Source organism: Leisingera sp. ABD4_442 (assembly GCF_056160905.1).
The window spans coordinates 1-81,737 of record NZ_JBSWYB010000017.1 but is presented as its reverse complement, the minus strand read 5'-3'; the positions used below and the strand labels follow the sequence as shown (position 1 = coordinate 81,737).

62 protein-coding genes and 1 pseudogene are annotated in these 81,737 nt (G+C 67.9%); 25 read left to right on the top strand and 38 right to left on the bottom strand.

What is annotated here, in order from left to right; translation table 11 throughout:
* Both ACXAHG_RS14070 and ACXAHG_RS14065 read left to right on the top strand, forming a co-directional pair.
* Nucleotides 1-95: pseudogene (locus ACXAHG_RS14070) on the top strand (GDP-mannose 4,6-dehydratase); the annotation flags it as partial.
* 6 nt (nt 96-101) lie between these two features.
* The gene (locus ACXAHG_RS14065) at nt 102-749 is read left to right on the top strand and encodes a class I SAM-dependent methyltransferase (protein WP_475058253.1); all 648 of its coding nucleotides are present in this window, start codon (nt 102-104) and stop codon (nt 747-749) included.
* Between the two features lie 200 nt (nt 750-949).
* On the opposite strand, the gene ACXAHG_RS14060 is transcribed toward ACXAHG_RS14065, so the two are convergent.
* The 6 genes from ACXAHG_RS14060 to ACXAHG_RS14035 form a co-directional block, all read right to left on the bottom strand.
* Nucleotides 950-2,152 carry a hypothetical protein gene (locus ACXAHG_RS14060; RefSeq protein ID WP_475058251.1) on the bottom strand — a complete coding sequence of 401 codons (1,203 nt, stop codon included), beginning with the start codon at nt 2,150-2,152 and terminating at the stop codon, nt 950-952.
* Nucleotides 2,153-2,220: 68 nt separating this feature from the next.
* A complete protein-coding gene (locus ACXAHG_RS14055) occupies nt 2,221-3,048 on the bottom strand; it encodes a glycosyltransferase family 2 protein (protein WP_475045598.1) in 828 nt (275 codons plus the stop codon).
* A 49-nt stretch (nt 3,049-3,097) separates the two neighbouring features.
* On the bottom strand, nt 3,098-4,090 hold the full coding sequence (locus ACXAHG_RS14050) for a hypothetical protein (protein WP_475058249.1): 993 nt from the start codon (nt 4,088-4,090) through the stop codon (nt 3,098-3,100).
* Nucleotides 4,091-4,151: 61 nt separating this feature from the next.
* On the bottom strand, nt 4,152-4,811 hold the full coding sequence (locus tag ACXAHG_RS14045) for an HAD family hydrolase (RefSeq protein WP_475045596.1): 660 nt from the start codon (nt 4,809-4,811) through the stop codon (nt 4,152-4,154).
* Complete coding sequence (locus ACXAHG_RS14040; RefSeq protein WP_475045594.1) at nt 4,811-5,551, bottom strand: 3-deoxy-manno-octulosonate cytidylyltransferase; 741 nt, start codon at nt 5,549-5,551, stop codon at nt 4,811-4,813. Before ACXAHG_RS14040 ends, ACXAHG_RS14045 begins: the two co-directional genes overlap by 1 nt.
* 4 nt (nt 5,552-5,555) lie before the next feature.
* The gene (locus tag ACXAHG_RS14035) at nt 5,556-7,166 is read right to left on the bottom strand and encodes an aldolase catalytic domain-containing protein (protein WP_475058247.1); all 1,611 of its coding nucleotides are present in this window, start codon (nt 7,164-7,166) and stop codon (nt 5,556-5,558) included.
* A gap of 199 nt (nt 7,167-7,365) precedes the next feature.
* On the opposite strand from ACXAHG_RS14035, the gene ACXAHG_RS14030 reads away from it, so the two are divergent.
* From ACXAHG_RS14030 to ACXAHG_RS14020, 3 genes are read left to right on the top strand one after another with little or no spacing between them, the layout of a single operon-like run.
* The gene (locus ACXAHG_RS14030) at nt 7,366-7,902 is read left to right on the top strand and encodes a hypothetical protein (RefSeq protein WP_475058244.1); all 537 of its coding nucleotides are present in this window, start codon (nt 7,366-7,368) and stop codon (nt 7,900-7,902) included.
* On the top strand, nt 7,899-8,855 hold the full coding sequence (locus ACXAHG_RS14025) for a glycosyltransferase family 2 protein (RefSeq protein WP_475058242.1): 957 nt from the start codon (nt 7,899-7,901) through the stop codon (nt 8,853-8,855). The genes ACXAHG_RS14030 and ACXAHG_RS14025 overlap by 4 nt, the downstream gene beginning before the upstream one ends.
* A 7-nt stretch (nt 8,856-8,862) precedes the next feature.
* Nucleotides 8,863-9,909 (top strand): hypothetical protein, encoded by a 1,047-nt coding sequence (locus ACXAHG_RS14020; RefSeq protein WP_475058239.1) that lies wholly within the window; start codon nt 8,863-8,865, stop codon nt 9,907-9,909.
* A gap of 26 nt (nt 9,910-9,935) precedes the next feature.
* Here the strand turns inward: ACXAHG_RS14020 and glf are convergent, their stop codons facing one another.
* Both glf and ACXAHG_RS14010 read right to left on the bottom strand, forming a co-directional pair.
* Nucleotides 9,936-11,108 (bottom strand): UDP-galactopyranose mutase, encoded by a 1,173-nt coding sequence (glf, locus tag ACXAHG_RS14015; RefSeq protein WP_475058237.1) that lies wholly within the window; start codon nt 11,106-11,108, stop codon nt 9,936-9,938.
* Nucleotides 11,109-11,195: 87 nt separating this feature from the next.
* A complete protein-coding gene (locus tag ACXAHG_RS14010) occupies nt 11,196-12,131 on the bottom strand; it encodes a sulfotransferase (RefSeq protein ID WP_475058234.1) in 936 nt (311 codons plus the stop codon).
* A 137-nt stretch (nt 12,132-12,268) separates the two neighbouring features.
* Here ACXAHG_RS14010 and ACXAHG_RS14005 point away from each other — a divergent pair, with 137 nt between their 5' ends.
* Both ACXAHG_RS14005 and ACXAHG_RS14000 read left to right on the top strand, forming a co-directional pair.
* Nucleotides 12,269-15,064 carry a non-ribosomal peptide synthetase gene (locus tag ACXAHG_RS14005; protein ID WP_475058231.1) on the top strand — a complete coding sequence of 932 codons (2,796 nt, stop codon included), beginning with the start codon at nt 12,269-12,271 and terminating at the stop codon, nt 15,062-15,064.
* 7 nt (nt 15,065-15,071) lie between these two features.
* Entirely contained in the window at nt 15,072-16,043 is a 972-nt protein-coding gene (locus ACXAHG_RS14000; protein WP_475045585.1) for a sulfotransferase family protein, read from the top strand.
* 19 nt (nt 16,044-16,062) lie between these two features.
* Here ACXAHG_RS14000 and ACXAHG_RS13995 read toward each other — a convergent pair whose 3' ends face one another.
* From ACXAHG_RS13995 to ACXAHG_RS13975, 5 genes are all read right to left on the bottom strand, one after another.
* Nucleotides 16,063-17,334, bottom strand: a complete 1,272-nt coding sequence (locus ACXAHG_RS13995; protein ID WP_475058228.1) for a hypothetical protein — start codon at nt 17,332-17,334, stop codon at nt 16,063-16,065.
* Nucleotides 17,331-19,181 carry a glycosyltransferase family protein gene (locus ACXAHG_RS13990; RefSeq protein ID WP_475045583.1) on the bottom strand — a complete coding sequence of 617 codons (1,851 nt, stop codon included), beginning with the start codon at nt 19,179-19,181 and terminating at the stop codon, nt 17,331-17,333. Before ACXAHG_RS13990 ends, ACXAHG_RS13995 begins: the two co-directional genes overlap by 4 nt.
* A gap of 337 nt (nt 19,182-19,518) precedes the next feature.
* Nucleotides 19,519-20,700 carry a hypothetical protein gene (locus tag ACXAHG_RS13985; RefSeq protein ID WP_475058225.1) on the bottom strand — a complete coding sequence of 394 codons (1,182 nt, stop codon included), beginning with the start codon at nt 20,698-20,700 and terminating at the stop codon, nt 19,519-19,521.
* A gap of 53 nt (nt 20,701-20,753) precedes the next feature.
* On the bottom strand, nt 20,754-21,407 hold the full coding sequence (locus ACXAHG_RS13980; protein WP_475045580.1) for an ABC transporter ATP-binding protein: 654 nt from the start codon (nt 21,405-21,407) through the stop codon (nt 20,754-20,756).
* Nucleotide 21,408: 1 nt separating this feature from the next.
* Nucleotides 21,409-22,875 carry a KpsE/RkpR family capsule polysaccharide export protein gene (locus tag ACXAHG_RS13975; protein WP_475045579.1) on the bottom strand — a complete coding sequence of 489 codons (1,467 nt, stop codon included), beginning with the start codon at nt 22,873-22,875 and terminating at the stop codon, nt 21,409-21,411.
* Between the two features lie 171 nt (nt 22,876-23,046).
* On the opposite strand from ACXAHG_RS13975, the gene ACXAHG_RS13970 reads away from it, so the two are divergent.
* Nucleotides 23,047-23,829, top strand: coding sequence for an ABC transporter permease (locus ACXAHG_RS13970; protein ID WP_475045577.1), 783 nt, complete (start codon nt 23,047-23,049; stop codon nt 23,827-23,829).
* A gap of 46 nt (nt 23,830-23,875) precedes the next feature.
* On the opposite strand, the gene ACXAHG_RS13965 is transcribed toward ACXAHG_RS13970, so the two are convergent.
* Complete coding sequence (locus ACXAHG_RS13965; RefSeq protein ID WP_475058222.1) at nt 23,876-24,979, bottom strand: glycosyltransferase; 1,104 nt, start codon at nt 24,977-24,979, stop codon at nt 23,876-23,878.
* Between the two features lie 148 nt (nt 24,980-25,127).
* Here ACXAHG_RS13965 and ACXAHG_RS13960 point away from each other — a divergent pair, with 148 nt between their 5' ends.
* Together ACXAHG_RS13960 and ACXAHG_RS13955 are read left to right on the top strand one after the other, a co-directional pair.
* The gene (locus ACXAHG_RS13960) at nt 25,128-26,129 is read left to right on the top strand and encodes an NAD-dependent epimerase/dehydratase family protein (protein ID WP_475058220.1); all 1,002 of its coding nucleotides are present in this window, start codon (nt 25,128-25,130) and stop codon (nt 26,127-26,129) included.
* A 286-nt stretch (nt 26,130-26,415) separates the two neighbouring features.
* Nucleotides 26,416-27,744 carry a UDP-glucose dehydrogenase family protein gene (locus tag ACXAHG_RS13955; RefSeq protein ID WP_475058218.1) on the top strand — a complete coding sequence of 443 codons (1,329 nt, stop codon included), beginning with the start codon at nt 26,416-26,418 and terminating at the stop codon, nt 27,742-27,744.
* A gap of 126 nt (nt 27,745-27,870) precedes the next feature.
* On the opposite strand, the gene ACXAHG_RS13950 is transcribed toward ACXAHG_RS13955, so the two are convergent.
* Together ACXAHG_RS13950 and ACXAHG_RS13945 are read right to left on the bottom strand one after the other, a co-directional pair.
* Nucleotides 27,871-29,046, bottom strand: a complete 1,176-nt coding sequence (locus ACXAHG_RS13950; protein WP_475058216.1) for a ParB/RepB/Spo0J family partition protein — start codon at nt 29,044-29,046, stop codon at nt 27,871-27,873.
* A 65-nt stretch (nt 29,047-29,111) separates the two neighbouring features.
* Nucleotides 29,112-30,521, bottom strand: coding sequence for an AAA family ATPase (locus ACXAHG_RS13945; RefSeq protein WP_475058214.1), 1,410 nt, complete (start codon nt 30,519-30,521; stop codon nt 29,112-29,114).
* Nucleotides 30,522-31,007: 486 nt separating this feature from the next.
* Here ACXAHG_RS13945 and ACXAHG_RS13940 point away from each other — a divergent pair, with 486 nt between their 5' ends.
* Nucleotides 31,008-32,027 (top strand): replication initiator protein A, encoded by a 1,020-nt coding sequence (locus tag ACXAHG_RS13940; protein WP_475058212.1) that lies wholly within the window; start codon nt 31,008-31,010, stop codon nt 32,025-32,027.
* A gap of 363 nt (nt 32,028-32,390) precedes the next feature.
* Here ACXAHG_RS13940 and ACXAHG_RS13935 read toward each other — a convergent pair whose 3' ends face one another.
* The 6 genes from ACXAHG_RS13935 to ACXAHG_RS13910 all read right to left on the bottom strand — a co-directional run bounded on the left by ACXAHG_RS13935 (nt 32,391) and on the right by ACXAHG_RS13910 (nt 40,517).
* The gene (locus ACXAHG_RS13935; protein ID WP_475058209.1) at nt 32,391-32,612 is read right to left on the bottom strand and encodes a hypothetical protein; all 222 of its coding nucleotides are present in this window, start codon (nt 32,610-32,612) and stop codon (nt 32,391-32,393) included.
* 264 nt (nt 32,613-32,876) lie between these two features.
* Nucleotides 32,877-34,286: an HlyD family type I secretion periplasmic adaptor subunit gene (locus ACXAHG_RS13930; RefSeq protein ID WP_475045566.1), complete on the bottom strand. Its 1,410-nt coding sequence runs from the start codon at nt 34,284-34,286 to the stop codon at nt 32,877-32,879.
* Nucleotides 34,283-36,112, bottom strand: coding sequence for a type I secretion system permease/ATPase (locus tag ACXAHG_RS13925; RefSeq protein ID WP_475045565.1), 1,830 nt, complete (start codon nt 36,110-36,112; stop codon nt 34,283-34,285). The genes ACXAHG_RS13930 and ACXAHG_RS13925 overlap by 4 nt, the downstream gene beginning before the upstream one ends.
* A 155-nt stretch (nt 36,113-36,267) precedes the next feature.
* Nucleotides 36,268-38,604 (bottom strand): calcium-binding protein, encoded by a 2,337-nt coding sequence (locus tag ACXAHG_RS13920; RefSeq protein ID WP_475058207.1) that lies wholly within the window; start codon nt 38,602-38,604, stop codon nt 36,268-36,270.
* A gap of 186 nt (nt 38,605-38,790) precedes the next feature.
* Nucleotides 38,791-39,468 carry a hypothetical protein gene (locus tag ACXAHG_RS13915; RefSeq protein ID WP_475058204.1) on the bottom strand — a complete coding sequence of 226 codons (678 nt, stop codon included), beginning with the start codon at nt 39,466-39,468 and terminating at the stop codon, nt 38,791-38,793.
* Entirely contained in the window at nt 39,465-40,517 is a 1,053-nt protein-coding gene (locus ACXAHG_RS13910) for a helix-turn-helix transcriptional regulator (RefSeq protein ID WP_475058200.1), read from the bottom strand. The genes ACXAHG_RS13915 and ACXAHG_RS13910 overlap by 4 nt, the downstream gene beginning before the upstream one ends.
* A gap of 731 nt (nt 40,518-41,248) precedes the next feature.
* Here ACXAHG_RS13910 and ACXAHG_RS13905 point away from each other — a divergent pair.
* Complete coding sequence (locus ACXAHG_RS13905) at nt 41,249-41,923, top strand: helix-turn-helix transcriptional regulator (protein WP_475058198.1); 675 nt, start codon at nt 41,249-41,251, stop codon at nt 41,921-41,923.
* A 362-nt stretch (nt 41,924-42,285) separates the two neighbouring features.
* On the opposite strand, the gene ACXAHG_RS13900 is transcribed toward ACXAHG_RS13905, so the two are convergent.
* Entirely contained in the window at nt 42,286-43,527 is a 1,242-nt protein-coding gene (locus tag ACXAHG_RS13900; protein WP_475045696.1) for a glycosyltransferase family 4 protein, read from the bottom strand.
* A gap of 161 nt (nt 43,528-43,688) precedes the next feature.
* Between ACXAHG_RS13900 and gspD the strand changes: the two genes are divergently transcribed.
* The 3 genes from gspD to ACXAHG_RS13885 are packed head-to-tail and all read left to right on the top strand — an operon-like array spanning nt 43,689 to nt 48,446.
* Entirely contained in the window at nt 43,689-45,698 is a 2,010-nt protein-coding gene (gspD, locus tag ACXAHG_RS13895) for a type II secretion system secretin GspD (protein ID WP_475058195.1), read from the top strand.
* Between the two features lie 13 nt (nt 45,699-45,711).
* Nucleotides 45,712-47,232 carry a GspE/PulE family protein gene (locus ACXAHG_RS13890; protein ID WP_475045692.1) on the top strand — a complete coding sequence of 507 codons (1,521 nt, stop codon included), beginning with the start codon at nt 45,712-45,714 and terminating at the stop codon, nt 47,230-47,232.
* On the top strand, nt 47,229-48,446 hold the full coding sequence (locus ACXAHG_RS13885; RefSeq protein ID WP_475058192.1) for a type II secretion system F family protein: 1,218 nt from the start codon (nt 47,229-47,231) through the stop codon (nt 48,444-48,446). Before ACXAHG_RS13890 ends, ACXAHG_RS13885 begins: the two co-directional genes overlap by 4 nt.
* 75 nt (nt 48,447-48,521) lie before the next feature.
* Here ACXAHG_RS13885 and ACXAHG_RS13880 read toward each other — a convergent pair whose 3' ends face one another.
* Nucleotides 48,522-48,989: a type II secretion system protein N gene (locus tag ACXAHG_RS13880; RefSeq protein ID WP_475045688.1), complete on the bottom strand. Its 468-nt coding sequence runs from the start codon at nt 48,987-48,989 to the stop codon at nt 48,522-48,524.
* A 133-nt stretch (nt 48,990-49,122) separates the two neighbouring features.
* On the opposite strand from ACXAHG_RS13880, the gene ACXAHG_RS13875 reads away from it, so the two are divergent.
* The gene (locus ACXAHG_RS13875) at nt 49,123-49,656 is read left to right on the top strand and encodes a hypothetical protein (protein WP_475058190.1); all 534 of its coding nucleotides are present in this window, start codon (nt 49,123-49,125) and stop codon (nt 49,654-49,656) included.
* 27 nt (nt 49,657-49,683) lie between these two features.
* Here ACXAHG_RS13875 and gspM read toward each other — a convergent pair whose 3' ends face one another.
* The 7 genes from gspM to gspG all read right to left on the bottom strand — a co-directional run bounded on the left by gspM (nt 49,684) and on the right by gspG (nt 54,480).
* On the bottom strand, nt 49,684-50,184 hold the full coding sequence (gene gspM, locus ACXAHG_RS13870; protein ID WP_475058187.1) for a type II secretion system protein GspM: 501 nt from the start codon (nt 50,182-50,184) through the stop codon (nt 49,684-49,686).
* On the bottom strand, nt 50,181-51,386 hold the full coding sequence (gspL, locus tag ACXAHG_RS13865; protein ID WP_475058185.1) for a type II secretion system protein GspL: 1,206 nt from the start codon (nt 51,384-51,386) through the stop codon (nt 50,181-50,183). Before gspL ends, gspM begins: the two co-directional genes overlap by 4 nt.
* Before the next feature lie 101 nt (nt 51,387-51,487).
* Nucleotides 51,488-52,429, bottom strand: a complete 942-nt coding sequence (gene gspK, locus ACXAHG_RS13860) for a type II secretion system minor pseudopilin GspK (protein ID WP_475058183.1) — start codon at nt 52,427-52,429, stop codon at nt 51,488-51,490.
* Nucleotides 52,426-53,094: a type II secretion system protein GspJ gene (locus tag ACXAHG_RS13855; protein WP_475058180.1), complete on the bottom strand. Its 669-nt coding sequence runs from the start codon at nt 53,092-53,094 to the stop codon at nt 52,426-52,428. Before ACXAHG_RS13855 ends, gspK begins: the two co-directional genes overlap by 4 nt.
* A complete protein-coding gene (locus ACXAHG_RS13850; RefSeq protein WP_475058178.1) occupies nt 53,091-53,522 on the bottom strand; it encodes a hypothetical protein in 432 nt (143 codons plus the stop codon). The genes ACXAHG_RS13855 and ACXAHG_RS13850 overlap by 4 nt, the downstream gene beginning before the upstream one ends.
* Entirely contained in the window at nt 53,507-53,995 is a 489-nt protein-coding gene (locus ACXAHG_RS13845) for a prepilin-type N-terminal cleavage/methylation domain-containing protein (protein WP_475058175.1), read from the bottom strand. Before ACXAHG_RS13845 ends, ACXAHG_RS13850 begins: the two co-directional genes overlap by 16 nt.
* On the bottom strand, nt 53,980-54,480 hold the full coding sequence (gene gspG, locus ACXAHG_RS13840; protein WP_475058173.1) for a type II secretion system major pseudopilin GspG: 501 nt from the start codon (nt 54,478-54,480) through the stop codon (nt 53,980-53,982). Before gspG ends, ACXAHG_RS13845 begins: the two co-directional genes overlap by 16 nt.
* Nucleotides 54,481-54,594: 114 nt before the next feature.
* Between gspG and ACXAHG_RS13835 the strand changes: the two genes are divergently transcribed.
* From ACXAHG_RS13835 to ACXAHG_RS13825, 3 genes are all read left to right on the top strand, one after another.
* The gene (locus ACXAHG_RS13835) at nt 54,595-55,392 is read left to right on the top strand and encodes a prepilin peptidase (RefSeq protein WP_475045675.1); all 798 of its coding nucleotides are present in this window, start codon (nt 54,595-54,597) and stop codon (nt 55,390-55,392) included.
* A gap of 68 nt (nt 55,393-55,460) precedes the next feature.
* Nucleotides 55,461-57,032, top strand: coding sequence for a hypothetical protein (locus tag ACXAHG_RS13830; protein ID WP_475058171.1), 1,572 nt, complete (start codon nt 55,461-55,463; stop codon nt 57,030-57,032).
* Nucleotides 57,033-57,043: 11 nt separating this feature from the next.
* Nucleotides 57,044-58,237 (top strand): SEL1-like repeat protein, encoded by a 1,194-nt coding sequence (locus tag ACXAHG_RS13825; RefSeq protein WP_475045671.1) that lies wholly within the window; start codon nt 57,044-57,046, stop codon nt 58,235-58,237.
* A gap of 113 nt (nt 58,238-58,350) precedes the next feature.
* On the opposite strand, the gene ACXAHG_RS13820 is transcribed toward ACXAHG_RS13825, so the two are convergent.
* The 7 genes from ACXAHG_RS13820 to ACXAHG_RS13790 form a co-directional block, all read right to left on the bottom strand.
* Nucleotides 58,351-66,129: a DUF7933 domain-containing protein gene (locus tag ACXAHG_RS13820; protein WP_475058169.1), complete on the bottom strand. Its 7,779-nt coding sequence runs from the start codon at nt 66,127-66,129 to the stop codon at nt 58,351-58,353.
* Nucleotides 66,130-66,323: 194 nt separating this feature from the next.
* Nucleotides 66,324-69,425 (bottom strand): FG-GAP-like repeat-containing protein, encoded by a 3,102-nt coding sequence (locus ACXAHG_RS13815; protein ID WP_475045668.1) that lies wholly within the window; start codon nt 69,423-69,425, stop codon nt 66,324-66,326.
* Nucleotides 69,426-69,539: 114 nt separating this feature from the next.
* The gene (locus ACXAHG_RS13810) at nt 69,540-70,250 is read right to left on the bottom strand and encodes a phytanoyl-CoA dioxygenase family protein (protein WP_475045666.1); all 711 of its coding nucleotides are present in this window, start codon (nt 70,248-70,250) and stop codon (nt 69,540-69,542) included.
* Nucleotides 70,251-70,343: 93 nt separating this feature from the next.
* A complete protein-coding gene (locus ACXAHG_RS13805; protein ID WP_475045665.1) occupies nt 70,344-71,030 on the bottom strand; it encodes a sulfotransferase family protein in 687 nt (228 codons plus the stop codon).
* Between the two features lie 109 nt (nt 71,031-71,139).
* Entirely contained in the window at nt 71,140-72,309 is a 1,170-nt protein-coding gene (locus ACXAHG_RS13800; RefSeq protein ID WP_475045664.1) for a hypothetical protein, read from the bottom strand.
* A gap of 61 nt (nt 72,310-72,370) precedes the next feature.
* Entirely contained in the window at nt 72,371-72,826 is a 456-nt protein-coding gene (locus ACXAHG_RS13795) for a hypothetical protein (protein ID WP_475058166.1), read from the bottom strand.
* 154 nt (nt 72,827-72,980) lie between these two features.
* Nucleotides 72,981-74,099: a polysaccharide biosynthesis/export family protein gene (locus ACXAHG_RS13790; protein ID WP_475045661.1), complete on the bottom strand. Its 1,119-nt coding sequence runs from the start codon at nt 74,097-74,099 to the stop codon at nt 72,981-72,983.
* Nucleotides 74,100-74,226: 127 nt separating this feature from the next.
* Here ACXAHG_RS13790 and ACXAHG_RS13785 point away from each other — a divergent pair, with 127 nt between their 5' ends.
* The 6 genes from ACXAHG_RS13785 (at nt 74,227) to ACXAHG_RS13760 (ending at nt 81,513) form a co-directional block, all read left to right on the top strand.
* A complete protein-coding gene (locus ACXAHG_RS13785) occupies nt 74,227-75,099 on the top strand; it encodes an NAD-dependent epimerase/dehydratase family protein (protein WP_475058164.1) in 873 nt (290 codons plus the stop codon).
* Complete coding sequence (locus tag ACXAHG_RS13780) at nt 75,096-75,707, top strand: sugar transferase (protein ID WP_475045659.1); 612 nt, start codon at nt 75,096-75,098, stop codon at nt 75,705-75,707. The genes ACXAHG_RS13785 and ACXAHG_RS13780 overlap by 4 nt, the downstream gene beginning before the upstream one ends.
* A gap of 335 nt (nt 75,708-76,042) precedes the next feature.
* Nucleotides 76,043-77,923: a polysaccharide biosynthesis protein gene (locus ACXAHG_RS13775; RefSeq protein ID WP_475045658.1), complete on the top strand. Its 1,881-nt coding sequence runs from the start codon at nt 76,043-76,045 to the stop codon at nt 77,921-77,923.
* A gap of 219 nt (nt 77,924-78,142) precedes the next feature.
* On the top strand, nt 78,143-80,407 hold the full coding sequence (locus tag ACXAHG_RS13770) for a YjbH domain-containing protein (RefSeq protein ID WP_475058162.1): 2,265 nt from the start codon (nt 78,143-78,145) through the stop codon (nt 80,405-80,407).
* A gap of 2 nt (nt 80,408-80,409) precedes the next feature.
* Complete coding sequence (locus ACXAHG_RS13765) at nt 80,410-81,096, top strand: YjbF family lipoprotein (protein WP_475045655.1); 687 nt, start codon at nt 80,410-80,412, stop codon at nt 81,094-81,096.
* 174 nt (nt 81,097-81,270) lie between these two features.
* Nucleotides 81,271-81,513 carry a hypothetical protein gene (locus tag ACXAHG_RS13760; protein WP_475045654.1) on the top strand — a complete coding sequence of 81 codons (243 nt, stop codon included), beginning with the start codon at nt 81,271-81,273 and terminating at the stop codon, nt 81,511-81,513.
* The last annotated feature ends 224 nt before the right edge of the window (nt 81,514-81,737 follow it).

Sequence of the window (81,737 nt, the reverse complement as noted above, 5' to 3'; positions counted from 1 at the left end):
GCGCCGAGATGGTGGCCGAAGACCTGAAGACCGCCCGCCGCCATGCGCTCTTGAAAGAACACGGCATGGATCTGCCGGTCAGCGTGGAAGGATAAAGACATATGAAAGATATACAGGGCATTGACGGCTATCAGTATTCCGATAGCTCCACCAATCATTCACATAAATATCTTCTTCCGGCTCTATTTTCGGAGCTTTCCAAACTGCCAGAGGGGACAAAGCGGGCCTTTGATCTCGGGTGCGGAAACGGTTCCGTCGCCTCTGCCCTGGGGCAAAACGGCTGGCAGGTAACAGGCGTTGATGTCTCCCGGGACGGAATCGAGCAGTCCAAAAAGGACTACCCCCATATTACTCTGGAAGAGGGTTCCGCTTATGATGATCTGGCCTCTGAATACGGAAGATTTCCAGTCGTTTACAGCTTGGAAGTCGTCGAGCATGTTTATGCGCCGCGCGACTATGCCAGAACATTGTATGAGCTGCTGGAACCCGGGGGCACGGCCATTATTTCAACTCCGTACCATGGATACTGGAAAAACCTGGCAATGGCATTGAGCGGCAAGCTGGATGCGCATTTCACTGCACTTTGGGACCATGGCCACATTAAGTTCTGGTCTGTGCGCACATTGACTGAACTGCTGTCTGAAACGGGGTTTCAGAACATCCGGTTCCTGCGCGTGGGGCGGGTGCCGGTTTTGGCAAAGTCCATGATTGCGATTGCCCGCAAACCCCATAGCGGGCAATTTGAATGAATATCCATGTGCCGCGCCCCAGGCGCGGCTGAGCTGGCAGGCCGGGATCAGCCTGCAGGGCGGGATGCGCGGCACCTGCGGCTGCTGACTGGCCCAAGGGCCGGACAGGCGGCGCAGCAAATAAAGGCGCAGAAAAAACGCAAGGCAAAGGCGCGGCCCCGCCCGGGACGCGCCTTTTTAACATGCCGCCGGATTGCCGGTCAGGCAGCCGCCTGGCCGGCAAGGCCCGGCAGGATCTCCCGGAAAAACCCTGCATAGCGGCGCAGCGACGCCGCGCCGGTGGCGCAGAAATACTGCTGTGCCAGCCCCTCGGGCTGCGGCAGGGCCAGGCGGGCTTCCAGCTGCTCCAGCGAGGTAAAGGTGCTGCTATCGGGCAACGGCAGGCTTGGGACCTCGCTGTCATAGCGCAGCACCCGGCAGCCCAGGGACAGCGCCTCATAAATCAGCGACGAGGTATGGCCGATGACAAAATCGGCATCCTGGAAATGCAGCTGCTCGCGGATATCCGGGAATTTGCGGAAAAAATCTTCCTTGCGGACCGACGGGTGGAACCGCACCTTGACCGCACGCCCGCTGCGGCGGGCACAGGCGGTTGCAATCTGCAGCATCTCTTCGTTCTGGCGGTTGAAGATCTGCTGATCGAGGAACACCGCAATATAGGGCTGCGGCGCCTGCCCTGCCGCTTCGGCGGCGGCATTGAAGATCAGCGGCTTGCCGCAGTCCACCGTGGTGTTCGCAGGATGATGGCGCTGGATCAGCTGCGAGGTTTCCGGCCCCCAGGACAGGAAATACTCGGACGGCTGGTGCTCGTAATTGATCACATTCACCGTATCCATACTGCCATAGTCCACGTAAAGCCCGTGCTGCAGCGTGACGGTCGTGACCCCCTGCGCGCGGAAATAGCGGGCCAGCAGATGCTCCACCGGCTGCATGTCGGCAAAGCAGATCAGCGCCTTGAACGTCATGTTCCGGAAATGATCCAGGATGAAGCCGTATTTGCAGGCCCGGATGAAGCAGCAGGCCCGGTCCATCGGATCGGCAATGTCCAGTGCATCGAACAGACCCGCGTTTTCCAGCATATAGCGGCTGGCGGCAGCGTTCAGCCGCTCCGGCCGGCTGCGGTGCTGATAGTCCTCCACCACCACCCGGTCGCGGATCCCCGAGGCTTCGATCACCGCATGGAACAGCCCCTTGTAATCATCCCGCACCAGGCTGCGGAAGAACAGCGCGCCGGTCTCGCGCTGCTGCGGCAGCCGGTAATCGGAGTACAGGAAATCGCGCAGCCAGATGTCCCGCACGGCCGCTTTTTCTTCAGCGCTCTTCTGCTTCAGGCTGTAAAGATCGGCAAACAGGACCTCGCGCCACAGCGTCCGGTCCGAAAGAAAATCCGTAAATTCAGTCACAATTCAAACGATGCGCGGCGCGCACTCCCTGTTGCTCACCCCCTGCCTGCCCGAAGCCGCGGCCCGGCTCAGTCCGGCGCACTGGCATCGATCAGCTTCTGGATCGTGTTCAGGGGGTCATCGAAACCTCTCGGGTGGTAATCCCAATACCCCACGATCTTCTCGTATTTCTCCCGCTCGCCTTCCGGATAGGCGGTGCCTGCCCATTTGGAGATCAGCCGCATGCGGTCCTGCTCCTTGCGGTCATCATTGTTGGAGGCGCGGATTTCCGGCGTCGCTTCGAAGTAGTGTTCAACAAAAGAGGTCTTGGAGCGGATCACCTTGTAGCCCGCCGCCTTCATCTTCAGGCACAGGTCGGTGTCGGAGAAATAGAAATGGTAATCCTGATCGCAATAGCCCACCTCTTTCATCGCCGCGTTCAGATAGAGGCCGTGGTTGACGTAGAGATTGCCGACATTGATGGCGACCGCATATTTCTTGCGCACCGGGTAATCGCGGAAATAAAAGGCCACGCCGCCCAGTTTCACCCCCTGCTCCAGCATCTCGTCGAACAGATCGACCCCGTTCACGATCGCCCCCGGCACGATCAGGCTGTCGTCGGACAGCATGCAGATGTATTTGCCGCTGGCGCATTTGAACGCCAGGTTCATGAAGTAGGCCCAGGGCTTGCGGTCGATCTGCTTGCCGTTCCATTCCCCCCGGTTGTGCTGAACCAGGGAAATGATGTCCTTTTGCTGGGTCAGCCATTCAACGGTTCCATCCGTCGAGCCGCCGTCCACCACGATGATTTCATAGGCTTCCCCCTCCAGCTCCTTGCGCACCGCATCAATGCAAAGCTGCAGCAGCTTGCGCCGGTTGAAGCTGCCAATCACCATCGAAATCTTCGGGTAGTTCATTCAAGTATCCTTTGAGTTAGGGCCGGAACACGCTGCGGCAGCGCCAGGGCTAGGATCCGCGGCGCCCGGTCAGGGCAAGCTTGATCCGCCGCATCGGTGCGGTGATCCGCCAGGAGCTCGACTCCCACAAGGCCTGCAGCTGGGCATCACGCTCGCCGAGCTGCCCTTCCAGTTCCGCAACCTGCCCGCGCAGTTTCTGGATCGTTTCGCCGCGCAGCAGCTTCGTCCGGCGCTCTTCCTCCAGGACCGCGCCGGTGCCCTCCAGCCGGGCCGACGTCTGCCGCTCCGCTTCCAGGGCCTCCTGCAGGCTGCGCAGCTGCAGCTGCATCAGCTCCGCCTGGCTCTGCTTGGCCGCCGCCTGCGCCTCCAGCGCGGCCAGCCGCTCCCCGGCCTGCCGCTGCTGCGCCTGCTGCTGGTCATGTGCGCCGCGCAGCACGGCCAGATCCTGCAGCAGCGGCCTCAGCACCTGCACCGCCCGCTCTGCGGCGGCCAGGGCATCCGGCTGCCCGCCTGCGGGCACCGCGCGGGCCTCCAGCTCGGAATTCAGCGCCGCCACCCCGGCGGCGCCGGCCACAGCCTGATCCGCAATCACCTGCCAGACCGGCCCGGCCGCATCCTCCGGCAGATCCAGATCCAGCCCGGGCAGAGGGCTGATGCCAAGCTGGCTGCAGGCCTGCTCCAGCGCCGGGCCCGCATCGCGGCGCAGGCCGGCCGCCTCCACCAGCGCCAGCCGGCGCCGGTTCCGGCGGCAGAACGCCAGCAGTTCCTGCGCCTGCGCTTCCCAATCCTGCAAGGACTGCGCCGGGCTCCGGCCGCAGGCAATCCCCCTGCAGACGGCCGCTTCCGCCCGCTCATAGACCGCCAGCACCGGGCGCCCCTCTGCCGGCTGCCAGTCCGCCGGTGCCCCGGCAAGGCGCTCAAACCGGGCGCCCGCAGCCTGCAGCGCCTCCGCAAGGCCCGCCCGCTCCGTGCAGTCCGCCAGCGAGAATTCCGCATCCTGCCCGGACGCCGCAAACGCGGCAGATGTGATTTGCGTGTTCACCGGCTGCTCCTTTTCTTCCCGTCCCGCGGCACCAGCCTGCCGCGCCTTCCCTTGCGCCGGCCTAGGCGCCCGCCAGATCCCCGGCCAGATCCCCGACCGCCGCCAGGCTGCGCAGCTGGTGCTGCCGCACATAGCCGGGCCAGTCCGCCACTTCACTCCAGCCGCTGATGAAGACAAAGTCCAGCCCGGCAGCCGCGGCGGCGCGGTGATCATAGGTGCTGTCGCCCAGAAACAGCGCCGGCGGGCGGATATTGCCGCAGCCCAGCTCCCGCGCCAGGATCGTGTCCTTGCTGTCGGGGCTGCCGAAGATGCCGCCGTCAAACAGCCCGTCCAGCCCGCGTGCGGCAAAGATCTCCCGCAGCTCCGCCTGGTCGCCGCCCGATACGATCAGCCAGCGCTGATCCGGCCAGGCGGCGCGCAGCGCCTCCAGCCCCGGTGCCACCGCACAAGCCAGCAGCCCGGCCCGCACCGCGCCGGCATAGGCCGCCAGCAGCGCCTCCAGGCCCGGCCCGCTCTGGCCCGGCACGATGTTTTCCAGAAAATGCTGAAATTTGAGATAGCGGGACACGCCGCCATGGGCGACATGATGCGCCACCAGCGCCTCTGCCGCGGCCGCCCCATAGGGCAGGGCCGCCTGGCGGAAGGCTTCGGTCTTCACCCGGTTGGAATCCAGGATCACCCCGTCGCAGTCAAAGACCAGCGTCTGGTAGCCCGCCGCCATTACAGGTTCCAAAGCCGCTTCAGGGCTGCTTCCACCGGGGCCACATCCTCCGGCACATCCACCGCCATGGTGCCGGGCGCGGTCTCATACATCACAATCCTGCGGCCCAGCTCCTGGAAGCGCAGGATCTCGATATCCTCGCTCTTCTCCAGCGTGCCCTTGCGGCCGAAACCCTGGAAGGCCTGCAGCTCCTCGCGGGTGAAGCCGTAGATGCAGACCTGCTTCTTGTAGCGTTCCGGCGCGTTTTTGGCGTCCTTGCAGGCCGGCAGCGCCGCCCGCGACATATAGACCATCACGTCATCCTCGGTGGTGATCACCTTGGGGATATTGACGCTGTGCGGGTCTTCCTCTGCACCGATCCAGGCAAAGCCGTTGACGATCAGGGAGGGATCCGCCGCCTTCAGCTCCACGCAGCGCTTGATGTCCTCCGGGTTCACCAGCGGCTCGTCGCCCTGCACGTTCACATAGATATCGTAATCGATCATCTGCGCCGCTTCGGCCAGGCGGTCGGTGCCGGTCAGCGCCTCGCTGCTGGTCATCAGCGCCTTGAAGCCCGCGGCCTCCACCACCTCGGCGATGCGCGCGTCCTCAGTGGCGATATAGACATGCTCCTGCCCCACCGCGCGGGCGCTCAGCTCCGCCACCCACAGGATCATCGGCTTGCCCAGCAGCGGCACCAGCGGCTTGCCGGGGTAGCGGGTGGAGGCATAGCGGGCGGGGATAATGACACAGGCCGTCATGGGATCACATTCCGTAAACTGAAATTTGCTTGAGATGCTTGTAGCGGCTCGGGGTGACCGAAATCACCTCCGGGCTGCCCGGGGTCTGCTCCAGCAGCCGCAGGATCTCTTCGACCTCGCGGTTGCGCGCATCGCCGGGCGTGTAGCCGTCAAAGCCCGCCAGCAGCACCTGGCTGGCGCCGCCGGCCGCCGCCACTGCCATCGCATAGGCCAGCACCAGCAGGCTGGGAGAGATGCAATGGCTGCTGGAAAACTCAAACCGGTCCTCATCCAGGCGGATGCCGAAGTCCAGCAACTCCTTGCTGCCAAGCCGGGCGCCGAGATCCGCGGGCAGCATCGAGGCCGGGGTGATCAGCGGCTGGCGCAGCGCCAGATGCGCCTCGCTGTCGGCCATCAGCCGGACCGGGTGGCAGGCCGCGCGCAGGTCGATCAGCTCTTCTGAGATGCCGCTGTGCGTGTTCAGCGCAATCACCACCGGCTGGGCCCGGCGCACATAGGCCTCAAGCGCGGCCCGGTGCTGCCGGGCGCCGGCGCCGGCGCCAAGAATGAGCACATCGCGCCCTTCCAGCATGGAGCGCGGCTGCCAGCTGCCCCGCGCCTCCCCCTGGTAGAAATTGCGCGCGCCATCCAGCGTGCCGCTGCTGAAGCTTTTGCCGCCTTCCTGGCGCAGATGCTCGATCACCGCCAGGATGTCCTCCTCGCTGAAGCGGGAATCGGTCAGCATGTTCTGAATATAGGTCGGGTGGATGCCGTATTTGCCGGACAGGAAGTAATAGGGGTTGGTGCCCCAGCCATAGCGTTCCTTCATCGGCTGGAAATGCTGCCGCAGCAGGCTCATCAGCGGCACCAGGTTGGCCGGGCGGGAGCGCAGCTCCTGGGCTTCGATCACCAGCTCCTCGGTGCGGGCATTGCCCGGGCCGCGGCCCATGCCGGTCACGGTGGCGTCCAGCCAGGTGGCGCCCTCGGCCTGCGCCCGCAGCGTGTTCTGCAGCGCCAGCCCCATATTGTCATGGGTATGGATGCCGATCGGGCCGTCCCATTCCTCGCGCAGCCAGCTGATGATGCGGGCGGTGTCTTCCGGCGTCATGCTGCCCATGCTGTCGGCGAAATAAAGCACCTCCACCGGCCAGGCGCGCGCCTCGCGGGCCAGTTCCACCACCTCTTCCCGGCTGCGGTCGGCAATCTGCATCAGGTTGAAACCGACCCGGTAGCCCCGCTCCGTCAGCCAGCGCACGGCCGGCAGCACCTGCTTGACCTCGCGGAAGTGGCAGGCCAGGCGCACCAGATCAACCGGCACCGCCGCCGCCGGCTCCGGAAACAGATGCTCCAGCGTGGCCTCAAGCCCCAGATCGGTCAGCAGGTCGGCACCGTTGACCATGACCGCGACCTGCAGGTCTTCGGGGATCTTCAGGCTGCGCAGGAAATCATCGGTGGTATAGGCGCAGGCGCCCTTGAACCCGTTGTTCTTCAGAAACCTGAAGCCGATCTCGACGATGTCGACCCGGGCCGCCCGCATGGCCTCCAGATAGGCTTCGATCAGTTCTTGCGGAAAATCCCAGGCGTTGTAATAGCCGCCGTCCCGCAACGTGCAATCCAGCACTAAAGTGTCTGACATCTCAACCCAATCTCTTTTCTCTGCCCGGCGCGCTGCCCGAAAGCCTTCCAGAAGATGAAAGAAAGCCTGCAATACACGCTGAGAATGACTGCATCCTGTGGTTGCGGGCATACAGAGCTTCGCTTAGACCTGCAAGCATGAACCCCGCGGCCGGCGGCATGCAGCTGCCGGGTGCCGCCGCCGGAAAGGACCGATCCGCTTGACCCTGCCCCCGCCCCTGGGCCCCTGCGCGCCCTTCAACCAGGCCCTGGCCCGGCTGCAAGACAGCACCGGCGGCGGGCCAGTCAGCGGCAGCACGCCCCTGGATGAGGGGCTGAAGCTGCATGCGGATCCCGCCCTGCAGGCCGGCGGGCGCTGGCGCTCTCCGGCCGGGCGGCTGCTGGAGCTTGATCTCGAAACCGCAGGCCCGGGGGAGTGGATCGGCCTGCATCTGGACCTGGGGCCGCTGGACCTGCTGCCGTTCCGCTACGCCGGGCTGGCCTGCCGCAGCGCCGCTGCCGGGCATGAGGCGATCCGCCCCTGCCTGCGCGCCGGCCTGCCCGGCGGCGGGTTCTCCGACTGTTTCTTCCCGCGCCACATCCTGGCCCGGGAAGAGCCGGGCGATCATATGGACACCCTGCATCTGCCCAGCTGCCCGCAGCTGCCGCTGGATGCACAATGGTTTGAACTGGTGCTGTTTCTGCCGCCCCGCAGCTGCCGCCTGGAACTGCATGACCTGCGGCTGTTCTTCCTGTGACTCTGACCGTCGCCATCCCAGCGCATAACGACGGCGCCAGCCTGCTGCGCCTGCTGCGCATGCTGCGGGCGCTTGGCTGCGCCAGCCGGATCGTGGTGGTGGATGACGGCTCGCGGGAGCCGCTTCAGGAGGCCGCCCTGCTGGCCGCGGCCGGCCTGGAGGCCGGGCAGCTGCAGCTCTTGCGCCACGGCACCGCCAAAGGCGCCGGCGCCGCCCGCAACCTGGCGCTGGCGCATGTCCAGACCTCCCATCTGCTGTTCCTGGATGCCGATGACCGCCCCGGCCGCGCCCTGCCCTGGCTGCTGCAGGACCTGGCCGGCCAGGACTTCGATTTCTGCCTGTTCCAGCATCACGACAGCCGCCGCGAGGCGCAGGGCGGCTTTGGCCAGATGCCCTATGACCAGGAATTCTGGGACCGCGCCGGGCTGAGCCTGGGCGCCCTGTCGCCGGTCCCGCCCTTTGCCGCCGCCTGCCTGGTGCAAACCTCGAACTACCCCTGGAACAAGATATACCGGACCGCCTTTCTGCGCGATCACGGTATCGGCTGCTCCGAGATCCTGGTTCACAACGATATCGAACTGCACTGGCGCAGCTTCCTCAATGGCAGCCGGATCCTGGCCAGCACCCATGCGGCAGTGGTGCATGACGTCTCCGCAGGCGGCCAGCGGCTGACCAACCGGACCGGGCCCGAACGGCTGGACGTGTTTCTGCCGCTCGCCCGGATTGCCGCTGAGATCCAGGCAAAAGGCCTGGACCTCTATCAGCAGCCGTTCTGGAGGTTTTTTGCCGGGCTGATGCATTGGGTGAAACACGCCCTGGCCCCTGAGCTGCACCCGCAGCTGGCCCAGCAGATCAGCGCCTTCCTCGCCGCCCATGCGCCGGCCGGGCTGCCCGGCCTGCAAGGCTTACCTGGCCTGCCGGATGCGCCCGCCGCGCAGCGCCGCCAGGCCTGAGCCCGCCATGGTTCCGCACCCGCCGCCCGCCGCCCCCGGCCGCCGCAGCAGCCCGCGCCAGATCTGGCTGCATGCCGGCCTGCCGAAATGCGGCTCGACCACGGTCCAGCACCATATGGCCGCCGCCTATGAGCAGCATCTGCAGCTGGGCCTGTGCTATCCGCAAAGCCACCGCGCCCCCGATGGCTACCGCAACCACATCCCGCTGGCCCGGATGGCTGCCGGGGCCCTGCCCGCGGCCCTGGCGGAGATCGCGGCAGAGGCAGAGCGCCACGGCTGCCGCCGCATCCTGCTGTCCTGCGAGCATTGGACCAATATGTTCCGCACCGGCAACCTGGCCGCGCTGGTGCAGCTGCTGCAGCAGCAGATGCCGGACTGGCAGATCCGCCTGGTGGCCTATTTCCGCAATCCCTACGGCTTTGCGGAATCCAGCTATGCGCAGTTTCTGCGCGCCGGGCTGTTCGGGATTGATAAAGCGGCCTTCTTTGCCGCAGGCCCGCCCGGCATCGGCCGCTACCTGCGCTGTTTCGAGGACAGCTACGGCTTCCCGCTGCCCTCGCTGCTCGGCTTTGCCCGGATGCTGCGGGCGCAGCTGCCCGCGGACAGCCTGATCCTGCGCTCAAACGCGCCGGCGGATCTGGATGCACCGGACATGCTGAGCGATTTCTGCAGCCTGCTCGGCCTGCCGCCCCCGGCCGCGGCGCCGCGGCGCAACAGCCGCATCCTGCCGCGCAAGCTGGCCGAACTCGAATATGTGCAGACCCGGGTCAGCCAGCCGGTCTATGCGCAGCTGCGCCCGAAACTGCTGAAGCGGGATTTCACCCGCGGCGCCCCGCCAGGCCCCGCCCGCGGCAGCAGCCTGCACCTGAGCGCCGCCATGGCAGACGGCATCACCCGGCTGCTGGAGGCCGAGCGCAGCGATCTGGCCCGCCTGTTTGCCACCCGCACCGATGCGCTCTGCGCCGCGCGCAGCCAGGACTGGAGCCGGGCAGAGCTGCTGGACGAGGCCGCCCGGGCCCGGCTGCGCAAATTCATCCGCCGCCAGACCGCCTGAGGCGCCCCGCCCCTAGGGGCCGCCCCCTACAGCGGCGCGGTGAAAAACGCAGGCGCCGCTTCGCCCGCCTCCAGGCAGGCGGCAAAGCCGCGCGCCGCGTCCAGCGCCTCGCGGATGGTCACATCCATGTCCAGGTAACGGTAGGTGGCAAGCCGCCCCACGAAGGTGACGCCGCGGGTCTCTTCGGCCAGCTTCACATAGGCCGCCAGCAGCTCCTTCTCCTTCACCTGGCGGATCGGGTAATAAGGAATGTCGCCGGGCTCTGCCAGGCGCGAGAACTCGCGGTAGAGCACCGAACCCTCGTGGCTTTCCCAAGGTGCGAAATGCTTGTGCTCGGTGATGCGGGTGTAAGGAACAGCTTCCTCGCCGTAGTTCATCACCGCGCAGCCCTGGTAGTCGCCCTGATGGGTGAAGCGCTCAAAATCCAGGGTCCGGTAGCCCAGCCGCCCCAGCTCATAGCCGAAATAGCCGTCCAGCGGCCCGGAGTAGAACACATGGTCATACTCTGCCCCCATCTCCGGGGTAAAATCAGTCTCTAACTTGACCGAAATGCCCGGATGATCGAGGATCTTGGCGATCATCGCGGTATAGCCGTTCTCGGGCATGCCCTGGAACTGGTGGAAGAAATAGTTGTCGTCGTAGTTGAAGCGCACCGGCAGCCGCTTCAGGATCGAGGCGGGCAGCTCGGAGGGGTGCATGCCCCATTGCTTGATGGTGTAGCCCTTGAAAAACGCCTCATAGAGATCCTTGCCGACAAAGCGCATCGCCTGCTCTTCGAAGGTCTGGGGATCTGCGATCGAGGTATCGGCCTGTTCATTGACAATGAAATCATGCGCTTCTTCCGGGCGCAGGGTCTTGCGGAAGAACTGGTTGATGGTGTGCAGATTGACCGGCAGCGAGAACACTTCCTGATCGCCCGAAAGCCCGCGGGTGGTGGATTTCACCCGGTTCTTATAGGGCAGGAAACGCTCGAAGCTGTTCACATAGTCCCAGACCTCGGCGTCGTCGGTGTGGAAGATATGCGGCCCGTAGACATGCACCATCACGCTGGTTTCCGCGTCGCGCTCGGTGTGGCAGTTGCCGCCGATGTGGCCGCGGCTGTCGATCACGGTGATCCAGTGGCCTGCTTCGGCCAGATGGCGGCCGATCACGGCGCCGGAAAGCCCCGCCCCCACCAACAGATAGTTTCCTGCAGTCATAGACGCTTATCCTTCTTTCTGCCCGGCACGGGGGGCGCACCCCCGTGCCAAAGCGGGCTGTATCGTGGCTGTCTGCGCGCAGCCGGGTTACCGGTCCGCCGGGACCGGCGCGACTCCGGGGCGGTACCCAAAGGCTTCGGCAAACGGGAATGTCTCGGCCTCGGCCATGGCGTGCAGGGCGGCATTTTTGGGATCTTTCCAGCTCTCGGCGGTGCGGATGGAAATCTCTGTCTTGCGCTGGCGCAGCACCGATGCATTGGCCGGCGGGAACAAATGCTCCCGCGCCCAGGACACCCGTGCCGAATGCTCATCGGTGAAAAACGGCGTCGCGCGCTCCAGCCCGGCCCAGCTCTGGATCTGCTCGACATGCTGGCGCGGCGACACGGTCAGATCCTCATAGCGCAACAGCATGAATTTCTCCGGGTCATGGGCGCCCAGCCACTGCGCCCGCTGCTGGCGCTCCACCCAATTGGCGGTGCGCATCCGCAACCGGTCGCTTTTCTTGATGATCTTGGCCCAGCTGACGCCCACCGCCCGGGGGTCGCGCACCAGGTTGAGCACATAGACCTCGATGCCGGGAATCAGGCTCAGCGCCATCGCCACATCCACCGATTTGGAGCTGTCGACCAGCATCCGCCCGCCGGCCTGCTCCGCCGCGGCATCATAAAGGGTTTTCAGCCGCTCCAGATGCGCCGCATGCGCCTGCGACAGCCGCGCCCGGGCAGCCGGGTCCTGCCAGGAGCTCTCGGCATTGGCGCCCTTGCGGAACGCGGCCTTGCCCGCCATCAGCGCCGCCATCGCCCCGGCGCCGTGCCGGGCCTCGACCCGGGCGCGGACAGGGCCCCAGAAGCTGCATTCCGGCACGTCGCGGCGGCAGCTGCACGGGGAGTGTTTTTCCACCGCCATCGGCAGGTCCCGGATCTGGCCGATATTCTGGGCGTCGTCATTCTGCGACAGCAGCATCGACAAGAATGTTGTTCCCGAGCGTCCGGCCCCGGCAATATACAGAACTTTAGTAACCAATTGGCCTTCTCCCGCAGCGCAATGCACCTGCCGGACGCGCGGATCCGCGGTCCGAAAATGGCATCATTTATGGCTTGTTTCATGCCTTCTTTTTTGGGAGAAACGCAATGTTTTTTATGGCTGGACCGGTAGTTCACATGGCAGATTTCTCCCCGACACCCGCGGCTCAGGAAAACTGGAATGCCGCTGATGATTTTCTGCGTTCTGCCGCCCGCTGGGGGGACCGCCCCGCGCTCACCGCAGAGGGCATCACGCTGACCTATCAGGCGCTGCTGGAACAGGCCCAGGGCCTGGCCGCCGCCATTGCCGCACAGGAAACCGGCCAGAGCGCCCCGGTCACCGCCATCTATGCCAGCCGCGGCCCCGGCACCTATGCCGCGGTGCTGGCAGCGCTGCTGCGCGGCCATGCCTATGTGCCGCTGAACCCCAAGTTCCCGCCCGAACGCAACCGCTATATCCTGGAGCGCTCCGGCGCCGCCTGCCTGCTGCATGACAGCGCCAGCGCCGCGGCGGTGGAGGAGATCCTGGCGGTGCCGTCGGACCAGGACAGCCCGCAGCGGATCGATACCGGCGCCCTGCCGGCCGGGGAGCCCGTGCAGCGCCCGGCGGCCCTGCGCCAGCCCGCCAGCCCCCCCGGCAGCCCCCCCGCCAACCCCTATGCCTATATCCTGTTCACCTCCGGCAGCACCGGCCAGCCCAAGGGCGTGGCCATCCGGCACAGCAACCTGGGGGCCTATCTTGATGCGGTCTTTGCGGTCGCGGATTACGGGCCCGATGACCGGATGTCGCAGAATTTCGACCTGACCTTCGATCTCAGCGCCCATGACATGTTTGTCTGCTGGCGGGCCGGCGCGCATCTGATCGTGCCCTCTGCCGCGGATCTGGAAGAGCCGGCCGGCTATCTGCACCGCCATGGCCTCACCTGCTGGTTCTCAGTGCCCAGCCTGGCCCAGAAAATGCGCATGCAAGGCGCGCTCAAGCCCGGCGCCCTCAGCACCCTGCGCCTGACCCTGTTCTGCGGCGAGGCGCTGCCGGCGGATCTGGCGCAGGACTGGGCGCGCGCCACCGGCCACCGGGTGGAAAACTGGTACGGCCCCACCGAGGCCACCATTGCCTGCACCCGCTACCCGCTGCCCGCCGACCCCGGACAGATCCAGGGCCGCTTCAACCTGGTGCCGATCGGCCTGCCGCTGCCGGGCATGCAGACGCTGGTGCTGCGGGAAGACGGCAGCCCGGCCGCCGCCGGCGAGAGCGGCGAGCTGCTGGTCACCGGCGCGCAGGTCGCCGACGGCTATGTGGCGGATGCCGAGAAAACCGCCAGGGCCTTTGTGGTGCCGGAAGGCCGCAGCGCGGTCCACTACCGCACCGGCGACCGGGTGGAAGCCGGGCCGGACGGCAGCCTGCAGTTCATCGACCGTATCGACAACCAGATCAAGATCCGCGGCTACCGGGTCGAGCTGGGGGAAATCGAGGCGGTGCTGCGCAGCCATGCAGAGGGCTGCAACGCCGTTGTGGTTCCGCTGCCGCTGAAATCCCCCACCCCCACCAGCCTGGTTGGCGTGGTCGAGGGCTGGGAGGGCCGGCCGCGGCAGCTGCTGAAGGCCCTGGACGGCAAGCTGCCCGATTACATGAGCCTCACCAAGGTGATGCTGATGAAGCAATTCCCCAAGAACGCCAGCGGCAAGGTGGACCGCGGCCGGATCGGCGAGCGGGTGGTCCGCCGGCTGGAGAAGCGCCAGGCCAAGGCGGCCGGCCCCGGCAAGGCGAACCGCTATGACACGCTGGTCCAGGATATCCAGAAGATCAATCCGGCCATTTCCCACGCGGATATCGAGAAGGCCGGGAACCTGATGGATATCGGCCTGGATTCGATGGGCTTTGTCGAATTTACCATCCAGCTGGAAAAACGGTTCGGCCTGGAACTCACCCAGGACACGGTGGCGGCCCTGTCGCATATGTCCCTGCGCCAGATCCTGACCTTTATCCGGCAGGCAAAAAAACCGGAAGGCGCCGCCAGTTTCGAGCCGCTGGCCAATGCCCATGCCAGCCGCTCGGTGCGGCGGCAGAACCCGCATTACCGGGCCATGCGGTCCCTGGACATGCTCGACAAGTTCCCCGGGTTCAGCCGCTCCGCCGCTGATCCCCTGGTGCTGTGCATCGGCTCCTCCGGCTTCATGCGCGGCATCAGCGCCCCCGCCATCGAGGCCGAGGCCCGGCGCCGCGGCCAGCGGGTGCGGGCGGCCAACCTCGGCATGGCGATGCTCAGCATCGAGGGCATTGCCGAGCTGTGCGAATTTGTCCGCGACACCATGGCGGAGCAGAACAAGCGGATTGCGCATGCGGTGCTGGAGCTGGAGATCATGCAGCTGAGCATCCTGCCCCCGGTGGGCGACATCGGCATTGTCGCGGATTACCGCAAGGGCACTTTCGACGGTGTCGAGCGGATCTATTATGACGCCTCGACCGTCTGGGACCAGGATGCCGGCGGCACCATTGCCCCGCCCAAGAAGGCCCGCACCAAACTGCCCGCGGCCAATTGGGAGGAACGGCGGGCCCGGGAAATCCGTCAGACCTTCCTGGGCGGGGTGCCGATGGACGAGACCTCTGTGGCGGCCTGGCGGCGCGGGCTGGCGGCGCTGCGCGAGGTCAGCGACGAGGTCAGCGCGGTGATCCACCCCATCCTGTGCGACGATCTGCAGACCCAGCGCCAGCGCGTCTCGCCCAATCATTTCAGCGCCCTTGTCAGCCAGCTGAGCAAGGAAACCGGCGTCCGGATCATCCCCGACACAAGGTTTGAGCTGGATCCGGAAGATTTCCAGGACTTCAACCACCTGGCGGCCCAGACCGGGCGCGACAAGTTCTCAACCCAGATCGCCGAAACCCTGTTCGCCGAAACCCTGCCCGCTCCGGCCGCAGCTGCCGGCAGAAAGTGATCCCCCGATGCAACACACCTCCCCCGCTTCCGGCCCGGCCGCCCCTGCCCCGGTTTTCCTGATCTGCTCCGAGCGCTCCGGCTCGAATCTGATCAGCACCATCATGGGCACCCATTCCCAGGTCTACGCGCCGCCGCCGCATCACTTTGGCCGGATCGTTCTGCTGAACCTGTACAAGACCCTGCAGGGCGGCGCCGCCTCTCCGGCCTGGGCCCGGCTGAAGAAATACGCCACCGGCCGCGTCGAGGCCCTGCAGGATCCGGCCGATGCCAAACGGGTGAAACAGTGGCTCGACGCCCAGTCCCAGGTCGACCCCAAGGCCATCGCCCGGTTTCTCTACCGGGACATGATGCCCGAAGCTGCAGGCAAGACCGTTTTCATCAAGGAAAACAACCTGCACAACCTGATGTTCTTCCTGCTCGACTGCTTTGCGGATGCCCGGTTTGTCTTTCAGGTGCGCGACCCGCGCGACTACCTGGCCTCGGCCAAGGCCGCGGTCAAGGGCGGCAACAAGTTCGGCAGCACCCGCAAGGCGCTCAAAGTCTGGGAAGAAGACCAGCAGGGCGGCCTGCACGCCCTGGGGCTGCTGGGCCCGGACCGCGTCTTCCTGCACCGCTACGAAGACCTGCTGCAGGCGCCCGAAGACACGCTGCAGCGCCTGTGCAGCTTCCTTGGGATGCCCTTTGAACCCGGCATGCTGGAGTTCCACAATACCGACCGGGCGGCCAAGCTCGCCGCCAGCACCAAGCAGCGCAAAAACATCAGCCAGCCGCTGATGAGCGGGAATTTTGCCAAATACCGCACCGCGCTGGCGCAAAAAGACATCCAGCGGGTGGAACGGCGGCTGGGCCGGCTGATGCAGCAGTTCGGCTATCCGCTGGATCTGGAAACGCCGGCAAAGCCAGGCCGCCAGCCGCTGCTGGCGCCGCTGGATTATGGCCGCTGGGATCCTGCGGCAGCCGCCGAAACCGCCTCCTGACCCCGCCCCTTCAGGCCCCTCAGGTCTCTCCGGGGGCCTTCATGGGGCCTTCATCCGGGACCGCCAGCTCTGCCAGGAACCCGCGCAGGGTGTCATTGCCCTGCCAGTCCAGCGCCTGCAGCTGTGCCAGCACCGCCGCCGCCGCCTCCAGCTCCGGCAGCGGCTGCACCTCCAGCCCCTGCTCCAGCCCGGCAAAGAATCCGCTGCGCCCGCATACCCCGCCAAGCCAATCGTCGATCGGCCGGAACTGCTCCAGCATCCGCGCCCGGTTCTCCGCCCCGAACAGCTCGATGCTGCTGCTGGCAGGCAGCTCCAGCCGGCCCTGCAGCTCCATGCGCAGCGCCTTGCGCAGCTCCGCTGCCTGCTCCGGCTCCAGCTGGTGATTGGCCCGCCGGGCGATCTCGTAAAACGCCCGGTGGATGGAATCATTCTCGCGCCGCTCCGGCGCCAGCCCCCCGGGCAGCTCCAGCCCGGCCTGGGCGATGAAATCCGCCACCGAGCCGCCGCTGGCGCGCACCTGCGCATAATCGCGCAGCACCACCCGCGCCGCAGGCAGCGTTTTGAGCCAGCCCTCTACCATCCGCCGGTAGTCGAAATGGATGCTGCGCAGATAGCCGTCCAGCCCGTCCCCGCGCAGCGGCTTCAGCTTATGGCCGAACTTCAGCCGCTGGCCGTGCCAGGAGGCCAGGTATTCGTCGATCCGCCGCAGCGTCGCCACGATGGTGAACTCCGCCCCCGGGAACCAGTCTGCCAGCCGTTCGATCAGCGCCGGGTCGGCGGCATTGAAATTGGCAAAGACCTCGGCCGCCAGGATCACCGTATGCGGCTGTGAAAAGCGGATCTGCTGCTGGATCGCATGCACCATCTGCGGCAGCGCCGGCAGCCGCTTGTGATAGGGCGGCACCTTGCCATGGCTGTGGTCGGCCAGCATCCGGAAGGCCAGCGCATTATGCGGCTCGCGCACGTTGATCGGCAGGCTGCCGTCAGGCGGCGGCAGCAGCCCGCCGGCAGCGGCTGCCATATGCGACAGCCCTTCGAATTCCACAAAGGGATAGAGAATGCCATGGCGCGCCAGCGCCGGCGCATTGCGCGCCAGGAAGTCCTGCAGCGAGGTCGAGCCGACCTTGTGGTGGCCGATGAACAGCACCACCTTCAGCGGTGCATCCGCGGCGGCAGCGGGACGGGGAAGGACGGGCGCGCCCGGGGCCGGAACTGAGGCCGGAGCGGGGGCCGGGGCTGGGGCTGTGAATTTGGATCCGGAGGTCTGGATCAGCTTCTTGATGAGCTTCACTCGGCGGCTTCCTGCTGCATGTCTTGAGGCTGGCGGGCCAGGTTCAGCTTGGCCTGCCAGTAGGTTTCACTGGTGAAGCTGCCATACTGCATCCGGTAGTCCGCCGCCAGCCGGTCATAGGCTTTCAGGAACGCGCGGGCGTTTGCGGCAAACCGCCGGATCTCGCGCCAGGCCGCGGATTTGGAATGGCGCACGGTGTAAAATTTGCTGCGCTCCGCGTTGAGGCAGGTGATTTCCGCCGCCCCCCAGGCATAGCCGATATGGCTGCGGTTCTGTGCCTCCAGCGTAATCTTGCGGCCGAAGCGGCCAAAGCCCGGGATCAGCAGCCCGTTGAGGCTGAGCTTCATCAGATGCCGCCGCCAGGCGGCGGGCGGCGTGCTGCGCAGCGGCGGCAGCGCCTGATGCGGCGCCAGATCCTGCCAGGCCTCGGTGCCGGTCAGCGCCTTGATGTCGGCCCGGCGCCCGGCCATATCGGCATTTGCATCAAAGAAACCCGGCCCCTTCATCACATCCTCGACCGCCAGGTTGACCGCGGCCAGCGTATCGTAATGCATCCGCGGCAGGTTGCGCAGGAAGAACCAGACGGCGATCTTCAGCACCCCCAGGGCGCCCACATCCAGGACCGGCAGGCTCAGGTGATGGGCCATATGGCTGCGCAGATCCAGATACCAGGTCTGCGGGCTTTCCTTCTCGGTAAAGCTTTCCTGGAACGACACCACCCCGTTCAGGCGCACGATATTGAACCCGTTGGCCAGCGAGAAGCTGACGTCGTCGCCGCGCACAAAGAACGGAAACGCCAGATGCCTGGCCTGCTCCAGCGGGAAGGCGAAATACCACCAGCCGCCATACAGCTCCTGCGGCGGAGGCCCGGAGACCTCCTGTTCCATCGCCGCCGTCTGTTCGAAATCGCGCAGGTCGGTGCCCATATACAGCGGCTGGCAGCGGGTGAAGAAACGGGCGCCGTTTTCCCAGATTGCCCAGCGGTGCTGCTCGCTGATCATGGCGCCCGCCACCGCGGTGGCCGGGTCCTGGGCATAGGCCAGCAGCATCCAGGTGCGCTCCAGGCTCTCCATATGGATGGAGGCATCGTCATCCATGAACAGGCAGTGCGAGGCGCCGCGCACGCGCGCCTCCAGCAGGCCGCGGGTAAAGCCGCCGGCCCCGCCCAGGTTTTCGTTCGGGATCACCGTCACCCCGTCGCGCGGCGGCAGCTCCAGCGACTGGCCGTTGTCGGTGATGATCAGCTGCACGTGATCTTTCATCCAGGAGCGTTCGCGGAAGGCGCAGAACCGCTCCGCCGTGCGCGCCGCCTCGGCCTCGCGCTTGAAGGTGGTCACCGCCAGCGCCAGCTGCGGGGTGCGCCGCGGCGCATCCTGCGTCTGCCAGGACGCCTGCGCCAGGAAGGCCTCGCCGCCCGCGGCCCGCAGCTCGAAGAACAGCAGCGCCGCATCGCCCGCCGCCTGCATCAGCGCGGTCAGATCCAGCCGCACCGGGCAGCCCTCTGCCAGCTCCACAATGTGGTCGCTGCGGTCCCAGGAGCGCCCCCGCGGCGCGGCAAAGACCGACACCGTGAAGCTGCCCCTGCCCTCCAGCAGCAAAAACAGGCTCTGCAAGGCGCATTGGCGCTTCCAGGTGCCCGCGTTGAACAGATTGAACCAGGTGTCGAAACGGGCGCAGCTGCCCGCAAAAAACCGGTAGCCGCCCGGGCTGCCATCGGCGGCGCGGACCGGGCCGGCCGGGCCGTTTGTGCGCAAATACAGCTCCTGCTCCGTGCAGATCCCCAGCTCAGGCCACATCAGCCCCTGCAATGTGGTAAACCCTGCCGCCGCCGCTGCTGCGTCTGTCATGCCTGTACCCTTTCGCACCCGTCCTGCACCGCCCGCTGCATACTGCAGCTGCGCCTGGAAGTACACGTCCGCGTTAGGGTCAGAACCCATTGATTCCGCACCACTGGCGCCAAAACCGCAAAATTTCAGCGGTTTGGCGCGCGCAGGGAATGGCGGCGCCATTTCCAAGCGGGCCATGCCGCTGGGATGCAGCAGTTTTGGCGTCCTGCGGATTTGGCGGATTTTCGGCCTGACGGCGTTACAGGATCTTGAAAATCAACCAGATTTCCTGCGCTCCTGCGCCTTGTCAGGCTGAAAATCTGCCAAACCAGCGGTGTGGAATCAATGAGGCCTGGCCCTAGGCCGCAGCGGCGGGAATCTGCAGCTGCTGCAAAAACTGCCGCGCCGCCGCATCCGGCAGCCCGGACAGATCCCGCTGCTGCTGCGCCAGCGCCGCCGCCGTGGCCGCCGGCAGCGGATGCGGCCGCACCGCCGCCGCCGCCTCCAGCCCGGCAAAGAACGGGCGGCGGCCGGACAGCTCCCCCAAGGCCGCATGCACCGGGCGGAACCGCTCCAGCAGCTCCCGGCGCAGCCCGGCGCCGTAAACCTCCACATCCGCAGCCGGCGGCAGGCCGCGCGCCGCGCCGCTGCGCTGCAGGAACTGCCGCAGCGCCGCGGCCGGCTCCGGCGCCAGCGCCCGGTTGCCCAGGCGGGCCAGTTCCGCCAGCGCCGGATGCAGGCTGGCATTGGCCTGGAACCGGCGGATCAGCCCGCGCGGGAACCGCAGCCCGCAGACAGCCATGAAATCCGCCACCGTGCCGCCGGCCGCCTTCACCTCTTCATAGGGGCGCAGCACCAGCTCTGCCTCCGGCAGCACCGCCCGCCAGCCCGCCAGCGCCTGCCGGTAGTCGAAATGCACCGTGTCCCAATAGTCCTGCAGGCCGCCCTCTGCCAGCGGCAGCAGCCGGGCGCCGAACCGCAGCCGCTGCATGTGCCAGGCCGCCAGATAGCTGTCGATCTGCCGGAACACGGTGATGATCCGGACCTCGGCGCCGGGAAACAGATCCGCAATGCGCCGGATCATCTCCTGCTGGCCCAGGCCCATATTGGCAAAGACCTCCGACGCCAGAATCACCGCCTGCGGCTGCAGCGCCGCCACCTGCGCCGCCACCGCCTGCAGCATCTGGCGCGAATGCGGCAGCCCGCGGTGGTAGTCCGGCAGCTTCCATTTGCGGCTGCCCTCGCTCAGCAGTTTGAACGCCAGCGCATTATGCGGCTCTGTCACATTGGCAGGCCAGCTGGCGCGCCCCAGCGCGCGCGCCGCCTGCAGCCCGGCCCCCCGCAGACCCAGGCCGCGCATCAGCCGCTGCCCCGGCCGGTTCCACGCCAGCGCCGCCTGCAGGTCCTGCGCCAGCCCCGCAGGCGCGGTGCTGGGATAGAGGATGCCCTGCTCCAGCAGCGCCATGCGGTTGTGCAGCAAAAATTTCTGCAGCGATGTCGAGCCCACTTTGTGATGCCCGGTAAACAGAATGACCTTCATCGCGCCTCGCCCTGGATCAGCCTAATAAACAGTCCCTAACAAGGGAAAATATCCTATGCCAGCATCGCCTCATGCACCGCGATCGCCTCTTCCAGATCGTCGTAGTAGCGCATCTTGCCATGTTCCAGCACCAGGCCCGCATCGCAGAACTCACGCACTTGGCTCATCGAGTGATTGACCATGATGGCGCTGGAATGCTGCATCCGCTCGGCAAAGACGGCGCGGCTCTTGCGCTTGAAGGCCTTGTCGCCCACCGCGGTCACCTCATCGACCAGATAGGTGTCAAAGCGGATCCCCATTGAGGCGCCGAAGGTCAGCCGCGAGCGCATGCCGCTGGAATAGCTGCGCATCGGCATGTGGTAGAATTTGCCCAGCTCGGCAAACTCCCCGACAAAAGCCACCAGCTCATCGGTGTCCACCCCGTAGATGCGGGCGATGAAACGGACGTTCTCGGCGCCGCTCAGCTCGCGGTGGAAGGAGCCGCCCAGCCCCACCGGCCAGGACATGGTGCCGTCGCTGACCACCCGGCCGTGATCGGGGCGCATGATGCCGGCAATGATCTGCAAAAGCGTCGACTTGCCGGCCCCGTTGCGGCCCAGCAGCGCCAGCGACTTGCCGTCCGGCAGGGTGAGGTTCAGGTTGTCGATCACCACCTTGCGCTCCCCCTTGAGCCAGAAGCTCTTGGTCAGGTTCTCGAGCCGGATCATGTCAGCTGCGGTCGCGGATCGAGTAATAGATCAGCGCCGAAATCGCCCAGATCAGCACCAGGAACAGCGCCGTCAGCGCGCTCAGCACCGCGCGGCGCGGGTATTCCGGCTCCTCGGCCAGCGTCGGCTTGATATAGGTGGCCAGGTACAGGCTCTGGCGGGCGGCGTCATCGCGTGCCGTCTCCAGCGCGGTCAGCGCCGCGCGGTAGGTTTCCTCGGCATATTCCCGGTCCACCGTCAGCCGCTCGAACTCAGAGATCAGCGACGGGTAATCCTCGCCCACCGCGCCGGTGTCGGTGTTGCTGGAGGCAAAGGTCTGGCGCTCAATGTTGATGCGCTCGCGGATCACTTCGATCTGCTGGCGCGCCTGTTTCAGGCGCACATCGCCCGGGCTGACGGTGCCCGCCAGCAGGTCGTATTCGATCAGCGCCGCGGCCAGCTGCTGCTGCAGGTTGTTCATCACCCCCATGCGGCCCTGGATATCGGCCTCGGGGTCGACGATGCGGGTGCGGGTGCGGAACCGGGTCAGATCCTCGCGCGCCTGTTTCAGCCGCTCCACCGCCTCCATCAGGTCGGTCTCGGCATAGCGCATCGCATCGGCGCGGGCCTGTTCGTTCAGCACGTTGATGCGGGTCTGGCTTTCCTCGACGATGGCCCGGGTCACCGCCTGCGCCATCTGCGGATCGAACCCGACCGCCTGCACTTCGATCAGCCCGGAGCCGCTGTCATAGGAAATCCGGGCAATCCGCTGCCAGTACCAGACCAGCTCCTCCAGCGTGGCCTCCGGCCAGATCGAGAACACCCAGTCCGTTGGCCAGTGCTGGCTGTAGTGGCTGCGCAGATCCAGCCGCGCCTCCACCGCCGCCGCCATTTCCTGGCTCTGGATGAACTCATAAAGGATATCGCTGTCTGAGGCGGTGCTGCTGCCGGCAAAGCTGGCCAGCCCGCCCAGAAGGTCATTGGCGCCGGAACTGTCCTGGCTGCGCACCGTGAAGCCGGCGGTGGAGGCATATTGATCCTCGGCCACGGCAAACAGGTAGAACACCGCGGCCGCCAGCGGCGCCAGCACCATCAGCGCAAAGCTGGCGATCAGCCCCCAATGGCGCTTCTTCATCCGCGCCGGACGGGCCACCGGATAGGCCGGGGCCTGCGCGCGGGCGGCCTCCAGCTCGGCCAGGGCGGCCTTGGCGCGGCTGCGCCATTTGCGCAGCTTGCGGCGTTTTTTGCCGCCCGGGCCCTCCTCTGCCCCGCCGTCTTTGCCCCTGCCGTCTTTGCCCCTGCCGCGGGGGCCGCGGGCGCCGGGCAGCTGTTCCACATTGCCCGCCTCGGCGGCGGGCAGCTCCGGCTGGCCGGCCTCTGCGGCGGCGCCGGTCTCCGGCTCTGCCGGGGCGGTTGCGCCAGACTGTTTGCGGCCAGTACGGAATTGCGCCGCGGACTTGCGCCGCGCCGCCGGACGTTCCTGTTTCATAATCTGCTTACCCCGGCCTGCAGCCGTTTGTAATTGCCTCGTCTTTCTTCCATAGTATCGCCTGCGACGCATCCATTCACAACCATACAATCACCGCATTCCCTCATGGCCAGCTCCTCTCCTGCTGCTTCCGCAGCTCCGGCCGCCCCGGCCGCCCTTCCCGCCGCCCAGATGCCCCGGACCCGCCGCCGCCGCTTTGCTGCGGCGCGCACCATCGGCGCCCTGATTCTGCGCGAGATGTCGACCCGTTACGGGCGCACGCCGGGCGGTTATCTCTGGGCGGTGCTGGAGCCGCTGGCCGCCGTTCTCTTCCTGGCGGCCGGGTTTTCGCTGGTGATCCGCACCCCGCCGCTGGGCACCAGCTTCCTGCTGTTTTATGCCACTGGCTACCTGGTGTTCAGTCTCTATCAAAGCATTTCCGGCGCCACCGCCCGGGCCATCAGCTATTCCAAGCCGCTGCTGAAATTCCCCGCCGTCACCTGGATGGACGCGGTGCTGGCCCGGTTCCTGCTGAACAGCCTGACCGGCATCCTGATCACCCTGCTGCTGGTCGGCGGGGTGCTGCTGGCCGCCGACAGCCGGGCGGTGCTGGACCTGCCGGCGGCGGTGCTGGCGATGGGGCTGGCGATGGGGCTGAGCCTCGGGGTCGGCACTCTGAACTGCGTGCTGATGGGGCTGTATCCCCTATGGGACGTGGCCTGGTCGATCATCACCCGGCCGCTGTTCCTGGCCTCCGGCGTTCTCTACATCTACGAGGACCTGCCGCCGCTGGCCCAGGATATCCTGTGGTACAACCCGCTGCTCCACATCACCGGGCTGATGCGCACCGGCTTCTACCCCACCTACAGCGCCTCTTATGCCAGCAGCGCCTTTGTGCTGGGCGTCAGCCTGTCCCTGCTGGCGCTGGGGCTGGTGCTGATGGGCCGCTTCCACCGCGATATCCTGAACCGCTGAGCCGCCCTGCCCCTGCCTTGCCCGCCTGCCTGGCCTGCCTGCCGGATCAGCCTTCGCCGCTCAGCTCCAGCACCCGCGCATGGCTCACCCTGGTGCGCCGCAGCAGCCCGTCGCGCACCGCATGGGCCATCAGCCGCAGGAACAGCCGGCGGCTGCCGCCGTGCTGGCGCGCCTTCATCAGCCATTTCGGCAGCACCACGCAGAGCACCGGCCAGAACAGCCAGCCCGCCGCCATCCGGTACAGGAGCAAGAGGTTGCGGTGATAATAATAAGCCTTCCACAGGGGCACGAAGCGGCCGCGCTGCGCCGCATCCGCCTTGCCCTGCCCTGCCTTGCCCTGGAAGGTCGACAGGTCGTGTTCGAACCGCACCGAGGGTTCAAAACCGATCCGCCCGCCCGCTTTGGTCAGCCCCAGCGTATACAGCCCGTCATCGCCATAGATGAACAGCTCCGGGTCCGGGTAGCCGATGCGCTGCACCGCCTGCGCCGAAATGAAGAAGCCGACAAAGGAGGTGACATCGATCTGCATCCCCGCGCCGTTGTAATCGGAGGGCTGCACGTGAAAGCCCGATCTGCCGCCGCCCAGCAGGGTGCGCAGGAATTCGCGGGCGTGCCAGAACGGGTTGCGCGAGGGGCGGTTCATCTCGCAGATGCGGCCGTCCGGGAAATAGACCGCCGCCGCCACCGCATCCCAGCCGCGCGCCCCCGCCTGCCCTTCGGCGCGATGGCACGGCAGGGCGTGAAACGCCGCCAGCCCGCCCGCTGCGGGCCGCCCGTCGTCATCCATCACCGCCAGCCAGTCCGGGGCGTGATGCTCCATCGCCCGGCGCATGCCCATCTCGAACCCGCCGGCCCCGCCGCGGTTGGTTTCGCTCAGGCAGACATCCAGCCGGGGGTCGTCCTGGGCCGCCAGCCAGGCCGCGGTGCCGTCGCTGGAGGCATTGTCGGCCACCACCAGCGCCGCCAGCTCATCGGCCGGGCTCTGCAGCAGGCGCGCCACCGTCGCTTTCAGCTTGTCCAGCCGGTTGTGGGTGACCACCACCGCCACCAGCCGGCCTGCCCCCCGTTCAGCCGCCCGTTCAGACCCCTGCCCGGCTCCGGTCTCTGCCGGTTCTGCCGCAGCTGTGCCGATTGCCTGTGCTTTATTCACCCGGGGGCTCCTTGCCTGTCTGAGGGAATCTGATGCCGCATGTGCGGCCCCGAAAGCTCATAAATCCCCGGCCCTGTCAAATCCTTTACCGCCGCCGCCCGGCCGCAAAGCGTTTGACAGACCGGCAGGAAGCCGCCACCTAAAGGGGATGCAGACAGCTCTTATCACCGGCTCGGCCGGCTTTATCGGATATCACCTGGCAGCCCGGCTGCTGGCGGCAGGCTGGCGGGTCATCGGGCTGGACTGCCTGTCGCCCTATTACGACGTCGCCCTGAAGGAGCGCCGCCACGGGATGCTGGCGCAGACCCCGGGCTTCACCCCCGTCATTGGCAGGCTGGAAGACCCGGGCCGCCTGATGGGCCTGTTTGAGGACCACCAGCCGGATGCGGTGATCCACCTGGCCGCCCAGGCCGGGGTGCGCCATTCGATCGACGCCCCGCGCGACTATCTGGAGGCCAATCTGATCGGCGTCTTCGAGCTGCTGGAAGCCGCCCGCGCCCATCCGCCCGCGCATCTTTTGATGGCGTCGACCTCCTCGGCCTATGGCGCCAACACCGAGATGCCGTTTGCGGAGCGCCAGCAGGCCGACCATCAGATGTCCTTTTACGCGGCCACCAAAAAGGCCAATGAGGCGATGGCGCATTCCTATGCCCATCTTTACGGGCTGCCCACCACCATGTTCCGCTTCTTCACCGTCTACGGCCCCTGGGGCCGGCCCGACATGGCGCTGTTCAAATTCACCAGGGCGATGCTGGCGGGGGAGCCGATCGACGTCTACAACCACGGGCAAATGAGCCGCGACTTCACCTATATCGATGATCTGGTTTCCGGCATCACCGGGCTGATCGAGGCGGTGCCGGGCGCGGAACCGGTCTGCGAACAGGACAGTCTCAGCCCGGTGGCGCCGTTCCGGGTGGTCAATATCGGCGCCAGCAAGCCGACCCCGCTGATGGACTATATCGCCGCGCTTGAGGACGCCCTGGGGATCAAGGCGCAGAAGACCATGATGGAGATGCAGGCCGGCGACGTGCCCGCCACCTGGGCCGATACCCGCCTGCTGAGCGCGCTGACCGGCTATCAGCCCGGGGTGAGCGTCGCTGAGGGCGTCGCCCGCTTTGCCGCCTGGTACCGGGAGTATTACAACACCTGAACCCGGGGCCGGCGCAGGAATCTGGGTATTTGAAACCAGAAAGACGCGGCAGGGCAGGCAGGCTCTCCCGCGTTTTCTTTGTCCAAACCCGCCTCCCCAAATAGGTCCGCTTCGGACCAAATGTTTCGCGCGCGAAACATTTGGTCCGGACCGGACCTATCTTCCGCCTTCTCAGCCGGCTCTTAAAAAAACCGGTTTCCGCCCTGTCCGGGCGCGTATATTCTTCTAACTCATTACAACGGCTGCCCCAAAGCAGCCGGAAGGGGATTGGGGAAAGGGCATTCTCATGCGCATTGCGATGATTGGCACCGGCTATGTCGGACTGGTGTCAGGCGTTTGTTTTTCGGATTTCGGCCATGACGTGATTTGCGTCGACAAGGACGCGGGCAAGATTGCCCGGTTGCAGGGCGGCGAAGTGCCGATCTATGAGCCGGGCCTTGATCAGCTGATGGAGAAGAACGTGGCCGCCGGGCGGCTCAGCTTCACCTCTGACCTGGCGCAGGCGGTGGAAGGGGCGGATGCGGTGTTCATCGCCGTCGGCACCCCGACCCGGCGCGGCGACGGCCATGCGGATCTGACCTATGTGATGGCCGCGGCGGAAGAAATCGCCGGGGCGCTGACCGGATATGCGGTGGTGGTGACCAAATCCACCGTGCCGGTGGGCACCAACCGGCAGGTGAAACAGGTGATTGCCAAGGCCAATCCCGACGCCCGGTTCGATGTCGCCTCCAACCCGGAGTTCCTGCGCGAAGGCGCCGCGATCGAGGATTTCATGAAGCCCGACCGGGTGGTGGTCGGCGTCCAGAACGAGCGCGCCGCAGAGGTGATGGCAGAGATCTACCGCCCCCTTTACCTGCGCGACTTCCCGATCCTGACCACCGATCTGGAATCGGCCGAGATGATCAAATACGCCGCCAATGCGTTCCTGGCCGCCAAGATCACCTTCATCAACGAGGTGGCGGGCCTGTGCGAGCGGGTCGGCGCCGACGTCAAGGAAGTGTCCCGCGGCATCGGCTTTGACGGGCGCATCGGCAACAAGTTCCTGCACGCAGGGCCGGGCTATGGCGGCTCGTGTTTTCCCAAGGACACCGCAGCGCTGGCGCGGATCGGCCAGGACCATGCCTTTCCGATGCGGATCACCGAGACGGTGATGCGGGTCAATGACGAGGTGAAGGCGCGGATGGTCGAAAAGCTGCGCGATGCCTGCGGCGGGTCGTTCAACGGCAAGACCGTCGCGGTGCTGGGCGTCACATTCAAACCCAACACCGATGACATGCGCGATGCGCCTTCGCTCACCATCGTGCCCGCCCTGGTCGGCGGCGGCGCCCGGGTGCGGGTGGTGGACCCGCAGGGCCGCGCCGAAGGCGAGGCGCTGCTGCCCGGGGTCAAATGGGAGGAGGACCCCTATAAGGCGGCGCAGAACGCCGACCTGGTGGTGCTGCTCACGGAATGGAATGAATTCCGCGCCCTGGACCTGAAGAAGCTGGCCCGCAAGATGGAGGTGCCGCGGATGGCGGACCTGCGCAATATCTACTCGCCCAAGGCCGCCAAACGGGCCGGGTTTGAGACCTATGTGGCGGTGGGCCGGGGCCAGATGAACGGTGCCGCCAAATAGGTCCGGTTCGGACCAAATGTTTCGCGCGCGAAACATTTGGTCAACCGTACTGACCTAATATCAGGCTCTAACAAGGCAAAAAGAAGGGCGCGGAAACCGCGCCCTTTTTCGTTCTCCAGGCTCTGATCAGAGCTTTTTCAGCCAGGCCTCCAGCTCCTTCACCAGCGCGGCGCTGACCGCCTCGCCGCTGATTTCGATCTTCTTCTCACTGGGGGTATAGGCCAGCCGCACGCCTTTGGGCGCGGGCAGGTTGATCCGCTCGCCCGGCATGGCGGCGTCCCAGTCGCCGGCGCCGCGCACCCGCGGGGCGCTGACCAGCGGCGGAACCGGGGGCAGCTGGGGCGGCGCAGGCAACGGCGGGGCAGGGGGGAGAGTGCCGTTTTCGGCTGCCAGCTTTGCAAGGGACGGCGGGGGCGGGGGGAAATCAGACTCTAACTTAGGTTTTTTTTCAGGCTGCGCCTCTGTCAGGCGGGTCAGAACCGCCAGTTCTGCCTCCGGGCTGGAGCGGTCTGCGGCTTGCAGCATCTGTTTCGCGCGCTCCGCAAAGCCCTCATCCGCCTCGATCTCCCGCACCAGCGCCAGGCCCAGCTTCTCGCTGATGGCAGTGGGGTAGAACAGCACCGCATCCAGCGCCTCCACCAGGGTGACAAAGCTGCCGATCTTGGAGCGCTTGGCGCGGGTGGCATTGCCGAACAGCGCCTGCAGCGCGTATTTGCGGCGGGTGAAGACGCCCTCCTTATAAGCGCGCACCGCGATCCGGGCACGCTCGTAATGGGACAGGTTCACCCGGATCTCGTTTTCCTCGACCATCGCCACGTAAGCACCCTCGGCGCTGTCCGGGTGGATCACCAGCGCCTTGATCGTGGCGAATTGCGGGTCTGAAGTCTCAGCGTAGAGCCTGCGCAAGGCGGTCAGGCGGCGCCAGCCGGAGATCAGCCCATGGGTGCGGCCGCCAAATGTATCCTCCAGCGGCACCACCTCTGCCGGGGTCTGCTGGCCGCGGGCGCGGATTGAGTCCATGAGCGATTGCAGCTCTTCCTCGTCCTGCTCGATCCGGTCGCGCACCAGGTGGTTTTCGTCGACCTGCGCCAGCGGCAGCTCTTCGATCATCAGCCCCTTGGCGCGGGCGGTTTCCAGAACCCCGGACAGCTCCTGCAGCGCCGCCTGGGCGGAGGCATCGGAGGCCACCTGGGCAATCGGCGCCGCCCCCACCGAAGAGGCGCTGCCAAGGGGGGGTTTGCCGGCGGGTGCGGCCGTCAGGTAATCCGTCTGCGCCGGGGAAAGCCGTTTGCGTTTTGCCATATCCTGTCCTGACCTGTCTGTCTGTCTCCGCGCAGGCATACTGCCGGAAATTCCTTGTTAGGGCCTTAGCCCGCCGCGCGCTGTTCCGCCGCGTCCTGCAACACCTCGCGGTGCCAGACGCCGATCAACAGCTTCTTGAAGGCCGCATAGGTCTCGTCAAAGGTCTCGCGGCCGCGGGCATAGGTCTCGCGGTTGAAGTCGCGGTAGTCGGCCTCGTAGATGCCGCTCACCTGCTCGCCGGCCTGGCCGATGAGCGCGGTGTAATCCTGTTTGTGGGGGCTGAGCACCCGGCCCATATAGGCCTGCATCAGGGCGGCCAGCTCACCCTGCTGGGCGCTGTCATAGCGGGTGATCACCGTGCGCACCGCATCCCATTCAAACGCCAGCCCGGGCCGGCCCAGGGCACGCGCGGCCAGGTTCTCGCCCTCCTCGATGCTGGCAAAGGTGGAATGCAGCATGTCGAAGAAACGGCCCGTCGAGTCGAACTCCAGAAATGACGCGCCCATCGGCACCAGCAGGATATCGGCCGCCGACAACCCGTTGATGGTCAGGTAGCCAAGCGCCGGCGGCGTGTCGATGAAGATCACGTCATACTGGTCCAGCACCCCGTCCGCCTCCAGCCGCTCGGTCAGCGCATCCCACAGCTTCCAGCTGCGCGCCGCCATCCGCCAGACCGGGATCTGGAACTCCGCCCAGTAGAGGTTCAGCTGGGCGCCGATGAGGTCGATGTTGGGCCAGTGGGTGTTTTGGATCACGTCCCTGGCGGTCATCTCCATCGCTGCATCCAGCGCCTCGTCCAGCGGCTGCGGGGCGTCGCCGCGGTCGAGGCGGCGCTGGTTCTCCAGCCGCAGATGCTCGCCGTAGTGGCGCGCCAGCAGCGGGAAGGCGGTCTGCCATTCATCCTCCACCCTTCCGCCGAAGATCGAGGTCATCGAGCCCTGGCTGTCCAGATCGATCACCAGCACCCTGTAGCCGTCGAGCGCCGCCGACATCGCCAGATGCGCCGCGGTGGAGGTCTTGCCCACCCCGCCCTTGAAGTTCGCCACCGCGACCATTTTCGCAGGCAGCCCTTCGGGGCGGTAGGGGATGTATTCCTTGGCCTTGGAGCCTTGCGCGCCGAAGAAGGCGCGCAGGCGCAGCACCTCATCCAGGGTGAACCACTTGGCGCCGCCCTCGGTCTCGGAGCGGCCCTGGGGCAGATCGGGGTTGGCTTTCAGCACCCGGCGGAAATGGGCCTGGGCGACGGGGATCAGATAGCGGGTGATCTCCCAGGTGGAGAACAGGCGCAGCTCCTTGCGGCCTTCCTCGTTCATGCCGCGGCTGGCAAGGTCGGCGCGGCCTTGCGCGCAGGCGGCGGCAATCTCGGCAAAACCGGCGGTGCTGGCGGGGGTGTCCAGCTCTGCCAAAGCCGCCTCCGGATCAATGCTGAAATAGGGGGGGAGGCTGCTGCCCGCCTTGTGGATATCTCGCGCCATGAGGATCTGCCTGCTGTCCTTGGGCCAGTGCGGCCCTGCCTGTGTGAAATGCTGTTCTGTCTGCTTCGCAGCGCTGATGTGCTGCCTTTTTGCCAGAATACCACAAAACACCGCACATGGAAGAGGAATGCGCATCCCGCCTGATTTTTCTAAGCAAATTCAAGGGTTGCGGCAGGCGGGCAGGGGGGCTGCTGAGGGGGCTGAAAAAAATCTGCCTAGTTAATTATGAGTTATTTATTAGTTAGGGGGAAAGCAGCCGGTGTTCAAAGCCCTTTTTTCATTGGCGATCAGGCAGGATTTCGGCATCCAGGTGACTCTGAAACCCCGTTGAAATGACTCCGAACCCCCGATCAGACGATTCCGAACCCCCGTTGCGGCAGGGTGTGGATAACCCTAGGGTGAGTGTAATCAAAACCACGATAAAACGAGTCGCGGGACCGGGGCAGAAGATCCCAGGCCGCGGCTGAGCAGACGGCGGACAGGCAGATGGCGGCAGAGCTGGCGGCGGGAGCGATTCCGCCAGAGGGGCAGGGGGATTTCTTCCTCTGCGATATCTTCGGGGCGATCCCCAAGAACGATCTGGCGTCGATGGAGCATCCGCTGTTCAGCCTGGGCACAAGGCCGGACCGGCGGATCCTCAATTACCAGCACAACGGCGCCGAGATCACCGTGACGCCCAGCGTCAAGGGGCTGGCGACGATCCACGACAAGGACATCCTGATCTTCTGCATCAGCCAGCTGATGGCGGCGCTGAATGCCGGCCGCCAGGTCAGCCGCACCCTGCATCTGAAGGCGCATGATCTGCTGATCGCCACCAACCGCGAGACCTCCGGCGATGCCTACCGGCGCCTGCGCGAAGCCTTCGAGCGGCTGGCGGGCACCCGCATCACCACCAATATCGTGACCGGCGGCCCGGGGTTTGAACAGGAGGTCACCACCGGCTTCGGCCTGATCGAGAAATGGGAGATCGTGCGCAAGGCCCGCGGCGGCAAGATGGTCAATGTGGCGGTGACGCTCAGCGACTGGCTGTACCGGGCGGTGCTGTCGAAATCGGTGCTGACGCTCAGCCGCGATTACTTCCGGCTCAGGAAACCGCTGGAGCGGCGGATCTATGAGCTGGCGCGCAAACATTGCGGGCGGCAGAACAGCTGGCAGGTCTCGGTGGAAACCCTCTTGAAGAAATCGGGCTCTGCCTCGCCCCGCCGGGTGTTCCGCAAGATGCTGCGCGACATGATCGCCGCGCAGCCGCTGCCGGACTACGCGCTGGAGGAGCTGGAGGGCGACCTGATCCGCTTCAGCCAGAAATCCGCCGTTGCCGAGGCGGTGCTGAACGCGCCCAGCCTGAAGCCGCAGACTCTGGAGCAGGCGCGGGCGCTGATCCCGGGCTCGGACGCCTATGCGCTGGAGGCGGAGTGGCGCGCCATGTGGCTGCGCTCCGGCAGCCCGCGGCTGCGTGCTCCGGATGCGGCGTTCCTGGGCTGGGTCAGGAAACGCGCCGCAGAATAGCCCGCGGCGGCGCCCCGGGCCGGCCGGGGGATTTGAGTATTTAAGACCAGAAAGAAGCGGCAGGGCGGGGGAGGCTCTGCCGCTTCTTTCCGGTTCAAAATACTTCCGCCGGAGGTATCCTCAGAAGGTCAGCATTGTTGACCAAATGTTTCGCGCGCGAAACATTTGGTCCGGACCGGACCTATTTTGCGCCGGTGCGGGATCTGCGGGGACTGTCTGTGCGGGAGGGCATTCCCCGGCGCGCGCGCCCCGGTTCAGGAGGGGGAGGAGGGCACGCGCGCCGGGGCTGCATCGGGCGGGCAGCGCAGCACGGGGGAGGGGCTGCACTGCCGGCCGGGGCGGAGACCCTGCGGGGGGCGGGGGTCAGCCGAAATAAGGCTTGGCGCTGTAGTAAGGCAGGTCCGGGCGGCGGATCATCTGTTCCTGGCGGTCAAAGAAATATTCGATGGCGCGGCTGACGCCGGCGGCGGCCAGCGGGTAGAGCAGGACCAGGGCCAGAAGCGGCGCCAGGGTGATGGCGAAGCTGCTGGCGGCGATGGCGGTCAGGGCGGTTGCGGCGCCGGTGAGAGTGCTGATCAGGGCCATGTCGTGTGTCCTTGGAAAGAGTTCCGTTGCTGACCTCTTTCTAGCATGGGTTGCGGGCCTGCGCTGTTGCACCAAAGGATAGGCGGAGGGTGCTGAGGGCTATGCCCGGCGGTCCAAGGGTCAGGGGTTCTGCCCGGCCGGAGGGGGCGAGCGGCGGCGCGGGCGGGGCAAAACAGCAGGCCCGCCTCAGCCTGGCGGCTGACGCGGGCCGGGACAGGCGCGGCCCTCCCCCCAGGGCCGCAGCCTTGCTGAGCGCGGCTCCCCCTAGCCGCTGCCTTCCTTCAGGGCCTGGGACATGCTGGAGAGCACCGGGCTGATCAGATAGTCGGCCAGGCTCTGGCGGCCGGTCTCGATCATCGCCTGGGCCGGCATGCCGGGCAGGGCCTTGACATTGGGCAGGGCGGCGAGCTCTGCCTCATTGATGCGGATATGCACCGGGTAATAGGACTGGCCGGTGGTCCGGTCGGTGCTGCTGCCGGCCGCCACCATCACCACCTCGCCCTGGACCGGCGGGGTGGAGCGGAAGCTGTAGGCGGTCAATTGCACCCGGGCCTGGCTGCCTGGCGAGACCTCGTCGATATCCTCCACCGCGACCCGGGTTTCCAGCAGCAGGCCCGCATCCTCGGGCATCAGCTCCAGCAGGGTCTGGCCGGGTTCCACCACCTGGCCCAGGGTGTTGATCATCAGCCCCACCACCCGGCCATCGCGCGGCGCCCGGATGGTCTGGCGCTCGGCCACGTCCCTGGTGGCGTCCAGCCGCTGGCGCAGGTCCAGGATCTGCTCCTGCACCTGCTGGCTTTCGGCAGCGATCCGCGCCGCCCGGTCGCGCCCGGCCTGCAGGCGGCGCTCCTCCATCTCGCCGATCCGCTCCAGCACATTGCCGCGGTCGCTTTCCAGCGCCCCCAGCGTGCCCAGAAGGCCGCTCTGCTGCATCTGCCGCTGGCTGATGCGGGTCTTGGGCACCAGGCCCTTTTCGAACAATCCGGTGAGATCAGCCAGCTCCGCCTGCACCAGCGCCAGCTGCTCCTCAGTGGCTTTGATGCGGGCATCGCGCCCTTTCAGCTGGTCCTGCAGCTGGGCAATGCGGCCGGCGGTGATATCCATCTGGCCCTGGTACAGCGCCCGGTTCGAGGTCAGCAGATCCTGCTGCACCGCCACCAGCTGGCTGAGCTCTGGCGTGCGGGCGGTGAGCGCGGCCAGCTCGGCCCCCGGCTGCAGGCCGGGCGTGTCCCGGCGTTCCGCCTGCAGCCGCGCCTGCTGCGCCAGCAGGCTGGCCAGCTGGCCGTTCAGGATCGCCGTCTGCGCCTGGATGCGGCGGCCGTCGAGCCGGGCAATCACATCGCCCTTGGCAACCCGCGCGCCCTCGGCGGCGTTCAGCTCGCGCAGGATGCCGCCCTCCAGATGCTGCACCGCCAGCCGGTCGCCGGCCACGTTGAAGGCGCCCGGCGCCACCACCGCGCTGGTGAGTTCCGCCCGGGTCGACCAGAACACCAGCCCGCCGAACAGGCCGAAGCCGCAGACAACCATCCACAGCACCAGCTGGCGCACCCGGGTCGGCGGGCGCTGCGGCAGCACCACCTGCTGGCTGTCGCCGGCGGGCATCAGGTCGCGGAAGCCGCTGCCGGCGCTGGCGCCAGGGGCCGGGCTGCGGGTCTCAGGGTCCACCAGGCTCATGCGCGTGCTCCTTTATCCTGGGTCCGGAGGGCGGGGCCCTCCGGGGTCTTTCCCGGGCCGTCCCCCGTATTTCCTGCGGTGTCCCCGGCCGTGCCCTCTGCGGTGCTGCGGTGGCGGAAGGGGGCGATCTTGGGGTCGTCCTGGGCCTGGGCGGCCTGGGCCCGGGCCAGCGGCTGCGCCGCCGCCTCAATCACCTGGCGGGCCTCGCCGAAGCGGGCGATGCGGCCGTCCTGCAGCAGCGCCGCATGGCTCACGCGGCGCAACAGGCTGATCCGGTGGGTCACCGCCACCACCGCGGCGCCGCGGGCGCAGGCGGCCTCGATGGCCCGGGCCAGCGCCTCTTCGCCCTCGGGGTCGAGATTGGCATTGGGCTCATCCAGGATGATCAGTTTGCGGTTGCCGAAGAAGGCGCGCGCCAGGCCGATGCGCTGGCGCTGGCCTGCCGACAGGAACTCGCCGCGCGGGCCCGCTTCGGCGTTATAGCCGCCGGGCAGCGCCAGGATCATCTCATGCACCTGCGCCAGTTTCGCGGCCGCCACCACATCCGAGGGCTTGGCGTCCGGGTCCATCAGGGCGATGTTTTCCGCCACCGTGCCCTGGAACAGCTCGACCCGCTGCGGCAGGAAGCCGATGTGCTGGCCGATCTGCGCCGGGTCCCAGTCGCTGAGCGCGGCATCGTCGATGCGGATATGGCCGCGCACCAGGGGCTGCAGGCCCGCCAGCGCATGGGCCAATGTGGTCTTGCCCGCGCCCGAGGGGCCGATGAGGCCCAGCGACTGGCCCGGCTTCAGCTGCAGATTGACATCCAGCAGCAGCGGCTCCGGCCGCCCCGGCAGCACCACGGTGGCGTTTTCCACCGACAGCCGGCCTTCGGGCTCGGGCAGGGTCAGCCGCTCCGGCGCGGCGCCGAGATGGGCCAGGAACATGTTCAGCCGCCCATGGGCGCCGCGCGCGTTCAGAAAGCCGCGCCAGCCGGCAATCGACTGTTCCACCGGCGCTGCGGCACGGCCCAGCAGGATCGAGGAGGCAATCATCAGCCCCGGCGTCAGCTGGTTGCTGATCACCAGCACCACGCCGACCCCCAGCACCGCGATCTGCAGCCCCATGCGCACCGCCTTGGCCAGCGAGGTCATCAGCGCCACCCGGTCGGTGGCCAATGTGTTGAACACCAGGGCGGAAAACGCCTTGAGCTGCCAGCGCGCGATCAGCGGGCCGGTCTTGCCCATGGCGTGGATCAGCCCGGCGTTGGTCATCATCTCGGCCACTGCGGTATTGGTTTCGGAGGCTTGCCTGGTGGCCTCCTCCAGCGGTTTGCGGGCCATCATCTCGCTGAGCAGCCCCAGGGTGAACAAGAGCGCGATGCCCGCCAGCGCCACCATCCCCAGGATCGGGCTGAACAGGAAGATCAGCAGCAGGAACACCACCGACCAGGGCGCGTCCAGCAGTGCCAGGAACACCGGGCTGGTGACAAAGCCGCGCAGGTCCTGGATGTCGCGGACGGGTTCGGCCGTGCGCAGCGCGGGCGGCAGGCGGCCGCTGATCATACCGTCCAGCACCACCGGGCTGAGCCGCGCCTCAAGCCGGGATCCGAGCCGCGCCACCAGGCGCTGGCGGATCATGTCAAACAGAAAAAAGAACACCAGCGCGATGCACGCGCCGGTGGTCAGAGCAATCAATGTGGGAATGCTGCCCGAGGCCATGACCCGGGCAAACAGTTGCAGCATGTAGAGCGGCGCTGTCAGGACAAGGAGGTTTACAAAAATGCTTGCCGTGAAAATGGCGGCAAGCACGCCCCGCTGACCATCAAATACCCGTCTTACCTTCATTGTCGTAGCCCCCCGGCTGCACGAAATTGAAGTTATAAAATCTGGAGAACAGCGCCCTGGTCCAAGGATGCAATCCTTGGCCGGGGACCAAATCGCTGTCCTGAACCAGGGCTGGACGGGCCCGGGGAAATCCCCAGGCCCGCCGTTCCGGTGGCTCAGATGACCGCGTGACCCCAAATGTTGTCGTAGCTGTCGTCAAAGCCGGTGTCGGAGGCCAGCACCCGGATCGCCTCGTAAGAGCCGGCATCACCGGTGGTCACCGCATTGATGCCCACGCCGCCGATCGGGATCGCGTCCTGCCCCAGCGAGGTGAACGGCGCCTCGCGGCCGGTCAGGCCGAGGATGTTCACCGTGGCGCCGCCGGCGCTGATGCTGGTGTCGGTGCCATTGTCGGTGACGGTGGCGCCGCCGCCGTCCAAGGCGCCGAAGGCATCCTGTGCCGAGGTGCCCAGGCCGCCGCCCACATTGGTGACACGGAACAGCAGCACATCGTGGTCCTGGTCAATGTCGAAGTCGTGGATGGTGTCGGTGCCGTCGGTGGAGGCAAAGCTGGCGCCGTCCCAGGTCAGGTCGATGATGAAGACATCCTTGCCGTCATTGCCGTAGAGGTCGTCATCGCCCTCGCCGCCTTTCAGGAAGTCATTGCCATCGCCGCCGGAGAGCGTGTCATCGCCGGCGCCGCCGTCCAGGAAGTCCCGGCCGTTGCCGCCATAGAGCCGGTCGTTGCCGTCCTCGCCATAGAGGCAGTCATTGCCGTTCTCGCCATAGAGCGTGTCTTCGCCGACGCCGCCTTCGAGCACGTCATTGCCTTCGCCGCCCTTGAGCTTGTCGTCGCCGCTTTCCCCGTCGAGGAAGTCGTCGCCGTCATTGCCCTTGAGCCGGTCCTGGCCGCTGCCGCCCTTGACGATGTCATTGCCTTCGCCGCCGGCCATGTAGTCGTTGCCGGCATTGCCTTCCATGTAGTCGTCGCCCTTGCCGCCGAACATCTTGTCGTTATCGGCGTTGCCGAACATGGTGTCGTTGCCTTCACCGCCCTTCATGGTGTCGTTGCCGCGGTCGCCGAACAGCACGTCGTCGCCGTCATTGCCATGCACGCAGTCGTCGCCGTCATCGCCGTGCAGCGTGTCATTGCCCTTGCGGCCGTAGAGCCGGTCGTCGCCGGTGCCGCCGAAGCCATAATCGTTGCCGCGGCCGCCGATGATCACGTCATTGCCGCCTTCGCCGAACATGGTGTCATTGCCGGAGCCGCCGCGGATGCGGTCATTGCCGTCCTCGCCGCCGTCGTAGGTCTCATAGCAGTCCGGGCAGTCGACCGGCTTCAGGCCGTTCTCCATGGCATGGGCCTGGGTCTCGCCGTTGGGCTCCTCGTCGTCGCAGCAGCTCCAGTCGATCTCATATTCACCGACACGGCCGTGGTCGCCGAAGATCAGGTCGCCCTGGGCGCCGCCTTCCAGCACGTCGTTGTTGGAGCCGCCGCGCATGGTGTCATAGCCGGCGCCGCCGTTGACGTCGTCGCGGCCCGCGCCGCCGTCCATCAGGTCGTTGCCGCGGCCGCCCTGCATCAGGTCGTCGTCGGCCTCGCCGAACATCTTGTCGTCGCCGCCCTGGCCGTCCATGGTGTCGTTGCCGTCACCGCCCAGCATGCAGTCGTCGCCGTCGACCTGCTCGGTCTTGTTGCCGGTGCCGTTGTCGGCGCCGAAATCAAGATCGTCATTCTGCGACTGGCGTTCGTCGCCGAACATCTCGTCATCGCCGGAGCCGCCGATCACCAGGTCGTCGCCGAGGCCGCCTGCCATGCGGTCATTGCCGCCCTGGCCGTTCATGCGGTCGTCGCCGTCGCGGCCGTACATGGTGTCATGGCCGTCGTATTTGGTTTCGCCGGACTGGCCCATGTCGCCCCACATCCAGTCGTCGCCGCCTTCGCCGTCCATGCAGTCGTTGCCGAGCTCGCCATAGAGGTAGTCGCCGCGGTCGCCGTCTGCGTAGCTGTAGTCGCCGTCGGCATCATCGCCGAAGATGTGGTCGTCGCCGGAGCCGCCGAACACGGTGTCCTGATGCTTGCCGCCCAAGAGCGTGTCATCGCCGGTCTCGCCGTCGATGTAGTCGCAGCCGCCTTCGCCGTCGATCCAGTCGTCGCCGTCGTCGCGCGGATCCGCCGGGTTGCCGACGCCATCGGCATTGCCGCCGAACAGGTAGTCGTTGCCGGAGCCGCCTTCGATATAGTCATGGCCGTTCTGGCCTTCGATGTAGTCCTGGCCTTCTTCGCCATCGATGCGGTTGTTGCGCTCGTTGCCGTAGACCGCGTCATCGCCGGCCCCGGCCGAGGCATTGTCGCCGGCATCATGGTCGTTCAGGTCGATCACATTGCCGTCAGTGCCGCCCCATTCGGTGGTGCCGTCGTTATAATCCGGATCGAACTTGTTATCGCTGTAGCGGATATCGCATGTCGGATCACAGACCTCCCAGTCGGGGTTTTGGTCCTTAATACCCATGGTAAACGTCCTCCTCATTAACTGTGTGGGGCGGGACAGCTGGTGCTGCCTGGGTCATGCCCCCGCCGGCGCGGCCTGCCATGTCCGCGGCAGGCCTGGCGCGCAAAGGCGTCGTGTTGCCTTCTGGTGTATTGCAGCGCAAAGACCGGGGCTGCGATGCCCCCAAATGGGGACAAAATCAGCGTATTAGACGCTTTCTCCCAGCCGCAGGCCCAGGCTGGCGGCGGCCTCCAGCAGCGGGCCGTGCCACCAGGCGCCGGCCGCCAGGGCGGCGGCCAGGGCGGCCAGCGCCAGCGCCGCGCGCAGCCCGCGGCGGCGCGGCGGCGGCACCGCCGCCGCTGCCAGCGCCTCTGCCAGCGCCGCCTTCAGGACCGGTTCAAATTCGATCCTGAGCGCCCCCTCCATCCGGTTCACCGCCGCCTCCAGCTGGTCGATGCGGGCGCTGAGCGCGGCGCGGTCGGCGGCGGCCTTTTGCATGGCCTGGGCGCCGAGCCCGTCGTTCAGGGTGGTGAACATCCCGGCGATGCGCTTGTGCAGCGCCACCAGGTCGGCCTGGGCGGCCAGCGGCGCCTCGCCCTGGCGCAGGGCGGCGGCGATCTGCGCCAGCACCGCAGCGCTGAGCCGCGGCGGCTGCTGCGGCTGGGCCGGGGCCTGCGCTGTTTGAGCCTGTGAGGTTTGAGCCTGCGCTGTTTGAGCCTGTGAGGCTTGAGACCGGGCTGTTTGAGACTGTGAGGCTTGAGGCTGGGCTGTTTGAGCCTGGGCGGTTGCTGCCCGTGATGTTCCGGCCTGCGCCGCCGGCGCCTGCGGGCTGCCGGCCGGGGCGGGCGGGCCCTGCACCGGCGTCTCCAGCGTCAGCTTGTTCATGACGCTCTCCCCAGCGAGGCCTGCCAGGTCAGCCGCTGCGCCATCTCGGCGCGGCCTGCCGACTGCAGCTTGGCCAGCACCCGCTTGGCGTAGGTGTTGAAAGTCTGCTCCTTGAGGCCCGCGATATGCGCCGCCTCGCGGTTGGACAGCCCCAGCTGAATGAGCGCCGCCACCCGCGCCTCCGACGGCGACAGGCCCATTTTCTGGGCCAGCATTTCAATGCGGGTGCGGTCGGGCTGGCGCGGCAGGATCGCCACCACCAGCGGCATGTCGGCGCCGGCGCAGCGGTAGCGGGTCAAGGACACCGGCAGCCGCATGCCGCTGCGCCGGTCCTCCAGGAACAGGATCAGCTCGCGCGGGGGCTGGCCGGAGCCGCCGGAGCGGCCGCGGCGGGCGCGGGCGCATTCGGCCACCGCCGCGTAAAACCCCGCGGTCTCGCCGGCGCTGGCGCAGCTGAGGCGGCCGGAGCTGTCGCTCAGCAGGCCGCCGCCATCCAGCATGTCGCGCCCCGATTCATTGCAATGCAGCAGCGTGCCGTCGCCGTCCAGCACCAGCACCGCGCTGTCGGTCTTCTTGGAAATGGTCCACAACAGCGCGCTGGTCACCGCCGCCTGGGTCTCGCCCGCCAGCTCGCGCAGGCTGTCCTCGCGCAGCACCGGCCAGATCGCCTGCAGGATGTCGCGGCAATGGGCGTCATGCGGGCCGCCTTCGAGCTTGAGCGCGATCAGGTCCTCGCTGCCGTCCTCGAAGCGGCAGGAAAACAGCGCCCAGCCGCGGCCTGCCGCCAGCTCTGCGGCCAGATCCGCCGCCTGCTGCGGCGGCAGCGCCGCGGCCAGCGCCTGCGCCGCCTTCCCCCCGGGGCGGCGCGGGCGCAGCTCGCTGGCGGCGCCGGGCTGCAGCTGGCGCCGCAGCAGCGCCGCGGCGGTGTCCGGGCAGGGCCCGCCAAATGCGCCGGAACTGGTCAGCACCGGGGCGCGGCGGTGCCCCGGCTGCACCAGGGCCAGCCGTGTCAGAGAAGAGATTTGCCTTTGCAGAGACTTAGAAAACAATACCTTGCCCGTTTGCGCAACGGACGCACTCAACATAACCATGTTGCCCCCCGGCATGACATAATGAATGCCTTGAAGGTAGCACAGCAGGGGGCAGGGCAAACCGGGCAGAAGGGGTACGCCAAAGGCCGGGGCGCGCGGGCCGCGGCACCGGAGCGGCGGGGGGCAATACCACCATGGGGGTAGCGCAGCCTGGCCGCCGGGGCCGATTCGAGTAACCTGTGGTTGTTTTGTGGATAAGTACAATTTCCCTAAATTGTGAATTCCTAATTGGAAACGCTGCGTTTCCCCTTTTGAAACACTGCCGGGATGGCCAGGTCAGGCGCGGGATTGCAATAAAAAACAAAAGGATAAGGCAGAAGCCCGGGCTGTGTTCCGGGACCAGCGGGCAAAAAGCCCTGCGCCAGGAGGCCAAGCTTCTTAACAAAAAAGGATAGATTCGCTACGGTTTATCCACAGCAATGCGCATCAGAAGTGTTTGGACGCCCGTTTGCGCAGCCCGGGCTGGGAGGTTTTTTTCCGGGCGTGTTCTGTATTTATCACGATCGGGAAACGGCGGCGCCGGGGCGCGGCCGGGGCCGGGATGGCAGCAGGCGGGCAACGTGTGTTTCAGGGAGCGGCAGCGCATTGCAGCCAGGGCCGCCTGCGGGGGCAGGCCGCCTTGGCCGCGCGCTCCTGGGGGACGGGCCGGTTTCTGAAACCGGCGCGGGTTATGAGTAAAGGAGTTTTGGATGCCTGTGCACATTGTGGGGGAAAGCAGGCTTCTCAGGGACATGTTTCTGACCATCTGTGAAGCGCATGATTACGAAACCGGGCGCTGCTGCGGCAGCCTGGCGGATTTGCCGCCCTTGCCCGCCCAGGACATGGTGCTGTTCTACAGCCATGAGGCGGGCGACAGCCTGGAGGCGGCGCTGCGCGCCTTCCGCGCGCGCAAGGGCGGCGCGCATCTGATCCTGGTCACCGGCGATCACTGCCCGGCCGCCACCCAGGCGCGGCTCAGCCAGTATGCCGAGGCGGTGATCCCGGAGCGCAAATCCGCCGATGCGCTGATTGCGGCGCTGCAGGTGGTGCAGGACGGCTACCGTATCGTGCTGCCGGAGGCGGCGGCAGGAGAGATGGCGGCGGCAGACCGGACGGTGCAGCCGCAGGTGGAGCGGCGCCGCAACGGATCCGGCAGCCACGGCCTGTCGGACCGCGAGCAGCTGATCCTGGCCAAGCTGACCGAAGGCGCCACCAACAAGAGCATCGCCAATGAGCTGGGCATCTGCGAGGCCACGGTGAAAGTGCATCTGCGCACCTGCTTCCGCAAGATCGGCGCCAAGAACCGCACCCAGGCCGCACTCTGGGCCTCGGAGCAGCTGCCGCCGCCGGAGACCGGGCCCGGGCCGGGGCTGCGCCGCCACTGACGGCCCGGGGGAGCTTTTAGGAGGGCGCGCCCGGCCGCACCGGCCGGAACGCCGCTTGCCGGATGCGGGCGGGGCCGGGGCCCGCCGCATCCGGCCGGTGGCCAAAGACGGCACGGCCCGGCAGGCCGCGTAAAAGTTTTTGGAAAACTTTTGCCAAGGCTTTTCAGAAAAGCCTTGGGCGCTGGGGCCTGCAGCGCCGGGTGAGAGCCCGGCCTCGCGTTCGCGGCGGGATCTTTGCCCGCCGTGCTTCCGGCTGCAGGTTTTGCCGCCGTGCCTCCGGCCCAGCTCACAATTTTCCGTGCCTCCGGCTAGATTTTAATTCTCCGTGCCTCCGGCTAGACTTTAATTCTCCGTGCCTCCGGCTAGACTTTAATTCTCCGTGCCTCCGGCACGAGGGCATTGATCTGCGCAATATGCTCCGGCAGGCAGCGGGTCAGGAAATCGTATTTCTCCACCACATGGGCGCGGGCCGCCGGGCCGATATGGGCGTAATCGCCAGGGTTGGCCAGCACATCCGCGACCTGATCAGCCAGTTTCTCAGGGCTGAAGAAATCGACCAGCAGGCCAGTCTCGCCATGGGTGATGGCCTCGCGCACCGGCGCCACATCGGCGGCCACCACGGTGGCCTGCATCGCCATCGATTCCAACAGCGACCAGCTGAGGACAAAGGGCATGGTCAGATAGATGTGGCAGCGGCTGATCTGGATGATCCGGCAGAGATCGGCGTAAGGCACCTTGCCCAGGAAATGCACCCGGCTCCAGTCGACGCTGCTGCCCAGTTCCTCCTCCATCTCGCCGCGCAGGCCGCCGGGGTGCTTGCTCTCGGCGCCATAGGAGGTCTCGTTGCCGCCGATCATCAGGATGCGGGCATTGGGGCGCTGCGCCTGGATCCGGGGCAGGGCGCGCATCATGATGTGAAAGCCGCGGGCGCGCTCCATGTTGCGGGCAATATAGGTCACCACCTCGTCGTCGCGGCTGAGCGGGCGCTCCAGCCGTCCCAGCCCGATGCTGGCGTCTGGATCCGGCCCCAGCGTATCGGTGCGGATGCCGTCATGGCAGAGATACATCCGGTCGTGGAAGCTCTTGGGGAAGCGGTCGCGCTGCCAGGCGGTGGGCACATGGCCCAGGTCCACCTGTTCGATGCTGGCGTAAGGCACCGCATTGCGCGCCTCGGCAAAGAAATAGGCCTGGTCGTTGGGCGGGTTGTCCGGGTCGAACCCGACCAGCCCGCCGGAGGTGCGGTAGAAATACTCGAAAAAGCCGATCACCGGCACATCCGGGTAGGGGTCCTTGATGAACAGCAATTCGCCCCAGCCGGTATGGCCGATGATGATGTCGGGGATAAAGCCCGCCTCCCGCAGCTGCCGCGCCGCCAGCGCCGCGCCGAGGCCGGTGCCGGTGGCCGCCTCCCAGTCCTTGGAGAGGCCGAAGGCGTCCTGGGCGGGGGTGCGGAAAGGCTTGTAGGTGACGGTTTTGATCCCCTTCAGCTGCACGTCATTGCGCTGGGTCAGGAAAACAATCTCATGGCCGCCCTGGGCCGCCAGCCAGGGCGCAAGCTCCCGGTACTGGCCGGGCATGTTCTGATGCACAAATAAAATTTTCATGGGCCCATGCTTGCCGCGCAGGCGGGCCGGATGCAAGCGCAGGCTGCACGCGGCCGCCCGCAGAGAATCCCGTGTGTTTCGCTGCCGCTTGCCCTATGATGCGCCGGAACAGGCAGGGCCGCCGCCGGGAAGGCGGCGGCGCGGAACCAGAGAGCAGGCCAATGACAGACCAGGCACAGATGCGGCAGGCCGCAGCAGCGCTGATTTTGCGGGCGCTGGCCCCGGGGCGGGCGGTGATGCTGAGGCTGATGCTGATACTGATGCCGGCACTGGGCCTGGCGGCCTGGTCCGGCGGCCCGGCTGCGGCGCAGGTGACGCTGGACCTGCGCGATGCCGATCTGCGCAGCTTTGTTGAGATTGTCTCCGAGGCTACCGGCCGCCGCTTTGTGCTGGATGCAAATGCCCGCGGCACGGTGACGGTGCTGGCGCCGGACCAGATGTCGCCGGAGGATCTGTATGAGGTGTTCCTGGCGGTGCTGGAGCTGAACCGGCTGACCCTGGTCGAAGGCGCGGGCGCCGACCGGATCGTGCCGGTCAATGCGGCGCGGGAGCTGGCGCCGGGCGGTGCCGGGGGGCAGGCCGGCGGTTTTGAAACCCGGGTGATCCCGGTCCGGGAGATCCCGCTGCAGGAGGTGATCGAGGTGGTGCGCCCGCTGCTGCCGGCCGAGGCGGTGATGACGGCGGTGCCGGGCTCGAACCGGCTGATCCTGTCGGACCGCGGCGCCAATCTGGAGCGGATCACGCGGCTGATCGAAAGCCTGGACAAGCCGCGCAAGCAGGCACCGGTGGAGATCATCCGGCTGCAGAACGCCGCCGCGGCGGATGTGATGCAGGTGGTGCAGGCAATGCAGATCCTGCCGGAGGAGGCGGCGATCAGCGTCGACCGCCGCTCCAATGCGCTGGTGGTTTCCGGCTCCGAGGCGCTGCGCCACCGGGTGCGGGTGCTGGCGGCCGAGCTCGACACCCAGCGCGACCGGGTGGCGGCGCGCAGCATCGGGCTGAATTATGCCGAGGCCGCGGCGATTGCCGATGTGGTGATGCGCACCCTCAACGATACCCAGGACAATACCGGCCGCACCCCGGTCCGCATCGTGCCGGAGCCGCAGACCAACACGCTGCTGGTCTCGGCGCCGCAGGAGCAGATCGATGATATCGTGCAGATGGTGCGCCATCTGGACCGCCGCCCGGCCCAGGTGCTGGTAGAGGCGGTGATCTTTGAAATGTCGGTGCAGGGGCTGTCGGACCTGTCGGTGCAATTCGGCGCGGTGCTGAATGATGCGCTGGTGGGCGGGGTGCAGTTCACCCTGCCGGGGCGCAGCAGCCTGATCAACCTGATTTCCGCCGCCAGCAGCGGCGAAGCGCTGGAGGTGGGGGCGGCCGGTGTCATCGGCGGCGCCCGGCTGAAGGACGGCGACGGCATTGCCGGGCTGCTCACCGCCATCACCACGGTGAATTCCACCCGGCTGCTGTCCACCCCGTCGATCCTGACCCTGAACAATCAGGAGGCGGAAATCGTGGTGGCGCAGAATGTGCCCTTTGTCACCGGCAGCTTCTCCACCGTGAGCGGCAGCGCGGTGGACAACCCGTTCCAGACCATCGAGCGCCAGGATGTCGGCCTCACCCTCAATGTTACCCCGCAGATCAACGCCGACCGCACCGTGCGGCTGCTGATCAAGCAGGAGGTGTCCAATCTGACCAATGCCACCGCCTCCTCGGGCGGCGAGATCACCTCGCGGCGGTCGCTGTCGACCTCTGCGCTGGTCAGCGACGGGGCGGTGATCATGCTGGGCGGCCTGCTGGAGAACGGCTCCGGCGCGGTGGACCAGCGGGTGCCCGGCCTGTCGAAGCTGCCGCTTCTGGGCGGGCTGTTCCGCGGCAAGAATGCCACCGGCGACCAGCGGGTGCTGCTGGTGCTGCTGCGGCCGCAGGTGGTGGCCTCGGACGCCGAGGCGCGCCGGATCACCCGCCAGCTGTCGCGCAAGGCGCAGAGCGCCAGCGCCGCCATTGCACCGCTGGACGACGGCCGGTTTCCGCACTCCCGGGTCGGCGCGCTGCCGTTTGACGGCGCCGACCTGAATCAGCCCTTTGATGCCGGATTCATTGATGACGTTGCACAACGCCGGAACTATCCCCCGCTCCCCAGCCGCCTCCGCTTCAGCGGCCAGGACTGAGACCGCAGCCGGGATGGCAGCGGAACCCGGGGCCGGTCCCGGGGCGGCGGCGTATCCGCCGCGGCTGCCCTTTGCCTTTGCCCGCGACCAGCAGGTGCTGCTGCAGGCGGGCCCGGGCGGCCTGCGCCTGCTGGCCGGCCCCGGGGCCACCCAGCTGGGCCTGCGCGAGGCGCAGCGGCAGCTGGGGCCGGAGACCGCGCTGGAGGCGGTGGAGCAGCTCGGCCGGATGGGGTTTGAGGCGGCGCTGGCGCGGCTTTACCAGGACAGCGCCGCGGGGGCAGAGGCCGCGGAGGCAGGCGCGGACCTCAGCTTTGATCTGGAGGAGGCGGCCTTTGCCCGCCGCCAGCGCGACCTGCTGGACGAGCCCGGCGATGCGCCGGTGATCCAGCTGGTCAATCAGCTGTTGCGGCGGGCGGTGCAGGGCGGCGCCTCGGATTTGCATGTGGAGCCGCATGAGGGCGGCCTCAGGGTCCGGATGCGCGTCGACGGGGTGCTGCAGGAGGTGCTGGACCGCAGCGATGTGCCGGTGCGCCGGGTGGTGTCGCGGCTCAAGGTGATGGCGGGGCTGGATATTGCCGAGACCCGGCTGCCGCAGGACGGCCGCATCCCGCTGTCGCTGGGCGGGCGGGTGATCGACACCCGGGTCAGCTCGCTGCCCGGCCAGTACGGCGAGCGCATCGTGCTGCGGATCCTGGACCGCTCGGCAGGGCTGCTGCCGCTGGGCGGCCTGGGGCTGAGCGCGGATCAGCAGGCGCTGCTGCAGCGGCTGGCGGGATATCCCAACGGCATTATCCTGGCCACCGGGCCGACCGGGGCGGGCAAGACCACCACGCTGTATTCGCTGCTGCAGCTGGCCGACCGCGCGGCACGCAATATCGTCACTGTCGAGGATCCGGTGGAATACGACCTGCCGGGGATTTCCCAGAGCCAGATCAATGCCGGCATCGGCATGAGCTTTGCGGCCGGGCTGCGCGCCACCCTGCGCCAGGACCCGGATGTGATCCTGGTCGGCGAGATCCGCGATGCCGAAACCGCCTCGACCGCGGCGCAGGCGGCGCTGACCGGCCATCTGGTGTTCTCGTCGCTGCATGCCAACAGCACGGCCGGCGCGGTGGTGCGGCTGCGCGACCTGGGGGTCGACAACTTTCTGATTGCCGCCACGCTGCGCGGGGTGATCGCGCAGCGGCTGCTGCGCCGCCTGTGCCGGGACTGCCGCCGGCCGGAGCCGCCCGGCGCCCGGGCGGCAGAGCTGTTCGGCCGCTGCGGGCTGCCGCAGCCGGCGCAGCTGTACCGGGCGGGCGGCGGCTGTGCCGCCTGCGGCGGCAGCGGCCATGCCGGGCGGCTGGGGATCTTTGAGATCGCCGAAGCGGATGAGGCGCTGCGCCGGGCCATTGACCAGGGGGCCGGCGAGGCGGCGCTGCGCGATCTGGCCCTGCGGCCGCAGGACAGCCTGCTGGGCCAGGGGCTGGCCGCGGCCGCCGCCGGGCTGGTCAGCCTGGAGGAAACCCTGCGGGTCGCCGGGGACGGCGCATGAAGGCCTATGCCTATACCGCCTATACCGGTGCCGGGCGCAAGCGGCGCGGCACTGTGGTGGCAGAGACCGAAGCCGATGCCGCGGCCCAGCTGGCGGCGCAGGATCTGTTTCCCGCCGAACTGGCGGAGGCGCAGCCGCGCGGGGCGAAGGGGGGGCTGGCGCGGCGCTGGCGCCAGCGCCGCCTGCTGCCGGAGCTGCAGGCGGTGTTCACCCGCCAGATGGCGGTGATGCTGGCGGCAGAGCTGCCCGCGGATGAGGCGCTGGAAGCGGTGCGCGCGGGCGGCCATCCGGCGCTGGATGCGGTGGCGGCCCAGGCCCGGGCGGCGCTTTTGGACGGGGCGGCGCTGTCGGATGCGCTGGCGGATGCGGGAGCGGGGTTTCCGCCCTATTACCTGGCCGCGCTCAGGGCGGGCGAGGAGGCGGGCGAGCTGGCCGCGGTGTTTGACGGGCTGGCCGCCCATCTGGAGCAGCAGAACACGGGCCGCGCGCAGATCGCCACCGCGCTGGTCTATCCGGGGTTTGTGGCCGCGGTGTCGCTGCTGGTCTGCGGCATCCTGATGACCAGCGTGGCGCCCGAAATCGTGGCGATGTTCGAAATGACCGGCCGCCCGCTGCCGCCGCTGACGGTGGCGGTGCTGGCGGTCTCGGAGGCGCTGCGGGCGCATGCGGCGGGGCTGGCGCTGCTGGCGGCCGCCCTGGCCGGGGGGCTGGCGGCGGTGCCGCGGGTGCCCCGCCTGCGCCGCCTGCGGGACCGGATCCTGCTGCGGCTGCCGGTGGCCGGGCGGCTGCTGCGGCTGGGAGAGGCGGTGCAGTATATGCGCACCCTGGCCCTGGTCCTGGGATCGCGCCATGCGGTGCTGAGCGCGGCCAGCAGTGCTGCCGGGGTGCTGGAGACCGCCGGTTTCCAGGAGGAGGCGGCGGCGGCGGCGGCGGCGGTGCGCCAGGGCGAGAGCCTGTCGGAGGCGCTGGGGCGGCTCAGCTTCCTGCCGCCGGTGGCGCGGCAGCTGATCAGCGCCGGCGAAGTGTCGGTGCAGCTGGCCCGGATGACCGCCCGTGCCGCCGATCTGACAGAGCACCGGCTGCAGACCGAACGCAAGCGCATTGCCGCCTTGCTGGAGCCGGTGCTGATGATGCTGGTGGGCGGGCTGGTGCTGGTGATTGTGCTGGCGGTGCTGCTGCCGGTCTTCGATCTGCAGGCTGCCATAGCGGGCTGAGGCCCGTGCCCCGCCGCGCCGGCCTGCTTCCGCTGAGACCGCCCCGGGGCGGGCACAGCAGAGCAAAAACAGGCTCTATTGCGGGAAATCCAGCAGTTCGGGCGCGCCGCCGCTGCGTGACAGCCACAGCCCGCGGCTGTCGATGCGCTCCACCGTGATGCCGCCTGGCAGCCTGTCTCCGGCCCGCAGCAGCTGCGCGCCGGCCGGGTGGGAAATCATTGCCCAGGTGGTTTCGCCTGCCTGCACCACCCCCTGGAGCGCATAGCCCAGGCTGGCCAGAGGCGGCTTTGGCGGCGCCGCAGCAGCGGCCGCCGGGGCCGGGGCGGCGGCCTGCGGCCGGGGCGGCTGCTTTTCTCCGAACAGCGGCGCCCAGCTGCGCGGCGGCGCGGCCGCCGGAGCGGGCTGCGCGAGCGGTTCCGGAACCGCGTTTGCCGCGGCCGCAGGCAGGCGGGCCGGGGCCCGGGTTTCCTGCCACAGCAGATGCCCGGCCTGACCGGCCGCGGCCAGCGCCAGCAGCGTGCAGGCTGCAGATATCAGACGCATCGGATCCTTTCCCAAAACCGCCTCAAGTGCCCCCGCCCGCCCTGCTGCGCAAGCATGGACGGGCGGCGCCGGGCATGGTAAATTTTCCGCAACAATTAACACATCAATCGGGCAGCCGGAAAGAGAGCAGCAGATGCAGGCATCCACCTTTGCAATTCCGGCCCGGGCTGGCAGGGCCGGGCTGGCCGGAATGGCGCTTGTGCTGCTGCTTGGCAGCTGCGGCGCGGCGCCTTCGGGGCAGGGCGGTTTCCAGAAGCAGTATGCGGTGGCCCGCAACGCGCTGGAGAGCGGCGAGTATGCCCAGGCCAAGCGCGCCTATCTGAAGCTGATCGGCCAGGCCGGGCCGCTGGCGCCGCGGCTGCAGCTGGAATATGCCCATGCCGAGCTGCGCGGCGGCGATTTCGCCGCTGCTGCCAAAACGGCTGCAACCCTGGCCCAGGGCCAGTCCGGCGAAGCCCGGGCGGCGGCGCTGGCGGTGCAGGGCACCGCCCAGCATGAGCTGGGGCTGTCGCTGCTGGCGGGCGGCCAGGCGGCGGCCGGGAAACAGCAGCTGCAGGCGGCAGAGGCCGCGCTGGACGAAGTTCTGAAATCCCATGCCAGCCTGGACCCGCTGGGCTCTCTGGCCGGGCGCCGGGCCAGCATCCGGGCCCGTCTGGACAGGCTCTAAGCCGGGGCCTGCAACCGCCCTGGCGGCCTATTGCGGCTCCAGGGTGATCCAGGCGGCCACCTGTCCGGGGGTCTCCAGGGCCTCAAAGCGGAAACTGCGCAGGCGGTAGCCCCAGGCGGGATGCGCGCCCATCAGAAACGCCCCAAGCTCATCAAAGCCGATGCTGGCGAAGCGCAGCTCCAGCGTGTCCCCGGCACCGCTGCCCAGCCCGCTGAGCTGGCGCCGGAGCCCGGCGGCCACCAGTTTCTGCTCAATGCCGCTGAGGCCGGCCGGAGCGCCGGGGGCAGGCGGGGCGCTGCGGTCCAGCGCCTGTTTCTCGGCCAGCCGCTCTGCCGCCCAGGCCTGCAGCGCGATGGCCTCTGCCTGCGCCGCAGCCGCGGCCTGGCGGCGCTCATGCAGCGGCAGCAGCAGCAGAAATCCGATGGCCAGCGGCAGCACCGCCAGACCCAGCGCCGCCAGCAGCAGCCGTTCGCGGCGGCTGAGCGGCAGCAGCAGGGCGGCCAGGCGGGAGATCATCCGGGCGCTCATTGGCGGTCTCCGTCCGGGGCCGGGCGGCTGTCTGCGGTGATGGCAAATTCGGCAAAGACGCCGCCCTCGCTGCCATCGGCCCGGGAATCGGTCAGCTGCACCGCCAGCCCCTGCGCCCGCAGCGCCGCCGCAAGCCGGTCGGCGGCGGCGAAATCGGTGAGCCGCAGCGCCAGCCGCAGCGCCTCGCCCTGCTGGTAGCTGAGGCTTTCGGCCCGGGCGCCCGCGGCGGCGGCCACCGCCGCGGTGCGGCGGGTCAGATCCAGCACATCGGCTTGCGCTGCAGCGCCGCTGCCGCGGCGCAGGGCCGAGAGCGCGCGGCTGATCTGCAGCCGCGCGTCCAGCACCGGGGCGCCATTGGTGAAATGGGTCTGCACCAGGGCGGCAGTGGCGGCGGCGGCGGCGGAGGTTCCGGCCTCGATGCGGCGGATGGCGGTGATCTGGGCGGCGCTCCACAGGGCGGCGGCCAGCGCCAGCGCCAGCAGCGGCCAGCGCCAGGGCCGCAGGGCGCGTTCCAGCCGGGCCTGGGCCGCCATCGGGTTGGCGCGCAGGTCGCAGGCCAGCTCGCCATGGCCCAGCACCACCGGCTGCGGCAGCCCCAGCGCCGCCACCGCAGCGGCGCTGGCGGCCACCGGGATGCCGCGGCTGCGGGCCAGGGCGGCAAATTCCGGCGGCGCGGTTTCCGGCAGCAGCAGCGCCTTGGGCGGCGGCTGGCTGTCCAGCGCCTGCTGCAGCATCACCCGGGCCAGCGGGGCCTGGGCGGTAAAGCCGTCCTCAATCCCCAGCCGGGCGCTGATGGCAGCTCCGGCACCGCTGCCGCGCAGGGCCAGTGTCCAGACCCCGGGGGCGGCGGGCAAGGTCAGGTAGTCGGGCAGCACCGCCCGGCCCGGCAGCTGCCGCAGCTTGTCCAGCCAGCCGGTGTCAGCGGCCACCGCCCGGGTCCAGGCGGCGGCGGTCTTGCGGTCCGGGGCAAAGGGCTGCATGGCAAACTGGCTGCCGCGCAGGCCAAGCCGGGCGGCCAGCTGGCGCCGGGCCACCTGTTCCCGGGCCTGGCCGCGCAGCCCGGCGGGCAGATCCAGCGCAAACAGCGGCACCGTCTCGCCCGGCACCGCCACCACCTGATGCGCGGCGGCTGCGGCGGTGCCGTCCGGGCCCAGGCGGACGAACTCCGCGGCTGTGTCTGGCTTGGCGCTGGCAGAGGGCATGGCCCGGGGCTCCTGTTGCTGAATGCTGATTGGGTCTGCGCGGCGCAGAATGGGGGCGGGGCGGCGCAAGTGCAATGCGCAATCGGGGCGGGGGCCGTGGTTCAGGGCCGCCGGGTCAGCCGCCAGGCCACGGCTGGCGGCCGGGCGCCGCCGGTTTTGCGCAGCACCGTGCTGCGGCGGCCCGAGAGCGGGCCCAGCTGCGCCTCTGCGCTGGCCCGGAACCACTGCGAGACCACGGTGATCTGCGCCGCCGTCAGCTGCTCCGGATCTGTGTCACCGTTCTGCTCCGCGGCCTGGCCGGCGCCGGCCCGGGCCAGGCCTGCGGCAATCAGAAAGGCCTGGGGCGAGGCTGCGGGCAGCGTTGCCTGCAGCCGGGCCAGGGCGGCGGGCGGCAGCTGCGGCAGAAAGGCGGCCAGGACCTGGGGCGGGGCGGTGTTCACATTCAGGCGGCTGCCGCCGGGCAGCGCGGTGATATATGGGCGCAGGCGCTGGTAGCTGCGCGGCGGCAGCCCGGGAATGCCGGCCAGCTGGCCGGCGTCCAGCAGCGCGCCGCCAACCGGGTCCAGCGGCGGGTCGAGCCGTGCCCAGGCGGCACGGTCCTGCGGCCCGCCAGGCTTCAGCGCGGCGCGGATGGCGTCTGCGGTGCGCGGCGGCAGCCCCAGGGTCTGCAGCAGCCTGGCAAAGGCGGCGCGGGCCGCCGTATTGTCCGGATCCGCCAGCCAGTTCACATTGAAACGCCCCTGGAGGTCCTCGATCCGGCCGCTGACCGTGCCCTGTGCCAGTGCGTGTCCTGCCTGCACCTGGGCCCAGGCCTCGCCAGGATGATCGGTGGCATTGCGGTCCTGCGCCAGCAGGGTGATGGCCAGGGCATCGAAGGCATCCAGCGCCAGCGCCAGCTGATCCGCCTGCAGCTCTGCCTGCAGCCGCGCCCGGCCGCCTTCGGCGCGTGCCAGCAGCAGCACCGCCGCCGCCGACAGCGCTGCCACCAGCACCAGCGCATTGACCAGGACAAAGCCGCGGCTGTTGGGTCCCCGGCGGCTCATTTCAGGGTCTCCAGCAGCCGGACAGAGCCGAAATCCCGGGTCTCGAGCCGCACTTCCACCGCCAGCGGCAGGCTGCTGGAATAGACCTCCGGGGCGGTGTCGGCCTGATCGGCATCCGCGGCCGGCGCGGTGCTGCCCTGCGGCCGGGGCTTGAGCGCGGCGGTGCCCTCCACCCAGCCGGCACCGTCCCAGTAGCTGCGGACCTGCAAGGCGCTGACCCCGTCCAGCACCGTCATTGCCGGCAGCCGGGAGGCGGCGCGGGCGGGGGTCAGCGCAGGCCAGATGCGGCGGCTGAGGCGGCCGCCCTGCAGCTGCCATTCGATCCGCTGCAGCCCCAGGGCCTCGGGATCGGGATCCAGCGCCGGCTGGCCGCCCGCCGAAATGGCCAGCACCCCGCCGCGCAGCATCAGCGCCGATTGCGGCGCGCCCCGGCCCGGCGGGTAGAACAGCATTGGCACCGCCGCCGACAGATCCGCGCGCAGCAGGCTCAGCGCCTGTGCCAAAGCAGCGGTTTCCGCGGCCCGGGCCTCCAGCGTGCCGCGCATCCGGATCATGCCGCCGAGGGCCTGGGCGCCGAGCACTGCCACCAGGGCAAAGACGGCCATCGCCGCCACCAGCTCAATCAGGCTGAGGCCGCGGTCGGCGGCGCCCCGCGCGGCCTTCATCGCAGCCCCGCGGCGGGCAGGTAGAGCGTCAGTGCTGCGGCTTCACCGCTTTCGGCGCGGGCGGCGATTTCGGTTTTGATCAGCCCGGCAGCTGTGGTTTCGCGGCGGGCCTGCAGGGTGAAGGTGATGCCGCCCAGTTCGGTCTGCTGCGGCAGCCGGGCGGCGGGTCCCAGCAGCTGCAGCTCCTCGGCGCGGTTGCGGGCGGCGGTGCGGGCCAGCAGCCGCGGCGCCTCGCCGCCGATTGCCAGCCGCGACTGATCGGCGCTGCGCAGCAGGGCAACGCTGGCTGCCGCCAGCACGAAGATGGCGATGGCCAGCTCAATCAGGGTGAGCCCGGCCGTGGCGGCAGAGCGCCGCGGGCGGCGGCCGGCCGCGGCTGCAGCGGAGGCGGGGAGACCGGCGGGGGGCGGGGTCAGTCTCCGGTGCATGCCAGTGCCTCCCATCCGCTGGTGCGGCAGCGTGCGGCGCTGCCAAAGGCAATGCTGAAGGTGCTGGAGCGGCCGTTGGCCAGCAGCACGATGTCCGGGGCGCCGGGGGCCGCGGCAGGCCCCGCCGAGAGCGCCACCCGCCCCTGCCAGGGTTGCAGCCGCTCTGCGGTTTCCCAGCCGGCGCGGCCGTGCCAGGCCAGGCGCAGGCCCTGGGATGTGATGGCAAGCCCGCGGCTTTGGCCGCCGGCCACCGCCAGGGCGCGGGCGGCGCTGTACTGGCTGCGGAACAGCGCCAGGTCGCGGGCGCTGCGGTCCGGGCCGCGGCCCAGGGCCAGCACCGCGGCCGAGGCCAGCACCGACAGGATGGCCACGCTGACCAGCAGCTCAACCAGGGTGAACCCTGCCTGCGGATGGGCCCGCGGGCAGAGCCGGGTCTTGGGGGGCGGGGAAATAGGCTCTATTGCAGGGTCCACGAGCCGATATCCGCATCCGCGCCGCTGCCGCCGGCCACCCCGTTGGCGCCATAGCTGAAGATGTCGAATTCGCCATGCACGCCGGGCGACAGGTAGTTATAGGGCTGGCCCCAGGGGTCCTGCGGCAGCCGGTCCATATAGCCGTTCCCGGCCCAATTGGCGGGCACCGGGTCGCTGCCGGGCTTCTGCACCAGGGCGGCGAGGCCCTGCTCGGTGGTCGGATAGCGGAAATTGTCGAGCCGGTAGAGTTTCACGGCGCTGGCGATGGCGGCGATATCGGCCTTGGCGCGGGCGGCGCGGGCCTGGTCGGGCCGGTCGATCACCCGCGGCACCACCACCAGGGCCAGGATCGAGAGGATCACCACCACCACCATCAGTTCGAGCAGGGAAAACCCGGCGTCATTCTGCCGCTGCCGCGGCTGGCGGCGGCGGGGCTGGACAGGTGCGCGGGGCGGGCAAAGGGAGGGGGCGGGCTGTGGCTGCATCGGGTTCTTTCTTTTGACCGGCGGCATGATAGAGGGGGGGCTCAGGACTTGTCCATTGCTCCATAGCCAATCCGGCAGGGGGGCGGAAAGAGGGGAAACCATGCAGGCGGCGCAATGAGCCCCTGGGAGGCGCTTGCGGCCCGGTTTGCGGCGGCGCTGACAGCCGGGATGCCGGAGCCGGCGGCCTGGCTGCTGCTGCTGCTGGCACCGGCCGCGGGGTCGTTCCTGGCGGTGCTGGCCGACCGGCTGCCGCGCGGCGAGGATGCGGTGCTGCAGCGCTCGGCCTGCCGCAGCTGCGGCCAGCGCCTGGGCGCGGCGGATCTGGTTCCGCTGCTGTCCTTTGCCCTGGCGCGCGGGCGCTGCCGCCATTGCGGCGCGGCGGTGCCGCCCTGGCTGCTGTATTGCGAAATTGCCGCCGCCGGCGCTGCGGGGCTGGCGCTGGCGGCGGGCGGCAGCGCCGCCGGGGTGCTGCTGTCCTGCCTGTTCCTTTGGCTGCTGCTGGCGTTGGCGGCGGCGGATCTGCTGTGGCTGCGGCTGCCGGATGTGCTGACCGCGGCGCTGTTTGCGGCGGTGCTGCTGATGGGGCTGCAGCCGGGCGGCGCCGGGCTGGCGGCGGTGCTGGGCGGCGCGGCGCTGGGGACCGGCAGTTTTCTGGCGCTGCGGCTGGGCTACCGGGCGTTGCGCGGCCGCGAGGGGCTGGGGCTGGGAGATGTCAAGCTGATGGCGGGGCTGGGCGGGTTTGCCGGCGCGCTGGATCTGCCGCTGCTGCTCTTGATGGCCTCTGGCGGGGCGCTGGCGGCGGCCTGGCTGCAGCGGCGGCGGCTGCGCGGCCGCATGGTGCTGCCCTTTGGCGCGGCGCTGTGCGCGGCGGCGGCGGTGCTGTGGCTGCTGCGGGCCGCTGGAGGGGTTTGATCTTGCCGGCGGCGGGCCTTAGGGTCCGCGCATGCCGCTTGGCCGATTGCAGATGACGCGTGAGAGATATGACTTTATTCCGTTTAGCCCCGCTGTGCCTGATCCTTGCCGCCGCGCCGCTGGGGGCGGCTGCCCAGGAGGCAGCTCCGGCCGGTGCTGAAACCGTGGCGGACAGCCCGCAGGCGCTGACCATGGCGCAGGTGGAACAGGCCTGGGCGGCCGGGGATTTTGCCCGCGTCCGGCAGGGGCTGGCGCAGCTGGCGGCGGCCCCGGATGCGGCGTTTGCTCAGTACCGCTATGGCCGGGTGCTGCTGGAGGGGCTGGGCGGGCCGGCCGATCCGGCGGCGGCGCGGGACTGGCTGCAGGCGGCAGCGGATCAGGGCCAGACGCAGGCGGCGGTGCTGCTGGCGCGGCTGTATCTCAGCACGGTGCCGGGCGGGCCGGCCCGGGATCCGGCGCGGGCGGCGCAGCTGCTGCTGGCGGCGGGCGCGCGCGGCAGCAGCGAGGCGCAGTATTACCTGGGGCTGTTGCACCAGGCCGGCGACGGGGTGGCGCAGGATGCCGCCAGAGCCGCAGCCTGGATGCAGGCGGCGGCGGAGCAGGGCCACAGCAAGGCGCAGTTCGAGCTGAGCCGCGCCATGGCCCGCGGCACCGGCACCGCGCAGGACAGCGCCCGGGCGCTGCATTGGCTGCAGGAGGCGGCGGCGGCGGATCATGGCGAGGCGCAGTTCTACCTGGCCTATGCGCTGGACAGCGGCCAGGGCATTGCCCGCGACCGGGCGGCGGCGCTGGATTGGCTGCGCCGCTCGGGGGCGGGCGGCTTTGTGCCGGCCCAGGCGGCGCTGGGGCGCAAATACCTCAAGGGCGATGGTGCTGCCGCCGATCCGGCCGAGGCGCTGCGCTGGCTGCAGGCGGCGGCCGCGGCGGGCGATGGCGGCGCGATGGCCGCCCTGGGCGAGGCTTATTCGGGGGCCTACGGGGTAGCAGAGGATCTGCCGCAGGCCTGGCAGATGTATCAGGCCGCCTGGCAGCACGGGCTGCCGCAGGCGGCGGTGGCGCTGGCGGCCATGCTGGAGCAGGGCCGCGGCCGGGACCCGGACCTGGAGCAGGCGGTGGCGCTTTACCGCGCGGCGGCAGAGCTGGGCAGCACTGAGGCAGAGCTGAACCTGGGACGGCTGGCCGGTGCGGGCCGCCTCGAGGGGCTGCTGGCGCCGCACCGGATGGTGCCCTGGGCGCTGGCGGCTGCCCGGCAGGAGGACAGCGCGGCTGAGGCCTGGCTGGCGCAGCAGGCGGCCGCCGGCCTGCGCCCGGCACAAACCGCCCTGGGCCTGCGGCTGCAGGAAAAAGGCGGGCGCCCGGATGAGGCGGCGGCGCTGTTTGAGGCGGCGGCCGCCGCCGGGGACACTGCTGCGCAGCACCAGCTGGGGCTGCTCTATGTCAAGGGGCAGGGCCGCCCGCAGGATTATGTGCAGGCCCATAAGTGGCTGAACATTGCTGCTGCAGGCGGCAGCTCCGGGGCGCTGGAGACCCGCGGTGTGGTGGCGGATCTGATGACGCCGGAGCAGCTGGCCGCGGCCCAGTCCGCGGCGCGCCGCTTTCTGGCGGCGGCGGCGGCCCCGGCCGGGCTGGCGGCGGAATGAGACGGCGGCCTTTGCAGCGTTTGCGCCCGCTGGCGGCGGCGCTGTGGCTGGTGCTGCCGGCGGCGGCCGCAGGGCAGCAGCCAGGCCTGCCGCTGGAGCAGCTGCGCGCCGAAGCGGAGGCGGGCCAGGCCGGGGCGCAATATGCGCTGGCCTTGCGGCTGCAGGACGGCCGCGGGGTGCTGCAGAATTATGCCCGCGCTGCGGGCTGGCTGGCGCGCGCCGCGGAACAGGGCCATGCGGCGGCGCAGAACCGGCTGGGCCAGTATTACCACAGCGGGCTGGGGGTGGCGCAGGACCGCAATCAGGCGCTGCACTGGCTGGAGCAGGCTGCGGCTGGCGGCGCGGCGCAGCATCTGTTCGACCTGGCGGCAGTGCTGGAGCAGGCACCGGAGGCGGGCGGCGCGGCCCGGGCGGCAGAACTGTATGGCCGTGCGGCCGCGCAGGGCCATCAGGATGCGGCGGTCAGCCTGGGGGTGCTCTATCAGAATGGCACCGGCGTGGCGCCGGATCTGGCGCGTGCGCGCCAGCTTTATGAAGGCCCGGCCGCGGCGGGCCATCCCCGGGCGCTGAACAACCTGGGCCTGATGCATGTGCGCGGCGAGGGCGCTGCGCAGGATTATGCCCGCGCGGCTGCCCTGTTCGAGGCCGCGGCAGCCCAGGGGCTGGCCCCGGCCATCCGCAACCTCGGGGTGATGCATGAGAACGGCTTTGGGGTGGCGCTGGATGAGGCCAAGGCAGCAGAGCTGTACCGCCGGGCTGCCCGGGCAGACAGCGCCGCCGCAGAACCGGGGCCGGTTTATGACGCCCGGCTGGCGCCGCCGGGGCGCAGCGCTGCAGAGCTGGAGCAGCTGAACAGCGGGGCCGCGGCCGGCGATCCGCTGGCGCAGTTCCAGCTGGCCTGGCTGGCGCTGCAGCAGCCGGAGCCGTCCCGGGACGGGCTGCAGGCGGCGGCTGCGCTGCTGAGGGCCTCGGCAGAGGCGGGCTATCCGGCGGCGATGGCCAATCTTGGCTGGATGTATTTCGAGGGCCGCGCGCTGCCGCAGGATTATGTGCTGGGCTATATGTGGCTGGTGCTGGCGGCCAGCGCGGGCCTGCCGGAAGCGCGCGGCCTGAGCGCGGCGCTGCAGGCCCGGATGACCCCGGGGCAGCTGGCCGAAGCCCAGGCGCTGGCCGCGGCCAGGGCAGAAGCCGGGCCGCAGCAATAGATCTGCGTCAGGGCCCTTTGGAACAGTAAAACAGCCCGCCTTTTCAGGCGGGCTGTTTTCTTTTTGCCGGTGTTCTTTTTTCGGTGTTCTGCTGCCTGCTGCGGGCATCCGGCTCAGAAATCGAGCCGGATGCCGTGTTCGATCTTCAGGCTGTCCGCATCCGGCGCGGTGATCCGGGTCACCACGGCGCCCTGGCCGCCGGCAAAGGGCCGCTCGCGGTGCACATCCAGCGCCAGCCGGTCGCTGCCGTTGATATGCTCATAGTCGATCTCAAAGCCGTACCGCAGGCCGGTGGCGGGGTCATAGACATCGCGGGCAAAGGCAAAACCCGCGCCGCAGCCGGTGGTGCCGCCGTAAGACGAGCTTTCGCAGGCCAGCCGCGGCGCAAAGGACAGCCGCGCCGCCAGGCCGCTGGCCGCGCCGCTGTCTTCAGCGGCGAGGCTGGCGAATTCCACCTCGGCAAAGATGCGGCCGCCGTTGTAGCCGGGGATGTCGATCCGCCCGGTGTCGCTTTGCGACAGCTGGGTGGCGGTGACGCTGGCGTCATCCGCTTCGGCAAAGGCCAGATCGGCCCCCAGCCGCGGGCTGATCAGCATGCTGTTCAGCTGATGCCGCCCGGACAGCGCCGCCCCGGCAAAGCCGGCCGCATAGCTATAGCCGCCGCGGGCATGGATCGGGTCGGTGGCGGTTTCAAACCGCAGCCGGTAGCGGTGATGGCCAAGCGCGGCGGCGGCATAGTAATCCAGGAACAGCCCCTGGCTCAGCGCCCGGGCGCCGTAGATCCCGGCATTGGCGCCAAAGCCGGTGATGGAGCCGTCAGCGGCGCCATCGGCGCTGGTGCGGCTGACATAACCGCCCCAGAACCGGCCGCGCAACGCCTGCTCCGGCAGGAACCGCTCGCTCTGGCGCGAGAACTGCAGCATGGCCTGGGTGCCCAGCCCGTCAGTACGGCTGAGGGTGAAGGTGCCATCCAGGATCTCGCGGCTGCCGCTGCCGCAATTGTAGACATCCCAGCCGAAACCGCCGGCGCTGCTGCCGGTGCTGCCCTGGACCTGCAGGCTGCCATCGACGTCAAAGGCGGCGATGGTGCCGCAGCGCAGCCCTTCCTGGCCGGCCTGCAGCCGCTCCAGCGCGCCTTTGGCGATCCGGCTGAAGTAGCGCTGCTGGGTCTTGACGGTCTCTTCCAGGTCTTTCTTCAGCACCGCGGTCAGCTGGTCGCGGATCTGGTCGACCAGGTCGTCGCTGATCTGCACCTGGGCCAGGGTCAGGGCAAAGCCGTCATAGCGGGTGTCCGCCGAGCTGACGGTGACCGCAGGCTGGCAGCTGTGGGTGCCTTCCACGTCCTCGTCGTCGATGGCGCTGATGGTCAGCACCTGGGGGGTGGCGAAATCGGCCGCGCCGAAGCGCATGGAGGCGGGCGAAACGCTGCATTGGCTGTCGCCGGTGAAGGCCAGCTGCACATCCTGGCCGGGCTGGCCCAGCAGCCGGAAGGACATGGCCGCGGTGTCCTCGCCGTTCTCCGAGGCGGTGAGGTCGTCATTGGTGACTGCAACGACGGCAAAATCGTCATCGGCCAGGCTGGCGGTCGCAGTCAGATCGGCAGCAGTGGTGCTGAGGCTGGCGCCGTTGCCTGCGGTCACTGCGGTCAGGGTCAGGATCAGGGTTTCGCTGCCCTCGATCAGCTGATCCTCCAGCACGGTCACGGTGATTTCTGCGCTGGTGCCGCCGGCCGGAATCGTTACCGAGCCGGCCGGTGCGGTATAGTCAGCACCGGCGGTGGCGGTGCCGGCCAGGCTGTAGCTGATCACCGTGTCCACGGTGGAGGCACGCTCCAGCGAGACGGTGAAGCCCGCATCATCCGGGGTGCCGCCATTGGCCTCGGCACCGTCATCGGCCGCGCTGACGGTGACCGCGTTCTCTGCGCATTGGGTCATCGGGATGTTGTTGGCCAGCACGTTGGGGTCGCCGGCCTCGATCACGAATGTGTCGTAGAACACCGGGTTGGCGCTGAGCGAGGCATCCGCCAGAACCCCGGTGCTGCCTACCTGGGTGGAGCCGAGCACCGCCGGGTTGGCGGGCAGCAGCGAGGTTACATCCAGGCTGCCGGAGCTGAGCCGCGCGGTGCTGGCGGCGCCGCCGGAGGGATAGCTGTAGGCGACCGTATAGGTGCCGGGCCGCTGGGCGAACCACTGGTATTCGCCGCTGGAGCCGTCGCGCACGATGTTGATGTCATTGGCGATGCCGACGCTGCTGTTGGAGCCCGAAGGCCCGGTCACGGTGATGCCGCCGCCGGTCAGGATCCGGCCGTCGTCCTCGCAGTAGAAATAGCCCTGGGGGTCGTAATCCTCGGCATCCGGGATGCCGTCGCCGTCGCGGTCCGCGGTGGCGCTTTCAAAGCTGTCGGGCACGCCGTCGCCATCCAGGTCCGCAGGCGGCGAGGGGTTCGGGGTGCCGGTCAGCTCGGCGGTGGCTTCCAGGATCTCCGAGGCCGCATTGCCGTTGCCGGCCTGGTCCTGCACCGCGTCCGCGCTCAGCTGGATGGTGAGGGTGCCGTCGTGATCCGGGGTCACGGTAACGCTGTAGCTGGCATCGCTGCCGGTCAGATCCGAGGCGCTGCCGCCGGTGATCTCCAGCCCGTCCAGGCTCAGCCCGGTGACCGTTTCGCTGAATTGCAGCGTGACCTCGAACGGGTCGCTTTGCGCCGTGTCCGGCCCGCCGAGCACCACCGTGGGCGGGCTGGCTTCCTTGTCCGCGGCGGCCGTGGCGGTGCCGCTGTTGCCGGCGCTGTCGCTCAGCGCCAGGCTCAGCGTCAGGGTGCCGTCGCCGAGCCCGGAGAGATCCAGCCCGGTGATCTGGCCGGCGGCGCTGGCGATGGTGCCGCTGCCGGTCACATCGCTGCCGCCGCCATCGGAGCTGATGGTATAGGCATAGCTGCTGCCGGTTTCCGCGCCGCTGAAGGAGAAGCTGGCGGCGGTTTCATTGGCTGCGCTCACCGGATCCTGGTCAAAGCTGACGCTATGGCCGGCCGGGGCCGCCGTGTCCTTGGCCGCGGCGGCGGTCACTGCGGCGCCGGCATTGCCGGCCGCATCGGTCAGCACCACGGACAGCGTCAGGGTGCCGTCGCCGAGCCCGGAGAGATCCAGCCCGGTGATCTGATCGGCGGCGCCGGCAAGGGTGCCGCTGCCGGTCACATCGCTGCCGCCGCCATCGGAGCTGATGGTAAAGGCATAGCTGCCCCCGGCCTCTGCATCCGCGAAGGTGAAGCTGGCGGCGGCCTGGGTGGCGGCATTCACCGGATCCTGGTCAAAGCTGACGCTGTAGCCGGCCGGTGCCGCGGTATCCTTGGTCAGCGTGGCGGTGGCCTGCGGCGCCGCATTGCCCAGCGTGTCCGAAGCATCCGCGGTCAGGCTGAGATCGCCATCGGCCAGCCCCGAGATATCCAGGGTCAGGCTCCAGGCGTTGCCCGAGACGGTGGTGCTGCCGCTGACCGAAGCCGGCGTGCTGTCCGTGACGGTGACGGTGACGGTCTGGCCGTCTTCGATCAGCGTGCTGCTGCCGGAAAGGGCGGCGGCTGCCGTTTCGGAGGCGCCGGCGGCATCATCGCCCAGCAGCGGGCTGTCAAAGGCGAGGCCCGGGATGGCGCTGCCCTTGATCACGGTGGCAGTCACTGCGGCGCCGGCATTGCCGGCGGTGTCGGTCAGCACCACGGACAGCGTCAGGGTGCCGTCGCCCAGCCCGGAGAGATCCAGCCCGGTGATCTGATCGGTGGCGCCGGCGAGGGTGCCGCTGCCGGTGACATCGCTGCCGCCGCCGTCAGAGCTGATGCTATAGGCATAGCTGCTGCCGGCCTCGGCGTCCGCAAAACTGAAGCTGGCAGCGGTTTGATTGGCGGCATTCAGCGGATCCTGGTCAAAGCTCACGCTCTGGCCTGCCGGCGCGGCGGCATCCTTGCTGAGGCTGGCGCTGGCCTGCCGCGCAGCCGTGCCGGCCAGATCCGAAGCATCCGCGGTCAGGCTGAGACCGCCGTCGGCCAGCCCTGAGAGATCCAGGGTCAGGCTCCAGGCATTGCCCGAGACGGTGGTGCTGCCGCTGACGGAAGCTGATGCGCTGCCGGTGACCGTGACGGTGACGGTCCGGCCATCCTCGATCAGCGTGCTGCTGCCGGAGACGGTCAATGCGGCGGCCTCGGCGGCGTTGACGATGTTATCGGCGGTAAAGGGGGTGTCCACGGTCAGCCCGATCACATTCAGGCTGGCCGAAGCGGTGCCGGAATTGCCGGAGGAAGAGGTCAGGTCGCCGGTGGTGTTGGTGTAGCTGCCGGCCGAGGCGCTGGTCACCTCTGCGGTGATGGTGCAGCTGGCCCCGGCGGCCACGGTGCCGCCGCTGTAGTTCAGGCTGGCGCTGCCGGCTGTTGCGGTGATGGTGCCGCCGGTGCAGGTGGCGGCGGCATTGGCGGGCGTGGCCAGCACCAGCCCGGCGGGCAGGTTGTCGGTCACATCCAGCGCCGTGGCGGCAATTGCCGAGGCGCTGTTGTCCACGGTCAGCGTCAGCGTGGTGCTGCCGCCCTCTGCGATCGAGGCGCTGGCAAAGGATTTGGCAAAGCCGGGGGCGGGTTCCACCGTGAAGGCGGCGGTGGCGGCGGGTGCGGCAAAGCTGCCGTTCTCTGTCAGCGTGCCGGAGCTGCTGCTGTAGCTGCCGGTTGCGGCCGCGGCGGGCACGGTCACGGTCAGCGGGATGCTGCAGCTTTCGCCGGGGGCCAGGCTGCCGGCGGTGAGCGATACCGTGCTGCTGCCGGTCACGCTGGAGCCGCTGCCGCACAGGTTGCTGCCGGTGCCGCCGGTCACGGCGAGGCCGCTGAGGGATGCATCCAGGTCATCGGAGAACCGCAGCCCGGTCAGGCTGGCGCTGCTGTCGGTATTGGTGATCACATAGGTCAGCGTGGTGCTGCCGCCGGCGGCCAGGGCCGGGTCTGCAAAGGATTTGCTGAAGCTGGGCCGCGAGAAGGCGCTGACGCTGAGGGTGGCGCTGGCGGCGGGGCCGGTGACTGCGAGCCCGGAGATGGTGCCGGTGACGCTGCTGGTCGTGCCGCTGTAGTCATTGGCGGCGGCGCTGCCCGGGACGGCCAGGGTCACGCTGAAGGTACAGCTGCCGCCGGCCGCAAGGCTGGCGCCGGTCAGGCTGAGCGTGGAGGTGCCGGAGAAGGAGGAGCCTGCGCCGCAGGGATCGCTGAGCGTGCCGGAGCTGGAGGCGAGGCCGCTGAGCACCGCGTCCAGGCCATCGGTGAAGGCAATGGCGCTTGCAGCACTGCTGTTCAGGTTGGTGAGCGTATATTCCGCGGTCACCGTGCCGCCCGGTGCCGCCGGATCATCGGTGTAGGATTTGCTGAGCGACAGCTGGGCGGAATCCACTTCCAGATTTGCCAGCATCGCGGGCAGGGCCACCGAGGCGCTGTTCACCGTGGCGGTCACGCTGGAGCTAAGCGAGCCATAGCTGCCATCCGACGCGCCTGCCGGAACCAGCAGTTCCACCTCGATAATGCAGCTGCTGCCGGCGGCGATGTCGAGGCCGGAGAAAATGCCGAAAGTGGTGCCGCTGGAGGAGGGCGCGCCGCCGCAATTGGTGAAGGTGGCAGGCGGGTTGTTGACCGCTGCCAGGCTGCTCAGCGCGGTGCTGTAGCTGTCGGTGAAGAAGCCGCCGGTGTAGCCGGCGCTGCTGTCCGGGTTGGTCAGCGTGTAGGTCAGGGTGACGGTGCCGCCGGGCAGGGCGGCGGCGGCAAAGCTCTTGGCGGTCTGCAGCGGCTGCGCGGAGATCACCTGCAGGCTGTCGCTGGAGGCGCTGGCAGCGGTGGCCTGGCCGCCGGCCGTGGCGCTGAGCGCGCTGGTGGTGTTGGTATAGGTGCCGTTTGCGGCGCCTGCGGGCAGGCTGATGTCCAGGACAATCTGGCAGCTTTCGCCGGGATCCAGGGTGCCGCCGGAATAGCTGAGGGTGGAGCTGCCGCTCAGGCTGCCGCCGCAGCTGTCGCTGGTGAGGCTGCTGAAGACGGTGCCGGACAGGAAGGCATCCAGGTCGTCGGTAAAGGCGATGGCGGTGGCGGTGGCGGCCGATTCCGCCGCGCTTGAGAGGGTGAAGGTCAGCTCAGTATCGCTGCCGGCTGCGGCTGCGTCCTGGGTGAAGGATTTAACCAGGCTGAGATTGGCGCCGCCTGCGATCGTCATCGTGGCGCTGGCGCCGCTGGCGACGGCCGGAGTGCCGTTCACGGTGGCGCTCAGGTCGCCGGTGGAGAAAGGATAGTCGCCGGGCGGGGTGTCTGCGGCGGCGGCGAGCACCAGGTCAAAGCTGCAGCTGGCCCCGCCGGCCAGGCTGCCGCCGCTCATGCTGAAGGCAAAGACGTCGGTACCGGGAAAGGTCTGGGTGAAGGTGCTGCCCGTCCCGCAGCTGTTTGCCGCGGGCAGGGTGCTGATGGTGACGTTATTGGCGCCGGTGATATCGGTAATCACATCGCTGAAGGCGATATCCGTGGCGCTTACGGCCGCATTCGGGTTGGTGATGGTATAGCGCAGCGTGCCGGTGGAGCCGGGGGTCACCGGATTGTCGGTGAACACCTTGCTGAGCGATGGCGGCTGGGAGCCCGCGCCGAACACCCGGAGCGTGGTGCTGGCGGTGCTGCCGGTCACCGGGCTGCCGCCGAGATCGCCGGTCAGCGCGCTGGTGGTATTGGTATGGGTGCCGTCTGCGGCGCCTGCAGGCAGGGCAATCTCTGCCGAGATGGTGCAGCTGGCCCCGGCGGCCAGGCTGCCGCCGGAGAAGCTGAGCGTGCTGCTGCCGGCGCCGGTGACCGAGCCGCCGCAGCTGTTGCTGTTGAGGCTGCTGAAAGTGGCGCCGGAGAGGAAAGAGCCGTCCAGGTCATCACTGAAGGCCAGATTGGCGGCGCTGCTGCTGCGGCTGGTGTTGTTGAGGGTGAAGGTCAGCGTCACGCTTTCGCCGGCATTGGCCTGGATCACGTCAAAAGCCTTGATCAGGCTCAGGCTGTCTGCGGCCGGACTGTTGACGGTCAGGCTGGCACTGGCGGTGTCCTGGGAAATGGTGGTGAAGAACGGATTGCGGACAATGAGATCGTTTTCCAGGCTGTAGCTGCCCGCGGTGTCCGCCCGGACCAGGGCGGTGATGGTGCAGCTGGTGGTGCCGCCTGTGGTCAGCGTCGGGCCGTCGAACTCCAGGGTGCCGGCCCCCTGATCCACCGTCAGGGTGCCGCCGCAGGAGCTGCTGGTGGTGGCGGGCGAGGGGAAGCTCAGCCCCGCAGGCAGCGTTTCGCTGAAGGAGGGGGTCCGGTAATCGGTGAACCCGGGGCTGGAGGGGACGGTGACATCAAAGCTGTAGGTCAGCGTCGTGGTGCTGCCCGGATCCACCGCAGAGGGGCTGGCGGATTTGGAATAGCCGGTGCCGCTGGCGGCGGTGACGGTCAGGTCGTCGGTGGCGCTGCCGCTGTTGCCCTGGGAGGAGGTCAGATCGCCGCTGGTGAATGTATGGGTTGCCACCGTGCTGGAGGTGACGGGCAGCGAGATCGTGCAGATCTCGCTGGCCCCGAGCCGCCCGCCGCTGAAGGTCAGGCTGGTGCCCCCGGCGGCTGCAGTGAAGGTGCCGTCGCAGCTGTTGTTCTGGCTGCCGCTGGCAACGGTCAGGCCTGCGGGCAGGGTGCCGCTGAAGGCCAGGCCGCTGGCTGGGGCGCCAGAGGATTCGGTGATGGTGAAGGTCAGCGTCGAATTGTTGCCCGAGGCGATTGAAACCGGTGAGAACTCGGCCTCGAAAACGGGGGCTGCAAGGGCCGCTGCGGGGGTGGTGAGAGACAGGAAAGCAGGAAGCAGGCGCAGGGCGCGGTGCAGCAAGCGGGTCATTGAAAGTCCTTAACTATCTCTCGGGCAAAGGGCCGGGCCAGGGGCGCGGGGTACCGGGGTTACGGTAGGGCAGGCGGAAATCCGCCACAACTTTGGATCGCAAAAAATATCAAAGTTCCAAAGACTGTAGCAGATCTGCACGGTCCCGCCCTCCTGGCCAGGGGGCTTGCCGCTGCCCGCCGCCGCAGGCGGGGCTACTGGCGGCGGATCCGGTACAGATGGCCTGCGGGCAGCGGCCCTGCCAGCTTGGTTTCCGTGCCGTCCGGCCAGCGGATGCTGGCGCCCGCGGCACTGGCCGCCCGGCCCAGCCCGAAATGCGCCCGCGGCGCATCAAAGCTCATGAAGCCGCCGCCCAGCTGCAGTTCCCGGGTCTGGATGCTGCCGTCTGCGGCGGTCAGGCGGATGCGGGCGCCGATGGCAGCCCGGTTGCCCGCCAGATCCTCCAGCTCAAAGGCGATGGCGGCGTTCTGGCTGTTGTTGCGGAACAGCGCCAGCGGCCCGTTCACCGGATGGGTCAGCAGATCCAAGTCGCCATCGCCATCCATGTCAAACTGCACCGCCGCGGCCGTCATCAGGTAATCCTCCAGCCCGAAGGGGCCGGAAGCCTCGGCAAAGCGGCGCCCGCCCGCCGCCGCCGGGATGTTGTGGAAGAACAGGTTCGACGGGGAAACCTCATTGGGCACCCAGGTGCCATTGACGATATAGACGTCCAGCCAGCCGTCCTGGTCGAAATCGGCGATCTTGGTGTCCCAGCTCCAGCCGCCCACGTCCAGGCCGCGCGCCGCGGCGGTATCGGCAAAGGCGGTGCCCTGCCATTCCAGCAGCACGTTGGAGCGCAGGATCTGCGGATGGGTCAGCGCGATTTCCCCGGCCGCCGGGCGGCGGGAGGGTTTGAAATGCAGATCGCAATAGGCGCGCGGGATCTCCTGGGCGGCGGGGATCAGCGCACAGACCGAAGGGTCGCGCTTCTGGATCGCCAGATCCTTGATCAGCATCGCCTTGCAATCGGCCTGGGCCTGCCCCGTCATTGCCTGGCAGCGCCCGGCATAGGCGGGATCGAAATTGTTGCCGGTCTTGTACCAGGATTTGATGGCCATGTTCTGCTCGCAGAGCGCCTTGGCCGCGGGATCGGCAATGGCCGCGCAATAGAGCGCCAGCGGCTGCATCTTCAGGGTATCCGAGACCCCGGAGGAGCGCCCGGCGATCTGCGCCAGATAGAGCGCGGGCCGGCCGGTGTTGAACAGATCGGCGGTTTTGACCGCCATCGTGGTGGTGGTGGTATGCGGGATCAGCCCTTCCGGCTGGCTCAGCATCGCCAGCCCGCCCTTGCCGTCGCCGCGGTAGAAGTAATCCGGGATGTCGAAATCATTGCCGGCAATCAGGTCCGGGGTGCCGTTGCCGTCGAAATCGCTGAACAGCACCGACAGGGTCTCGCCGGGGATGCCGGGCAGATCGGTATAGGTCCCGCCGGTCATCTGGCCGTCCCGGTTCCACAGCACCCGGTTGCGCGCCTCCTCGCCGGGGATGCGCCGGTACCAGCCCGCCGCCCAGTTGCCCAGGGCCGCGTCCAAAGTGCCGTCGCCATCGGCATCGGCAAAGCTGAGCGCCATGGTCAGCGGCGCATCGGCACGGTTTTTCACGGCGCGCGGCGGCTCCGGGCCGAACTGCCCCTGCACATTGCGCCACCAGTAATTGCCCTGCAGGTAGCTGGCCAGGAACAGGTCGCTCCAGCCGTCATTGTCGATATCGGCCAGGGCGGCGTTGAAGACGGGGGCCTGCGCCAGCGGCCCAAGCTCTGCCGCGATCCGGGAGAACTGCCCCTGGCCGTCGTTTTCATAGAGATAGAGCCCCGCCTCGGTGGAGGCGATGGCCAGGTCCAGGTCGCCGTCCCTGTCGATATCGCCGGCCGCCAGGCTGCGGCCCTCCCAGAACGGCGGCCACATGTCGCGCATGCCGAATTCCAGCGGCTTATCAATGCCCGCGGCAGAGGCTTCCATCCGGGTAAAGCCGGTCTCTGCCGGCGGCGAGGGCGGCGCGAAGGGTGCGGCGGTGACAGTGATGCGGGCGGCATCCGGGCTGATGGCCCGCGGGCCCGGATCCAGCGTCGCCGCCTGGGCTGCGCCCCAGGGCACGGCCCGGAGCGGAGCGGTAACCGGGGCCGGGGCTTCGCTCTGCAGCAGCAGCTCCAGCGCCCGGCGGCTCTGCCAGCCGTGATAGCCCTGCGCTGCCGCCCCGGCCAGGATGCCGAGCCCGGCCAGCACCGCCGCCATCAGCGCGGCGGCGCGCAGCCCCAGGCTCTGGCGGATGATCAGAAAGGAATAGACCGAGAAACTGCCCAGCGTGATCAGCAGCGCCATCACATAGCCATGCGGCAGCCCGGCGGCCAGCAGCGCCCCGGTCAGCACCGCGTCAAAGGCCATCGGCACCGGCAGGAACAGCCCGGCCAGGGTGAGCAGCACCAGGATGCCCGCGCCAAAGCCCAGCCCGGTGATCAGATCCGGCGGCAAAAGCGTCGCCGCGGTGGCGCCCAGCAGCCCGGCCGCCAGCATCAAGGGCACCGTGAGGCGGATAATCCGCCACAGATTGGCGGCATAGGCGCGTGCCACCGCCGCCCCGGCCGCCGCCAGGCTTTCGCGCGGGGTCCCTGCGGCCAGCTCCTGTGCGGTCCAGGGGGCAGGCGCCGGCACCTCTGCGGCGGCGGCCTGCCGGGGCAGGGCGTAGCGGCAGATCAGCGGCACCGCGCCCAGGATCACCAGCAGGCTGATGCCGATCTTGGCCAGGGCCATATAGGCGGGCAGCAGGCTGAACATCATCGACAGCACCACGATGTTCAGCGACGGCGAGGCCACCATGGCCGCCAGCGCGGTTTCGGCCCGCATCCCGGCCGCATAAAGCCCGCGCCCGACCGGTGCCGCGCAATTGGCGCAGACCCCCAGCGGCGCCCCCACCGCCAGCCCCAGCACCGCATTGGCAAAGCCGCCGCGGAAGCTGCGCTGCTGCAGGCTGCCCAGAAGGGTCATGAAACCGGCGGCAAACAGAATGCCGAAGGTCATGCCCTGCCGGTTGGTGTGGAGCCAGTTCAGGGTGGTGTAGAAAATCCGCTCGGGGATGCCCATTGCCTCTGTCAGCGGGAAATGCGCCTCAAAGCTCAAGGGATCCTCCAGCTGGATCGCCCCGGACATCATCAGCTTTTCATTCAGCGCCGGATAGCGGGAGCCGGTCCAGAACAGATAGGCCAGGGTGCCCAGGATCAGGAGCGACAGAAACAGGCGTGCGGGGCGGGTTTGGACTGTCATGTCTGCCTTTATCTGGGTGTATTGCTATCTGGCGCCGGGATGTACAAGCGGGCGTGGCCGGGCCGGTTCACGACGCATGCTGCGAAACCGGCGCGCTGCCATCCGCTGCCCGCATTACTGATGGTGAGGCGGAAAGGGCATCACCGCTTCCGCCGGGGCAAGTTCCGGAGGGATAGCGAGGCCGCGCTTGGCAAGCCGGATGGCAAGCCCCAGGCGCGGCGGGCCGGAGGTGTGGCTGAGGCTGCGGTGCAGCAGGGCAGAATGAAAGAGCACAAAGCAGCCTGCCGGAATCGGAACCGGGCGCCGCTCAGCCAGAAGCTCTTCCGGGAGGCCGGTGAGAAAGTGCTCTTTGGACGGGCGCTTGTGATATGGGCGAAGATCCCTTTCGAACCCCGGCTGCGGCAGGTGTGATCCAGGTATGACTTCGAGCAGGCCATTTGTATGGGTGATGTCGGTGAGGCCGAATAAGACAGAAAAATGCGCCCCGCTTTCCTCCAGCCGTATGCTCTCCTCCTCTGCTGAATGGAAATGCTTGTCATGGTGCCATCCAACTTCGCGGCTGCCTTCTGTCTTGCTGAAGAAAGCGCTCCGCCACAAAACCAGATCGCCGCCGCACAGGCGCTGGACATGTTCGGTCAGGCCGGGGTCGGAAAGCAGGGAATGCACCACAGGGTTTTCGATATGGCCGTCCCGCTGATACATGCCTGACTGACTGTGCTGAGCAAGAACCTTCTGGGCTCTCTCTGGCTCGGCCAAAGGCAAAGGGGAGCTGTAACCAGTTATATCTAAAGATTTTTTCTCAACGGAATCGGAGATTTTACTCATTTCGGGGCAGGCCCTTTATGGAAGATTTCGAACCCTGCTTGCATACTGTGTGGCAGGCAAAGCGTCCAGATGGCTGCTCGCGCCAGGCCTAAGTCAGGCCAAAAGGGAGCGGTTCTCGGTTTCAGAATGGATCCGGGCCCAGTCATAGATTTCGAATTCGAGCGGGAACCGCTCGCGGAACCGCTCATATGCGCCCTCAGGCAGGGCCGGCCTTGGCTTGCCGGCATTCAAATGCGGCAAGCGGGCTGTCCCGGCAGGGCGGCCGAGCAGCTTTTCAAAACGCTGCAGGCAGGAGTCCAATGTTTCATAACATCCGACGCCGATAAAAAATTCTTCAAACTGCTCCCGGTAATTTTCGGCAGTGACCGGACGGGGAAAATGCTCCAGCATATTCAGATGGCCGGTCTCGAGATGCCTGCTAAGGCTGGCGTCTCCTATATCTGATCCGTGCTTCCAGTCTTCAGCGCGGCGCTGGCTGAAGAAATAGCGCGAGATATGCATGTCAAACGGATCGCGCAGGATTGTCAGGAACTGCCGGACGCTGGGATAGTAGTCTGAAATGCCAAAGCCGCGCAGCCGGTTGAAATGGCCATAAATGACTGGCGCCGCACCGGGGGCGTCCAGGTCAAGCCGGCGCGGCATTTCTCCCTTGGGCTCGTTGTAGTAATGCAGCTTAAGCTGGTCCGGGAACCATTTCTGAAACACCGTTCTGACAGATGTGCCCGCGGTTTTCGGGACATGGATGAAGATCAGGGGGTCATCCGGGGAGAAACTTCGCATGCGCACCTGCCAAATTCCGTCGAGTCTGCTGAGTTGCTCATATACAGCATGCACCCAAGCCAGGATCAACCGGCTTGGGCTGTGCCCGCGGGAAAGGCCCCGGCCGGTTTCAGTCTTGTGCTTGCAAGGCTGTTTCGAGCACTGCAATGCGGTCGTTCAGCTGTGAAATGTAGATATGTGCATGTTCCAGCTCGTTCAGCATGCCCAGCAGCTTGCTGGTCAGCTCATACTGGCCGCTTTCAGCGGTCGGGCCGACATTGGGCAGGTAGCCTTGCTTGTACATCAGCTGTGCCCGTTCGGCGATTGGCAGGATGTCGTAGTCTTCTTCGAAAACCCCATCGCAAGGCGTGGCGCAAGAGCCGGTTGTGGTGATGGTGCCCGTGATCGTCAGATCCCCGTTCTGCGTAAGCTCCAGCGGCGAGGTATTGTTGTAGCTGGTGAAAATGGCAAAAACCTGGTCGGAGTTGCGATGCGCCAGCCGCCAGTCGCCGCTTGCAGCCGTGTTTTCCAGTACGATCTGGCTGCCGCCGTTGTTGCGCAGGCGCAGCATGGTCCGCTGCGCTGGCGTCCCATTGGTGTTCTCAAGGATCACGTGATCCGTCGCGCCGCTGATATTGTCGGTTTCGACCACATGCAGCACTCCGCCGGGGCTGCTGGTGTTGATCCCTACCTCTTCATTTTCAGCGAGGTACAGCATGTTTGTTCCAGCCCCAGGCTGGATCTTGAACGGCAGCAAGCTGCCGTTGGTCACGTCGCGGACAAAGAAATTGCTTTCATTGCCGGCGAGATCCCAGGTCTGCGGGGTAAAGCCCGAGGTGCCGTCCTGCTCCAGCCGCAGGGTCGGGGTGTCGCCGTCCGGCACGTGGATCTCCACCACCGGCGAGGTGGTGCCGAGGCCGATGCGGCCGCCGTCATCCACATAAAGCGCATTCGAAGGCGCGCCGTATTCCACCGTGAAAGGCACCGCGCTGTTGTCGATGGATTCGATGGAGAATTTGTTCAGGCCGCCGTTATCCGATTCATTGGCGGTCAGCTGCCAGTCGACGGTGGGGAAGCTGGCGGTGTTGGAGGTGTCCTGGAACTTGATCCGGGTGTTGTTTTCCTTCATCCGGATGGTGTCAAAGCCGAAGCTTTCGCCATTGACGCAATCCTGGCCGACGCAGAGGCTCTGGGTGATGATCACATCGTCGTTGAAGACCTGGTCCGCCTGGGCGGCGCCGGCCATCAGGGCCAATGTGCCCGTGCCTGCGGCCAGGGATTGTAGAATTGTCTTTTTCATCTGGATTATCTCCCTGGCTTATTCCATGCGGCCGGCCGTGCCGGCGCAGAGCCTTCGCTGATTAGTCTTCGGTGAGGGTTTCCGGCGTGATGATCACGCCGCGCGACACGACAAAGGAGCCGCTCATGTAAAAAGGTTTCGCCTTGGTGCCGGCGGCTTCGCCGCGGCCGTTGTCGAGCGGATTGGCAATCTCTTCCAGCGTGTCCGTTGCCGCCTTGAGCTCATACCGGTAGGTGCCGTCCAGCACCGTGTCCCGGGCCAGTTCGAACACCGGGGTGCCGCTGGCGGCAAAGATTTCGGTGACAGTGCCATTGGGGGCGGCGATCACCAGGGTTGCATTGCGCAGCCCCAGCCAGTTCTCGAACCAGAGCGCATTGGAATTATGCTGCTGCACGGGGTCCGCCTCCAGCGCGGCGGAAGGGCCGGGCAGCCCGGCCAGAAAGCCGCAGGCCAGAACCGCAAACAGAGACAGCGGGCGGCGCAGGCCCCGGAGGTCAATAAGGCGAGCGCCCGTCATCGGAAATGTCATTCTTGAACTGCCCCTATGCTCAAATCAGATCAACCAAACGCGCCCCGTCCCGTTTTTTCCGCACGGCTTTACCCAAGGGCAGCGTCAATATACCAGAAAGAGATTTCATTTAAAGGTTTAGTGATTTTTTTCCGGGCCGCTGTTACTCGATAATACCGGCGCGGCTGAAGACGCCGAAGAAGTTGCCGAAGATGTTGGAGATGGTCAGCGCATCGTTGATCGGGGATTCGGTGGCCATGACCAGATCGCCCGGGTTCACCTGGAACTGGCGCGCCGAGAACAGCCCGTCGGCGGAGGTGAGGTCGAGCGAGAACACCACCCGCTGCTGGCGCGGCCCGCGCACCCCCGGCGCCACCGCCGAGGCCGGGTATTCGCGCAGGATCAGCAGGCCCTTGGGATCGGCCTTGCCGTCCTGGAAACCGCCTGCCACGGACATCGCGTCCATTGCCGACATCTCGTCTTTGGAGAAGATATGCAGGTCTTCTTCGCCGGTGGCGCCGAAGGAAAGGAAATAGCGCTCATCCTCCTCGACGAAAACCCGGTCGCCGCCGCGCAGCAGGGTGTCCAGGCGGGGGTTGTTCAACAGGTTGTCGACCGAGGTGCCATAGATGTTCTGGCCGCGCACCAGGCGGATCTGCGGGTTGTTGAGATTGGCGCTGATGCCGCCGCCTGCGGAAATCAGCCCCATTACCGTGTAGTTGCGGTCCGGCATCGGATAGGTGCCTGGCTGGGCCACGCCGGAGACCAGATCGACCGAATTGCCGCGGCCCTCGGCCATCGCCAGCTGCACCTGGGCGGAAGGAACAACAGGCTCCAGCGCCTCCTGAAGCTTGCGCCGGGCCAGGTCCGGGGTCAGCCCGGTGACGGTGACATCGCCCACATAGGGCATGAAGATGGAGCCGTTGGCGGCAACTTTCATATCCTGCAGCTGCACCATCTTCTGCTCGGCTGCGGTCAGCAGCGAATTGTCGTTGCTGTCCCAGATGCTGAGGGTCAGCTGGTCGCCGGGCTGGATGATCTGGGTCTTGGCGCCCTGATGGCCGCGCAGCCAATTGAGCCGCTCCTGCTTGCCGGTGGCGGGCCATGCGGCCACCGTCGGCAGCAGTGCCCGGTTCACCTGGTAGAGCGCGAAATTGGCATCCGCCTCGCCTGATTCTTTCAGGATCTCCTCGCTGGCCGGGGCGCCGCCGGGCAGGCGGGAACAGGCTGCGGGCAGAAGGATCAGGCCGGCAGCAGCCAGCCAGGGAAGAAGTTTCAGCATGAGGTGCCTGCCATTCAAGCGCTCGGGCCCCTGGCCGGGAGATATGCCCGGGGGAACCGCTTTGATTTTTGTCCGGCCAAAGGATACTGGGCTGACGCAGAGGGTCAACAGGAACAGGCAGCAGAGCATGGGGATTCCCGCCGCAGTGGTTCTGGGCGCAACAGGGCGGATCGGGCAGCTGATGCAGCTGGCCCCGCCCGAAGGGGTGCATCTGCGCCTGCAGGCGCGCCGCTTGCAGGGCGGCCCGGCCGCAACAGGCGGGGACTGGCATGTGCTGGACCCGCTGGCGGAGCCGCAGGCGCTGGCGCGCCTGGCGGCGGGGGCGGAGGCCATCCTCTGCCTGGCCGGGCCGGTGCCGGGAAGAGGCGCAGGGGAGATGCAGGCGCACATCCGCCTGGGCGAGGCGGCGGTGCGCGCAGGCGCTGCTGCAGGGGCCCGGGTGCTGCTGGCTTCTTCGGCGGCGGTCTATGGCGCGCAGGGCGGCCTGCTGACGGAAGACGCGCCGCGGCGCCCCGCCAATCCCTACGGCGCCGCCAAGGCGGAGATGGAGCACCGCGCCGCGGCGCTGGGAGCGCAGCTGGGGGTGCCGGTCTGCGCCTTGCGGATCGGCAATATTGCCGGGTTCGACGCTGTTCTGGGCGGCTGGCGGCCCGGGTTCCGGCTGGATCAATTTGCGGACGGCACCAGCCCGCGGCGCAGCTATACCGGGGTGCGGGTGCTGGCGCAGGTGCTGGCGGCGCTCTTGCAGGCGCCGGGCTTGCCGCCCGCGCTCAACATCGCGCAGCCCGGCGCGGTGGAAATGGCAGCGCTGCTGGCGGCGGCAGGGCGCCCCTTTGCCTGGACCCCGGCGCCGCAGGCGGCCATCCCTGAGGTGGCGCTGGACACGGCCCGGCTGCAGGCGCTTTTGCCCTTTGAGCTGGCGCCGGCGGATCCGGGCGCCATGGCGGCAGAATGGGCCGGATTAGAGCCGCAATTGAACAAGGAGCAGAGCAGCCGATGACCTGGCGCAAACGGATTTTCGACCTTTTCTTCGCCGCTCTGCTGATCGTGGTGCTGGGGCCTGTGCTGCTGCTGCTGCTGGGATGGCTCTTGTGGAAAGAGGGGAGGCCGCTGTTTTATGTGGCGGAGCGGATGAAGGGGGTGGATCAGCCCTTCATGCTTTGGAAGCTCAGGACCATGACCGTGGCGGACACCGATACGGGCGTCTCCGGCGGCGACAAGGCCGCCCGCATCACCCGCACCGGCGCCTGGCTGCGCTCCAAGCGGCTGGATGAGTTCCCGCAGCTGTGGAACATCCTGAAGGGCGATATCTCCTTTGTCGGGCCGCGCCCGCCGCTCAGGCAGTATGTCGAGGCGCATCCGGAGATCTACGCCGAGGTGCTGAAATCGCGCCCCGGGGTCACCGGGCTGGCCTCGATCACCTATCACCGCCACGAGGCGGCGCTCCTGGCGCGCTGCGGCAGCGCCGAAGAGACCGATGCGGTCTACTCCCGCGCCTGCGTGCCGGTGAAGGCGCGGCTGGACCTGATCTACCAGCGCCATCAGAGCATGTGCTACGACTTCGACATCGTGTTTCAGACCATTGGCAATATCTTCCGCCGAGGGTAGCGTACGGGGGCGCTGATTCCCGTTCTGACTGTTTTTGCGGCCCTGTTGCGGAGGCCGGCGCAGGATTGCGGCGCGGCGGCGGCGCAAGCATGGCAATCGCGGGGCGAAAGCGGCGGTTTTTCGCCGCTCCGCGGTTTTTTAGCAGAGGAAAACCGGGTAATAGACAGAAAACCGGTTATGATAGGAATTACGTTTTAAGAGCGGTGCGGAGGTTTCCGCCGCGCCATATTGGTTTAGTCATTTCCCCTGCCGCCCGGGCTTTTGCGGGCAGGCATGGCAGGGCCGCAGGATAAAAAGTGCAGGCAGCAGCACATGGCAGTTGAGGACAGGCGGGCATGTATAATCTGATCAGTGCGCTATCGCGCAGGCAGAAATCCTATGTATTCCTGGCCGCCGACCTGGCGCTTTTGCCGCTGGCGCTGCTGTTCACCCTGGAAGTGCAGCCGCTGCCGGATCCGGCGCTGGCGACCTTGGGGGCGCTGCTGCCGGTGCTGCCCTATGTGCTGGCCTCTGCGGCCGGGCTGGCGCTGTGGCTGGGGCTGCCGCATGTGCAGCTCAACGCCTATGAGCGCCATGCCGCGGCGCAAAGCGCACTGCTGGCGGGCGGCAGTGCGCTGGTGCTGGCGCTGCTGGCTGCGGGGTTCGGCCCGGCGCTGCCGCCCGGCACCCATGTGGTGTTTGCGATCTGCTATTTCCTGTTCATGGTGGTGACCCGTGCGGCGATGCTGCAGGTGGTGCTGGCGGTCTACCGCCGCGCCCAGCCGCGCTGCCGGGTGCTGATCTATGGCGCGGGCAATACCGGCACCCAGCTGGCCCAGGCGCTGAAGGCCCATGACGGCATCGACCCGGTGGCCTTTGCCGATGACAATTCCTCCTTGCAGGGGCTGACCCTGGTCGGGCTGCCGGTCTTTGCGCCCACGCGGATTTCCGAGATCGTGCAGGCGCGCCAGATCAGCCGGGTGCTCTTGGCGATGCCCTCGCAGAGCCAGCCGCGCCAGGCGCAGATCACCCAGCGGCTGCAGAAACTGGGGCTGGAGGTGCAGGCGCTGCCCTCCTTTGCCCAGCTGATCGGCGAGGAGGCCCTGGTCGACAAGCTGACGCCGGTGGCGCCGCAGGCCTTTCTGGGCCGGGCTGCGCGCAATGTGCCCCTGAAGGAAGCGGCCGGCTCCTACCAGGGCAAGGCGGTGCTGGTCTCCGGTGCCGGCGGCTCGATTGGTTCGGAACTGTGCCGCCAGGTGCTGACCTGCCGGCCCTCGAAGCTGGTGCTGTTCGAACTCAGCGAGCTGGCGCTTTACAATGTGCATCAGGAGCTTGGCCCCCTGGCCGAGGCCGCGGGCATCGAACTGGTGCCGGTCTTGGGCTCGGTCACTGATCCGCGCCAGGTGCGGATGGTGCTGAGTGCCCATCAGGTGCAGGTGGTGCTGCATGCGGCGGCTTACAAACATGTGCCGCTGGTCGAGGCGAACCCGCTGCCGGGCCTGGCCAACAATGTCTTTGGCACCCAGACCCTGGCCCGCGCCGCGGCGCGGGCAGGGGTTGAGCGCTTCATTCTGATTTCTTCCGACAAGGCGGTGAACCCGGCCAATGTGATGGGCGCCTCCAAACGCATGGCGGAACTCATCGTGCAGGACCTGGCGACCCGGTTCGGGGGCCGCACGGTGTTCACCATGGTGCGCTTCGGCAATGTGCTGGGCTCAAGCGGTTCAGTGGTGCCCTTGTTCCAGGAGCAGATCAGCCGCGGCGGCCCGGTCACCGTGACCGACCCGAATGTGCGCCGCTTCTTCATGACCATCAGCGAGGCGGTGCAGCTGGTCTTGCAGGCGGGCGACATGGCTCAGGGCGGCGAGGTCTTTGTGCTGGATATGGGCGAGCCGGTGCCGATCCTGCAGCTGGCCCGCCAGGTGATCGAAAGCGCGGGCCACAGCGTGCGCGATGCAGAGCATCCGGAGGGCGATATCGCCATCGAGATCATCGGGCTGCGCCCCGGCGAGAAGATGGAGGAGGAGCTGACCTTGAGCGAGGAGCTGATCCATACCCGCCATCCCAAGATCTTCTGCGCCCGCGAGACCGTGCTGTCGGAGATCGAGGTCGCGGGCTTCCTGCGCAGCCTGCGCCAGGCGGTGGCGGCGGGCGACGAGGCGGCGGCGCGGCAGGTGATCCAGCGCTGGGTCGAGGGCTACTGCCAGCCGCTGGAGGCCGGGCGCAAGACTTCCTGATCCTGCGGAAATCCCCGTATCAGGGCCGGTGCAAGCCCCGTAATTGCAAGCCCTGGCGCGGGTACGGGTGCGGCGCCGGGGCTGCAGTGGCGGGGAAACTTCCGCCGCCCGCGCCGCGGCAATTGATCCGGCCCGGCCATTCATGCTCTAAGCGGGGCAACAGGTGAGAGGGCCGGGCAAAGCGGCCCGGCAGCAGGCAGTTCCAAAGGCAGGTTTCCCGTGACCCCGACCAAGACCCTTTTGCGCCGCACCGCAGCCCGTGGGCTGCCCCGGGCGGCGCGGCTGGCGGCCCCGGCGGCCGCGCTGTGGCTGATGGCGCTGCCCGGCAGCGCCCAGCACTGGCTGCAGGGGCCGGAGATCACCCGGGCAGGCCATGGCGCCGCGCCCGGAACCGAAGCGGCCGCGCCGCGGCTGAAGCCGCTGCCGCCGCCCAGCCTCAACTTCTATGGCTCGCCCGGGATCATCGACACCCCGAGCGCTGACATGCTGCCGGACGGCCAGTATGCGGTCACCTATTCCTGGTTCGGCGGCACCTCGCGCTACAACATCACCTTCCAGGCGCTGCCCTGGCTCAGCGCCTCGTTCCGCTACAACGGCATCCAGGATTTGCGGCTGTTCGGCTTTGACACCTATTACGACCGCGGCTTTGACGTGCGCGCCCGGCTCTGGCGCGAGCGCGGCTGGCTGCCCGAGGTCACCATGGGGCTGCAGGATTTTGCCGGCACCGGGGTCTATGCGGCGGAATATTTTGTCGCCACCAAGCGGTTTCAGGGCGCCGCTTTGGGCTGGGGCCGCGCGCCCGGCCGCCTGAAACTGTCGGCGGGCCTGGGCTGGGGGCGGCTCGGCAGCAGCGGCGCCATCGGCAATATCGGCGGCAACCGCCCCACATTCGTGGGCGGCAGCACCGGCGGCGAACTGTCGACCGACCAGTGGTTCCGCGGCGATTTCGCGCCCTTCGGCGGCTTTGAATGGCAGCCCGATGAACGCTGGAGCCTGAAGGCGGAATATTCCACCGACGCCTATGTGACCGAGACGCAGATCTCGGATGTGTTCGAGCGCCGCTCCTCAATCAATTACGGCATCGAATACCAGTATTCCGACCGGGTGCGGCTGGGCGCCTATTACCTCTACGGCTCGGAAATCGGCGTCACCGCGCAGATTCAGCTCAATCCGAACAACCCGCCCACGCCGATGGCAGTGCCGGCGCCGCACCCGATCGTGCCGCGGGTGCAATGGGCCACCGAGGACAGCCATTGGAGCCAGGACTGGGCTGCCAGCGAGGCCAAGTCCCGCAAGATCCGCGATCTGGCTGCGGAAGCGCTGAAGGCGGACGGGCTGGTGCTGGAGGCGATCACGCTCGACGGCACCGCGGCTGAGCTGCGCTACCGCAACCCGCGCTACCGCTCGGCGGGGCAGGCGGCGGGCCGGGCCGCCCGCGCCCTGGCGCAGACGATGCCGCCCTCGGTGGAGACCTTCCGCCTGGTGCCGGTGCGCCGCGGCATCGGCCTGTCGGCCATCGAGATCCGCCGCTCCGACCTGGAGGCGCTGGAATTTGATGCCGAGGCGTCAGACGCGCTGTTTGCCGCCGCGGGGGTGCAGGATGCCGGGCCGCTGCCGGAAGAGGCGATCTTCTCGGGCGAGCTGTATCCGGCTTTTGCCACCTCCATCAGTCCCTATACAGAGCCTGCCTATTTCGATCCGGAGCGGCCGTTCCGGCTGGATGCGGGCCTGAATTTCAACGCCTCCTATTCGCCCGCACCGGGCTGGCGCATCGCCGGCACCATCCGCCAGCGGATCTGGGGCAATGTGGCAAACGGGCGTGCCTCCAACTCGCGGCTGCCGCGGGTGCGCACCGATCAGGTGGAATATGCCCAATTCGGCACCACCCTGGAAAACCTCTATGTGAGCCGCCTGTGGAAGCCCGGGCGCAACCTCTATGCCCGCGCCACCGCGGGCCTGTTTGAAAGCATGTTCGGCGGCGTCTCGGGCGAGGTTCTGTGGAAGCCGGTCAACAGCCGCATCGGCCTGGGGCTCGAGGCCAACTATGTGGTGCAGCGCGATTTCGACCAGCGCTTCTCCTTCCGCGACTACCGCACCTTCACCGGCCATGCCTCGGCCTATGCCGAGCTGGGCAAGGGCTATCTGATGCAGGTGGATGCAGGCCGCTACCTGGCTGGCGACTATGGCGGCACCTTCAGCCTGAACCGGGAGTTCGACAACGGCTTCCTGGTCGGCGCCTTCTTTACCCTGACCAATGTCTCGGCCGAGGATTTCGGCGAGGGATCCTTTGACAAGGGGTTCCGCTTCCGCATCCCGGTCGACTGGCTGCTGGGCAAGCCGTCGCGCTCCGGTTTCGGCCTGACCATCCGCCCGACCCAGCGCGACGGCGGCCAGCGGGTGGCGGTGCCGGACCGGCTTTACGGCTCGGTGCGCGAGGCCCACCGCAAGAGCCTGGAAGAACAGCGTGCGAGGTTCTGGGAATGAGCATGATCCGGATAACTGCTGCGGCGCTGGCGGCCGCGGTGCTGCTGCTGGGGGGCTGCGCCCGCGGGCCGGAGCAAAACCCGGCAGAGCTGGAAGTGCTGAAGGCGGTGGGCCAGCAGTTCACCAGGCTGCGCAGCGCGCCGCCGCCGCCGGTGGAACTGACCCGGGCACTGCTGGACAAGCAGACCCAGGCCTATATCGAAGTGGTGATCGAAAACCGCGATGCAAAGGCCTATCTGACCCGCAGCCTCAGCCGCCGCGACGGCAGCCCCGGCGCGATCGAGGTCTGGCGCACTCAGGACAATGTCTCTGTTGCCCTGCGCAGCGGCATGGTGGTTGCCACCCGCGGCCTGGGCGGCGGTCTGCTGTCGGCCTCTGTGCCTGCGGCCGAGGGCGTGGCGGGCCCGGCGCATGGCGGCGCCCGGCGCTATGCGGTGCGTGCCAATGGCAACGGCCAGGCGATGCTGAACATGGCCTGCAGCCTGCATGACTTGGGCCCGGCACCGGTGGAGATTGTCGAAGTGAGCCATCCCGCCCGCCACCTGCAGGAGCGCTGCGAAGGCGCCGGCGGGGCGGTCGTCAACGATTACTGGGTTGATTCCCGCCCCGGCCGCAACCAGGTCTGGCAATCGCGGCAATGGGCCGGTCCGGAGACCGGATATCTGCGGATCCGCCAGCTGCGGCTGTGACAGCTGTGCGCAGACCGCCCGTTTCCCGCGGCTTTGCGGCAACGGGCGGAAAAATTCCGCGGGACAAACCGGATTTCAACAGTTTTGCGGCTATTCCATACGTTGAAATGCGATCCCGCCTCGCCTAAGGTCGCCTCAACGCATCTTTCCATAGTTCTCCTGAGGAGTTTGAAAATGAAAACTGTTCTTACCGCCCTGACCCTGGCCGCCCTGGCCTCCGCAACCGCCGTTTCGGCGCAAGCCGTTGCGCCGACCGGCGCAGAAGCCGGTGCAGGCGGCACTGGCGGCGGCATCGGTGCTGCCGGCGGCCTGAGCGCAGGCGCCGTGGCCGGTGCCGTGGCCGGCCTGGTTGTGATCGGCGTGGTTGCCAACGACGACAACGAAACCGGCACCACCACCACCACCACCACCGAGTGACCTGCTGCCGGGCACCGGTCCGGATCAGCAAACGGATTTTGCAAACGGGCTCCTCAAGGGGCCCGTTTCTCTTTTGCGGGTCTGACTTGTTGTTTTACCATAATATGCCTTACCTGCCTTTCTCTGTTGCCGGGGGTGGATTCACAAACGAAGTGCAAATTCTGTACGAATACAGAAGCTTGCACGGAGGATGTTGAATGGGACGCCACTACTCTCACCTGAGT

What these genes read in the sequence shown, in the direction of transcription:
- ACXAHG_RS14065 (WP_475058253.1), top strand. Translation starts at nt 102, where the DNA reads ATGAAAGATATACAGGGCATTGACGGCTATCAGTATTCCGATAGCTCC.
- ACXAHG_RS14055 (WP_475045598.1), bottom strand. Translation starts at nt 3,048, where the DNA reads ATGAACTACCCGAAGATTTCGATGGTGATTGGCAGCTTCAACCGGCGC.
- ACXAHG_RS14045 (WP_475045596.1), bottom strand. Translation starts at nt 4,811, where the DNA reads ATGGCGGCGGGCTACCAGACGCTGGTCTTTGACTGCGACGGGGTGATC.
- ACXAHG_RS14040 (WP_475045594.1), bottom strand. Translation starts at nt 5,551, where the DNA reads ATGACGGCCTGTGTCATTATCCCCGCCCGCTATGCCTCCACCCGCTAC.
- ACXAHG_RS14035 (WP_475058247.1), bottom strand. Translation starts at nt 7,166, where the DNA reads ATGTCAGACACTTTAGTGCTGGATTGCACGTTGCGGGACGGCGGCTAT.
- ACXAHG_RS14020 (WP_475058239.1), top strand. Translation starts at nt 8,863, where the DNA reads ATGGTTCCGCACCCGCCGCCCGCCGCCCCCGGCCGCCGCAGCAGCCCG.
- glf (WP_475058237.1), bottom strand. Translation starts at nt 11,108, where the DNA reads ATGACTGCAGGAAACTATCTGTTGGTGGGGGCGGGGCTTTCCGGCGCC.
- ACXAHG_RS14005 (WP_475058231.1), top strand. Translation starts at nt 12,269, where the DNA reads ATGGCAGATTTCTCCCCGACACCCGCGGCTCAGGAAAACTGGAATGCC.
- ACXAHG_RS14000 (WP_475045585.1), top strand. Translation starts at nt 15,072, where the DNA reads ATGCAACACACCTCCCCCGCTTCCGGCCCGGCCGCCCCTGCCCCGGTT.
- ACXAHG_RS13990 (WP_475045583.1), bottom strand. Translation starts at nt 19,181, where the DNA reads ATGACAGACGCAGCAGCGGCGGCGGCAGGGTTTACCACATTGCAGGGG.
- ACXAHG_RS13985 (WP_475058225.1), bottom strand. Translation starts at nt 20,700, where the DNA reads ATGAAGGTCATTCTGTTTACCGGGCATCACAAAGTGGGCTCGACATCG.
- ACXAHG_RS13980 (WP_475045580.1), bottom strand. Translation starts at nt 21,407, where the DNA reads ATGATCCGGCTCGAGAACCTGACCAAGAGCTTCTGGCTCAAGGGGGAG.
- ACXAHG_RS13975 (WP_475045579.1), bottom strand. Translation starts at nt 22,875, where the DNA reads ATGAAACAGGAACGTCCGGCGGCGCGGCGCAAGTCCGCGGCGCAATTC.
- ACXAHG_RS13970 (WP_475045577.1), top strand. Translation starts at nt 23,047, where the DNA reads ATGCCCCGGACCCGCCGCCGCCGCTTTGCTGCGGCGCGCACCATCGGC.
- ACXAHG_RS13960 (WP_475058220.1), top strand. Translation starts at nt 25,128, where the DNA reads ATGCAGACAGCTCTTATCACCGGCTCGGCCGGCTTTATCGGATATCAC.
- ACXAHG_RS13955 (WP_475058218.1), top strand. Translation starts at nt 26,416, where the DNA reads ATGCGCATTGCGATGATTGGCACCGGCTATGTCGGACTGGTGTCAGGC.
- ACXAHG_RS13950 (WP_475058216.1), bottom strand. Translation starts at nt 29,046, where the DNA reads ATGGCAAAACGCAAACGGCTTTCCCCGGCGCAGACGGATTACCTGACG.
- ACXAHG_RS13945 (WP_475058214.1), bottom strand. Translation starts at nt 30,521, where the DNA reads ATGGCGCGAGATATCCACAAGGCGGGCAGCAGCCTCCCCCCCTATTTC.
- ACXAHG_RS13940 (WP_475058212.1), top strand. Translation starts at nt 31,008, where the DNA reads ATGGCGGCAGAGCTGGCGGCGGGAGCGATTCCGCCAGAGGGGCAGGGG.
- ACXAHG_RS13935 (WP_475058209.1), bottom strand. Translation starts at nt 32,612, where the DNA reads ATGGCCCTGATCAGCACTCTCACCGGCGCCGCAACCGCCCTGACCGCC.
- ACXAHG_RS13930 (WP_475045566.1), bottom strand. Translation starts at nt 34,286, where the DNA reads ATGAGCCTGGTGGACCCTGAGACCCGCAGCCCGGCCCCTGGCGCCAGC.
- ACXAHG_RS13925 (WP_475045565.1), bottom strand. Translation starts at nt 36,112, where the DNA reads ATGAAGGTAAGACGGGTATTTGATGGTCAGCGGGGCGTGCTTGCCGCC.
- ACXAHG_RS13920 (WP_475058207.1), bottom strand. Translation starts at nt 38,604, where the DNA reads ATGGGTATTAAGGACCAAAACCCCGACTGGGAGGTCTGTGATCCGACA.
- ACXAHG_RS13915 (WP_475058204.1), bottom strand. Translation starts at nt 39,468, where the DNA reads ATGAACAAGCTGACGCTGGAGACGCCGGTGCAGGGCCCGCCCGCCCCG.
- ACXAHG_RS13905 (WP_475058198.1), top strand. Translation starts at nt 41,249, where the DNA reads ATGCCTGTGCACATTGTGGGGGAAAGCAGGCTTCTCAGGGACATGTTT.
- ACXAHG_RS13900 (WP_475045696.1), bottom strand. Translation starts at nt 43,527, where the DNA reads ATGAAAATTTTATTTGTGCATCAGAACATGCCCGGCCAGTACCGGGAG.
- gspD (WP_475058195.1), top strand. Translation starts at nt 43,689, where the DNA reads ATGACAGACCAGGCACAGATGCGGCAGGCCGCAGCAGCGCTGATTTTG.
- ACXAHG_RS13890 (WP_475045692.1), top strand. Translation starts at nt 45,712, where the DNA reads ATGGCAGCGGAACCCGGGGCCGGTCCCGGGGCGGCGGCGTATCCGCCG.
- ACXAHG_RS13885 (WP_475058192.1), top strand. Translation starts at nt 47,229, where the DNA reads ATGAAGGCCTATGCCTATACCGCCTATACCGGTGCCGGGCGCAAGCGG.
- ACXAHG_RS13880 (WP_475045688.1), bottom strand. Translation starts at nt 48,989, where the DNA reads ATGCGTCTGATATCTGCAGCCTGCACGCTGCTGGCGCTGGCCGCGGCC.
- ACXAHG_RS13875 (WP_475058190.1), top strand. Translation starts at nt 49,123, where the DNA reads ATGCAGGCATCCACCTTTGCAATTCCGGCCCGGGCTGGCAGGGCCGGG.
- gspM (WP_475058187.1), bottom strand. Translation starts at nt 50,184, where the DNA reads ATGAGCGCCCGGATGATCTCCCGCCTGGCCGCCCTGCTGCTGCCGCTC.
- gspL (WP_475058185.1), bottom strand. Translation starts at nt 51,386, where the DNA reads ATGCCCTCTGCCAGCGCCAAGCCAGACACAGCCGCGGAGTTCGTCCGC.
- gspK (WP_475058183.1), bottom strand. Translation starts at nt 52,429, where the DNA reads ATGAGCCGCCGGGGACCCAACAGCCGCGGCTTTGTCCTGGTCAATGCG.
- ACXAHG_RS13855 (WP_475058180.1), bottom strand. Translation starts at nt 53,094, where the DNA reads ATGAAGGCCGCGCGGGGCGCCGCCGACCGCGGCCTCAGCCTGATTGAG.
- ACXAHG_RS13850 (WP_475058178.1), bottom strand. Translation starts at nt 53,522, where the DNA reads ATGCACCGGAGACTGACCCCGCCCCCCGCCGGTCTCCCCGCCTCCGCT.
- gspG (WP_475058173.1), bottom strand. Translation starts at nt 54,480, where the DNA reads ATGCAGCCACAGCCCGCCCCCTCCCTTTGCCCGCCCCGCGCACCTGTC.
- ACXAHG_RS13835 (WP_475045675.1), top strand. Translation starts at nt 54,595, where the DNA reads ATGAGCCCCTGGGAGGCGCTTGCGGCCCGGTTTGCGGCGGCGCTGACA.
- ACXAHG_RS13830 (WP_475058171.1), top strand. Translation starts at nt 55,461, where the DNA reads ATGACTTTATTCCGTTTAGCCCCGCTGTGCCTGATCCTTGCCGCCGCG.
- ACXAHG_RS13820 (WP_475058169.1), bottom strand. Translation starts at nt 66,129, where the DNA reads ATGACCCGCTTGCTGCACCGCGCCCTGCGCCTGCTTCCTGCTTTCCTG.
- ACXAHG_RS13815 (WP_475045668.1), bottom strand. Translation starts at nt 69,425, where the DNA reads ATGACAGTCCAAACCCGCCCCGCACGCCTGTTTCTGTCGCTCCTGATC.
- ACXAHG_RS13810 (WP_475045666.1), bottom strand. Translation starts at nt 70,250, where the DNA reads ATGAGTAAAATCTCCGATTCCGTTGAGAAAAAATCTTTAGATATAACT.
- ACXAHG_RS13805 (WP_475045665.1), bottom strand. Translation starts at nt 71,030, where the DNA reads ATGCGAAGTTTCTCCCCGGATGACCCCCTGATCTTCATCCATGTCCCG.
- ACXAHG_RS13800 (WP_475045664.1), bottom strand. Translation starts at nt 72,309, where the DNA reads ATGAAAAAGACAATTCTACAATCCCTGGCCGCAGGCACGGGCACATTG.
- ACXAHG_RS13795 (WP_475058166.1), bottom strand. Translation starts at nt 72,826, where the DNA reads ATGACGGGCGCTCGCCTTATTGACCTCCGGGGCCTGCGCCGCCCGCTG.
- ACXAHG_RS13790 (WP_475045661.1), bottom strand. Translation starts at nt 74,099, where the DNA reads ATGCTGAAACTTCTTCCCTGGCTGGCTGCTGCCGGCCTGATCCTTCTG.
- ACXAHG_RS13785 (WP_475058164.1), top strand. Translation starts at nt 74,227, where the DNA reads ATGGGGATTCCCGCCGCAGTGGTTCTGGGCGCAACAGGGCGGATCGGG.
- ACXAHG_RS13780 (WP_475045659.1), top strand. Translation starts at nt 75,096, where the DNA reads ATGACCTGGCGCAAACGGATTTTCGACCTTTTCTTCGCCGCTCTGCTG.
- ACXAHG_RS13775 (WP_475045658.1), top strand. Translation starts at nt 76,043, where the DNA reads ATGTATAATCTGATCAGTGCGCTATCGCGCAGGCAGAAATCCTATGTA.
- ACXAHG_RS13765 (WP_475045655.1), top strand. Translation starts at nt 80,410, where the DNA reads ATGATCCGGATAACTGCTGCGGCGCTGGCGGCCGCGGTGCTGCTGCTG.
- ACXAHG_RS13760 (WP_475045654.1), top strand. Translation starts at nt 81,271, where the DNA reads ATGAAAACTGTTCTTACCGCCCTGACCCTGGCCGCCCTGGCCTCCGCA.